The sequence below is a fragment of the Micromonospora sp. WMMC264 genome (genome assembly GCF_027497275.1).
Taxonomy (GTDB): domain Bacteria; phylum Actinomycetota; class Actinomycetes; order Mycobacteriales; family Micromonosporaceae; genus Micromonospora; species Micromonospora chalcea.
This window is the reverse complement of sequence record NZ_CP114907.1, coordinates 4,842,701-4,956,963: the sequence shown is the minus strand read 5'-3', so window position 1 is coordinate 4,956,963 and position 114,263 is coordinate 4,842,701. Positions and strand designations below refer to the sequence as shown.

Genomic DNA, 114,263 nt, shown 5'->3' with positions numbered 1-114,263 from the left:
CCGTCTTGACACCCGTGCCGTTCCACTCGCTGCTGGCAGCGGTCGGGTGGGCGCAGAGATCTACTGCGCCTCGGCGAGGCGAGCGGTGGGTGTCGGAGAGCGGTGGGCCGCCATCTCGGCTGGGTCAGGCGGCCACGACGGCGAAGGCGCGGACCGGGAACGTGCCCATGCCGGCGACCCGTGGCGGGGCGGCGGTGAACCGGAAGCCGGTCGGCGGCAGCGCGTCCAGGCCGGTCAGGTGCTCCACGATCGGCACCCCGGCGGCCAGCAGACCGGTGTGCGCCGGGCGCTGACCCGCTGCCGCCGGAGTCATGTCGTCGATGTTGATCGAGTCGATGCCGACCAGCGCCGCGCCCGCCTCGGCCAGCCATTGCGCGCCGTCACCGGTCAGGAAGGGCGCCTCCGGCGCGGCGTACCTGTCGGTGCCGAAGTGCGCGTCCCAGCCGGTGTGCAGCAGCACCGCGCACCCGGCCACGTCGTACGGGGCGAGCATCAGCCGGTCCACCGCCCGGGTACCGGCGGGCACGCGTACCACCAGGCCGGGCAGGTCGGCGAGGCGGTCCAGCGGCACCCCGGTCAGGTCCGGGCCGTCGGCGAAGCGGTGCGACGGCGTGTCCACGTACGTGCCGGTGTTGGCGATCATGTCGATCCGGGCGACGTGGAACTCGACGCCCGGCGCGTACCGATTCCGGGACTCCTCCCGGGTCAGCCAGTCGCTGATCGCCGGGCCGGGCCAGCCGGGCAGCGTGACCAGCCCTTCGGCGATCACGTGACTCAGTTCGACGAGCTTCCGCCCACCCGAGGCCGGCACATCGAGGCCCCGTCCGCCCTTGTGCGGCTCCTCGACGACGGTCCGGTTGGTGATCCGCACCTCGCCGACCATGAGCAGCCCGAGGTGCCGGACCAGCAGAGCGGCCACCTCGTCGTCGGTGACGTCCGGGTGCGGCACGTCCAACCGGAACCCGTCCGTGCGCAGGCCACCACCGTTTGCGAAATCCACCTGGGCGTCGAAGACCGCCCGATACTCGACCATCCGCCCACCGCACCACGCCCGGTCACGGCCGGTCAAGATCGAAGATCGGGCGGGCCCGGATCGTCGGTGGAGGGGGATAGGCTCGAACGGTGCACCCCCCGTCCGGCTGGACGCGGGGTCGTCGTCGTGTGTCGATCCGCTGGAAGTGATCACTGATGCTCACCGGACTCTTCTCCGCCGCCCTGGCCGACCCGGGGCTGGCCCGGGCGCGTGACCTGGCGCGCTCCGGTGCCGCGCAGGTCGACGGGCTCGACCTCACCGCCCCCGCCGCGTTGCGCCCGTTCGCGGTGGCAGCGGTCGCCGCCGACGAGCCGGCCGGCGGCGCGGGCCGTCCCGTGCTCGCGGTCACCGCCACCACCCGGGAGGCCGACGACCTGGCCTCCGCGCTGGGCAGCCTGCTGCCGCCGGAGCAGGTGGCGGTCTTCCCGTCCTGGGAGACGCTGCCGCACGAGCGCCTGTCGCCCCGCTCCGACACGGTCGGGCGGCGCCTCGCCGTGCTGCGCCGCCTCGCCCACCCGGAGGCCGCCGACGCGCACGGCCGCACCGGGCCGCTGCGGGTCGTGGTCGCGCCGGTCCGGTCGCTGCTCCAGCCGCAGCTCAAGGGCCTCGGCGACCTGGAACCCGTCCAGCTCGCCGCCGGTGACGAGGCCGACCTGGAAGAGGTCGCCCGCCGGCTCACCGACATGGCGTACGCCCGGGTCGACCTGGTCACCAAGCGCGGCGAGTTCGCCGTACGCGGCGGCATCCTGGACGTCTTCCCGCCCACCGACGAGCACCCGTCCCGGGTCGAGTTCTGGGGCGACGAGGTGGAGGAGATCCGCACGTTCGCGGTCGCCGACCAGCGCACCATCGAGGGCGTCGCGCAGATGTGGGCGCCGCCGTGCCGCGAGCTGCTGCTCACCCCGGACGTGCGGGAGCGGGCCGCCGCGCTCGCAGCCGAGCACCCCGAGCTGGCCGAGATCCTGGACAAGCTCGCCGAGGGCATCCCGGTGGAGGGCATGGAGTCCCTCGCGCCGGTGCTGATCGGCGCCGACGCGCTGGAACTGCTCGTCGACTGCATGCCGGCCGGCACCCACGTACTCCTCTGCGACCCCGAGCGCATCCGCACCCGCGCGCACGACCTGGTCCGTACCTCGGAGGAGTTCCTCCAGGCCAGCTGGGCCGCAGCCGCCGTCGGCGGCCAGGCCCCGGTCGACCTCGGCGCCGCCGCCTTCAAGACCCTGGCCGAGGTACGCACGGCAGCCCGCGCCCTGCGCCAGCCCTGGTGGACGCTCGCGCCGTTCGGCCTGGTCGAGGCGGACGCGGCACCGGCCCGGCAGCCCTGGGAGGACGCGCCGGCCGAGGTCGACGTCACCCCCGACGACGCCATCGCGGTGAGCCTGGCCGCCCAGCCGGCCCCGCTCTACCACGGCGAGACGGCCCGGGTGGTCGAGGACCTGAAGCGCTGGGCCGGCGAGGGCTGGTCGATCGCGCTGGTCTTCGAGGGGCACGGCCCCGCCCAGCGGGCCGTCGAGGTGCTCCGCGACGCCGGTCTCGGCGCCCGGCTCACCGAGGAGGTGCCCACCGCGCCCGCACCGGGCGAGCTGCTCGTGTCGTGCGGCTGCCTGACCGCCGGCTTCGTCGACGAGGCGTCGAAGTTCGTGCTGCTCACCGGCAACGACGTCACCGGCGGCCGGGGCACCTCCACCCGCGACATGCGCAAGATGCCCAGCCGGCGGCGCAACACCATCGACCCGCTGGAGCTGAAGGCCGGCGACTTCGTGGTGCACGAGCAGCACGGCATCGGCCGGTACGTCGAGCTGGTGCAGCGCACGGTCAACGGCGCCAGCCGCGAATACCTGGTCATCGAGTACGCGCCGAGCAAGCGCGGCCAGCCCGGCGACCGCCTCTTCGTCCCGACCGACCAGCTCGATCAGCTCTCCCGCTACGTCGGCGGCGAGCAGCCCACGCTGCACAAGATGGGCGGCTCGGACTGGCAGAAGTCCAAGGCGCGGGCGCGCAAGGCGGTCCGCGAGATCGCCGCGCAGCTCATCCAGCTCTACGCCGCGCGCAAGGCGTCCAAGGGGCACAACTTCGCCCCCGACACCCCGTGGCAGCGGGAGCTGGAGGACGCCTTCCCCTGGCAGGAGACGCCGGACCAGCTGGCCGCCATCGAGGAGGTCAAGCGGGACATGGAACAAACCGTCCCGATGGACCGGCTGATCTGCGGCGACGTCGGCTACGGCAAGACCGAGATCGCGGTACGGGCGGCGTTCAAGGCGGTGCAGGACGGCAAGCAGGTGGCGGTGCTGGTGCCGACCACGCTGCTGGTGCAGCAGCACTACAATACGTTCGCCGAGCGGATGAGCCAGTTCCCCGTCTCGATCCGGCAGCTGTCCCGGTTCCAGACGCCGAAGGAGACCGAGCAGACGCTGGAGATGGTCGCCGCCGGCACCGTCGACATCGTCATCGGCACCCACCGGCTGCTCCAGGCGTCCACCCGGTTCAAGCAGTTGGGCCTTGTGATCATCGACGAGGAGCAGCGGTTCGGCGTCGAGCACAAGGAGCACCTGAAGACGCTGCGCGCCTCGGTCGACGTGCTCGCCATGTCGGCCACCCCGATCCCGCGCACGCTGGAGATGGCGATCACCGGCATCCGGGAGATGTCCACCATCGCCACCCCGCCGGAGGAGCGGCACCCGGTGCTCACGTTCGTCGGCGCGTACGACGACCGGCAGGTGGCCGCCTCCATCCACCGCGAGCTGCTCCGCGACGGTCAGGTCTTCTACCTGCACAACCGGGTCGAGTCGATCGAGAAGACGGCCCGCAAGTTGCGGGAGCTGGTGCCGGAGGCCCGGGTCGCGGTGGCGCACGGCCAGATGGGCGAGGAGGCGCTGGAGAAGGTGATGGTCGGCTTCTGGGAGAAGGAGTTCGACGTCCTGGTCTGCACCACCATCGTCGAGTCCGGCATCGACATCCCGAACGCCAACACGCTCATCGTGGAGCGGGCCGACCTGCTCGGCCTGGCCCAGCTGCACCAGATCCGCGGCCGGGTCGGCCGGGGCCGCGAGCGGGCGTACGCGTACTTCCTCTACCCGCCGGAGAAGCCGCTCACCGAGAACGCGCACGAGCGGCTGGCCACCATCGCCCAGCACACCGAACTCGGCGCGGGCATGTACGTGGCGATGAAGGACCTGGAGATCCGCGGCGCCGGCAATTTGCTCGGCGGCGAGCAGTCCGGCCACATCGAGGGCGTCGGCTTCGACCTGTACGTCCGGATGGTCGGCGAGGCGGTGTCCGCGTTCAAGGGCGAGAGCACCGAGGAGGAGACGGAGGTCAAGGTCGACCTGCCGATCGACGCGCACCTGCCGCACGACTACGTCGGAGTGGAGCGGCTGCGCCTGGAGATGTACCGCAAGCTCGCCGAGGCCCGCGACGCCGAGCGGCTGCGCGAGGTGGTCGCCGAGATGACCGACAGGTACGGCGAGCCGCCCGCGCCGGTGCAGAACCTGGTCGCGGTGGCACGGTTCCGGCTGCTGGCCCGCCGCTACGGGCTCACCGACGTGTCGATGCAGGGCAAGCACATCCGGTTCGGCCCGCTGCCGCTGCCCGACTCGAAGCAGATGCGGCTCAAGCGCTACCACCCGGACTCGGTCTACAAGCAGGCGCTCGACCAGGTCAGCGTGCCCCGGCCCAGCACCCGGCGGATCGGCGGCGAGCCGCTGCGCGACCAGGCGTTGCTGGAGTGGTGCGAGCAGCTCCTGGCGGATGTCCTGGGCAAGCCCGAGGAGCTGGCTCGTGCGGTCCCGGCGGGTGCGCGATGAGGTGGGTGGAGTCACAGGCCGGTACGGGGCGTGAGAGAGTGAGCCACATGCGTGCACGTCGTTCCCTCGTCGCCGTCAGCGTCGCGGCCCTTGCCGCGCTCTCTCTCGCCGCCTGTGGCCGGTCCGCCCCGGACGTCGCCGCCTACGTCGGAGACACCCGTTACTCCGTCGAGCGGGTCGATGCGATCTACGACGACGCGCAGCGGCAGTACGCGGACGCCGTCCGGAACCAGGCGCCGCAGACGCCCTCGCCGGAGGAGCTGCGGTCCCCGGTGACCCGGCAGGACGTGCTGAACCTGCTCGTCGCGCTCGACCTCGGCAAGCGCGTCGCGGCCGAGAAGGGCCTCCAGGTCACCGACGAGGTGTCCCCGGAGCAGCTTCAGCAGCCGCTGCGGATGCCGGCGACCACCGAGTACACGAAGCTGTGGGGCGAGTGGGTGGACCTCTCCGCCACCCTCCAGCAGAGCCTGCCCCCGGCCGACCTCAGCGACGAGTCCCTGATGGCCGTCTACCGCGCCATCGAGAAGACCGGGGCGATCCAGCCGGGCCTGACCGTCGACCAGGTCCGGCAGGCGTTCGGCGAGGCCGGGTTCGTGCGCAGCGCCACCGCGCTCAGCAACGCGCTGCAGCAGCAGGCCGAGAAGGTGGACGTCAGCGTCAACCCCCGGTTCGGCGTGAGCGCCGTGCCGTCGCTCGTCAACACCGGCCAGTCGCTCGTCTTCTACTCGCTGCCCTACGTCAGCCAGGACGGCCCGGTCACCGACATCTCGACGCCGGAGGCACCGGCCGGTGGTTCGCCGGCTCCCGGAACCGCATGACCGCCCGCATCGTCCTGCTCGTCACCTCACCCCGGCTGCCCGCCGGCCTGCTGACCTCGGCCGCCTGGGACGCCGTACGCTCCGCGCCGGTCCTCGCCGGTGCGGAGAGCGAGCTGACCCGGGCGGTCCGGACGGCCGGCGCCGAGGTGAGCGTGGTGACCGAGGGCGCGACCCAGGCGCTGCTCGACGCCGCCGCCACGCACGGCGGGGCGGTGTGGCTGGCCGGCCCGGCCGGCGACGAGACGCTGGCCCGTGAGCTGGGGCTGCGGCTGGCCCGCGAGCCCGGGCTGGCCGAGCTGGAACTGATGTACGGCTCGTGGGACCCACCCGGCGCCCGGCTGCTCGACGCGGTCGAGGTGATGGACCGGCTGGCCTCCCCGGGCGGAGACCCGTGGAAGCGGGCGCAGACCCACCGCAGCCTGGCCGGGTTCCTGCTGGAGGAGTGCTACGAGGCGTACGACGCGATCAGCGCCGACGACACCGACGCGCTCCGCGAGGAACTGGGCGACGTGTTGCTCCAGGTGCTGCTGCACGCCCGGCTGGCCGAGGACCTACCGGACGGCAAGAGCTGGACCGTCGACGACGTGGCCGGAACGCTCGTCGACAAGATGGTGCGGCGCAACCCGCACGTGTTCTCCGGCGAGCCGGCCGGCTCGATCGAGGAGATCGAGGCGAACTGGGAACGGATCAAGCGGGCCGAGAAGACCCGCGAATCGGTGCTGGACGGCATCGCGCTGAGCCAGCCCGCGCTCGCGCTGGCCGCGAAGATCCTGGACCGCGCCGGTCGGGTCGGCCTCGCTGTACCGCCCCCGCTGGCCGAGTCGCAGGTGGACCCGGAAGCGCGGCTGGGGGCGAGCCTGCTGGCAACTGTCGCCGCCGCCCGGCAGGCCGGCATCGACCCGGAGGCCGCCCTGCGTCGTGCCACCTTGGCGTACGCCGAGGCGGTCCGAGCCGCCGAACGCCCCACCTGACCCCGCCCACCCCTCCCGCCCTCCCGCCCTCCCGCCCCGCGATCTTGCACTTGCGGCCCACTGGGCATCGCAAATGTCCCTTCCGTCCGGGCAGGAAGTGCAAGATCGCGGAGGGCTGCCGGGTCGGGTTGCGTGGTGGCGGGACAGGCTGATGGGGGTTGAGTCGAGCCCTCTCGCTTCCCGAGACTCGTAGACCGCATCTCAAGATCTGCCCAGCCACCCGGCGGGCCGTGTCGGTGATCAAGGAGTTTGGGGTCGCGGCGGGCACCACTGGGGACGCGAACTCCTTGATCAACGCGGAGGGTGGCCCGGCGGGCGGGAGCTGGGTCGGGAAAGGGGTCGGGGGTGATCGGTAGGGTGCCGGGTATGGAGTCGTTCGTACCGCTGGCGGAGCGGATCGTGGAGGCGTTGCTGGAGAGCCGGCCCGGGCTGGCCACCTCCGCCGGGGACCACCGCTACGACGACCGGCTGCCCGATCTGTCCGCGGACGCGCTCGCCGCCGATCAGGCGATGCTGAAGGACGCGGCGGACGCGCTCGCCGAGATCGACCCGGACGCGCTCGACGTGGCGGAGAGCGTCGACCACGCGCTGCTCACCAGCATGATCGACAGAGGGCTGTTCGAGGCCACCGAGATCCGCGCCCACGAGTGGGATCCGCTGCGCCACAATCCGGGGCCGCTGCTGCACGCCCTGCTGGCCCGTCCCTTCGCCCCCGCCGAGGAGCGCCTGACCAGCCTCGCCGGGCGCCTGTCGGCCGTACCCGATGCGCTTGCGACAGCGCGCGCGACGCTGCGGGACATGCCGCGCATCCACGCGGAGACGGCGGTCGGGCAGTTCACCGGCACGGCGGCGCTGATCCGCGACGAGGTGCCGGCGTTGCTCGCCCAGGCGCCGGCGCTGCGTGACCGGGTCGGCCCGGCGGCCACGGAGGCGATCGCCGCGCTGGAGGAGTTCGTGGCGTGGCTGCGGCAGGGTCTGGCGGCCGACGCGGGCCCGGGGCGTGACCCGCGGCTGGGCCGGCGGCGCTGGGAGGCGCGGCTGTGGCACACGCTCGACACCGAGCTGAGCGCCGCCGAGGTGCAGCGCCGCGCCTGGGCCAACCTGGAACGGGTCACCGAGGAGATCCGCGCGGCGGCCGTCGAGCTGGTCGGTGGCCCGGCCGACGACGAGACGGTACGCCGGGCGCTGGACCTGCTGGCCGCCGAGCACCCGGACGACGCCACCATCGTCGACCTCGCCTCGGTGACGCTGGACGAGGCGAGTGACTTCGTGCGCCACCACGACCTGGTCAGCATGGTCGGTGACCCGTGTGTCATCCAGGAGATGCCGGAGTTCGCGCGGGGTGTGGCGGTCGCCTACTGCGATTCGCCGGGGCCGCTGGAGACGGCCGACGTGCCGACGTTCTACTGCATCGCGCCCACCCCGGCGGACTGGCCGGCGCAGCGGGTCGAGTCGTTCTACCGGGAATACAACGACCACATGATCCGCAACCTGACCGTGCACGAGGCGATGCCCGGCCACTTCCTCCAGCTCGCGCACGCCCGCCGCTACGACGGGCCGACGCGGGTACGCGCGCTCACCGAGTCGGGCGTGTTCATCGAGGGCTGGGCGGTCTACACCGAGGAGCTGATGGCCGGGCTCGGCTTCGGCGGGCTGCCGGTGCGGTTGCAGCAGCTCAAGATGCAGTTGCGGATGACCATCAACGCGCTGCTGGACCAGCTCGTGCACTGCGACGACCTGCCCGAGGCCGAGGCGATGGCGCTGATGACCGGGCGCGGCTTCCAGGAGGAGGGGGAGGCGGCCGGCAAGTGGCGGCGGGCGCTGCTCACCTCCACGCAGCTGTCGACGTACTTCGTCGGCTACAGCGAGATGGCCGACATCGCCGCCGCCCGTCCGGACGGCGTGCCGGTGCGCGACTGGCACGACGCCATGCTGGCGTACGACTGCCCGCCGCCGCGCCACCTGCGCACCCTGCTGGGGGTGTGAGGGCTCACCGGCGGGCGGCGACCGCGTCGATCAGCCAGCGCGACAGGGAGTACGCGGGCGGCAGCTCGGCGGGCAGCGCGTCGACCGGGAACCAGCGCGCCTCGGTCAGCTCCGTGCCGTCGGCCACCGGTTCTGCGGCCGGGTCGGTCACCTCGGCGGTGAACCCGGCGAGCAGTGTGCCCGGTCCGGTCAGCGCCCACGGCTGGCTGTCCACGTACGTGGGGCGGCGCAGGGTCAGGCCGACCTCCTCGGCGACCTCGCGGTGCACCGCCGCCTCCAGCGACTCGCCGGCCTCGACGAACCCGGCGACGAGCGCCCACAAACCGGTCGGGCCGTGCGCGTGCCGGACCAGCAGGAGTTCGCCCGCTGCGCCGGCCGGGCCGGGGCGGGTGATCGCGGTCAGCACCGCTACGGACAGCGGCACGAACACGGTCAGCCCGCAGTCCGGGCAGCGCCGCGCGGTCTCGCCCGGCACGTCGGACAGTTCGGCCCGGCACGCCCCGCACCACCTGTGCGTACGCCGCCAGGTGACCACGGCGAGCGCCCGTCCGGCCAGGTCGGCGTGGGGTGCGGGCAGTTCGGCGGCGAGGCCGCGCCAGCCGCGCCACCGGCCGGGCAGCGACTCGGGGTCGGTGACCTCGGCCGCCCATGCCGGGGTGCCGTCGAGCGTGCCGACGGGTGTCCAGGCGAGGTCGCCGGGCAGCGCGCCGATGCGCAGCGGCTGCGCGGCGTCCGGGCCGGTCAGCAGTTTCCGGCCGGCGACCGGCAGCGCCAGGTCGCCCGGCTGCGGCGGCCGCCCGTGATCGGCGGCGGGCCGGAACCCGGCGCCGTCGGGCGGGGTCACGACGTGGCGGGGCGGCGGTCCACCACGCCCGCGCCGGCCGGCACGGCGAACGCGGCGGCCTCGACGCTCTCGGTGTAGCGGCTCAGCGTCACCTCGGCCGGCTTGCCGTCGATCGTGCCGGAGAAGCTGCCCAGCACGCCTTCGTTCGTCACGCAGGTGCTGAAGCGCTCACCGTCGTGGGTGACGTTCACGCAGGTGGCATGGTGCCCGGCCAGCGTGGTGTCGCTCTGCTCGATGACCGCGTCCGGCGCGAGCGCGGCCTCGGTGAGCAGCCGGATCACCGCGGGCGGGGTGACCAGGCCCTGCTTGCGTGCCTCGTCGTAGACGATCACCGAGGGCTTTCCGGCGGTGAGCACGGGCGGAGACACGGTGCAGGAGGTGCGGGCGGCGGTGCTCGCGCACCGGGTCACCGACTCCTGGGTCACCGTGATCTTGCCGCCGGGCCAGGTGTACGTGGAGCGCAGCGGCTTCCTGGTCTGCGCGATCGAGGCGGTGCGACCGCCGTCGAGCTGGTAGTCGGCGGCCCAGGTCTGCTCCAGCGCCCGGTCCATCCGCGCGGCGAGGTCGTTGACCAGGTCGGCCCGACCGAGCGCGACGCCCGCGTCGTCCAGGGCCTGGCAGCCGGTGACCGAGAGCGACGCGATGACCGAGGCGGCGAGCACGCGGAGAGTCGTCGAGGCGGCAGGCATGATGCCCAGCCTTGTCGATCGACGCAACCTCTCGCAAACCGGTTGCCGGTTGACGACCGGTAATCCGGGAATGTCCGTCTCAGCAAGCGCCTCGGGGGCCGCCCCGAGCGGCGTACGGCGGGGCGGGGACCGATACGCTGCGTTCAACACCTGCCTCAGCCGCACCGTCGCGGCCCATATCGGACCGGAACCACACAAACGAGGAGCGACTCAGTGGCAACCATCGAGGGAATCGTCGCCCGGGAGATCCTGGACTCGCGGGGCAACCCGACGGTCGAGGTCGAGGTCGGGCTCGACGACGGCACGATCGCCCGCGCCGCGGTGCCGTCCGGCGCCTCCACCGGCGCCTTCGAGGCGGTCGAGCTGCGCGACGGTGACAAGGACCGCTACCTGGGCAAGGGTGTCGAGAAGGCCGTCGCCAACATCGAGGACCGGATCGTCGACCAGCTCATCGGCTACGAGGCCAGCGAGCAGCGGCTGATCGACCAGAAGATGATCGACATCGACGGCTCGGACAACAAGGGCGAGCTGGGCGCGAACGCCATCCTCGGCGTCTCCCTGGCCGTGGCCAAGGCCGCCGCGGGCAGCGCCGAGCTGAGCCTGTTCCGCTACCTGGGCGGCCCGAACGCGCACCTGCTCCCGGTGCCGATGATGAACATCCTCAACGGTGGCGCGCACGCCGACTCGAACGTCGACATCCAGGAGTTCATGATCGCGCCGATCGGCGCGCCGACGTTCCGGGACGCGCTGCGCTCGGGCGCCGAGGTCTACCACGCGCTGAAGTCGGTGCTGAAGAAGAAGGACCTGTCGACCGGCCTGGGTGACGAGGGCGGCTTCGCCCCGAACCTGCCCACCAACGCCGCCGCGCTGGACCTGATCGCCGAGGCGGTGGAGAAGGCCGGCTACCGGCTCGGCACCGACATCGTCTTCGCGCTCGACGTGGCCGCCACCGAGTTCTTCGACAACGGCACGTACACGTTCGAGGGCACCGCGAAGAGCGCCGAGGAGATGAGCAACTACTACACCAAGCTCGCCGGCGACTACCCGATCGTGTCGATCGAGGACCCGCTGGCCGAGGACGACTGGAGCGGCTGGGCCACCCTGACCGCCGCGCTCGGCGACCGGATCCAGATCGTCGGCGACGACCTGTTCGTGACCAACCCGCAGCGCATCGCCCGGGGCATCGCGGAGCGGGCCGCCAACGCGGTGCTCGTCAAGGTCAACCAGATCGGCTCGCTCACCGAGACGCTGGACGCCGTCGACCTGGCTCACCGGGCCGGCTTCAAGTGCATGATGAGCCACCGTTCCGGCGAGACCGAGGACACCACCATCGCGGACCTGGCCGTCGCCACCGGCTGCGGGCAGATCAAGACCGGCGCCCCGGCCCGCTCGGACCGGGTGGCCAAGTACAACCAGCTCCTGCGGATCGAGGAGGAGCTGGCCGACGCGGCGCGGTACGCCGGCGCCGGCGCGTTCCCGCGTTACCGTTCGGCCTGAGCGAGCGCTCCGGGGGAGGGGTGTGACGATGCAGCAGCGCCGCACACCGGGTGGCCAGCGGCCCGCCCGTCGGCCGGGTCAGCCCGGCCGGACGGGCGGCGCCCGGGTCCGGTCCACGGCCCGCGACAACGGCGTCCGCGCGGAGACGCGCGCCGCCGGCCGGTCACCCGGCGCGTCCCGGGCCAGCGACGGCGTACGCTCCGCGAGCCGCCCCGCCGCGGCCCGGCGTACCGCTGCCGGTGGTCCGGTCAAGCGGCTCACCGCACCCCAACCCCGGCGCTTCACCGGGCGCGCCACAGTGCTGTTCGCGGTGCTGATCGCGCTCGCGCTGGCGTACACCTATCCGGTCCGGGTCTACCTGGACCAGCAGGCGGACATCGAGCGGATGGAGGCCGCGCAGGCCGCCCAGCGGGCCGAGATCGAGCGGCTCACCGCCGAGGCGGCCAAGTGGAAAGACCCGGAGTACGTCAAGACGCAGGCCCGGGAGCGGTTCTTCATGGGCAAGCCGGGCGAGACGCTGCTGGTGGTGCTCTCCGACCCGGAGGGCGCGGCCAAGGACGCCGGCAAGGACGCGAAGCCGGGGGCGCCGACCGCGCCGGAGCCCTGGTACGACACCCTGTGGTCGAGCGTGCGGGCGGCGAACGCCGAGCGCCAGGACAAGTGAGCTTTGATTCGAGAGGCACAACCTTGAGCGTCGTACCACCGCAGGAGCCGGCGGCGGACTCCGTACCCCCGCCGGAACGCCAGCCGGCCACCGAGGCCGACCTGGCCGCGGTGGCCGCGCAGCTCGGACGCCCGCCGCGCGGCACCCGTGCGGTGGCCCACAGGTGCCCGTGCGGCCTGCCCGACGTGGTGGAGACGACGCCCCGGCTGGCCGACGGCACGCCGTTCCCGACGCTGTTCTACCTGACCTGCCCGCGTGCCACGGCGGCGTGCAGCCGGCTGGAGTCGGCCGGGCTGATGAAGGAGATGGCCGAGCGGCTCGCCGAGGATCCGGAGCTGGCCGCGCGCTACCGGGCGGCGCACGAGGACTACCTGACCCGCCGGGAGGCGATCGGCGAGGTGCCGGAGATCGCCGGCATCTCGGCCGGTGGCATGCCGGGGCGGGTGAAGTGCCTGCACGTGCACCTGGGGCACGCGCTCGCCGCCGGGCCGGGGGTCAACCCGTTCGGCGACGAGACGCTGGCGCTGGTGGAGAAGTGGTGGGCCGCCGGCCCCTGCGTGGACGTGCCGGCGGAGTGAGATGAGCGCCGACCAGATCACTGTGCGCCGGGCCCGCACCGCCGACGTGCGCGGCATCCGGCGGCTGGTGGACACCTACACCGACGACCGGCGGCTGCTCAGCAAGGCGACTGTGACGCTGTATGAGGACGTGCAGGAGTTCCGGGTCGCGGTGACGCCGGACGGCACGGTGGTCGGGTGCGGCGCGCTGCACGTGATGTGGGAGGACCTGGCCGAGATCCGGACGGTGGCGGTCGACCCGTCCTGCCGGGGCCACAAGATCGGGCACCGGATCGTCGGTGAGCTGATCGACTCGGCGCGCGACCTGGGCATCGCCCGGATCTTCGTGCTCACGTTCGAGACCGGCTTCTTCGGCTCGTTCGGCTTCCGCGAGATCGACGGCGCGCCCGTGCCGCAGCCGGTCTACGAGCAGCTCCTGCGCTCGTACGACGAGGGTGTCGCGGAGTTCCTGGACCTGGAACGGGTCAAGCCCAACACCCTGGGCAACTCCCGCATGCTGTTGCGCCTCTGAGCTGCCCCGGGCGGGCTGCCGTAGGGTGGGCGCCGTGAGTGCGCGTGTGGCAGCCATCGACTGCGGGACCAACTCGATCCGACTGCTGATCGCCGACCTGCCCGAGGCGTCGGACGGGGAGGCCGCGCCGCTCGTGGACGTCAGCCGGCGGATGGAGATCGTCCGCCTGGGGCAGGGCGTCGACCAGACCGGCATGCTCGCCCCGGAGGCCATCGAGCGGACCCGGGTGGCGCTCGCCGACTACGCGGCCGAGATCGAGAAGTCCGGTGCCGACCGGGTCCGCATGTGCGCCACGTCGGCCTCCCGGGACGCCTCCAACGCCGCCGACTTCCGGACGATGGTCGAGCGCACGCTCGGCGTACCGCCCGAGGTCGTGACCGGCGACGAGGAGGCACGCCTGTCGTTCACCGGCGCGGTGCGCGGCCTGCCCGCCGACGCCGAACCGCCGTACCTGGTGGTCGACATCGGCGGCGGCTCGACCGAGTTCGTCGTCGGCACCCGCGCCGACGGCGTCCGAGGCGCGATCTCGGTGGACATCGGCTGCGTCCGGATGACCGAACGCCACCTGCACGGCGACCCGCCGACCGCGGCACAGATCGCCGCCGCCGAGGCCGACATCGCCGCCGCCGTCGACCGCGCGCTCGCCGCCGTGCCCGGCCGCGAGGCCGCCACGCTGGTCGGGCTGGCCGGTTCGGTCACCACCGTGGTCGCGCTGGCGCAAGGGCTCCAGGAGTACGACCCGAGCCGCATCCACCACGCCCGCGTCTCGTACGAGCAGGTGGCCGAGGTGACCGCCGACCTGCTCGGCAAGAGCAGTGAGCAGCGGCTGGCGTACCCGGTGATGCACCCGGGGCGGGCCGACGTGATCGGCGCGGGCGCGCTGGTGCTGCGAGTGATCATGGAGCGGGCCGGGATGCCGTCGGTGGTCGCCTCCGAGCACGACATCCTCGACGGCATCGCCTGGAGCCTCGCCTAGCCCTCTGGCCCCTTCCGGCGGTGATCAAGGAGTTTGTGTCCGATCCGGACGCCTCCGGGGCCGCCAACTCCTTGGTCAACAAGAAGGGGCGGGCGGCGTCAGTCCGTCGCCAGGTCGGGGCGGTGTTCCCTGATCCACTTCTCGACGTCGGACTTCCGCCAGACCTTGCCCATCGCCAGCACGGCGATCGGCTCCGGGAAGTTGCGCTGGTTGGCGATCACGGATGCGCGCTGACGCGACACGTTGCCGAGCATCGCCCGGATCTCCGACACGCCCACCAGCTCCACACGTTGACGATGGCAGCGTCGACGTCGCCGAACAGCGACAACTACGGAGGCTATTGACACTGACAATAGAAGGCGACACGATCGGGGGATGAGCATGGGGAACTGTTCTCCCGTACCCGATCGCGGTCGCCGGGTCGTGCGGCCGCACGTCCCGATGCGGCCGTTGTGGTTGTGCCGGGTGTGCGCGGCCCCCTGGCCGTGCCAGCCGGCCCGCCTGTTGCTGCTGCTCGACTACCGGCGTGACCGCGTCGCCCTGTCGATCCACATGGCCGGCTGCCTGTTCGACGCCACCGCCGACCTGCTGCGCACCAACCCGAACCCGGCCGACCTGTTCGACCGTTTCATCGGATGGACCGCCCGCCTGTAGGTGCTGTGTCGTTGACGGTAGTGCGTATTGCGCACTACTGTGCGGAGCGTGGATACCACGCAGCTCCTCAAGGGCGTGCTCGACCTCGCGGTGCTCGCCGTGCTCAAGGACGAGGACGGGTACGGCTACGACATCCTGCGGCGGCTACGCGAGGCCGGTCTCACCGAGGTCGGCGACGCCTCGGTCTACGGCACGCTGCGCCGGCTGTTCGCGGCCGGTCTGCTCACCACGTACGTGGTGCCGAGCGAGTCCGGGCCGCACCGCAAGTACTACTCGCTCAACGCCGCCGGGCGTGACCAGCTCACCCGCTCCGGCAAGACCTGGCGCTCGTTCGCCACCACCATGGACGCGCTGCTCGACGATCGGGGGATGGCGGCATGACCGTCACGGGGCAGGAGATCACGGACTACGTCGACCGGGTGCGGGCCGCGCTCGCCGACCTGCCACCGGAGGTCCGCGACGAGTTGACCGAGGAACTGCCGGAACACCTCGCCGAGGTCGCCGCCGAGGGCGAGGGCACGCTGGTCGACCGGCTGGGCACCCCCGAGGCGTACGCCGCCGAGCTGCGCGCCGTCGCCGGTGCCCAGCCGAGCCGGCGGCCGGCGCGTTTCCACCGCCTCGCCGAGGCCCGGCGGGAGGCGGCCACCCAGCTGCGTCTGCTCGACCGCCAGCTCGGCCCGGTCTTCGGGCACGAGAGGGTGAGCGACTTCCTGCGTCCGCTGCGTCCGGCCTGGTGGCTGGTGCGCGGATGGCTGGCCGCGCTGATCGTGGCGTGGATGGTGGACGGCCGGTCCGGCCTGGTGCCCCGGCTGGACGGCAACAGCTCGACGGGGCTGTTGCTGCTCATCGGCGCGGTCGTCGCGTCGATGTGGTGGGGTCGCCGCTCCGCCGGGATCACCGGGTGGCGGCGGCAACTGCACCAGATCGCCACCGCCGCGCTGCTGCTGTTCTCCTTCGCCGTGCTGGCCCAGGTGGACGAGCGCGCCGACACCGACAGCTACGGCAGTTACGAGCAGACGTCGGTGGACCACAGGTACGACCGGATCGAGGACGTCTTCGTCTACGACCAGCAGGGGCGGCTGATCCGCGACGCGCGGCTCTTCGACCAAAACGGCGTGCCGATCACGCTCGGCTGGCCGAGCTGCATGGCTGACACGGGCGCGGTGCCGGAGATGCGTAACACCTACCCGTACTGCCCCGAGCAGGCCCCGTTCGGCCCACCGCCCTCGCCGTCGATCGCCCCGCCCGCATTCGCGCCCCCCGGCAGCGCCACCCCCACCGGCAGTGCCACCCCCACCGCGCCCACCACCAGCGCTTCCCCGGAACCCACGTCAACTCCCTGAGCGCGCTCGATCCCGCGAGATCTTGGAAGGAAACGGCCCTCATAGGGGCCGCAATCTTCCAAGATCTCGCCGGGGTGTGGTGCGGGGCGTCCGCCACTGGTCTGTGAGGTCTACAGGAGGTGAATGCCACTGTTGTTCTGTCTTCCCCGGGCCGCTGACCGCGTGGCACGCTACCGGCACATAACAGCCAACTGTGCGACCAGCCAACGTTGACTGACCGCAAGGAGGACAGGCCCATGGGCGAGATGGTGAGCTTCACCGGCAACGGGGGGACGAGCGAGGGGTATCTCGCGATACCCTCCGGCGGTGCGGCGAGCCCGGCGGTCATCGTCATCCAGGACTGGTGGGGTCTCGTACCCCACGTACGGGCCGTGGTCGACCGCTTCGCGGAGGCCGGCTTCGTCGCGCTCGCGCCCGACTTCCGGCACGGCGGACCGGCAGTGAAGCCGACCGAGCCGCGGCTGATGCTCAACAGCTCCCAGATGGACGAGGCGGCGAGCGACATCGCCGCTGCCGCCGAATACCTGGCGAGCCGGCCCGAGGTCGCCGGCAAGGTGGGCTGCGCCGGGTTCTGCGCGGGCGCCAGCCTGGCCCTGTGGTCCGGCACGTTCTCCGAGCGCATCGTGGCCACCGCCGGGTTCTACCCGCGCCTGCCCTGGGAGGGCATGGCCGCCGACTGGGCTGACTACGCCGGGAAGGCAGCCCTCATCCACTGCTCCGAGGCGGATGGCCTGTCCGCCGCCGACGGGGTGCAGAGCGTCCGCCGGTCCATCGAGTCGGCCGGTGGCACCTGCCAGACGTTCGACTACCCGGGCACCGCGCACGCGTTCTTCAACGAGGACCGGCCGGAGCACTTCGACCAGCGGGCCGCCGCCACCGCCTGGGCCCGCACGCTGGAACTGTTCCGGGCGAAGCTTGGCTGAGTCGCGTACCCCGCAGGACGTGGTCGCCCGCGCCGCGCGGGCGGCCGACCTGGCCGACCTCGACGGCGCGGTCAGCGACTGCTTCGCCTGCCCGCGCCTGGTGGCGTGGCGGGAGGAGGTGGCGCGGGTCAAGCGCGCCGCGTTCCGCGACCAGGACTACTGGGGACGGCCGGTGCCCGGCCTCGGCCCGCCGGACGCGCGCATCGCCATTCTCGGTCTGGCGCCGGCCGCGCACGGCGGCAACCGCACCGGCCGGATCTTCACCGGGGACCGGTCCGGTGACGTGCTGTTCGCCGCGTTGCACCGGGCCGGGCTGGCCAACCAGCCGACGAGCGTCTCCGCCGACGACGGCCTGACGCTGCGCGAGACCCGCATCTTCGCGGCCGTGCGGTGCGCGCCGCCGGACAACAAGCCCACCCCGGCCGAGCGGGACACCTGCGCGCCGTGGCTGCACCGCGAGGTCGAACTGATCCGGCCCACGCTGCGCGTCGTGGTCGCGCTGGGTGCCTTCGCGTGGGCCGCGTGGTGGCCGGTGCTCCGTCAGGTGTACGGGCAGCGACCGCCCACGCCGCGACCGGCGTTCGGCCATGGGGCACACTGGTCCGGCGAGTCCGTGCCGGACCTGCTGGGCTGCTACCACGTCAGCCAGCAGAACACGTTCACCGGCCGGCTCACACCGGCGATGCTGGACGACGTGTTCACCCGGGCGAAGGACCTGGCCGGGGTGGACTGAGGAACACCTGAGGCGGTGGGATGGATTTCGGCGTACTGCGCAGGTGGTGGCCGGTCGCCGCGGTGACGGTGCTGCTCGCGCTCGCCGCGTTCGCCGCCGGTCACTCCGCCATCGGGGCCAGCCGGATCCCGCCGGCCGCGGACACCATCCCGTACGTGCCGGAGTACCCGTCGCCCGAGGCGGTGCCGTCGTACCCGGTGGAACCCCGCGACGTGGGTGAGTCCACGTCGGGCGGTGTGCCCGACTGGCTGGCCACCGCCGCCGTGGCGTTGCTGTTCGCGGTGGTGCTGGGCGCCATCGGGTACGTCCTGTGGAACGTGCTCCGGGGCGCGCTGCGGCGGACGACCCGGGCGGTGCCGGTGCGGCGCTCCCGGCGTACCGCCGAGGGGACCGCGCGTGAGGTGGTGGCCGCGCTCGACGCCGGGCTCGTCGAACTGGACGACCGCTCCACCGACCCGCGTACCGCCGTCATCGCGTGCTGGGTACGCCTGGAGGAGGCCGCCGAGGACGCGGGCGTGTCCCGGCACACCGGCGACACCCCGACCGACCTGGTGGCCCGGTTGCTGCGCGGCGACCCGGAGGCCGGCATCCCGGCGATCGCCAGCGCCGACGTGCTCGACGGGTTCGCGCACGTCTACCGGGAGGCCCGGTACGCCACGCACCCGGTCGACGAGCACACGCGGGACCAAGCCCGCGCCGCGCTACGCCGGCTGCGCGGCGAGCTGACCAGCCTGGCGGGGGAGGCGTCGTGAGCACCAGCATCGACGACCTGCTGTCGTTCGGCGAGGAGCCCGCCGGGGAGGACGTACGCCCCTCGGGCGGTGGCCGGGCACGCCTGCTGCTGCGGACCGCCGCGGTCACCGCCGCCGTCGTGGTGGTGGTCGTGGTCGGGCTGCGCGCGGTCGGCCTGAAGGTGCCGATCTGGATCATCGTGGCCGGGGTGCTCGCCGTGCTCGCCGTACGCCGGGTCACCGCCGCGCTGTCGCCCCCGCCGCCGCCCCGCGCCGGCGCCCGGACGCCCGCCGGTGAGGAGCCCGGCACCTGGAACTGGTCCGCCCGGGACGCGCTGCGCACCGCGATCAACGGCTGGGAGCGCCCGCTGGACTGGTCCGCCGACAACCGGGAGCGGTTCACCGAACGCATCCTGCCGCGCCTCGGCGAGCTGGCCGACGAGCGGCTGCGCCAGCGCCACGGCGTCACCCGCGAGTCCGATCCGGCCCGCGCCCGGTCGGTGCTCGGCGAGCCACTGTGGACGTTCCTCACCACCCCCGCCCGCCGCCCTCCGTCGCCGCGCGACCTCGCGGCGATCGTCGCCGAACTGGAGAAGATCTGATGAACGACGTGGACCGGAGCATGGCCCCCGCCGAGGTGGGCCGGCTCGCCCGGGCCGTCCTGGAGGCGGTCGGCACCGTCGTGGTCGGCAAGCGGGACGCGCTGGAGCTGGTGCTGGCCGGCATCCTCGCCGGTGGTCACGTGCTGCTGGAGGACCTGCCCGGCCTGGGCAAGACGCTCACCGCGCGCTGTTTCGCGCAGGCGCTCGGGCTGGACTTCCGGCGGCTCCAGTTCACGCCGGACCTGCTGCCCGCCGACGTGACCGGCTCGTTCCTCTACGACCAGAGCAGCGGCGACTTCGCGTTCCGGGCCGGGCCGGTGTTCACCAACCTGCTGCTCGCCGACGAGATCAACCGGACGCCGCCGAAGACGCAGTCGGCGCTGCTGGAGGCGATGCAGGAGAAGCAGGTGTCGGTGGAGGGCGTGACCTACCGCCTGGACGAGCCGTTCCACGTGCTGGCCACCGCCAACCCCATCGAGTACGAGGGCACGTACCCGCTGCCGGAGGCGCAGCTCGACCGGTTCCTGCTGCGGGTGTCGTTCGGCTACCCCAGCCACGACGAGGAGTGGGACGTGCTGCGCCGCCGGATCGCCCGCCGCCGCGAGGAGGCGGAGATCAAGCCGGTGGTGGACGCCGCGACGCTGCGCGCCATGCAGGCAGCGCTGGAGGACGTGGTGGTCGAGGACTCGGTCGGCCGGTACATCGTGGCGCTCACCGCCGCCACCCGGGAGCACCCGTCGGTGCTCGTCGGCGCGTCCCCGCGCGGCTCGCTGGCCCTGCTGCTGCTGTCCCGGGTCCGGGCGGTGCTCGCCAACCGCGACTACGTGGTGCCGGAGGACGTCAAGGCGGTGGCGGCGCCCGCGCTGGCGCACCGGATCACGCTGCGGCCGGAGATGTGGCTCCGCCGGGTGGATCCGGCGTTCGTGGTCGGCGAGGTGCTGGAGTCCACGCCCGCCCCGGCCAGCGGCGCGCTGCCCAGCTACGCCGCCGGGCGCTGATGGATCGGGCCGAGGCGGCGAGCGGCTGGGCACCCACCTGGGCGCTCGGCCGGGCCGTGCTGCTCACCGGCGTGCTGCTCGTCGCGGCGGTCCTGCTCGGCCGCATCGACCTGGTGGTGCTCGCCACGCCGTTCGCGCTGGGCACCGCGTACGCGCTGCGCCGCCGCCCCGCGGGCCTGCCGGAACTGGAGCTGGGCGTCGGGGACACCCACCTGGTCGAGGGCTCCCCGCTGGCCGCGACCGTCGCGGTGGCCAACCCGGACCTGGTCGGGTACGACCTCGCGGTGGTGCGGACGCGGATGTCGCGCTGGCTGCGCGTGGAGCAGGTCGGCTTCGGCGGCGCCGGGCTGGACGTGAGCCGCTCCGGCGGGGCGGACCGCCCGTTCGTCACCTCCGTACCCCGGGGCAGCGCCGTCGACCTGGAGCTGACCGGCACGGCGCTGCGGTGGGGGCGGCACCCGATCGGACCGGCCGGGGTGCGGGTCGCCGTCGCCGACGGGCTGCTGGTCTCCCGCGCGGTGATCACCGACCCGATCCGGGCCCGGGTCTACCCGCGTACCGAGCCGTTCGACGCGGTCGAGGCGATGCCCCGGGCCGCCGGGCTGGTCGGCGCACACCGGTCGCGGCGGCCGGGGGAGGGCGGCGAGCTGGCCGGGGTACGCGTGTTCGCGCCCGGCGACCGGCTGCGCCGCATCGACTGGCGGGTGTCGCTGCGGGCCCGCCAACTGCACGTGGCGGCGACGCTCTCGGACCGGGACGCCGAGGTGGTGGTGCTGCTGGACGTGCTCGCCGAGGCGGGCCGCTCCGGTGGCGTGAACGGCCCGGCGTCGGTGCTGGACACCACGGTTCGGGCCGCCGCCGCGATCGCCGAGCACTACCTGCACCGCGGCGACCGGGTGTCGATGCTGGAGTACGGCCCGGCCGCGCGCCGGCTGCGTCCGGCCACCGGGCGGCGGCAGTACCTGACCGTGCTGGAGTGGCTGCTCGACGTGCACGCCGAGTCGTCCCCGCACGAGCCGTACGACCAGGTCTTCGGCCCGCAACTGCTCTCCTCGGACGCGCTCGTGGTGGTGCTCACCCCGCTGCTGGACGAGCGGTCCGCGCAGATGCTGGCCCGGCTGGCCCGCGGCGGCCGGTTCGTGGTGGCGGTGGACACGCTGCCGGCCGAACTGCCGGTGCCGAAGGAGCGGGGCTGGGCCGAGGTGGCGTACCGGCTGTGGCGGCTGGACCGGGACACGATGATCGGCCAGCTCCGCGAGCACGGCGTGCCGGTGGTGCGCTGGGCCGGCGCGGGCAGCCTGGACGAGGTGCTCCGCGACGTGGCCCGGCTGGCGACCGCCCCGAAGGCAGGGTTGCGGTGAGCGCGAGGAACGCAGCGAAGCGGAGTCCCGCAGTCGCGAACGAAAGGCCGGCTCAGTGACGGACGCCCTGGTCGAGCGGGTACGGGCGCTGCGGTACGCGGCCGCCCGGGTCAGCCCGCTGCCGCTGCTGGTACGCGGCGGCATCTTCCTCACCGTGCTGGCCGGTTTCCTGCTCGCGTACCCGGTGCAGGCCCTCACCGCGCGCTCGCTGCTGGCCCTGGCGGTGGCCGCGGTGCTGCCGGCGTTCGGTCCGCGCCGGATCTGGCCGACGTTCACCGCGCTGGTGACGGTCGGCGGTTGGCTGCTGGCCACGCTCGGCTTCGACCGGCCGCCGGCGCTGTGGCGGCTGCTCGCCGTGGCGACGCTGCTCTATCTGGCGCACTCGCTCTGCGCGCTCGCCGCGCTGCTGCCCTACGACGGGCTGATCGACCCGGACGTGGTGTTCCGGTGGTTGAGCCGGGCGGGCGGGGTGGTGCTCGCCAGCGCTGTGCTCGGCGTGGTGCTGGCGTGGCTGGGTGGCGTCGGCGGGACGGACGGCTCGCAGGCGGCGACGGTGGTGGGGCTGCTGGTGGCGGTGGGGCTGAGCGCGCTGCTGGGCTGGTTGCTGCGTCGCAAGTGACGCAGCGTTCCGGTGACGTTGCGCAGGTCACATGGGTTGTGCTCCGTCACAGAAGGGGGTCTCGCGCGGGATTACCGGGGGCCGCCGGGGAAAGATAGATGACGTGAACCCGAAGCGGATCCTTGTCGTGGGTGCCGGTCACGTGGGCCTGTACGCCGCTCTGCGCCTGTCCAAGAAGCTGAGCAGGCGTGAGGCCGAGGTCATCGTCGTCGACCCGCAGCCGCACATGACGTACCAGCCGTTCCTCCCGGAGGCATCGGCGGGCAACATCTCCCCGCGGCACGCCGTCGTGCCGCTGCGGCGGGAGTTGCGCAAGTGCACCGTGGTGGCGGGCACCGTCACCCGGATCGACCACGACCGCATGACCGCAGTGGTGCAGCCGATCAGCGGCCCGGCCCGGGAGATCCAGTACGACCACGTGGTGGTCGCGCCCGGCTCGGTCTCCCGCACCCTGCCGATTCCCGGCCTGCACGAGCACGGCATCGGGTTCAAGACCATCGGTGAGGCCATCTACCTGCGCAACCACGTGCTGGACCGGCTCGACGTGGCGGCTTCCACCACCGACCCGGCGGTACGCAGCCGCGCGCTGACGTTCACCTTCGTCGGTGGCGGCTACGCCGGCATCGAGGCGCTCGCCGAGATGGAGGACATGGCCCGCGACGCGCTGCGCTACTACCCGGAGCTGAAGCCGGAGGAGATGCGCTGGGTGCTGGTCGAGGCGACCCAGCGGGTGCTGCCCGAGGTCGACCGGGACATGGGCGCCTACACGGTGCAGCAGCTGATGAAGCGGGACATGGACATCCGCCTGGACACCCGGCTGGAGTCCTGCGTCGACGGTGTGGTGAAGCTCTCCGACGGCGACAGCTTCCCGTCCGACACCATCGTCTGGACCGCCGGTGTGAAGCCGTCGCCGATGCTCGACGCCACGGACTTCCCGCGCGACGAGCGCCGCCGGGTCACCTGCCGGCCCACGCTGCAGATCGTGGACGGCGACCGGGTGGTCGAGGGCGCGTGGAGCGCCGGCGACTGCGCCGCCGTGCCGGACCTGACCAAGGAGCCGGGCAACTTCTGCTCGCCGAGCGCCCAGCACGCGGTGCGGCAGGCGGCGCGGATGGCCGACAACATCGCCAACGTGATCCGCGGGCGCGAGCCGGTCGACTACAAGCACAAGCACGCCGGCAGCGTGGCCAGCCTCGGCCTGCACAAGGGTGTGGCGCAGGTCTACGGCATCAAGATGACCGGCTGGCCGGCCTGGTTCATGCACCGGACGTACCACATGTCGCGGATCCCCTCGTTCAACCGCAAGGTGCGCGTGGTGGTCGACTGGACGCTGGCGTTCTTCCTCAAGCGTGAGGTGGTGGCGCTGGGTCAGCTGCACGACCCGCGTGAGGAGTTCGCCGAGGCGTCCGCCCCGCCGGTCGCCGCGCGCGTCTGACGGATCCGGCGCGGGGACTTTCCGAACGGAAGGTCCCCGCGCCGTTTTCGTGGTTCAGAACCGCCAGGTCCAGGCGTCGGCGAGCCGCGTACCCGGCCGCCCGAACAACTGCTCCAGGGTGCGGCGCAGCATCTCCGCGTGCGGCGCGTCGTCGGTCACCGCGACGCAGGACGCGCGCCAGAACTCGACGTCCCGGGCGGCCTGGCGGCGCTGCCGGTCACCGACCGCCGGCGCCACGCCCCGGCGGGCCACGTCGGCGAGCAGGGCCGAGGTGGGGCGTTGCCAGGTGCCCATGGTGGCCGAGCCGCCCCGCCCGTACGGGCCGATGAAGAAGCCCTCCGGCATGGCGAAGCCGACGCCGGTGGCGGTGGCCCAGCGCATCGGCCAGGGGGTCTGCGGAGTGGCGGTGGGCACCGGCACCAGCACCCCACCGGGGCGTACGCACTGCCGCCAGTGGCCGCCGGTGACGAACTCGGGCAGCGGCGGCCGGTCCATCGTGGGCAGCGGCGTCGGCAGGACGCTGAGCACCGCCGCGCCGACCGCGATCGGGACACCCCGGCGGGCCCGGCCGGACTCGCCGAGCGCCCGGTGCACGGCGAGCGTGAGCACGGTACCGACCAGCGGCAGCACTGCCAGCGCGAAGCGCATCGGCAGCGCGCCGTCCACCACCGGCAGCCCGGCCAGCAGCCGGTACGGGCCGGGGAGCCCGGTCCGTTCGCCGCCGACCACGACCTCGGGGCCGAGCGCGAGCGCGGCCGTCACCAGCGCGCCTGCCACCAGCGCCACCACCAGCGGCCGCCGGCCCAGCCAGGCCGCGCAGCCGACCGCGACCAGCAGCAGCGGCCAGCCGAGGAACGTGGTGAACTCGGCCGGACCGGTGGTCAGCCGGACCGCCTCCGGGCTGCCGAACACGGTCAGCGCGGAGAGGCGGGTCCAGCCGGCCAGGTCGGCGGAGAAGTAGGCGGGCGGGAACATCCCGTCGGCGACGCCCTGCGGACCGGCGAACTGCACCCAGAGCGGGTACGCCAGCACGAGCAGCGCCAGCCCGGCCGCGCCCAGCAGCCCGCGGGCGAAGCCGGGACCGGCCCGGCGCAGCAGTTCCCGGTCGGCCAGCCCGTACGCGAGCGTCATCACCGCCAGCGTGAGCGCGGTGAGGAAGAGCACCTCCTCGCCGACGAACACCTGCACGGTGACGACAGCGGCGAGCCCGGCCGCCGACGACACCATCCGGCGGCGGTCCGGGCCGCCCGGGCGCCCGGCCGGGTCGGCGGCGCGCAGCAGCCGGACGACCAGCCAGACCAGCGCCGGGACCAGCCACTGCGCGGTCATGTGCAGGTGGCCGTTGCTCTGCGAGACCATGCCCGGCCCGAAGCCGCACAGTGACGCGCCCAGCCCGGCCGCGAGCGGACGGGCCCGTAGGACGCGGGTGAACAGCAGGTACCAGGCCAGCGCGGTACCGGCCAGGTTGAGCGCGACCAGCAGCGCGAACGTGACCGGCGCGCCGAACGCCAGCGTGACCGGGGCGAGCGGCACGCCGAGCGCGACGACCGAGGTGTTCGCCATCAGGTTGACCCCGTCCGGCGCGTTCAGGCGGTCGCTGACCAGGCTCAGCTCGCCGCGCAGGGCACGCGCGTCGAGCGCCAGGAACCACTCGTACAGCGTCTGGTCGGCCGGGTTGAGCGCGAGTACCCGCGTGCCCGGCGCCGGCCAGAGGCCGTGGGTGAGCCAGGCGGCGAACGCGGCGAACGCCAGCCCCACGAGCAGGTCGGCGCGGCGCCGCCGGACGGCGGCCGTCATCCGCCGCGTGACCGTCGCCGGGCGGGCCGCCCGGACCTGGTCGGGCCCGGAGGCCGTGCGGGCGGCGCTGGTCACGGCCTCGACCATAACGGCCGCAGCCGTCGGGGTACGCCGGGTCGCGGCCGAGCCGCTACGGTGAGATCTGCACCGCGCGTGTCGGCGCGCCGGTGTCACCCGCCCGGGTGGTGGAACGGCAGACACGGCCGCCTTAAAAGCGGCTGCCGCAAGGCGTGCGGGTTCGACCCCCGCCCCGGGCACACGAACTCTCAGGTTTCCCACAGCTAGCCGTCGCACGCGCGATTGCGGCCACGTCTACCCTGGAGTAGCACGTCTACGTGCGATCGACCCCCTGAGGGAGGCCTGAGAAGTGAAGACCTCGAACCCGGTGCTCGCCCGGCTCGGCCAGGCGGCAGAGCGTGAGCGGGCGGCCGGGTACGCCCAGCCCGGGCCTTACGGTCAGCCCGGATACCCCCAGCAGCAGTACCCGCAGCAGCCCTACGCCCAGCCCTACCCGGGCGGCTACGGCCAGCCGGTGGCACCGCCCACCGTGACCCCGATGACGCTCGACGACGTGGTCGTCAAGACGGTCCTCATGCTCGCCATCCTCGGCGCCTCGGCCGCTGCGGCCTGGGTGCTCGTGCCGGACTCGCTCGTCGGCGTGGCGTGGATCGGCGCCGCGGTGGTCGGCCTGGTGCTGGGTCTGATCATCTCGTTCTCCCGGATGGCCAACCCGGCGCTCGTGGTGGCGTACTCGATCATCGAGGGCGTCTTCGTCGGCATGGTCAGCAAGGCGTTCGAGGCGCGGTACGACGGGATCGTGCTTCAAGCCGTGGTGGCGACCTTCGGCGTCTTCTTCCTCATGGCGATGATCTACAAGGCGCGGATCATCCGGGCTACCCCGAAGTTCGCCCGCATCCTGGTCTCGATCATGGCAGGCCTCTTCGCGGTCATGCTGATCAATTTCGTGTTGTCCCTGGCCGGCGTGAACACTGGCTTGCGGGATGGCAGCAAGTTGGCCATCGGCTTCAGCCTGGTCTGCATCGTGGTGGCGTCGCTGAGCTTCGTGCTCAACTTCGCCGACATCGAGGAGGGGGTCCGGATGGGACTCCCGCAGCGCTACTCGTGGACGGCCGCCTTCGGCATCGTGGTCGGCCTGGTCTGGCTCTACATCGAGATCCTGCGGCTGCTCAGCTACTTCCAGGGCGACGACTGACGTCTCGCTTTCCGCCGACGCCCGCCTGCCGCATCCGCGGCGGCGGGCGTCGCCGTTTTCCCGTCCCTACCGTGCCGACCGGGGCAGAGTGGGACTCGGGTACGTGGGCGGGAGGTGGTCACGGTGCGCAGTGCCAATCCGGTGCTGGACCGGCTGGACGACGTCGGCCGCGCCGAGCGGCAGGTGCTCGGGGTCGGAACCGCCGACGCGATGACGGTGGCCGACGTGGTGAGCCGCACCGTGGGCCTGCTGCTGGTCACCGGCGTCACGGCGGCGCTGTCCTGGGTGCTGGTGCCGCAGGCCGCGTGGATCTCCGCCGCGCTGGCCGGAAGCGCGCTGGCCAGCCTCGCCCTGGTGCTCGTCATCTCGCTGAAGCAGATCACCAGTCCGCCGGTCATCGTCGGGTACGCCGTGTTGCAGGGGCTGCTGCTCGGGGTGGCCAGCCGCGCCTTCGAACTGGTCTACCCGGGCATCGTGGCGCAGGCGGTGGTCGGCACGTTCGGCGTCTTCCTCGGCATGGCGGTGCTCTACCGGGCCCGGCTGGTACGCGCCACGCCGCGCCTGGCCCGCCTGGTCATCGGCACGCTCGTCGGGATCGTGGCGATCGGCCTGGTCAACCTGTTCGCGTACCTGTTCACCGGGCGGCAGGGCGTGGCCGTCTACAGCCTCAGTGACCGGGTGGGCTGGCTGCCGTACGTGTTCTCGGTGGTGGCGATCATCGCCGGGGCGCTCAGCTTCATCCTCGACTTCGACCTGGTCGAGCGGTCGGCCGCGAATCGGCTGCCCCGCCGCTACGCCTGGTACTGCGCGTTCGGGCTGCTCGTCGGGCTGATCTTCCTGTACTGGCAGATCCTGCGCCTGCTCAGCTACGTACGCCGCTGAGCACGCTCCGGCCCGGCGTCGCCGTAGACTCGGCGGCGATGAGCGCAGCGGAACTGGACCGGGCGGTGACCCTGCTGGTCCGACAGGTGGGGCACTGGCAGCAGCCGCGCTGGTCGGCCAAGGCCGAGGGCGGCAACGTGTCCCGGGCCGACCTGGTGCACAAGCTGGTCCAGGAGATCGCCAACCTGGCCGCCGACGCGGCGGGCGAGCCGCGCCGCGAGGTGCCCCGGCTCCCCAGCGACCAGGCGCTCCCAGACCAGCTCCGCGTGGTAACCGCCGACCTGACGCTGGCCGATCCCCCCGCCCCCGTCCTGGCCGAGGCCGCCGAGGCGATAACCCGAACTCGCGCCGCCCTCTGACCCGCCCCCTTCCCTTTCGTCGCGTTGATCATGAAGTTGGCGGCGACAAAACGGACGCGGATCCCCGCTAACTTCATGATCGACCGGGTGGCGGGGGCGGTCAGGGGTTGAGCCAGCGGCGTGCCTTGCGGCGTCGGGCCCGGTCGCGTGCCCGCAGGACGGCGGGGCGGTCGTGGCCGGCGGCCTCCGCCTGCCTCCCGTGCAGCAGGCCGTAGGTGAACGTGTTCTCGCCGTCGGCGTACGCCTGGAGCGCCTGCCGCCGCAGCGTCTCCCGGGTCACCACCGAATCCTGGTGGGCGCCGAGCAGATCCTGGAGCGCCTTGAACCGCTTCACCAGGCGGGCGGCCGGTTTGCCGGCGCTCGACTCACGCACCTCCACCGCGTACCGGGCCGCCTTGTGCTTCTTGCGCGCCTCGTGCAGCGCCGCGTCCCCGGCCCACCCGTCGACAGTGAGCGCCCGGTCCAGCCGTTCGTCAGCGCGGCGTACCGCCTTGCGGATCCGCCGGTCCACCCAGCGCCGGCCGACGTCGGCGGGTGCGCCGTCGACCAGCCGATCCAGGCGGGCCAGCAGCTCGGGGTAGCGGCCGGAGTCCAACGCGGACCGCAGCGCCGCCGTCGTCCCGGCCAGGTCGGCCGCGAACCGCTCGCCGATCCGCGCGGCCACCGGGCCGAGCACCAGCTCGTCCGGCAGCTCGTGCACCGCCTCGGTGAGCCGGGCCGCCATCACCTGGGTGTCGCGGACCCGGCCCAGCTCGCCGCCGAGCCAGCGCAGCTCGGCCCGGACCGCCTCGCTCTCCCGGTGGTCCCACAACCCCCGGAAGGTACGCAGCGTCGCCCGCAACCGGCGGGCCGCGACGCGCATGTCGTGGACCGCGCCCTCGTCACCCTGGTACGCGGCCGCGTGGTTGCCGACGATCGCGTCCCGCTGCGCCCTGGCGTACGTGAGGACCGGCCCCGCCGGGCCGTCCGGTTCCCGGTCGTCGAAGCGCTCGATCCGGCCCGCGACGGCCCGGTGCGACTTGCTGACCGCCACCTCCCGGGCACCTGCCGCGCGCAGCCGCTCGCCCAGCGCGTCGAGCAGCGCCTCGTCGCCGTCGACCAGCTCGATCTCGATCTCGTGCCAGGTCCGCGCGGCGCCGTCCACCAGATCCTCGGACCGGACGTCGTCCTCGGCCACCTCGGCCAGCACCCGGCCGTCCGCGTCCAGCAGCCGCCGTTCCCGGCGGCGGTTGACCACCCGGGCGGCCGGAGCGACGGTACGGCCCCGCGACGCGCCCCGGATCAGCGCGACCATCTCGGCCGGCGGGCCGTCGTCGGACGCCCCGGCCGGGAACTGGTGCTCGACCCGCGCGCCGCCGACCGCGCCCACCTTGAGATGCCAGCCCGCGTCGTGCCCCCCGGTACGCCGACGCAGCGCGTGCCCGCTGCGCAGCAGGAGCAGGTCGTCGGTGTCCCAGTAGACGGCGTCCAGATCCGAGACGGTGGCGTCGGACATGGTCACGACGCCACCGCACCCGGTCAGGTCGGGCAGCTGGAAACCCTCGTCGCCGGAGTACTTGCGCTCACGTTCCACGACGGTCGCCATACGGCCTCCCGTACCCGGCCCGCGCGCCGGCGAACCGGTTTCAGCTCAGTCGCTCCAGCACCATCGCCATGCCCTGGCCGCCGCCGACGCACATGGTCTCCAGACCGATGGTCTTGTCGTGCCACTCCAGCGCGTTGAGCAGCGTGCCGGTGATCCGGGCGCCGGTCATGCCGAACGGGTGGCCGACGGCGATCGCGCCACCGGCGACGTTCAGCTTCTCCTCCGGGATGCCGAGCTGCCGGTATGAGGGGATCACCTGCGCGGCGAACGCCTCGTTGATCTCGACCAGGTCGACGTCGTCGATGGTCATGCCGGCCCGCTTCAGCGCCTGCTTCGACGCCTCGACCGGGCCCAGGCCCATGATCTCGGGAGAGAGCGCGCTGACGCCGGTGGAGACGATCCGGGCCAGCGGGGTGAGACCCAGCTCGGACGCCCGCTCGGCGCTCATGATCACTACTGCGGCGGCGCCGTCGTTGAGCGGGCAGCAGTTGCCGGCGGTGATCCGGCCGTCCGGGCGGAACACCGGCTTCAGACCGGCCACGGCCTCCAGGGTCACCCCGGCACGCGGGCCGTCGTCGCTGCTGACAACTGTGCCGTCCGGCGTGGTGACCGGGGTGATCTCGCGGGCCCAGAAGCCGTCCGCGATCGCCTTCTCCGCGAGGTTCTGGCTGCGGACGCCGAACGCGTCCATGTCCTCGCGGGTCACGTCGTACACCTGGGCCAGGTTCTCCGCGGTCTGGCCCATGGCGAGGTAGATGTCGGGGAGCTGCCCGGCCTCGCGCGGGTCGGCCCACACCTCGGCGCCGCCCTGGGCGCGGGCCGCGGAACGCTCCCGGGCCTCGGCGAAGCGGGGGTTCTCCCAGCCGCCGCCGACCAGCGCCTGCGCCTCCGGCGGCAGCGTGTCCGAGTTGCCCCGGGCGTACCGGGAGACCATCTCCACACCGGCGGAGATGAACACGTCGCCCTCACCGGCCCGGATCGCGTGCATCGCCATCCGCGTGCTCTGGAGCGAGGACGCGCAGTAGCGGGTCAGCGTGGCGCCCGGCAGGCCGTCCAGGCCCATCAGCGTGGCGACCACCCGGGCCATGTTGAAGCCCTGCTCGCCGCCGGGCAGGCCGCACCCGAGGTAGAGATCGTCGATGGTGGTGGGATCGAGCGCCGGAACCTTGTCGAGGGCGGCCTGGACGATGGTGGCGGCGAGGTCGTCCGGGCGGACCTCGCGGAGGGAACCCTTGAACGCGCGGCCGATGGGGGACCGGGCGGTGGCGACGATGACGGCGTCGCGGGGCGACTCAATCGGCATGAGCCAACGTTAACGCGCCGGTAACATGCGCGGGAAGGTGTGCGGCGGGCGGGAAATGTCACCCCGTGGGCGGTCGGCGGTGGTGCCGGAACGCGACAGTCGCCGCCGCCTCGACCGCCGGCAGCAGGGCGTGCGCCCAGACCCGGTAGCCGTCGGCGGACGGGTGGAAGCCGTCGCGGCAGAGCGTGCCGGCATCCGCGCGGAACACCGGGCCCGTCTCGGTGCCCAGGTCGACAACCGTGCCACCGGCGTCCAGCACGGCCGCTGTCTGGGCCCGTGCCATCCGCCGGCCGGACCAGCCGAGCACCTGACGCAGCGGGGCGGCGACCGCGCGTACCGCGCCGAGGTCGGGGCAGGTGCCCACCACCACCTCGACGTGCGCCTCCCGCAGCCGGCGCACCGCCGAGCCGAGATAGGCGGCCGCGTCACCCGGGCGGCTCAGCGCCGTCGCGTCGTTCGCCCCGATCAGCACCACCGCCACGTCGGGCCGCTCGCCGAGCAGCGCCCGGGCCACCTGGGTGGCCAGGTCGGTGGCGCGGGAGCCGGAGACCCCGACGCTGGACAGATGCACCCGGCGGCCGTGCGGCCCCTCGGCGAGCAGGTTCGCGAGCTGACCGCCGATCGTCTCCTCGAAGCGGTCGACGCCGACACCGAGCGCCGACGAGTCGCCGAGCAGCACCAGGCGCAGCGGCGGCGCGTCCGCCCGGCCGACCGTCGCGCGCAACACCAGACCCAGCTCGGGCTGGGCGTACTCCCGGCTGCGGGCGGCGATGGCCTGCCCGGCGAGGACCGCCGCGCCGCCCACCGTGCCGGCCAGCAGCGACAGGGCCGCCGCCCGGCCCCACCGGGCCACCTCGTTCCGCTCGCTCATGACAGCACTCCGCTTCGCTCCGTGCCGTCATGAGGCACGTTTGCGCTGAGCTGGCCGATTCGCTCGCTGCGCTCGCTCATGACAGCACTCCGCTTCGCTCGCTCATGCCGTTTCCTCCAGGGTGGCCGAGTCGGCGGCGCTGCCGGTCGGGGGCAGCGCGCCGACGCCGAAGAAGGCCCGTCGGCGAAGCTGCGCCCAGCGTCCGCCGGGCCCGCGGTCGCGGCCCCGGAGCTGGGCGCCGCTGACCTCCGTGCCGGCGTGCCGGGCCGCCTCGTGAGCCGCCTCCGGGAGCGACCGTACGCCTTCCACGCCGGGCAGGACAGGCCTGCGTTCCGGGACCGCGCCCAGCGCGGACAGCACGGTGGGCAGCAACGCCGCCGCGGCTATCGCGTACCCCTCTGCGGAGGGGTGGAACCGGTCCCAGGCGAACATCCGGGCGGGCTCGGCGGCGAACCGCGGCCCGAGCATGTCGCCGAGTGAGACGGCCCGGCCGCCGGCCTCGACCACGCCCACCGTCTGCGCGGCCGCGAGCTGGCGGCTCCAGCGCCGGGCCAGCCAGCGCAGCGGCGGCTGGATCGGCCGGATGGTGCCCAGGTCGGGACAGGTGCCGACGACCACCTCGCAGCCGGCCGCCCGCAGCGTGCGGACCGCGTCCACCAGGTAGCGCACGGCCAGCCCCGGCGGGGTGCGGTTGGTGACGTCGTTGCCGCCCACCAGGATCACCGCCACGTCCGGCTCGACCTCCAGGGCGGACTCGACCTGCGGTTTCAGCCCGGACGAGAGCGCGCCCACCACGGCGAACCGGTGCAGGCGTACCGGCCGGTGCAGGCGGCGGGACAGCCCGGTGGCCAGCAGCGAGCCCGGTGTCTCCCGGCGCCTGTGCACGCCGTAGCCGGCTGCCGAGGAGTCGCCCAGGATGACCATGGTGACCGGCGGGCCGGGCAGCTTCGCGCCGTACACGCCGTCGCAGCGCGGTGGCGGGGCCTGCGCCATCGGGATGGTGCGCCGGGCCTGCCGGGCCTGGCCGAGCAGCACCCCGCCGGTGGCGGCGGTGGCCGCCACCGTGGCGCCCGTGCCGATCGCCGCGAGGCGGGCGATCTGCCGGACGCGCTGCCAGTGGACCGGCGCGACGGAACCAGCGTCCCCCATGAACCGACAGTATCGCGCCGGTACGACCACTGCTGTCCTTGATCGGATGGCTGGGCGGCGCCCGGACTGGGTACCGATGGGGGTGGCGGACGCGGGCTTGCCCCCGGGCCGCACCATGGTCGGGCGGAGAGGGGCGAAGACATGGGGAAGACGTTGAAGCGCAGCGCCGCGTTCGCCGCGCTGGCCCGGGCGCTGGCGGCCGGTACGCGGGGCGGGCCGTCGCTCGGGGCCCGGCTGGCGGCGCTGCCGAGGATGATCCGCGCCACCACCAGGGGCGAGTACGACGGCGGCCTGCGCCTGGCGCTGATGGCCGGCGCGACCGCGTACATCGTCAGCCCGATCGACCTGCTGCCGGAGATTCCGCTGGCGATCTTCGGGCTGGCCGACGACGCGGTGATGGTCACCTGGCTGGCCGGCAGCGTGCTCGCCGAGACCGAACGGTTCCTGGAGTGGGAGGCACGTCGCAGCTCGGTCATCCCGGGGCATGTGGTGCCCTGACGGCACGTACGCTGGTCGGCGAACTGACGGCTGACCGACCGCCCCACGACGGCGGCGCGACGAAGGGCACAACGAGGTGCAGTACTACGACAACGTCGTCGAGCTGATCGGCAACACCCCGCTGGTCCGCCTGCGCAACGTCACCGAGGGCATCCAGGCCACCGTGCTGGCGAAGGTGGAGTACGTCAATCCGGGCGGCTCGGTCAAGGACCGGATCGCGATGCGCATGGTGGAGGACGCCGAGAAGGCGGGCATCCTGCGGCCGGGCGGCACGATCGTGGAGCCGACCAGCGGCAACACCGGCGTCGGGCTGGCCCTGGTGGCCCAGCTCAAGGGCTACCGCTGCGTCTTCGTCTGCCCGGACAAGGTCAGCCAGGACAAGCAGGACGTGCTGCGCGCGTACGGCGCCGAGGTGGTGGTCTGCCCGACCGCCGTCGCGCCGGAGGACCCGCGCTCCTACTACAACGTGTCCGACCGGCTGGCCCGGGAGATCCCCGGCGCGTGGAAGCCCAACCAGTACAGCAACCCGGCCAACCCGCGCTCGCACTACGAGACCACCGGCCCGGAGCTGTGGAAGCAGACCGAGGGCAGGATCACCCACTTCGTGGCGGGCGTCGGCACCGGCGGCACCATCTCCGGCATCGGCCGCTACCTCAAGGAGGCGTCCGAGGGGCGGGTCAAGGTGATCGGCGCGGACCCGGAGGGCTCGGTCTACTCGGGCGGCACCGGCCGGCCGTACCTGGTCGAGGGCGTCGGTGAGGACTTCTGGCCGGAGACGTACGACCGGAAGATCGCCGACGAGATCGTCGAGGTGTCGGACAAGGAGTCCTTCGAGATGACCCGCCGGCTCGCCCGCGAGGAGGGTCTGCTGGTCGGCGGCTCCTGCGGCATGGCCGTGGTGGGTGCGCTGGAGGTGGCCCGCAAGGCCGGCCCGGACGACGTGATCGTGGTGCTGCTGCCGGACGGCGGCCGGGGCTACCTGTCGAAGATCTTCAACGACAAGTGGATGGCCCGGTACGGCTTCCTGGACGACTCGGGCACCGAGCCGACGGTGGCCGACGCGCTCGCCGGCAAGCCCGGTGGCCTGCCCGAGCTGGTGCACGTGCACCCGACCGAGACGGTTCGCGACGCGATCGACTACATGCGCGAGTACGGCGTCTCGCAGCTCCCGGTACTCAAGGCCGAGCCGCCGGTGGTGACCGGTGAGGTGGCCGGTTCGATCGCCGAGAAGGACCTGCTCGACGCGCTGTTCACCGGCCAGGCCCACCTGCACGACACGATCGAGCGGCACATGGGCGAGCCGCTGCCGATGATCGGCGGCGGCCAGCCGGTGAGCGAGGCGGTCGGGCTGCTGGAGAAGGCGGACGCGGCGCTGGTGCTGGTCGACGGCAAGCCCAAGGGCGTGCTGACCCGCCAGGACCTGCTGGCCCACCTCGGCGCCCGCTGACCCTGCTTGTAAGGAAGGGCCCCCTTTTAACACCGCGGTGTTAAAAGGGGGCCCTTCCTCTACCGGAGGCGTTAATAAGGGGCCCTTCCTTACAAGCGGCGGGCGTAGCGGAGCTGGGGGACCAGCACCCGGCCGATGTGTTCGTCCCGCTCATCACCGGTGGCGGTCCAGCCGCCGCGCTCGTAGAAACGGCGCGCGTGGGCGTTGTCCCGCAGCACCCACAGCACCGCGCGCGTCCAGCCCCGGGCCCGCATCGCGTCGAGCGCGTCCACCATCAGCGCCCGTCCGGTGCCCCGGCCCCGCTCGGACGGCTCCAGGTGGATCGCGTTGAGCAGCCCGGTCGCCGGGTCGCCCTCGTCGTCCGGCCCGAGGTAGCTGAAGCCCACCAGCTTCCCGTCCCGCTCGGCCACCGTCATCCGGTGGTCCGCGCCCTCCCAGGTCAGCCGTTCCACCCAGTAGCGGCCCATCGCCTCCGGCGTCGGGTCGGCCAGCGCCTCGGGCGGCAGAAACGACGAGTACGCCGCCACCCGGGAACGCTGGTGCAGGGCGCCGACCGCCATCAGGTCGGCCTCGGTCGCGGAACGTAGGGAGATCGTCACCCGGGCGACGGTACCCGCCGGGGCGGCACCTGTACCGTCTGAAGATCCTCGGCGATCACCAGATCACCGGAGAAGTGCTCGCGGGCCTCGTCGTGGAAGCGGCGCGGGTCGGCGTACCGCTGGGAGAAGTGGGTGAGCACGAGCGTGCGTACCCCCGACTCGGCCGCGACCCGCGCGGCCTGGCCGGCGGTGAGGTGCCCGACCTCGGCGGCGAGCGCCGCCTCCGACTCCAGGAACGTCGACTCGATCACCAGCAGGTCGGCGTGCTCGGCGAGCGCGTACACGCCGTCGCAGAGCCCGGTGTCCATCACGAACGCGAACCGCTGCCCCGGCCGGACGACGCTCACCTCGTCCCGGGTGACGCGGCGCCCGTCGCGGTCCAGGTGGCCGTCGCGCAGCAGCCTTCCGGTGTCCGGACCGGCGATGCCGTACGCGGCCAGCCGCTCCGGAAGCATCCGGCAGCCGTCCGGCTCGACCAGGCGGTACCCGTACGTCTCGATCGGGTGCCGCAGCCGGCGGGCCTCCAGCGTGCCGATGCCCAGGGTGATCCGCTGCCCGTCGGCGTCGATCGGCTCGACTGCCAGTTCGGCGGTCTCGTAGAAGCTGGAGGCGTGGCGCAGCCGGGCGAAGTACTCGGCGCCGCCGGCCGGGAAGTGCACCGCCACCGGGCGCGGTACGCGGTCCAGCGAGAGCCGCTGGATCATGCCGGGCAGCCCGAGGCAGTGGTCGCCGTGGAAGTGGGTGACGCAGATCCGGGTCAGGTCGGTGGCGGTGACCCCGGTGTGCAGCATCTGCCGCTGGCTGCCCTCGCCCGGGTCGAAGAGGATCACCTCGTCGTCCCAGCGCAGCAGGTAGCCGTTGTGGTTGCGCTGCCGGGTCGGGGCCTGGCTGGCCGTACCGAGCACCACCAGCTCACGCATGGACACCGCACCCTCCCGAGCGCAAAAAGCGACCCCCGGGGCTTCCGCGCTCGCGCGCGGGCCGGCTGGACTGGGCCGGCACCCCGGGGGTCGGGTGGCTGTCGTGGTTTCGCCGCACCGCTGCCACACGGTCTCGACGATCCTGCAGGTGCCCGCCTCGCGGCGGGCGAGTTTTCACTGTCGAGGACAGCGGCTAGCGGACAGCCACCTCACGAGTCCGATTGCTATACAAGTCTGGACCACCTCCTTTCCCGTGTACCGCCACGCTATCCACTTCGCGGCGGCCGCGGCAACGGATTTCGATCACAGGCCCGGTCAGTCCAGGCCGATCGGGCCCTCGCGCGGGCCGTCCTCGTTCGCCGGCTGCACGGCGAGCGACGGGAAGTCGGCCAGGTCGCCCTCCGGCTCGGCGTCCCACTCCGGGAACACCAGCGGGCTCTGCAGGTAGAGGCAGAGCAGCTGGGTGAGCTGGTGCAGGCCGTCGAGGTGGGTGCGCTCGTGGCCGTGGGTGGCGTCCACGCCGAACCCGAGCAGCGCCACCCGGGCGTGCGCCCCGGCCTCGACCGCGGCGGCCACGTCCGAGCGGTAGTAGTCGAACACGTCCCGGACCAGGTCGACGCCGTGTTCCTTGGCGATCGAGGCGAGGTTGCGGGTCAGGTGGTAGTCGAACGGGCCGACCCCGTCGCCCATGGCGAGCGTCGCCGCGGTCTCCCGGGACTGCTGGCCCGGCGCGACCACCGCCGCGTCCACCGACACGATCTCCGCGACGTCCGGGTCCAGCCCGTGGCTCGCGCCGTGGCCGATCTCCTCGGTGACGGTGACCAGCAGGTGCGCGGTGACCGCCGGGGTGACACCGGCGTCGACCATCGCCTTGAACGCGGTCAGCACCGCCGCCACGCCCGCCTTGTCGTCCAGGTGGCGGGACTTGACGTACCCGTTCGGGGTGATGGTGGGGTTGGGCAGGAACGCGACGAAGTCCCCGGCGTCGATGCCGAGCGCCCGCAGCCCGGCCTCGTCGTGCACCGGCTCGTCCACCCGCACCTCGACCAGTTCCCAGCCGACGCCCTGCAGGTCGACCGCCTCGTTGTAGCGGTGCCCGCTCGCCTTCAGCGGCAGCACCTGGCCGGTGACGACCCGCTCCAGGTCGTCGGTGAAGATCCGCACGTGGGCGCCCTCGGCGAAGCGGGCGCTGTGCGTGCCGATCGGGTTGACCTCCAGCCGGCCGTTCTCCTTGAGCCGCTTCACCATGCCGCCGATGGTGTCGGTGTGCACCACGATCGCCCGGTCGGCGCCGGTCGACCGGGGGCCGGGCAGACAGGCGCTCAGCGCCCCGCGACGGGTCAGCGTGGAGCTGATCCCGATCGCGGAGAGCCGCTCGCCCACGTACTGCTGGATGTGGTCGGTGCGCCCCGACGGGCTGGGGATCTCCAGCAGCTCCACCAGCACCTGGCGGAGGTAGTCGAGGTCGAGCTTGAGCGGTTGGGGCTTGCGTGCGGTCATGCCCCAGAGCTTGCCGCACCGGCCGGCGACCAGAGTCGCTGCGGTGCCCGGGTACCCGGGAAGAGCAGGTCGACGAAGCGCTCGGCGGTGGGCTGCGGTTCGTGGTTGGCCAGTCCGGGCCGCTCGTTCGCCTCGATGAACACGTGTTCCGGCCGGTCCGGGGCGGGGACCAGCAGGTCCAGCCCGGTGACCGGGATGTCCAGCGCCCGGCTCGCGGTGACGCACGCCTCGGCGATCGCCGGGTGCAGCTCGGCGGTCACGTCGTGGATCGTGCCGCCGGTGTGCAGGTTGGCCGTCCGGCGTACCGCGAGCACCTCGCCCTCCGGGAGCACGTCGTGCATCCGGTACCCGGCCTCGGCCACCACCTCGCGGGTCATGTCGTCGATCGGGATGCGGGACTCGCCCCCGGTGGCGGCGGCCCGGCGGCGGCTCTGCCGCTCGATCAGCTCGGTGATGTCGTGCACCCCGTCGCCGGTGATCTGCGCCGGGCGGCGTACCGCGGCGGCGACCACCTCGTGGTCGATCACCACGACCCGCAGGTCCTCGCCCGCGCGCAGCTCCTCGATCAGCACGTCCGGGCAGAACCGGCGGGCCAGCTCGACGGCCGCGGTCAGCGCCTCGGGCGTACGCACGCCGACGGTGATGCCGTTGCCCTGCTCGCCCCGCGCCGGCTTGACCACCACCGGACCCACGTCGTTCAGGAACGCCACGTCGTCGGGCTCACCGGTGGCGGTACGCCCGCGCGGCACCGACAGGCCCGCCTCGGTGAGGATGCGCCGGGTCACCCGCTTGTCGTCGCAGCGGCTCATCGCCACCGCCGAGGTCAGCTCCGACAGCGACTCGCGGGTGTGGATGGTCCGGCCGCCGGTGGTCAGCTTCAGCTCACCCCAGTGCGGGTCGGTCACCTCCACCCGGATGCCGCGGCGCATCGCCTCGTCCGCGACGATCTTCGCGTACGGGTTCAGCTCGTCGTACCCCTCGGGCATGGCGGGCAGGAACAGGCGCTCGTTGATCGGGTTCTTCCGCTTCACGCAGAGCGTGCCGGTGCGGTGGAAGCCGAGGCGCTCGTACAGCCGGATCGCGCCCGAGTTCTCGGCCAGCACGGACAGGTCCACGAACGCCCGGCCGCGCCCGTCGAGCCGGTCGGCGAGCGCGGTGAGCAGCGCCTGCCCGGTGCCGGGCGGGGCGGTGTTGAAGTCGACTGTGAGGCACCACAGGCTCGCGCCGTTCTCCGGATCGCCGAAGACCGCGACGTGGTCCACGCCGGTGATGGTGCCGACCACCTCACCCGTGGTGTCCTCGGCCACCAGGTGCAGGAACCGGTCCGTGCCGGCGTTGTCCACCAGCACCTCGACCGGGGCGGTGACCATGCCGTTGCGCGCGTAGATCCGGTTCACCGCCTCCGCGTCGGCGGCGTCACGCAGCGGCCGGACGGTCAGCCCGGGCACCTCGCCGCCCTCGGTCGCGGCGGGCCGCTTCTCGCCCAGCGGCAGCCGGTACGTCAGCGACGGGTCGATGAACAGCTCGTCCGGCAGCCGCGACACCAGCACGTGCGGGTCGCGCAGGTAGATGCAGATGTCCCGGGCGCCGACCGCCTCGGAGCGCAGCACGTCGGCCACGTGCACCTGGTCGTCGAACGTCTGCCCGAACACCAGCCGGCCCCAGCCGCAGTCCAGCACCACGCCCGAGGCGTCGGTGGACGTGGGCTCCGGCTGCCGCTGCTCCGGCGTACCCGGTGCGACCGGGTCACCGCCGGGGCCGATGCGTTCCCGGCGGCGCCCCAGCACCCGTTCCCGGTCGGTACGTGCCGTTCCGGTGGCGAGGGTGTCGGTCACGGTCAGTCGATTCCGTGGCTCTGGAGCCACATTTCCAGGAGTCCCAGTTGCCACAGCTTGTTTCCGTTCAACGGGGTCAGTTCGGCGTTCGGGTCGGCGAGCAGCGCGTCGACGTAGTCGGCGCGGAACAGGTCGCGACGGCGCGCCTCGGGCGCGGTGAGCGCGTCGCGTACCCGGTCGAGGAGCTTGCCCTCCAGGTGGGTGAGTCCGGGCACCGGGAAGTAGCCCTTGGGCCGGTCGATGACCTCGTGCGGCAGGACCCGCCGGCCGATCTCCTTGAGCACGCCCTTGCCGCCCTGGGCCAGCTTCAGCTCCGGCGGGCAGCTCGCGGCCAGCTCGACGAACTCGTGGTCGAGGAACGGCACCCGGGCCTCCAGCCCGTGCGCCATGGTCATGTTGTCGACCCGCTTCACCGGGTCGTCGGTCAGCATGACCTGGGTGTCGATCCGCAGGCCGGCGTCGACGGCGGTCTGCGCGCCCGGGCGGCCCAGGTGCGCGGCCACGAACTCCCGCGCCGGGTCGCCGTCGGCCAGCCACGCCGGGTTGAGCACCCGGGCCAGTCCGGCCGCGTCGCGGTCGAAGAACGCCTTCGCGTACGTCTCGAGCGCCTGCTCCCGGTCCACCCCGGCGAGCGGCGGGTACCAGTGGTAGCCGCCCAGGATCTCGTCCGCGCCCTGACCCGACTGGACCACCTTGACGTGCTTCGCGACCTCCTGGCTGAGCAGCCAGAACGCGACGCAGTCGTGGCTGACCATCGGTTCGCTCATGGCCCCGACGGCGGCCTCCAGCGGCGGCAGCAGGTCGCCGGTGGGCACCCGGATCTGGTGGTGGTCGGTGCCGAACGTCTTCGCGACCAGGTCGGAGTAGACGAACTCGTCGCCCTCCCGCCCGCCCACCGCGTCGAAGCCGATGGAGAACGTGGCCAGGCCGGACTGGGCCTGCCCCTCGCCGGCGAGCAGCGCGACGACAAGGCTGGAGTCGAGGCCGCCGGAGAGCAACACGCCCACCGGAACGTCGGCCACCATGCGGCGGCGTACGGCGGTGGTCAGCGAGTCGAGCAGCGCGTCCTGCCAGTCCCGCTCGGACCAGCCGGCCCGCTCGGCGGCGCGGCCGAACGACGGGTCCCAGTAGACCCGCTCGTGGGTGGAGCCGTCCGCCTCGTACACCCGGACCGTGGCCGGCGGCAGCTTGGTGACGCCGGCGAGGATGGTGCGCGGCGGCGGCACGATGCTGTGGAAGCTCAGGTAGTGGGCGAGCGCCACCCGGTCGATGGTGGTGTCGATGCCGCCACCGGCGAGCAGCGCCGGCAGGGTCGAGGCGAACCGCACCACGCCGGGGGTCTCGGCCAGGTAGAGCGGCTTGATGCCGAGGCGGTCCCGGGCCAGCACCAGGCGGCCGGTGTCGCGCTCGCTGATCGCCACCGCGAACATGCCGATCAGGTGGTCGACGAAGTCGAGCCCCCACTCGGCGTACGCCTTGACCACTACCTCGCTGTCGCCGGACGAGAAGAACCGGTGGCCCTTGGCCTGCAGTTCGGCGCGTAGTTCCCGGTAGTTGTAGATGCAGCCGTTAAAGACACCGGTGAGCCCGGCGGCGGCGTCCACGATGGGTTGGCCGCTCGCCGCGGACAGGTCGATGATCTTCAGGCGCCGGTGTCCCAGCGCGGTCGGCCCTTGCGACCAGACGCCGCTGTCGTCGGGCCCTCGGTCACTCATCGTGGCCGCCATCCGCTCCACGGCCGAGACATCGGCGCGTGAACCGTCACGGCGGAACTCTCCCGCAAGTCCGCACATACGAGCCAATGCTGCCAGAGGTTGTTTCGGTTCGCCTGTTGAGACGATGACGAACGTGTGACAGCTTGCTACGATGCGCCGTCACGCAGCGTGGTTGCCTGTCACGCCTTCGGTTCCTGCCTCATTCCACCCGATGTCGGGATTCGGCACCCGCAGGGGTGTGAGGAATGCCGCAGCAGGCTACTTCTGAAGTAGTATTGATGTCATGTCGATGCCCTTGGAGTCGGTGCCGTTCTCCGAGCTGCTGCGCCAGCCGACGGAAACCGCCGAACGGCTGGCCCGAACCCGGGCGCTGCGGCTCCGTCGCCGCGACGCCGCCGACCTGGTGCTGATGTCCGCCGAGCGGGCTGAAGCCGAGGGGGAGGTGGTCGACCTGACCGCGCGGCTGCTGGCCGGCCTGGCGCGGCGAGAGCCGGCCCTGGTCCGGGAGACGCTTCCGACTGTGCTGCCCTGGATGCGGTTCCTGCCGCAGGGGGACGCCGAGCAGATGACCGACGAGTTCATCGCCACGGCCGAGGCCGCAGCGGCTGTCGGCAGCACCGCGGCGGTGTCCCAGCTGCTCACCGAATGGCGGCACACCGCTGAGGTGCACGCCGATCCCGACCTGCATCGGATCCTGGCCGCGCCCAGCGCCGACGACTTCGGGCCGGTGACGCGCCCGACCGACGAGTGAGCGCGAAGCGCGGCGACCGCGCCGCCCCGCCACCCCGGCCCGGCGGGTACGCCCTGCGGTTCGCCACAAACGACGCGGCGAAGGGCTGGGAGGAACTGTGCCGGCAGGCCGCGGCCAACACGCGCGGCGCGTTCGACGCGATCGAGGCGCACCCGTGCCCGTCTCCGCCGAACAGCCGCCAGCACCCCCTCAAGGGCTCCCTCGCCACAGCCGTGCCCAACGGGCGGTCACTGCCGCAGTGGCAGTACGAGGTCACCGCCGGCGGCCGCATCTGGTACCTGGTCGACGACCAGACCCGAACCTGCTGGATCAAGCACGCCGGAACCGGCCATCCCAGAGCCACCGATTGACCGCAGTGCGTTCGGGCCCCCGTCCCTGAGGGGCGAGGGCCCGAATGGAATGGGCAGTGCTCGGTCTGGCTACGCGGTGCGGGCGACGCCGACCGGGCAGCTCAGCCCGTTCGGTCCGTGGTTGCAGTAGCCGTTCGGGTTCTTCGTCGGCGCCAGGTACTGCTGGTGGTAGTCCTCGGCGAAGTAGTAGTCGCCGAGCGGCGCGATCTCGGTGGTGATCTCACCCTTGCCGGCCCGGGCCACGATCGGCGCGAACGCGTCCCGCGACGCCTTCGCAGCGGCGGCCTGCTCGTCGGTGGTGGTGTAGATCGCCGAGCGGTACTGGGTGCCCACGTCGTTGCCCTGGCGCATGCCCTGGGTCGGGTCGTGGTTCTCCCAGAAGACCTTGAGCAGGTCCTCGTAGGCGATCTTCGACGGGTCGTAGACCACCTGGACCACCTCGGCGTGCCCGGTCATACCCGAGCACACCTCCTCGTACGTCGGGTTGGTGGTGTAGCCACCCGCGTAGCCGGCGGACGTGGTGATCACGCCGGGGAGGGTCCAGAACAGCCGCTCGGCGCCCCAGAAGCAGCCCATGCCGAAGACAGCGACCTGCGCGCCCTCGGGGAACGGGCCCTTCAGCGTCGACGGCAGCACCTCGTGCCGGTCGGCGATCGGCATCGCGATCGGGCGGCCCGGCAGGGCCTGGTCAGGAGAGATCATCTCGGCCTTCATGCGGCGGAGGAACACGGTGGGACTCCTCTCTTGGCTTTCCCAGCGTGTGCAACAGCGTGGCCCTCCGGTTCCTTACCCGCCCACCGCGACGTCAGGCCAGCGCCGCCGAGATCCGCCCGGCGAACGCCTCGGCCTCGGCGTCACCTGCGTACCGGGTACGCGGCCAGAAGAAGCCGCGCAGACCGTCGCCCTTCGTCCTGGGAACCACGTGGGTGTGCAGGTGCGGTACGGACTGGGACACCCGGTTGTTCATCGCCACGAACGTCCCACCGGCGTCCAGACCGGTCTCCACCGCCACGGCGATGCGCTGGACCAGCCGGAAGTAGCCGGGCAGTGCGTCGGGCGGCAGGTCGGACAGGGCGACCAGGTGGGTGCGGGGCACCACGAGCACGTGCCCCTTGAACACCGGGCGGGTGTCCAGGAACGCGACCCCGTCCGGCTCGTCGGTGACCCGGAACGCGGGCACCTCGCCCGCCACGATCCCGCAGAACACGCACCCGCTCATCCGCCCACCCTAGGCCCGGCCCGCCCACCCCACCTCCGGGCGAGCGTTGATCATGAGGTTGGCGGCGACAAATCGGACGGCGACCACCGTCAACCTCATGATCGACGAGAAGACCGGCCGTAGGTCAGGCGCGATCGAGGTAGGCGTCCCAGTCGTCGTCGGGGATGCCGGTCGGGCCGGTCTCGCCGTTGGCGAGGCGCGCCCGGATGTCCGCCTCCCACCGCAGCGCCCATCCGCGCAGCTCGTCGACCTGCTGCTCGGTGAGCCCGTACGAACGGAACGTCCGGCTGTCCCGCTCCGTCACACCACCCAGCCGGTCGGCCAGTTCGTCCAACGAGAAGCCGGCCGTGTGCCGGGCGCCGAGATGCTCCAGCTCCGACCGGGTGAGCCGCTCGGAGGCTGCGCGGACGTCGATGTAGTCGCGGTGGGCGGCACGGTCGTGCAGCGCCCGGACCTTCAGCCCGACCGCGTCCTCGAAGGCCAGCACCGGGCCCAGCGCCATGCGGGCTGGCGGCGCGAGTGCCTCCTTGAGCAGATCGACCTCACAGGAAGAGGCGTCGTCCGAGATCAGCAGGCGAGCCATGCGCGGCGTCGCCTCGATGATCCGGGCGGAGAACCCGGCCGCGACGTAGGCGGCGGCGAGCCGGTCCGCCACGGCACTGAGTGGCATCGCGGCGGCCGTGGCGAAGTCGATGTCCTGGGAAGGCCGGTCGACCAGATCGTGGGCACACATGGCGTAGCCACCGGCGAGCATCAGTCCCAGGTCGTCACCAGCGGCGAAACCGATCTCCAGCAGGCGACGGTGCAGCGCGTCCATCACCCGGCGACGAGGTCGGGCAGTTGCCTCTCCCAGAGCCGGGTCACCCGCCGGGCCGTCAACCGTCGAATACGTGGCCAGTCCTGGCGGAGCAGCGCGGCGTCGACGTATCTGATGATGTCGTCCCGCTGGCCGCAGTCAAGCAGGAGGCAGTAGAGGGTCAGTCGCTCACCCGGGTCGCCCACGTCGTAGTCGCCGGGGCCCGACCAGGCAAGGCGCACGGGCAGGCTGACCCGCCCCGACCGCGGGCCGCTCAAAAGACCCAGCGAGGCCGGGATCCGGTCGGCGACGCCGTGCAGGCGGGAGGGGAGCGCCTCGGTCGTACTCACCGGACCAGTATGGCCGACCACCCCGACAGAGTCCTGGTTGTGACAGGCGCGCCCGGCCTACCGGGAGCAAAGGGGAAGCGGGCGGACTAACGTCTGCGGCATGAGGCACGGCTTCGACACACTCGCCATCCACGCCGGTCAGGCCCCGGAGGCCCGCACCGGCGCGGTGATTCCGCCGATCTACCAGACCAGCACGTACGCCCAGGACGCCGTCGGCGCGCCGCGCGAGGGCTACGAGTACAGCCGCTCCGGCAACCCCACCCGGGACGCGCTCCAGGAGTGCCTGGCCGCGCTGGAGGGCGGCCAGGTGGCACTCGCCTTCGCCAGTGGCCTGGCCGCCGAGGACACGCTGCTGCGGACCGTCTGCAAGCCGGGCGACCACGTGGTGATCCCGGACGACGCGTACGGCGGCACCTACCGGCTGTTCGCCAAGGTGGCCGAGCGCTGGGGGCTGGACTACACCCCGGCGAAGGTCTCCGACCCGGACGCCGTGCGCGCGGCGATCCGCCCGGGCGCCACCCGGATCGTGTGGGTGGAGACGCCGACCAACCCGCTGCTCGGCATCGCCGACATCGCGGCGCTGGCCGCCGTGGCGCACGACGCCGGCGCGCTGCTGGTGGTCGACAACACGTTCGCCTCGCCGTACCTGCAGCAGCCGATCGCGTTCGGCGCGGACGTGGTGGTGCACTCCACCACCAAGTACGTCGGCGGACACTCCGACGTGGTCGGCGGCGCGCTCGTCGCGGCGGACCGGGCGCTCGGCGAGGAGCTGCGTTACCACCAGAACGCGATGGGCGCGATCAACGGCCCGTTCGACGCCTGGCTCACCCTGCGCGGCATCAAGACCCTCGGGGTACGGATGGACCGGCACTGCGACAACGCCGAGCGGATCGCGGCCTACCTGGACGGCCACGCGAAGGTCGCGCAGGTCATCTACCCGGGCCTGCCCTCGCACCCCGGCCACGAGGTGGCCGCCAAGCAGATGCGGCGGTTCGGCGGCATGATCTCGTTCCGCGCGGCGGGCGGCGAGGAGCATGCCGTGGACATCTGCAACCGATCCCGGCTGTTCGTGCTCGCCGAGTCGCTCGGCGGCGTCGAGTCCCTGATCGAGCACCCGGGCCGGATGACACACGCAAGCGCTGCGGGCTCGCCGCTTGAAGTTCCCGGCGATCTCGTGCGACTGTCTGTCGGCATCGAGACGGTCGACGACCTGCTCGCCGATCTGGAGCAGGCCCTGGGCTGACCGCTGGCTGGGGAGGGTGGCAGTGCCGGAGATCTTGCCGACGACGTGGGTCGGTGCGACCGCGAAACAGATCGCCCGGGCGGTACGCCGTGGCGACGTCTCCGCCACCCAGGTCGTCGCCGACCACCTGGATCACGTCACCCGGGTCGACGCCGACCTGGCCGCGTTCCGCACGGTACGCGGCGGTGAGGCGATCACCGAGGCGGAGAAGGTCGACGAGCAGGAGGAACTGGCGAACCTCCCGCTCGCCGGCGTGCCGGTGGCGGTCAAGGAGAACACGCCGGTGGCCGGCCTGCCCACGTGGAACGGGTCGGCCGCCATGCGTACACCGGTGGCGGAGGCCGACCACGAGGTGGTCCGGCGGCTGCGCGGAGCGGGCGCGGTGATCCTGGGCGTGACCCGGATGCCGGAACTGGGCCTGTGGGCGCTCACCGACGACGACACCGCTGCCACCCGCAACCCGTGGGATCCGGCGCGTACCCCCGGCGGCTCCTCCGGCGGCGCGGCCGCCGCGGTGGCCGCCGGGCTGGTGCCGATGGCGCACGGCAACGACGGCCTCGGGTCGATCCGCATCCCGGCGGCCTGCTGCGGCCTGGTCGGGCTCAAGCCCGGCCGGGGCGTGGTGCCCTGCCAGCTCGGCGCGGACGACTGGTTCGGCCTGACCGAGCACGGCATGCTCACCAGCACCGTGGCCGACGCGGTGGTCGGTTTCTCGGTGCTGGCCGGTCGCCGGCCGGACAAGCTGGTCCCGCCGGCGCGGCTACGGGTCGGCGTCTCGCTGCGCTCGCCGGTGCGCGGCGTCTCGCCGGACGCCCCGAACCGGGACGCGGTGGCCGCCGCCGGCCGCCTGCTCGCCGCCGCCGGTCACGACACCGTGCCCACCGACCCGGTCTACCCGACCCGGCTCGGCCTGCAGGGCATCGCCACCTGGTTCGCGGCGGCCGCCGCCGACGTGCGCGCCGCCGGGGTCGCCCCGCGCCAGCTCCAGCGCCGCAGCCGCCGGCACGTCACGCTCGGCGAGTGGGCGCAGCGCCGGGGGTACGTGCGGGAGGCCGACCGGGCGGCCTGGCGCGAACGGTCGGTGAACTTCTTCGCGGACAACTCGATCGACCTGCTGCTCACCCCGGCGCTGGCCGGGCCGCCGCCGGAGGCCGCCGGCTGGTCCGGCCGCTCCTGGCTGGCGAACATGTCGGCGAACATCAGGTACGCCCCGTACGCGGCGCCGTGGAACATCGCCGGGCTGCCGTCGATCGTGGTGCCGGTCGGCCGCCGCCCGGACGGGCTGCCGGTGGGCGTGCAGTTCGTCGGCCCGCCCGGCTCCGAGCTGCTGCTGCTCGGCGTGGCCGGTCAGTTCGAGATGCAGGCGCCGTGGGCCCGGCACGCCCCCGGCTACCCCCGCGTCGGAACGGGGTCGCCGGCCACCGCGTGATCGTCTAGCGTGTGCGCACCCTGTCGCGCACACCAACTCGGACGGTCCCCGATGAACTGCCAGACCTGCGGGGACGCCACGTCCCCGGCCTTTGAGGAGTGCCAGCGCTGCGGTACGCGCGTCGGCCAACCCGCCGTGAGTCCCGGCGTGCCCACGTACGGCGTGCGCGGACTGGCGGTGGCCGGGGCGTCCGCGGTCGGCGCCGCCACCCTGTGCTACCTGCTCACGGCTCTGTTCCCGCTGGTTGGTGTGCGGATGGCCCGCTCGGCCGCCGAGCAGCTCGACCGGGACGTGCTGCTCGGCGCGGTGCTGGTCGAGGTGCTGTTCACCCTGCCCTACCTGCTCGCCCTGCTGACCGCGGGGACGCTCGTGGTGATCTGGACCTGGCGGGCGCGCAAGAACCTGGACGCCTTCCCGGGCGCCGTGCCGAGCCTGAGCCCGGCGTGGGCGATCGCCGGCTGGCTGGTGCCGTTCGCCAACCTCGTGGTGCCGGCCCGGGTGCTCGCCGACCTGCTCCGGAACAGCGTCTGGCAGCGCCGCCAGTCGTGGCTGGTCGGGGTGTGGTGGGTGAGCTGGCTGGTGTTCCTGATCGGTGACCGGTTCGTCGCGCAGGCGCAGCAGCAGCGGTACGACCGGCTGACCGAGCTGCCCCGCAACGACGCGGAGTTCGGCACGTACGTGCGCTACTACGAGGAGGCGCTCGCGCCCCGGCTGGTGCCGGCCTTGGCCTGCCTGGTCGCCGGGATCGCGTTCGTCGTGCTGATCCGCCGGATCTCCGCCGCCCAGCAGGACCGGCTCGCCCGGGCCGTGCCCGCGTGGCCGGGTCAGCAGGGGTGGCCGGGTCAGCCGGCGTGGCCGGGTCAGCCGGGCGGGCCGGGGCACCCCGACCGGCCCGCTTCCGTCGCGTCGGTGCCGCCCGCGCCGTCGGCCACGTCGGCGCAGATCCCACCGGGGCCGGGTGGCACGATCGGGGCATGACGGAACTGGTCGGTCTCGCCGACGTTCAAGCTGCGCGGGAACTGCTCGGCGGTGTCACCCGTACCACCCCGCTGGAGCCGTCCCGGCCGCTCAGCGCCGCGCTCGGCGGGCCGGTCTGGCTCAAGTGCGAGAACCTGCAACGCGCCGGGTCGTACAAGGTGCGTGGCGCGTACGTGCGGATCTCCCGCCTCTCGGCCGAGGAGCGGGCCCGGGGCGTGGTCGCGGCGAGCGCCGGCAACCACGCCCAGGGGGTGGCGCTCGCCGCCGGGCTGGTCGGCGCGCACGCCACCGTCTTCATGCCGGTGAACGCGCCGCTGCCGAAGGTCGCCGCGACCAAGGGGTACGGCGCGCAGGTCGAGCTGGTCGGCAACACGGTGGACGAGTCGCTCGTCGCGGCGCAGACCTTCGCCGAGCGGACCGGTGCGGTGTTCATCCACCCGTTCGACCACGCGGACGTGATCGCCGGTCAGGGCACCGTCGCGCTGGAGATCCTCGAACAGTGCCCGGACGTGCGCACCATCGTGACCGGGGTGGGCGGTGGCGGACTGGTCTCCGGGATGGCGGTGGCGGCCAAGGCGCTGCGTCCCGACGTACGGGTGATCGGGGTCCAGGCGGCGAGCGCCGCCGCCTTCCCGCCCTCGCTGCGGGCCGGCGAGCCGGTACGCCTGCCCTCGTTCGCGACGATCGCCGACGGGATCGCCGTCGGCCGGCCGGGGGAGCTGACCTTCACCCACGTCCGCAAGCTCGTCGACGACGTCGTCACGGTCTCCGAGGAGGACATCTCCCGGGCGCTGCTGATGCTGCTGGAACGCGGCAAGCAGGTGGTCGAGCCGGCCGGCGCGGTAGGGGTGGCGGCGCTGCTGTCCGGCGCGGTTGAGGTGACCGCGCCGGTGGTGGCGGTGCTCTCCGGCGGCAACATCGATCCGCTGCTCATGCTCCGGGTGATCGAGCACGGTCTGGCGGCGGCCGGCCGTTTCCTGCGGATCACGGTGCGCTGCGTCGACCGGCCCGGCCAGCTCGCCTCGCTGCTCGGCGAGATCGCCGAGCACCGCGCCAACGTGGTGGACGTGGTGCACCAGCGGGCCAACCCGCATCTGCGCCTGGGCGAGGTGGAGGTGGCCCTGTCCGTGGAGACGCGCGGGGTGGAGCACTCGGACACCCTGATCAGCGCGTTGCGGGCCAGCGGCTACCAGGTGGTCTTCACCGGCGAGGGCTGAGCCCCTCGGTGGAACACCGACGTCACAGCGGAACGCGAACGCCCCGGCCGGATGATCCGGTCGGGGCGTTCGGGTGTGCGGCTCGGGTCCGAGGAGCCTGTCAGCCTCGGTCGGGTTCGGGACCCGAGCCATCCGGCGCGGGTCCGGAAGGTCAGCCGCTGTACGGCTCGAAGGAGACGATGGTCACCTTGATATCGGCGCCGCTCGGCGCGGTGTAGGTGCAGGTCTGCCCCGCCTTGCCGCCGAGGATGGCCTGGCCGAGCGCGGACTCGGGGCTGTACACCGTCAGGTCGGTGGTGGAGGCGATCTCCCGGGAGCCCAGCAGGAACGTCTCGCTGTCGTCCGCGTCGTCGTCGAAGTAGATCGTCACGACCATGCCCGGCGACACCGCGTCGGTGTCCGGAGCCTCACCGACCTTGGCGGTGCGCAGCAGCTCCTTGAGGTAGAGAATGCGGCCCTCGGCCTTGCCCTGCTCCTCGCGGGCGGCGTGGTAGCCACCGTTCTCCCGCAGGTCGCCCTCCTCGCGCCGGGCGTTGATCTCGGCAGCGATGACCGGCCGGTTGGCGATCAGCTCGTCGAGCTCTGCCTGCAGACGGTCGTAGGCGTCCTGGGACAGCCAGGTGGCGGGCGCCTCGTTTCCATTTGTGGACACAGGCGGTCTCCTCGGTTGGTGCGGACTGGCTGACAGGTGAACTTGCAAGGCTACCAGTGCCGCACACGTCGAGGTGTGCTCAATCACCCCGGTGCCGGCGACGGGACCGGGGTGCGGTTGCCGGCGGCTCGCCGGCGCTCCGGCTCAGCCGGCCGGCCGGCAGCGCAACACCTCACCGATGAACGGCCGGGCGCTCGTGGGCACCTCCTGGCGGGTCCGGATGTGGCGCTGGCCCGGCTCGGCGCTCACAGTGGTCTCGATGCTGCCCACCTGGGCACCGTCGTGCGAGCGGGCCCGCAGCAGACAGGTGGCGGAGCCACCCGGCGGCACGGTGACCCGGAAGTCGACTGTCACCCGGGAGTCGGTGATGTCGGAGTAGCTGATCATCTCGCCCTGGTACTCCGGGTCGCCGTACTGGTAGTAGAGCTTCGCCGCGCCCAGCCCGAGGACGGCGAGCAGGACCGCCACCGTCAGGGCGAGCAGGACCGGCCGGCGGCGCCCCGGCTCCCGGCGTCGGCCGTACCGGCCGGGCGGGTAGACCGGCGCCTCCGCGGCGACTGTGGCGTGCGTCTCGCTCACCGGCGGGTATCTCCTGGCGTTGTTGTCGGCGGCATCGGCAAGAATGGCTAGGTCCATCTTCCCAGCCCGGCGCTGAGTCAAGGATGGCAGGTCGGCCTGGACCGGCGGGCGTGGCCCTGGCCACTCCGGTGGCGGCCCCCGACCGGCCGTCACGGGGGCTTTCGCGGGCGCGGGGGGAGATTCCGGCAGGTCAGCCGACCGGAGGGTGGTCGGCGGGCACAGACGAGGAGCGCCGAAGGTGGCAGAACAGCTGCGTCTCATGGCGGTGCACGCCCATCCCGACGACGAGTCGAGCAAGGGTGCCGCCACCATGGCGAAATACGTCGCCGAGGGGGTGGACGTCCTCGTCGTCACCGCGACCGGTGGCGAACGGGGCAGCGTGCTCAACCCGAAGATGGACCGCCCCGACGTGTGGGCCAACATCGGTGACATCCGGCGGGCCGAGATGGACGCCGCCCGGGCGATCCTCGGCGTCGAGCAGGCGTGGCTCGGCTTCGTCGACTCCGGGCTGCCCGAGGGCGACCCGCTGCCGCCGCTGCCGGAGGGCTGCTTCGCCCTGCAGGACGTGGACGTCGCCGCCGCGCCGCTGGTGCGCCTGATGCGGCAGTTCCGCCCGCACGTCGTCACCACGTACGACGAGGAGGGCGGCTACCCGCACCCCGACCACATCATGACCCACAAGGTCACCGTGGCGGCGTTCGACGCGGCCGGTGACCCGGAGCGCCATCCCGAGCTGGGCGAGCCGTGGCAGCCGCTCAAGCTCTACTACGACGTGGGCTTCTCCCGGGCCAAGATCATGAGCCTGCACGAGGCGGTGCTCGAAGCCGGGCTCGAATCGCCGTACGGCGAGTGGATGAAGCGCTGGGACGAGCGCCCCGACAAGGGTGCGCGGATCACCACCCGGGTCGAGTGCGCCGACTACTTCCCGGTCCGCGACGACGCCCTGCGCGCCCACGCCACCCAGATCGACCCGGACGGGTTCTGGTTCCAGGTGCCGATGGAACTGCAGAAGCGCGCCTGGCCGACGGAGGACTTCCAACTCGCCCGGTCGCTGGTGGACAGCCCGCTGCCCGAGTCCGACCTCTTCGCGGGCGTACGGGAGGCGTGCCGTGCCCACTGACCGGGCCGGGGTCTACCCTGGTGCGCAGTCGCACATCGGAGGAACACCATGCTGACCGCCGTCGAGGTGCTCGCACAGAACAACTTCGGTGACACCCGCACGGGTGGTCTGGCCGGTCCGATGGGCCTCTTCCTCATCGTTGCGCTGGCCACCGTCACCGTCCTGCTGATCCGCAACATGAACGCCCGGCTGCGCCGGCTGCCCGACCGCTTCCCGCACCAGGGCGCCCCGGGCCGGGCCGATTCCGCAGTCGCCGATCCGACAGAAGGGCTCGTCGAGCAGGATTCACCGACGAACACGCCCAGCGGCTCCCAGCAGCGACGGAACAGCTGAACACCGCGTGAATCACGCCCAAGCCGGTCGTCGCCCCCTGTTGCGACCACCGGCTTTGGCTTAGCCTTCCGCCGGGGGGACCGTCAGGCCCCGGACCCTGCGCGGAAGGGGGACGCCGATGTCGAAGGCAGCACCGGCCCCCGGCCATGCCTCCGCCCGGCCCGGTGACGGGGCGGCCCCGTGACCACCGAGCCGGCCGACCGTCCCCCGGACCGGGTCGGCCTGCGCGGGACGCCGACGGGCGTCGTCGTGTTGACCGTCGCGGTCGCGTTCACCGGTCTGCTGGCCGCCGTCCTCGGCCTGGTCGTCCCGCCACACCTCCCGGTGGACCACCCGCTGCCCGGCCCGGCGCGGTTCGGCATCGCCACTGTCGCGTTCGCGGTTGCCCAACTCGCCCGGCTGCGCTTCCGTACCGCGTCGGGGATGGTGAGCATCACCTGGGGCGAGGCCGCGCTGGTGGTCTGCCTCTGGCTGGTGCCGGCCGGCTGGCTTCCGGCCGCCGCCCTGCTGGGCGTGGGCACCGCCTGGACCGTGATGTCGGTGGTGTCGGACCGTCGACCGGCCCTGGAACTGGCGGGGATCGCCGGCTCGCTCACCGCCGCCACCGCGCTCGCGGCGGCCGTCGCGACCGCCCTCGGCCCGCCGCTGCTCGCCGCGCCCACCCCGGAACTCGCGCTCACGCTCACCGCCGCCGCGGTGACGTACCTGCTCACCACCGCCTTCCTGGGCGCCGTCACGCTCGCGCTGCGGCACGGCATCCCGATGGGGCCGCCGCTGTTCGCCGCGCTGCGCGGCAAGCTGCTCATGTTCGTCGGCAACGTGGCGGTCGGCCTGGTGGTCGTCGCGCTGCTCGAACTCGACGCGCGCTGGCTGCTGCTCCTGCCGCCGCCGCTCTGGCTGCTCCAGCAGACCTACCGGCACCGGCTGCGGGCCGACCATGAACGGCGGACCTGGCGGGAGTTCGCCGAGGCCACCGCCGCGCTCAACCAGCTCGACGAGCGGGGCGTGGCGACCGCCGCGGTGACCGGAGCGCTCACGCTGTTCGGCGCCGAACTGGTCGAGGTCGACGTGGCCCGGGGCGAGGGACGCTGGCGCCGGTACCGGGCCGACCGTGGCGGGCAGGTCCGGGACCGGGAGGTGGAACCCGCCGGGTGCGCCGGCGTCGCCGAGCACGAGTTGATGCGCCGGCTCGTCGTGGGCTCCGCCGAGGTCGGCCGGCTGCGGGTGCGGTTCGCCCGGTCCGCCCCGCCGAGCGCCCGGGAACGCGACGGCGTGGCGGCCTTCGGGGACGCGCTCGCCGCCGCCCTGCACGACGCCGCCACGCATCGGGAGCTGCGGCTGGTCACCGCCCGCTCGTCGTACGACGCGGTGCACGACCAGCTCACCGGCCTGCTGAACCGGGCGGCGCTGCTCACCAAGGGGGACCAGGCGTTGCGGCAGCGCCCGCACGACCACCCGGTGGCCCTGCTGCTGCTCGACGTGAACCAGTTCAAGGAGGTGAACGACACGCTCGGGCACTCGGCGGGCGACCAGCTGCTGCGGCTCACCGCCAGCCGCCTCGCCGCGCTGACCCGGCCGGGCGACCTGCTCGGGCGGCTCGGCGGCGACGAGTTCGCGCTGCTGCTGACCTCGGTGCCGATGGTCGAGGACCGGACGGCCCCGCTGGCGTACGCGCTGCGCCAGGCCCGGGAGGTCGCCGAACGCCTCGCCGCCCCGACCGAGGTGGCCGGGGTACGGATGTCCGTCGAGGTGGCAGTGGGCGTGGTGGTGGCCGACGCGGGCGCGGCCGACCTGACCGAGCTGCTGCGGCGCGCCGACATCGCCATGTACCAGGCGAAGGAGGGCGGCGGCAGCGTCGCCGCGTACGACAGCTCCCGCGACGCGGCGAGCACCGACCACCTGGCGTTGCTCGCGGAGATGCGGGAGGCGCTGGCCGCCGACGACCAGCTGGTCCTGGCGTTGCAGCCGGCGGTGGACCTGGCCACCGGCGCGCCGACCGGCGTGGAGGCGCTGATCCGGTGGCGGCACCCGCGCCGGGGATGGCTCGGCCCGGCCGACTTCATCCGCCCGGTGGAGAACAGCGAGCAGCTCGGCAGCTTCACCCGGTACGTGCTGGACAAGGCGCTGGCCGTGGCGTCCGCGTGGGCGCGGGACGGGCTGGACGTCCCCATCTCGGTGAACCTGTCCGCGCGCAGCCTGCTCGACCCGCGACTGCCCGCCGAGATCGACGAGGCGCTTCGCCGCCACCAGGTCCCGCCGCACCGGCTGGTCCTGGAGATCACCGAGACGGTGGTGATGAGCGAGCTGGAGATCATCGACGAGGTGCTGGCCACGCTGCGCGCCATGGGCGTGCAGCTCGCGGTGGACGACTTCGGCACCGGTTTCTCCTCGCTGACGTTCCTCACCCGGATCGCCGTGGACGAGCTGAAGGTGGACCGGTCGTTCGTGCTCCGGATGGCCGACTCGCCCGAGGCGGCGGCGATCGTCCGGACCACCGTCGGGCTGGCCCACGAGTTGGGGCTGCGGGTCGTGGCCGAGGGCGTCGAGACCGCCGAGCAGCGCACCGCGCTGGCCGAGCTGGGCTGCACAGCCGCCCAGGGCTACCACTTCTTCAAGCCGATGCCCGCCGACAAGATCGCCGCGGTGCTCGGGTCGCTGCGCGACGGCGCCCGGGGCAACGTCTTCCCGCTGCGCGCCGACGGCGCATCCTGACCCCTGCCGCACCGGCGGCGTCGGAAGGCGATGGTGGATAGGGTCGGGTGGTGAACCGACTCGCCAAGGCCACCTCGCCCTATCTGCTCCAGCACGCCGACAACCCGGTCGACTGGTGGCCGTGGTGCGAGGAGGCGTTCGCCGAGGCGAAGCGGCGCGACGTGCCGGTGCTGATCTCGGTCGGTTACGCGGCCTGCCACTGGTGTCATGTCATGGCTCACGAGTCGTTCGAGAACGAGGCAGTGGCCCGGCTGATGAACGACGACTTCGTCTGCGTGAAGGTCGACCGCGAGGAGCGCCCCGACGTCGACGCGGTCTACATGACCGCCACCCAGGCGATGACCGGGCAGGGCGGCTGGCCGATGACCGTCTTCGCGACGCCGGACGGCACCCCGTTCTTCTGCGGCACGTACTTCCCGCGCGCCAACTTCATCCGCCTGCTCGGCTCGGTCGCCACCGCCTGGCGCGACCAGCGCGAGGCGGTGCTGCGCCAGGGCGCCGCCGTGGTCGAGGCGATCGGCGGCGCGCAGGCGGTCGGCGGCGTGACCGCGCCGCTCACCGCCGGCCTGCTCGACGCCGCCGCGAGCCAGCTCGCCCGGGAGTACGACGAGACGAACGGCGGTTTCGGCAGCGCGCCGAAGTTCCCGCCGCACATGAACCTGCTCTTCCTGCTCCGGCACCACCAGCGCACCGGCTCGGCGCGCAGCCTGGAGATCGTCCGGCACACCTGCGAGGCGATGGCCCGTGGCGGCCTCAACGACCAGCTCGCCGGTGGGTTCGCCCGCTACTCGGTGGACGGCCACTGGACGGTGCCGCACTTCGAGAAGATGCTCTACGACAACGCGCTGCTGCTGCGCGTCTACACCCAGCTCTGGCGGCTCACCGGCGACGGGCTGGCCCGCCGGGTGGCCCGGGACACCGCCCGGTTCCTCGCCGACGAGCTGCACCGGGCCGGTGAAGGCTTCGCCTCGGCGCTGGACGCGGACACCGAGGGCGTCGAGGGGCTCACCTACGTCTGGACGCCCGACCAGCTCGTCGAGGTGCTGGGGGCCGACGACGGCCGGTTTGCCGCCGACCTGTTCGAGGTCACCGCCGAGGGCACGTTCGAGCACGGCAGCAGCGTGCTGCGGCTGGCCCGGGACGTCGACGACGCCGACCCGGCGGTGCGGGCCCGCTGGCAGGACGTGGTGGGCCGGCTGCTCGCCGCCCGCGACACCCGCCCGCAGCCGGCCCGCGACGACAAGGTGGTGGCCGCCTGGAACGGGCTGGCGATCACCGCCATCGCCGAGTTCCAGCAGGTCGCCGCGCTGCTCGTGTCCCCGGACGACGAGGACGCGAACCTGATGGACGGCGTGCTGATCGTCTCCGACGGCGCGATGCGGGACGCCGCCGAGCACCTGGCCACCGTGCACGTGGTGGACGGGCGGCTGCGCCGGGTCTCCCGGGACAAGGTCGTGGGCGAGCCGGCCGGTGTGCTGGAGGACTACGGCTGCGTCGCCGAGGCGTTCTGCGCGATGCACCAGCTCACCGGCGAGGGGCGGTGGCTGAGCCTGGCCGGTGAGCTGCTCGATGTGGCGCTGGCCCGGTTCGCCGGCCCGGACGGCGCCTTCTACGACACCGCCGACGACGCCGAGCGCCTGGTCACCCGGCCCGCCGACCCGACCGACAACGCGACCCCGTCGGGCCGCTCGGCGATCGTCGCGGCGCTCGTGGCGTACGCGGCGCTGACCGGGGAGACCCGCTACCGGGAGGCGGCCGAGCAGGCGCTGTCCACTGTCGCGCCGATCGTCGACCGGCATGCCCGGTTCACCGGCTACGCCGCCACTGTCGGCGAGGCGCTGCTGTCCGGGCCGTACGAGATCGCGGTGGCGACCGGCGACCCGGAGGGCGACCCGCTGGTGGCCGCCGCCCGGCGCCACGCCCCGCCCGGCGCGGTGGTGGTGGCCGGCGCCCCGGACCAGCCCGGCGTGCCGCTGCTGGCCGGACGGCCGTTCGTCGACGGGCGGCCCGCCGCGTACGTCTGCCGGGGCTTCGTCTGCCAGCGGCCGGTGACCGGCGTCGAGGAGCTGGTCGCGCAGCTCGGCTGAGCGGAGCGGGCCGGGCCGCCCTCGCGGTCCGGCCCGGCGCCGGCCCTTATAGGCTGGCGGCGCTATGGACTCCCGTACCGGTCTCCCCGTCGTGGGCATGGTGGGTGCCGGCCAGCTCGCCCGGATGACTCACCAGGCCGCCATCGCCCTCGGCCAGTCGCTGCGCGTGCTGGCGCTCGCCCCGGACGACGGCGCCGCGCTGGTCGCCGCCGACGTCCAGTACGGCGACCACACCGACCTGGCCGCGCTGCGTACGTTCGCCAAGGGCTGCGACGTGGTCACCTTCGACCACGAGCACGTGCCCAACGAGCACATCCGCGCGTTGACCGACGAGGGCGTGAAGCTGTTCCCGCCGGCCGAGGCGCTGGTGCACGCGCAGGACAAGCGGGTGATGCGGGAACGGCTCGGTGAGCTGGGCGCGCCGAACCCGGCCTGGCGTCCGGTGGAGTCCCCGGCCGACCTGGTCGCCTTCGGCGAGGAGACCGGCTGGCCGGTGGTGCTCAAGGCCGCCCGGGGCGGCTACGACGGGCGCGGCGTCTGGATGGTCGACGACGCCGGCGCGGCCGGTGAGCTGGCCGCCACGCTGCTCGCCGGTGGCACCCCGCTGCTGGTCGAGGAGCGGGTGGCGCTGCGCCGGGAACTGGCCGTGCAGGTGGCCCGGTCGCCGTTCGGGCAGGTCGCCGCGTACCCCGTGGTGGAGACGGTGCAGCGCGACGGCATCTGCGTCGAGGTGCTGGCGCCCGCGCCCGACCTGCCGGAGGAGCAGGCCGTCGCCGCGCAGCAGCTCGCCATCGACCTCGCGACCGCGCTCGGTGTGGTCGGCCTGCTCGCGGTGGAGCTGTTCGACACGCCGTCCGGGCTGGTCGTCAACGAGCTGGCCATGCGGCCGCACAACTCCGGTCACTGGACCATCGAGGGGGCCCGGACCTCGCAGTTCGAGCAGCACCTGCGGGCGGTCCTCGACTACCCGATGGGGGACACCTCGCTGACCGCGCCGGTCGTGGTGATGGCGAACGTGCTCGGCGGCGAGCCGGGCGGCATCTCCATCGACGAGCGGCTGCACCACCTGTTCGCCGCCGAGCCCGGGGCCAAGGTCCACCTGTACGGCAAGCAGGTCCGCCCCGGCCGCAAGATCGGGCACGTCACCGTGCTCGGCAACGACCTTGAGGACGTACGGGCCCGGGCCGCGCGTGCCGCCCGCTGGCTCCAGGAGGGGCACTGATGAGCACCGTCGGGCTGATCATGGGCAGCGACTCGGACTGGCCGGTCATGCGGGCCGCCGCCGAGGCGCTGGACGAGTTCGGCGTGCCGTACGAGGTGGGCGTGGTCTCGGCGCACCGCACCCCGGGCAAGATGATCGAGTACGGCCGGGCCGCCGCCGGCCGGGGCGTTCAGGTGATCATCGCGGGCGCGGGCGGGGCGGCCCACCTGCCCGGCATGGTCGCCTCGGTCACCCCGCTGCCGGTGATCGGTGTCCCGGTGCCGCTGAAGTACCTGGACGGGATGGACTCGCTGCTGTCCATCGTGCAGATGCCGGCCGGTGTGCCGGTCGCCACCGTCTCGATCGGCAACGCCCGCAACGCCGGCCTGCTGGCGGTACGCATCCTGGGCGCCGCCGACCCGGTGCTGCGCGACAGGATGGCCGCCTACCAGGCGAGCCTGGAGGATCTGGTCGCCGAGAAGGAAGCCGCGCTGCGCGCCTCCCTCACCTGACCGTTCGTCACTCTTCGTGCTTAACTCGGCTGGTTGCTGAGCGTGACCGGCTGGGCGGGCGGCTGTTTGTGCCCTCCGCCGACTTTGCTCTGCAGCCATCGACGCGGCGCGGCCTTGACCTGCGGTTCTGCGTTTCCTCGAAATTGGCTCCGCACCGGCACTCGTCACGGTGGGTGACCGTTGCCTCCGTGGCTGCAGAGCAAAGTCGGCAGAGAGGTGCCCCGCCCGCCCCGGCACTTCGACACGGAGTGTGACCGTACTGAACGGCCGGGGAGACGCCGCGGACCGGCGGGCACGCGGCCCGGCGTCGGGCGTGAGTCGGGCGGGCCCGGCACCGCCAGGCCCGCTCGGCTCACCGCATGCCGCGCAGCGCGGTCTGCAGGCGCTCCTGGGCGCGGCGGCGACGCTCGTTGCTCGCGCCCAGTGCCAGCAGCACGATGCCGACCGGGATCAGCACCAGCCACGGGCCGAGGCTGAACAGCGCGTGCACGGCCGCGATCGCGGTCACCGCGGCGCCCACGATCACCGGGGCCTGCTGCCGGCTGGTCGAGCCGAAGATGAGCACCGCGACGGCGCCGAGCAGCAGCAGCACCTGACGCAGCATGCTGGAGTCGGTGGCGATCACGATCGCCAGCGTGGGCAGGAAAGCGGTGACGAGCGCCGGGCCGTACGCCACCCAGCTCGACAGGTCGGGCCGGTGGCGCAGTTGCAGCACCCCGACCAGCAGGGCGAGCGCCGCGAACGGCAGCGTGTACGCCTCCGGCAGCGCCACGTCGGCCACCCGCATCAGGATCCACCAGGCGCTGATCTCGCAGGCCACTACCGCCCAGAACAGCAGGTTGCGCTCCATCGGCCGGCGCCCCGGACGGGTGGCCGCCACCCCGAGGACCGCGCCCCACGCGGCCAGCAGCGCGGCGATGTGCCGGGGCGAGTCGTACGCCAGGGCCAGCGCGATGAGCGCCGCCCCGAAGCCGCTCCACTCGACGGTGGCCGCCTCCCGGTACGCCTCGGGGCGGCGCAGCCGGGGCAGCGTGGCGGCGAAGACCTGCAACGCCGCGCCGACAGCGAGTACCCCGAAGGCGGACCAGACCGCGGCGAGCCCGGACTTCAGGCCGACGGTGAGCACGAAGAGTTGCGCCATCAGCGAGCCGAACAGCCAGCCCAGGATGCGGGCACGCTGGGTGGTGCCGAACAGCGCGGCGACGGCGCCCACGCCCACCGCGCCGCCGAGCGTGAACACGGTCAGGTCGCTGGTGGCGAGGCTGCCGGCCAGCCCGGCGCCACCGGCGGCCAGCCCGAGGGCGAAGACCAGCACCCGGGCCACCCGGATCGACCGGCCCGGCTCGGCCAGCGCCGGCGGTGGGGTCAGCGCCAGGCCGAGCATCGAGATGGTGAACACCGCCAGCGCGGCCAGCGCGGTCACCGGCCAGCCCCGGCCGAGCGCCACCGGCGTGATCAGCAGCGTGACCGCCGCCCCGGGCAGGATCACCGGGACCGCACGGGACCGCCGGCCCCCGCTGAACCCGGTGGCGGCGAGCGCCGCTGTCACTGTGAGCAGCAGCGCGGTGAGCACGTGGGTGGGATTCACCGCGTTCGCCGGCGGGGTCAGCAGCTCCGGTGGCGGCCCCTGCCACACCCGGCTCAGCACCGCGAACGGCGAGAACAACGCCACCACAAGCGCGGGCGCCAGTGTGGCCAGCGCCAGCGCGGTGGGCAACGCCGCGGCGGCGAGCGCGCCGGCGGCCGGGCTGACCCGCCAGCGCAGCACCGGATCGTCCGGGTCACGTCGCATCGCCCCGTTCAGCAGGACGGTCCAGCGGCGTACCGGCCGGGCCGAGCCGGCGGGCGGGACCGTGGCGGCCCGTACCAGTTCGGCGAGCACGCCGAGCAGCGCGGCGGCGGCGGCGAACACGCCCGCCGGCAGGCCGACCGCGAGCGCGGCGGCAGCGGTGACGGTGGCCGCGCCGACCACCGCCACGCTGGCGAACGGGAGGTACTGCGGCACGTACCGGCGCGCGGCCGCGATCGCGGCCAGACCGATGCTGGTGGCGGCCAGCGCGGCGGTCAGCACCACCTGGGGCGGGTGGCCGAACGCGGCGGCCAGGGCGGCCACCGCGCCGGGCAGGGCGAGCACCGCGGCGCCCGCGCCTGCGCCGCCCACCTGCACCAGGTGCGGCGGCATGCCCTCGGCGCGTACGTCGTCCACGAGCGACGGCGCGAGCGTACGGGCCAGGGCGGCCACCGTCGCCCCGATCAGCGCGATGCTGCCGAGCGCCAGCGCTGTGGTCCCCGGGCGGACCAGTCCCGCCCCAGCCGCGTGCAGCGCGACCACACCGGCCACCGTGGCCCGGGACAGCGAGGCCCGGGGATCGACAGCGGCCACGGCCGCCATGCCGTAGACAGTGGCCACCATTGCGCCCACCACCACCGGGGACCACCAGGGCAACTCGAACGCGGCCGGCGCGCCCACCGTGGCGAGCACGACGGCCAGGCCAGAAACGTCGTACTTCCACGGCGCCGGCAGCAGGACGGCGGCGGTCACCGCGAGCAGCACCAGCGCGACCGGTGCCTGCCAGGTCGACCCGCCCGTCGGCGCGGCCGGCCACCCGCTCAGGTCCCCGGCCCAGATCGGGCCGGGGGTGGCCAGCACGCCGAGCCCGCCGCGCAGCGCGCTCCAGGCGGCGATCAGGCCGAGGAGCAGGCCACCGGCGGCGATGCCGAGGATCGGTCCGCGCCGCCACTCCTCCGGCAGCGCCCGGGCCGCCACCGCGACCAGCAGCACCAGCGCGGAGGCCACCACGAGCTGACCGCCGGGGGCGAGCACCGCGGCGATCCGGGCCAGTGTGGCGACGAGCGCCACGGTGGTGGCGGCCAGGGCCAGGTCGGACCCGTCCAGGGACATGTCGGCCCGGCGCCCCGCGTCGATGCGCGGCGCGAGCGCCAGCAGCGCGGCGGCGACCAGGAGCAGACTGCCCACCCAGGCGTCCGCCGAGGTCGCGCCCGGCGCGCCGAACGCGGCGGCGGCGACGGCCACCGTGCCGAGCACGGTGCCCAGCGCGTGCGGAATGCTCAGGTGCCGCTGCGCCACCTGCACCAGGGCGGCGTAGCCGAGCGTGACGCAGACGGCGAGGAAGCTCGCCGCGAGGATCGGAACGGTGATCTCGCGCAGGTTCGCCGGAGTGGCGATCGGCGGGGTCGGCGCGGTGGCGGCGACGAACGCGGCGACGGCGCCCGGCAGCGCGAACGCCGCGCCGCCGGCCGCCCAGGCGCAGACGGTGTCGGTCGCGGCGGCGGCGAGCCGGACCCGAGGGGCGAGGGAGACCAGCGCGCCGGCCAGGAAGAGCAGCGTCAGCGCCGCGGCGGTCAGCGCCGGCCGGGCGAGCGCGGCGCCGGCGCCGATCAGGCCCAGCCCGGCCGCGGTGACCGCGTGTGTCACCGCCGCGCGTTCGGTGCCGGCGCTCAGCCCGAGCACACCGACGACGACCGCGGTCAGCAGCATCGGCCAGCAGGCCGCCGCCCACCCCAGGCCGAGCGACGCGGGTACGGCGAGCGCGGTGAGCGCCGCGCCGACCACCGCGAACTCACGCCGGATCTCGGGCGGCAGCGCGATCACGGCGGCGACGGTGAGCAGCAGCGCGCTGGCGGCGAGCTGCCAGCCGGTCGGGCCGACCGCCCGGGCCAGCTCGGCGTGCCATCCGCTCAGGTCCGCCGACCAGGCCGGCAGCGCGGCCCGGAGCGGCGCCAGCCCGGCGCGCAGCGCGCCACCGGCGACCACCAGGCCGCTGACCGTGAGCGCCACCGCCGACGCGAGCTGCGGACCCCGCCGGGCCGCCTCCGGTACGGCCCGGACGGCGAGCCCGGTCAGCGCGATGACGGCGGAGATCAGCAGCAGGGACCGGCCCGGCAGGGCCACCGAGGCGACCCGGCCGAGCGCGCCGATCACCGCGAGCGTGAGGATGCCGGCGCCGACATCGGGCAGCGGCGGCCGGCGCAGCACGAGCGTGCCGGCCAGCGCGACCAGCGCGGCGAGCAGCAGCACCGCGCCCGATGCGGCGGCCGGCGGGACGGTGGCGGCGCGCAGCAGGCCGGTGACCGCGTACGCCAGCGCGACAGCGACCGCCACGCCGTGCAGCAGCCAGGTCAGCTCGGGCAGCCACGGCACCGGCCGGGCGGTGGCGGCCGGCTCCGGGGGAGCGTCCCCGCCGAGCACCTCGCCGACCTCCTCCGGCGCCGACTCGGGCCGGTCCTCGTCGGCGCGTTGCCGGGGCGGGACGGGCGGGGTCGGCGCGGTGGCGGGCAGGTCACGCCGGACCGGCCGCTCACGTACCACAGCGGAACGGACGAGCGCGAGGTCGAGCACGGCCACCGCGGTGAGCACCAGCGCCCAGCCGACCGGCCCGGTGATCCGCTCGTACGCCAGCAGCGGCAGCACCGGCTGGGCGGCGAGCACTGTGGCGAAGCGTGGCGCGCGCAGACCCGTCCCGTACGCGTACCCCAGGGCGACGAGCGTGGTGACCAGGAAGATCGTCCCGGCGAACGCGGCACCTGATCCGTCGCCGCCGATCCGGTCCACGGCCCAGAGCGCGTACCCGGCCAGCGGCACCAGCAGCAACCCGACCGCGGCGACGGTCTCGGCGGTGGAGGTCAGCCCGCGCCGGGCCAGGACCGGCGGGGCGACGAGCATCAGCGCCGTCGCCACCAGCAGTACGCCGAGACGAGCCAGCGCGTCCATCGAGCTGGTGGCCACCGCCGCGAAGACCACCGCGGCGACGCCGAGCAGGAGCGCGCCCAGCCCCAGCGGGATGTTCTGCACCTCGCGCGAGGACGCCTCGGGCGGGTGCTCCGGGTCGTCCGCATCGAGCCAGCGGGGGCGACCGCGCGGCGGCGACGGAGGCAGGTCCTCCGGCGGCCCGGGCGGCGAGGTGCCCTGGCGGGGCACCCGGGGCGGCGCGCCGGTGGCGGCGGTGGGCGGGCGGCGGCCGGGCCGGCGGCGCAGGACCCGGCGCGGCCGGGTGGCCTGCCGGACCCGTTCCTCACCGGCGTGCGCCAGGATGTCCCGCTGGAAGAGGGCGGCCTGCATCTTGGCGGCGATCTGCCGCTGTTCCCGGGCGATCTCGGCGTCGCGGGCCTTCATCTCGGCGATCGAGCGCTCGATGTCGGCCAGGTGCTCGGCCCACTGCGGCTGGTGCGCGCCGCAGTGCGGGCAGACGACGGCGGGCTTGATGTCCTGCCCGCACGAGGCGCACCTGAAGCTCTCCACGACAGTCTCCCGTCCGCCCGTGCCCTCGCACTGTGGACCTCCCAGAGGCAGCATGCCTTGAGTGGGCCGGGATTTCGACAGTTGCCGCCGCGTTCCGGACAACAAAAAGCGGACCGGCCGCCGGGAGACGTTCCCGGCGGCCGGTCCGCGCGGTCATCGGATCAGGGGCGGCCCATGCCGCGGTACTCCCAGCCGGCCTGCGTCCACAGTGTGGAGTCGAGGCAGTTGCGCCCGTCGACCACCTTGCGGCCGTTGGCCAGCTCGCCCAGGGCCACCGGGTCGGCGTTGCGGAACTCGGCCCACTCGGTGAGCACGCAGACCAGGTCGGCGCCGCGGACGGCGTCGTTCATGGTCTCCTCGTACGTCAGCTCGGGCACCGCGCGGCGCGCGTTCTCGATCCCCTGCGGGTCGAACACGTGCACGTCGGCGCCGGCCTTGCCGAGCAGCGCGGCGACCGCGAGCGCCGGCGCGTCGCGTACGTCGTCGGTGTTGGGCTTGAACGTGGCGCCGAGCACCGCGACGCGGGTGCCGGACAGGTCCGGCCCGGCCGGGCCGGAGCGGCGGCCGAGCAACTCGGCGGCGAGCTGCACGACGCGGCTGCGCCGGCGCAGGTTGATCAGGTCGACCTCGTGCAGGAAGCGCAGCGCCTCACCGGCGCCCAGCTCCTGCGCGCGGGCCTGGAAGGCGCGGATGTCCTTGGGCAGGCACGCGCCGCCGAAGCCGAGTCCGGCCTGGAGGAAGCGGTTGCCGATGCGCGGGTCGTAGCCGATCGAGCGGGCCAGCTGGGTGACGTCGCCGCCGGCGGCCTCGCAGACCTCCGCCATCGCGTTGATGAAGGAGATCTTGGTGGCGAGGAACGCGTTCGCGGCGACCTTGACCAGCTCGGCGGTGGCGAAGTCGGTGACCACGAGCGGTACCTCGCGGTCCTCGGTGGCGGCGAGGTCGAAGACGCCCTTGTGCGCGGCGTAGAGCATGCCGTTTGCCCACTCGCTCTTGACGCCGACCACGATCCGGTTCGGACGCAGCACGTCGTCGACGGCGAAGCCCTCCTGGAGGAACTCGGGGCTCCACGCCACCTCGACGCCGAGGTCGGCCGGGCTGTGCTTGCCGACGAGCTGCTCCACCCACTCGGCGGTGCCCACCGGCACGGTGGACTTGCCGACGATCAGCGCCTTACGGGTCAGGTGCTGGGCCAGGCTGGTCACGGACGCCTCGACGTACGACAGGTCGGCGCCCATGCCGTCGGCCCGCTGCGGGGTGCCGACGCAGATGAAGTGGACGTCGCCGAAGTCGGCGGTCTCGTTGATGTCCGTGCTGAATCGCAGCCGGCCCGCGGCCAGGTTGCGCCGCAGCAGCTCGTCGAGGCCGGGCTCGTGGATCGGCACCTCACCGGCGTTCAGCTTGGCGATCTTGTCTGCGTCGACGTCGAAGCCGAGCACCTCGTAGCCCAGTTCGGCGTAGCAGATGGCGTAGGTCGCACCGAGGTAGCCGGTGCCGAGGAACGTCACCCGGGGGCGGGGGGCGCCGGACGGCGGGGTCACCGCGGCGATGGCGGGCATCGGCTGGGTGTTCGGGTACGGAATCGTCACGCCTGTCTTCTCCGCTCGCACTGGCGGCGCTTCCATGCGTCGCATTCTGCTGGGGGCGCCTGGGCCGGGCACCGAGGGAACTGAATTTCTGCTGTGAGGGTAGTGGGGCCGGGCGGGCGACGCTCGGGCGCGAGCCTACCCGCCGGTAAGGTCCGGCAGGGGCCGGTGGCTATCCTTCAGTTTGCGGCAGTCTTCGGCCCCCGGGCGGTACAGACTGCGCATGATAGCGGTGAAAGGGGAGGGCCGACATGGCCGCAGAGCAGTCGTTCGACGTCTACCGGTTGCCGGAGGAGCACGAGGCGATCCGGGAGGCGGTCCGTGAGGTCTGTGCGGCCAAGGTGGCACCGCATGCCGCTGAGGCCGATGAGACAGGTGAGTTCCCGAAGGCGTCCTACGAGGCGCTGCGGTCCGCCGACTTCCACGCCCCGCACATCCCGGTCGAGTACGGCGGCGCCGGCGCGGACGCGCTGGCCACGGCCATCGTGATCGAGGAGGTGGCGCGGGCCTGCGCCTCGTCCTCGCTGATCCCGGCGGTGAACAAGCTGGGCACCATGCCGCTGCTGCTGGCCGGCTCCGAGGAGCTGAAGCGCAAGTACCTGACTCCGGTAGCGGCCGGGGAGGGCATGTTCTCCTACTGCCTCTCCGAGCCGGAGGCGGGCTCCGACGCCGCCGCGATGACCACCAAGGCGGTACGCGACGGCGACCATTGGGTGCTCAACGGCGTGAAGCGGTGGATCACCAACGCGGGCGTCTCCGAGTACTACACCGTCTTCGCCGTGACCGATCCCACAGCCCGGTCGAAGGGCATCTCCGCCTTCGTCGTGGAGAAGTCCGACCCGGGCGTCAGCTTCGGCGCCCCGGAGAAGAAGCTCGGCATCAAGGGCTCGCCGACCCGCGAGGTCTACTTCGACAACGTACGGATCCCGGCCGACCGCATGATCGGCGCCGAGGGCACCGGCTTCGCCACCGCGATGAAGACGCTGGACCACACCCGGGTCACCATCGCCGCGCAGGCCGTCGGCATCGCCCAGGGCGCGCTGGACTACGCCAAGGGCTACGTCCAGGAGCGCAAGCAGTTCGGCAAGCCGGTCGCCGACTTCCAGGGCATCCAGTTCATGCTCGCCGACATGGGCATGAAGCTGGAGGCGGCCCGGCAGCTCACGTACGCCGCCGCCGGCCGGTCCGAGCGCGGCGACGCGGATCTGACCTACTTCGGCGCGGCCGCGAAGTGCTTCGCGTCAGACGCCGCCATGGAGATCACCACGGACGCGGTCCAGCTGCTCGGCGGCTACGGCTACACCCGCGACTACCCGGTCGAGCGGATGATGCGGGACGCCAAGATCACCCAGATCTACGAGGGCACCAACCAGGTGCAGCGCATCGTCATGGCCCGTCAGCTGCTCAAGGGCTGACCGGAGGCGTTCGGGCGGGCGGGCCGGTGCACACCGGCCCGCCCGCGCTCGTTCAACGGCTCTCGGTGCCCTCCGGCCGGCCCGCGCCGCGCGGCGGGGCGGACCACGGCGACTCGCCGCCGGTACGGCGGGGCAGCGGCTCGGTCGGGCTCTCGGGGTACGCCAGCGTGAGCGGTGGCGTGTCCGGGTCCTTCGCCGGCGCCGGAGGCCAGTCGGTGAGCGTCGGCTTGTGCTCCACCGGCGCGGCGGCCGGGGTCAGCTCCGCCTCGGCCGGCGCGGGTGTGGCGGGACGCCGCCAGCGGCTCGTGCTGAACACGGCCATCAGCAGCAGCACGCCGATGAGGAACAGCGTGCCGTTGTCGAGCGGGTCGCGCAGCGGCAGCGGGTCACCGAGCAGCTTCAGGTCACCGGGCACCCGGTCCCGCACGCTGAACGGCGCGACGAACAGCCCGAGGTACGGGACCGCGAGCAGCAGGCCGGCCACGAGCGGGCCGAGCGGCGAGAAGCGCAACGTGCCGAGCAGGCCGAGCAGGATGCCGGCGACGCCCAGATAGACGGCCGGCTCGATCAGGTTCGGCGTGCTGTACGTCCCGATCTCCACCCAGCGGTCGACGGTCCGCTCAGATCCGTCCTGACCGAGCGTGACGAGCACCCAGGTGACGGGCGCCACCGCCAACCCGGCGAGGAAGCTCCAGAGATGTCGCATCCGCGCACCGTACCGTTTTCGGCATGACAGATCATCCCGCGGTCCCGCCGGGTAAACCGACCTCGTACTCCCGCGTCACGCTCAGTCGCATCATGACCGCGGTCGATGTCAATCTGTACGGGACCGTGCACGGTGGGGTACTGATGAAATTCGTGGACGACGTTGCCGGCGCGGCGGCGGCCCGGCACAGTGGCGGCACCGCGGTGACCGCCTCCATCGATGAGATCGTCTTCTCCGAGCCGGTCCGGGTGGGCGACCTCGTGCACGCGCACGCCCAGATCAACTGGACCGGCAGCACCTCGATGGAGGTCGGGGTGAAGGTGGTCGCCGAGCGCTGGGACTCGGCCGAGGAGGAACCGGTCCGGGTCGCCACCGCGTACCTGGTCTTCGTGGGCGTCGACGTGGGTGGCACGCCCCGTCCGGTCCGGCCGGTGCTGCCGGAGACGCCGGAGGACGAGCGCCGCTTCCGGGAGGCCGAGATCCGGCGGGCGCACCGGCTGGCCCGCCGCCGGGCGATCCAGGCCCACCGCGCCGGCTGAGGTGTAAGGAAGGGCCCCTTGTTAACGCCTCCGGTAGAGGAGGGGACCCCTATTAACACCCCCGCCGACACACGCCGCCTCCACCGGCGCCTGGACACCCGCGGAGGGCGAGGTGTTAACAAGGGGCCCTTCCTCTACCGGAGGCGTTAATAGGGGGCCCTTCCTTACACGCGGGCCACATGGGGTGGGGGTGCGGGGTGTGGGCGGGCCACGCCCCGTGCGCCGTGCCCGGCGCGGACAATGGCGGCACGAGGTAGGGCAAGATGGCGCCACGGCCCCGGCACACCGTCGTGGCAGGGCCTCAGGGAGGGTGGATCAGTGGCTGACGTGCTGTGGACGCCGCCGGCGGACGTGCGGGAGCGGTCCCGGATCGGTGACTACCTGCGCTGGCTGGCCGAGCACCGCGGGCTGGAGTTCGCCGACTACGACGCGCTGTGGCAGTGGTCGGTGACCGACCTGGAGGCGTTCTGGCGCTCGATCTGGGACTGGTTCGACGTGGTCGCGCACACCCCGCCGACGGCGACGCTGACCGACCGGGCCATGCCCGGCGCCCGCTGGTTCCCCGGCGCGACGCTCAACTACGCCGAGAACGTGCTGCGCATGCCGGGGCTGGGCGACGACGACCCGGCGGTGATCGCGCACGGGCAGACCCGCGCCCCGGAGACGCTCACCGCCGCCGAGCTGCGCGAGCGGGTCCGCCGGGTGGCGGCCGGGCTGCGCCGCCTCGGCGTGGGTGCGGGCGACCGGGTGGCCGCGTACGCGCCGAACATCCCGGAGACGTACGTCCTGCTGCTCGCCACCGCCAGCCTCGGCGCGATCTTCTCCTCCTGCGCGCCCGAGTTCGGCACCCGCAGCGTCACCGACCGCTGGCAGCAGATCGAACCGACGGTGCTGGTGGCAGTGGACGGCTACCGGTACGGCGACAAGCCTGTGGACAGGCGCGCCGAGGTGGCCGCGATCCGGGCCGCGCTGCCGTCGCTGCGGCACACGGTCGCCATCGCGTACCTCGATCCGGACGGCCCGGCCCCCGACGGCGCGCTGCCGTGGGCGGAGCTGGCGGCGCCGACCGACGAGCCGTTGACGTTCACGCCGGTGGCGTTCGACCACCCGCTCTACGTGCTCTACTCCTCCGGCACCACCGGCCTGCCCAAGCCGATCGTGCACGGCCACGGCGGCATCCTGCTGGAACACCTCAAGATGCTGGCGCTGCACCACGACCTGGGTCCGTCCGACCGGTTCCTGTGGTTCACCACGACCGGCTGGATGATGTGGAACTTCCTGGTCTCCGGCCCGGCGGTGGGCGCGGCGATCGTGCTGTTCGACGGCAACCCGGGCCACCCCGACCTGGGTGCGCTGTGGCGGCTGGCCGCCGACACCCGCACCACGTACTTCGGCACGTCCGCGCCGTTCCTGCTGGCCTGCCGCAAGGCCGGGCTGGTGCCGCGGGAGGTCGCCGACCTGTCCGCGGTGCGCGGCCTCGGCTCGACCGGCGCGCCGCTGCCGGCCGAGGGCTTCACCTGGGTGTACGAGAACGTGAGCGACCGCCTCCAGCTCCAGTCGCTGTCCGGCGGCACTGACGTGTGCACCGGGTTCGTCGGCGGCGTGCCGCTGCTGCCGGTGTACGCGGGGGAGATCGCCTGCCGGGCGCTGGGCGCGAAGGTGGAGGCCCGCTCGGCCGACGGCAGCGCGGTGATCGGGCAGCTCGGCGAGCTGGTGATCACCGAGCCGATGCCGAGCATGCCGGTCGGGTTCTGGAACGACAGGGACGGCGCTCGCTACCGGGAGGCGTACTTCGAGGTCTATCCCGGGGTGTGGCGGCACGGCGACTGGATCACCGTGAACGAGCGCGGCGGGTGCGTGATCACCGGCCGGTCCGACGCCACGCTCAACCGGGGCGGGGTGCGGCTCGGCACCGCCGAGTTCTACTCCGTGGTCGAGGGCCTGGACGAGGTGGTCGACTCGGTGGTCGTGCACCTGGAGGACGACGAGGGCGGCGCGGGTGAGCTGCTGCTGTTCGTGGTGCTCGCCGAGGGCCTGGAGCTGGACGACGACATGCGTAAGAAGATCTGCCGGGAGCTGCGTACCGCGCTGTCGCCGCGGCACGTGCCGGACGAGATCCACCAGGTCCGGGCCGTGCCGAGAACGTTGAGCGCCAAGAAGCTGGAGGTTCCGGTCAAGAAGATCCTCACGGGTACCCCGGTGGACAGCGCGGCGGCCAAGGGCGCCCTGGCCAACCCCGAGTCCCTGACGGCGTTCGCCGCCCTGGCCCAGCGCCGGTCCACCACCGACAGCCCCGTCTCGCCTCGCTGATCCCGCCGTCCCCGCCGACCCGCCCGTTGATCTTGCACTTTCTGCCCCGGCGAACGGGGCGAATCACCCGCCCCGAGGGCCGAAACTGCAAGATCAACGGGGGAGGGGCGAGGGTCAGGGCAGGGTGTGGGTGGTCTTCTCGGTTTCGGCGCGGGAAGCCAGGCGGGTCGGGTCGGGGTGGGCGCACGCCACCACGCTGGCTCCTGCCGTGAGCGGGGTGAGCAGCCAGTCGACCGGGTCGGGGTGGGTGGTCACGTCTACCAGGAGGCGGTCGCCCTGGGTCAGGCCCAGCTCGGTGGCGCGGGCCGTCGCGCGGGCCAGCAGCGCCGCGTCCCCCTCGCCACCCTCGGGGTACGGCGTGAAGTGGTCGCCGTGTCCGCGTACCGCCGTCACGAAGTCGGCGTAGCCGGCGGGCACCTGCCGCATCGGCAGCGCGAACGGGTCGAGCGCCAGCGCGTACCGCTCGCCGGCCGGCCACCCGGCTGCCCCGTCCGCCCGGTCGGCGGCCACGAACAGCACCTCCACCGGCCCCGGCGCGTCGGTCACCGTCAGTTTCGCCGACCAGCAGCCGAGCAGCACGGCGGCGGTCTGCCAGTGCGGCGGCAGCAACACGCCGACCGGGTCGCCCGGCGCGGCGCCGATCTCGTCGGTGAGCAGGTTCGCGGTCTTCGCCACCCAGTTCGCAAGCGTCGCGCCGGACAGTTCGGTGCGCTCGCCGGTGGCGTCGTCGTACCAGGTCAGCAGCGGTCGGGTGGGGTCCGGCGCGATCGCGTCGGCGAACACCCGGGCAATGTTGTCGGCCATCGGCGCGAACGATACGCGCCCCGCGTGCGTACTCGATGACAACGTCAAGTCGGCGTACCGTCGGGTCGCGGTCAGCGTTGTGCGCCCGGCGCGGCGTACGCTTGCCGACAGTGTTCTTCCCCACAACTGCGCCATCTGAGGAGCCGCCCCGTGACCGCCGGTCGCCCGCCCCGCGTTCTCATCGACGCCACGAGTGTCCCCGCCGACCGTGGCGGCGTCGGTAGATACGTCGACGGACTGCTCGGCGCGCTGGGCCGGGTCTGCGGCACCGGCGTCGACCTGGCGGTGGTGAGCCTCCGCACCGACCTGGAGCGCTACACCCGGATGCTGCCCGGCGCCGAGGTGATCCCCGCCCCGGCGGCGGTGGCGCACCGGCCGGCGCGGCTGGCCTGGGAGCAGACCGGCCTGCCGCTGCTGGCCCAGCAGGTGGGCGCGGAGGTGCTGCACTCGCCCTTCTACACCTGTCCGCTGCGGGCCGGATGCCCGGTGACGGTCACCGTGCACGACGCGACGTTCTTCACCGAGCCGGAGCACTACGACAAGTCGCGCCGGACATTCTTCCGCAGCGCCATCAAGACCTCGCTGCGGCGGGCCGGCCGGGTGATCGTGCCGAGCAAGGCCACCCGGGACGAGCTGATCCGGCTGCTGGACGCCGACCCGACCCGGATCGACGTCGCCTATCACGGCGTCGACCAGGACGCCTTCCACGCGCCCGGCGACGAGGAGAAGGCGCGTGTGCGGGCTCGCCTGGGTCTGGGCGACAGCAGCTACGTCGCGTTCCTCGGGGCCAAGGAGCCGCGCAAGAACGTACCCAACCTGATCCGCGGCTGGGCGCGGGCGGTGGCCGACCGGCCGAACCCGCCGGCGCTCGTGGTCGCGGGCGGTCAGGGGCACGACGACGACATCGACCGCGCGGTGGCCGAGGTGCCGTCGCACCTGCGGCTGCTGCGCCCGGGCTACCTGCGTTACGCCGATCTGCCCGGCTTCCTCGGTGGCGCGCTCGTGGCCGCCTACCCCTCCTACGGCGAGGGCTTCGGCCTGCCGATCCTGGAGGCGATGGCGTGCGCGGCCCCGGTGCTCACCACGCCGCGCCTGTCCCTGCCCGAGGTGGGCGGCGACGCGGTGGCGTACACCAGCGAGGACCCGGACCAGATCGCCGCCGACCTGGCCGCTCTGCTGGACGACGAGCCGCGGCGGCTCTCGCTGGCAAAGGCCGGGTTCGACCGGGCCAAGGAGTTCACCTGGGAGTCCAGCGCGGACGTGCACATCGCGGCCTGGCGACGGGCCCGGTCCTGAGGGCCGGCGGGACGGCCCCGGCCGACCGACCGTGACGACTCGCCCGCTTCGGGCATGATGTGCTGATGTTCTACGCCGTCATCCCGGCGGGTGGCAGTGGCACACGGTTGTGGCCGCTGTCCCGTGCCGGCCATCCCAAATTCCTCCACCCGCTGACCGGCACGCCGGCCTCGCTCCTGCAGGCCACTGTCGACCGGTTGTCGCCGTTGACCACACCGGAGCGCACGCTCGTGGTCACCGGGGCCGCGCACGCCGCGGCGGTGGCCCGGCAGCTGGCCGGCGTGCCGGAGGAGAACATCCTGGTCGAGCCGTCGCCCCGCGACTCCTGCGCGGCGATCGCGCTGGCCGCCGCGGTGATCGCCGCGCGTACGCCGGACGCGGTGATGGGCTCGTTCGCCGCCGATCACCTGATCGGCGACCCGGCCCGGCTGGCGGAGGTGGTACGGCAGGCCATCCGCGGCGCGGAGCAGGGGCTGCTGATGACGGTGGGCATCACCCCGACCCGCCCGGAGACCGGCTACGGCTACCTGGAGACCGGCGACCCGGTGGGGGACGGCACGCTGCGCCCGGTACGCGAGTTCAAGGAGAAGCCGGCCGCCGAGGTGGCCGAGGTCTACGTCAACTCCGGCCGGCACCTCTGGAACGCCAGCATGTTCGTCTGGCGGGTGGACGTCTTCCTCGCCGAGCTGGCCCGCCAGGAGCCCGAGCTGCACGCCGGGATCACCGCCATCGCGGCGGCGTGGGGCACCCCGGAGCAGGACGACGTGCTGGGCCGGGTCTGGCCGACGCTGCCCCGGATCTCGGTCGACTACGCGGTCATGGAGGGCGCGGCGACGGCGGGCCGGGTGGGCACCGTGCCGGGTGACTTCGGCTGGAACGACGTCGGTGACTTCCACACGCTCGGCGAGGTGCTGCCGGCCGACGGCGCCGGCAACGTGGTGCTGGGCGGCGACGCCAAGCCGGGCGTGCTGCTGCACGACACCACCGGCACGGTCGTGGTGTCGCACTCCGGCCGGCTCGTCGCCACCGTGGGGGTGCACGACCTGATCGTGGTGGACACCCCGGACGCGCTGCTGGTCTGCCCGCGTGACCGCGCGCAGGACGTGAAGAAGGTCGTGGACGAGCTGAAGGAACGCGGCGAGGAGGGCCTGGTCTGATCCGGCCGGTGCGGCCGCCCGCTTCCGGTCAGCGGGCGGCGCGACGGGCCAGCACGGCGAGCGCCGGTGGCACCAGCTGGGCCGTCGCGTGGGCGAGCGGCTCGGGCAGCCGGTCCGGCGGGAACCAGCCGAGCGCCTCGGACTCCGCGCTCACCTGCTCGACCGCCCCGGCCGGGGCCAGCACCGCGTACCGGACGTCGTAGTGGAACGACCCGCCCTGGCAGGCGACCTGGTGGATGTCCACGTCGATCGGTTCCGGCTCGATCGTCAGACCGGCGATGCCGGACTCCTCGGTGGCCTCGCGCAGCGCGGCCGCCACCAGCGTCCGGTCGCCCGGCTCGCAGTGCCCGCCGAGCTGCACCCACCTGCGGATCTTGCCGTGCAGGCAGAGCAGCACCCGGCCGTCCGGGTCGAGCACGAGCGCGCTGGCGGTGACGTGCCCCGCCCGGTGTGTCCGGCTCATCGCCGCCGGCCCGTCGGCCAGCAGCGCCAGCGTCCGGTCCCGGGCGGCGCCGGCGGCCGGGCTGGTCGCCGTCCAGCGGCTCAGCGCCGCGACGGCGTCGGCGTGCAGGTCGGCGTACGTGGTGAGATCGGTGTCGGGCACCCGGACACTCTACGAGCGCCACCACGGTACGCCGGCGCGGCGACCCACCGGCGGACGAGCGAAAGCCGGGCGGCACCCCTGCGACGATGTCGCAGACCCTCGTGGTGCCGCCCGGCCACGCCCGTCAGCCGGCGACCGGGTCGAGACTGCGCCCCGGCGTCGGCGGGCAAGGAAGAGTTTGCCGAACCGGTCACCTCACCGTCGAGGTCTTTCACCTCAGGCTTAAAGATGGAGATTACTGCCGGCGGGTAAAGTCGAGCCGTGGCGGGCACCCCCGCCGTCCGCACGGGAGCACTCCATGTTGAAGATCGTTTTCTCGGGCGAAGACGTCCTGCGGACCCGGGTCGCCCCGCGCGCGGACCCGCTCTGGGAGCTGGTTCTCAGCCTGCACCTGCTCCAGGGGCGCAGCCGCGACCCGATGATGACCACATGGCGGCGGACCGTGGCGCACGGGCTGCGCACCGACAGCGACGCCGAGCAGTACCGCCTGCTCCTCGCGCTCAACCCGCCGCGCGGCTACTTCCCCGACTTCCTCACCCCGTTCGCCAGCCGGGAGGGCTTCGAGGTGGGGCTGGACGCGGTCCGCGGCACCCCTACGGACATGCTGCGCCGCGACCTGACCCGGCTCGCCGAGGAGACCACGTTGCCGCCCTCGGCGACGGCGCTCGCCCGGGGTGAGCCGGAGACACTGCACCACCTCACCGACTCCATGGCGCGATACCAGTCGCTGGCCGTCACGCCGTACTGGGCCCGGGTGCAGGCAGCGGTCGAGGCGGACCGGGCCCGGCGTGCCCGCGCCATGCTCGACGGCGGCGCCGAAGGGCTGCTGGCCAGCCTGCGGCCGAACATGCGGTGGAACTCCGGCGTGCTGGAGGTGCTCGACTATCCGGACACCCGGGAACTGCACCTGGACGGGCGCGGGCTGCTGCTCGTCCCGTCGTTCTTCTGCTCGCGTACCCCGGTGGCGCTCGTCGACCCGACCCTGCCGCCGGTGCTCGTCTACCCGGTGGACCGGCTGGCCGGCCTGACACCGGCGTCCGGCGCCGCCGGGTCACCCCAGGGCGAGGCGCTCGCGGCCCTGATCGGCCGCACCCGGTCGCGGGTGCTGCATGCCGCCGACGAGGGCTGCACGACCGGCGAGATGGCCCGCCGGCTGCACATCTCCGCCGCCGCGGCCAGCCAGCACACCACAGTGCTGCGCAACGCCGGGCTGCTGGTCAGCCAGCGCGAGCGCAACACCGTCCTGCACACGCTGACGCCGCTGGGCCGAGCCGTCCTCGACGCCTGACCTCCGCCGGGCCGTCTCAGAGCGCCAGCGTGGCGCTGGCGGCGCTGCCGGCCGGGGGCGGGAGCAGGACGGAACCGATTCCCTCGGCGGCCAGCGCGGCGCGCAGGCGTTGCACGTCCGCGCCGAACCGGACCAGGTCCGCCGGGTCGAGCGGGGTCGGCGCCGCGCCGAGCAGCAGGCCGGTGGCCGAGGCGGGCCAGCCGGGCACGGTGGCGGCGAGCCCGGCGCGTACCTCGTCGTCGGTGACGTGCGTGAAGGTCGTGCCCGGCGCTACCACGTCGGCCACCGAGCCGATCGCCCGCCGCACCGCGTCCGCGTCGGCGGGCTCCGGCCCGGCCCGGTCCGGCAGCGTCGCCGCCGCCCGCAGGCCGGCGGCGCGCGCCTCGGCGGTACCGAGCGAGAACAGGTCCATCGAGGCGTCGCGGACGAGCGCCCGGGCGCCCTCGTCGTCGTCCCGGGGGGTGCCGAGATAACCCCGGACCACCGCGACCGGCACCTGGTCGCACTTGCCCTTGATCAGCTCGCCGGCGCCGGCCAGTTCGTCGACCACCGCCATCTGGGTGACGAACAGTTCGTTGCCGTACGGGTCGACCTCGCCCCGGTGGTCGCGGATCGCCGGCATGCCCGCCACCCCGAGCGCCACGTCGGTGAGCCCGTTGCGCCACGGGCGGCCCATGGTGTCGCTGACGATCACGGCGACGTCGAGGCCGTACCGGTCGCGCAGCGCGGCACGCAACGCCCGCGCGGAGGCGTCCGGGTCGGCCGGCAACAGCACCAGGCGGGTCTTGTCCACGTTCGACGCGTCGATGCCGGCGGAGGCCATCACGAACCCGTGGTGGGTCTGCACGATCCGGGTGGCGCCCCGCGTCGCCACCACCCGGGCGGTCTCGCCGTCCAGGATCCGGTCCCGCGCCTCGAGCCGTTCCGGGCCGTCGGCGGGCACGTCGACCAGTCGGCCCTCCGCCTTCGACACGATCTTGCTGGTGACCACCAGCACGTCGCCGTCACGCAGCCACGGCGCCGCGCCGGCGATCAGCGCCGCCAGGTCGTCGCCCTCGGTCACGTCGCCGATGCCCTGCACCGGCAGAATCTCCAGCCTCACATCAGCTCCATCGCGGCGCGCACCATCGCGGCGGTCGCCGCCTCGTCGGTCATCCGCAGCGGCGCCGCGCGGACCACCACGTCCGGCACCGCCGTGCCCTCGTCCTCCGGCGCCACCAGCCAGCCGTCGAGCAGCCCGCCGGTGGACCGGGCGCCGTAGAGGCCGGCCACCCCGGCCGCGCTGCACTCCACGCCGAGCACGGCGAGGCAGCGGTCGGCCATGCCGCGTACCGGCGCGCCGCCGATGATCGGTGACACCCCGATCACCGGGGCCGGCCCGCCGGTCACCGCGTCGCGCAGGCCGGGCACGGCCAGCACCGGGGCGATGCTGACGACCGGGTTGCTGGGCGCGATCAGCACCACGTCCGCGGCGGCGATCGCCTCCACCACGCCGGGCGCGGGCTTCGCCGCTTCGGCGCCCACGAAGACGAACCGGTCGGTGGGTACGTCGGCGCGGTACCGCACCCACCACTCCTGGAAGTGGATCGCGCGCCGCCCCTGCTCGTCGGTGACGACGGCATGGGTCTCCAGGCGCTCGTCGGTGGCCGGCAGCAGCCGTACGCCCGGTTGCCAGCGCGCCGCCAGCGCCTCGGTGACCTGGGACAGCGGATAGCCGGCGTTGAGCATCGTGGTGCGGACCAGGTGGGTGGCGATGTCCTTGTCGCCCAGACCGAACCAGCTCGGCTCCGCGCCGTACGCGGCCAGCTCGTTCTTCACCGTCCAGGTCTCGCCGACCCGGCCCCAGCCGCGTTCCGGGTCGGCGCCGCCGCCGAGCGTGTAGAGCACGCTGTCCAGGTCGGGGCAGACCTTCAGCCCGTGCAGCAGCAGATCGTCGCCGACGTTCACCACGGCGGTCACCTCGGCGCCCATCTCGCGGGCGTACGCCCGCACGCCGAGCAGGAAACGGGCGCCCCCGATGCCGCCGGTCAGAACCACGATGCGCATGCGTCCATCCTTCCGCACGTGCCGCCGTCGATCGCTCGGTGGCCGGAGAGACTACGCTCACTTCGGCAACTGTCCGCTTTCGTCCCCTGGGGGAGTCCGTGACCAGCCCCGCCGAGCCCGCGTCCGGCGACGCCGCGCAGGCCAGCCAGTTGATCAAGCCGTTGCGCGAACTGGCCGCGCTCGTCCTTCTCGGCGCCAACGCCGTGCTGCTCTTCGTCGGCCTGCTGCGCCTGCTGGTGCCGGTCGACGACTACAGCACGTTCAGCGGCCGGGCGGGAAGCACGTACTTCAGCTTCGTCGGCCTGGAGGCGACGGTCCTGCCGTTGCTCGCCGTCCTGATCGCCACCGTGATCCGCCCGGTCGTGCCGAAGGCCAAGCTGATCACGCAGGTGGCGCTGGTCGAGTACGCCGTGTCCGCCGTGTTCGGCGCGCTGACGTTCCTGATCTGGCTGGTCGGCCGGCTCGCCGACGGTGAGGTGCTCGATGCGTTCCTCGGTCTGCTGACCCGCGCTGCCTGGCTGGCGCTCTTCGCGGTCGCCGCGTTCGTGGTGTTCAAGATCTGGCGCACGCTCTACTACGTGCCGAAGCCCAAGGCGCAGCCGGGCGTGTACGGCCAGGCCCAGCCCGGCTGGCCGCAGCAGCCGGGGCAGCCCGGCGGCTACCCCGGTCCGGGTGGCTACCCGCAGCAGCCCGGCCCGGGCTACCCGCAGGCCGGCTCGCCGCCGCCCGGCTGGCCGCAGCAGCCCGGCCAGTACGGCCAGCCGCAGTCGGCGCCGCCGTTCAACACCGCGCCGCCGCACGCCCCGCAGTCCGGCCCGCCGTTCGCCGACCCGCAGTCGGCCCCGCAGGCCGGCTCGCCGTTCGCCGGTCCGCAGCAGGCGCCGCAGTACGGCTCGCCGCAGTCCGCGCCGCCGTTCGGCCAGCCGCCGTCGGCCGACCCGACGCAGGCGATCCCGCGCCAGTCCCCCGAGCCGGGCGCGTCGACGCCCGCCGCCGACGACGAGCGCACCCAGCGGTTCGACCGCGAGGACCCGAACCAGCCCCGCTGAGCCGCGCGGCGGGCGACGGAGCGCCGTCGCCCGCCCGACGGCACGCTCCCGACGGCCCGCGCCGGTCCCGCTGTGAGGCGGGCCACGCGGGCCGTCCCGTTGCCCGGACCGCGAGCGGGCGCGGGCGGCCTGTCGCCCGGCAGCACATAGGCTGGGCGGATGGTTGATCGCAGCGACCCCGAACCGACCGAGGCGAGCGTCCGGCGGGCGCTGGGACGGGCCGCCACCGGCCGGGCGCTCGACGCCGACGAGGCCGGCGCGCTGCTCGCCGCGCGCGGGCAGATGCTCGACGAACTGCTCCGGATCGCCGGTGAGATCCGCGACGCCGGGCTGCGCGACGCCGGGCGGCCGGGCGTGGTCACGTACTCGAAGAAGGTCTTCATCCCGCTGACCCGGCTCTGCCGGGACCGCTGCCACTACTGCACGTTCGCGACCGTGCCGCACCGGCTGCCCGCCGCCTACCTGGAGCGCGACGAGGTGCTGGCGATCGCCCGCGAGGGCGCCGCGCAGGGCTGCAAGGAAGCGCTGTTCACGCTCGGCGACCGGCCGGAGGAGCGGTGGCCGGCGGCCCGCCGGTGGCTGGACGAGCGGGGGTACGACTCGACGCTGGACTACCTGCGCGCCTGCGCGGTGGCGGTGCTGGAGGAGACCGGCCTGCTGCCCCACCTCAACCCGGGCGTGCTCTCCTGGTCGGAGCTGCAGCGGCTCAAGCCGGTCGCGCCGAGCATGGGCATGATGCTGGAGACCACCGCCACCCGGCTGTGGTCCGAGCCGGGCGGCCCGCACTTCGGCTCACCGGACAAGGAGCCGGCGGTCCGCCTGCGGGTGCTCGACGACGCCGGCCGGGTCGGGGTGCCGTTCACCACCGGCATCCTGATCGGCATCGGCGAGAACCGGGTCGAGCGGGTCGACGCGATCTTCGCGATCCGCCGCGCGATGCGGGAGTACGGCCACCTCCAGGAGGTGATCGTGCAGAACTTCCGCGCCAAGCCGGACACGGCGATGCGCGGCATGCCGGACGCGGAGCTGCACGACCTGGCCGCCACCGTGGCGGTGGCCCGGGTGCTGCTCGGCCCGAAGGCCCGCATCCAGGCTCCGCCGAACCTGATCGCGGGCGAGTACGACCTGCTGCTGCGCGCCGGCATCGACGACTGGGGCGGCGTCTCCCCGGTCACGCCCGACCACGTCAACCCGGAGCGCCCCTGGCCGCACCTGGAGGAGCTGGCGGCGCGTACCGCGAGTGCCGGGTTCACGCTGCGCGAGCGGCTGACCGTCTACCCGGAGTACGTCCGCGCGGGCGGCCCGTGGCTGGACCCGCGCCTGCTGCCGCACGTCACGGCGCTCGCCGACCCGGCCACCGGGCTCGCCGTCGAGGAGGCCCGCCCGGTGGGGCAGCCCTGGCAGGAGCCGGAGGAGACCTACGGCGGCCGGACCGACCTGCACGCCACCATCGACGTCACCGGCCGCACCGAGGACCGGCGGGGCGACTTCGACAGCGTGTACGGCGACTGGGCCGAGGTGGCCGGCAAGGTGGCGCCGCAGGCGCGCGCGGGCGTACCCCTTGCCGGTGGCGCGGACGCCGACCTGCGCGCGGGCCTGCGGCTGGCCGCGGACGACCCGGCCGCGCTGTTGACGCCGGCGCACGAGGCGAAGGCGCTGGCGCTGTTCGGCGCGGACGGCCCGGCGCTGGACGAGTTGTGCCGGCTCGCCGACGACGCGCGCCGGGACGCGGTGGGTGACGACGTGACGTACGTGGTGAACCGGAACATCAACTTCACGAACGTCTGCTACGTGGGGTGCCGGTTCTGCGCGTTCGCCCAGCGGGAGAGCGACGCCGACGCGTTCCGGCTGTCCCTGGAACAGGTCGCCGACCGGGCCGAGGAGGCGTGGACGGCCGGCGCGACCGAGGTGTGCCTGCAGGGCGGCATCGACCCGAAGATGCCGGTCACCGGCTACGCCGACATCGTCCGGGCGATCAAGGCGCGGGTGCCGGGCATGCACGTGCACGCGTTCTCCCCGATGGAGATCGTCACCGCCGCCGCGAAGGCCGGCGTGCCGGTGCGGGAGTGGCTGCTCCAGCTCCGCGAGGCCGGGCTGGACACCATCCCGGGCACCGCCGCGGAGATCCTCGACGACGACGTGCGCTGGGTGCTCACCAAGGGCAAGCTGCCGGCCGCCGCCTGGGTCGAGGTGGTGAGCACGGCGCACGAGCTGGGCATCCGGTCCAGCTCCACGATGATGTACGGCCACGTCGACCACCCGGGCCAGTGGCTGGCCCACTTCCGGGTGCTGGCCGGGGTGCAGGACCGTACCGGCGGCTTCACCGAGTTCGTGGCGCTGCCGTTCGTGCACACGAACGCGCCGATCTACCTGGCCGGCATCGCCCGCCCGGGTCCGACGTGGCGGGAGAACCGGGCGGTGCACGCGATGGCCCGGCTGCTGCTGCACGGGCGGATCGGCAACATCCAGTGCTCCTGGGTGAAGCTCGGCGACGAGGGCACGGTGGCGATGCTGCGTGGCGGCTGCAACGACCTCGGCGGCACGCTGATGGAGGAGACCATCTCCCGGATGGCCGGCTCGGGCAACGGCTCGGCCCGTACCGAGGAGCAGTTGCGGGCCATCGCCACCGCCGCGGGCCGCCCGTTCCGCAAGCGGACGACCGCGTACGGTCACGCCGGCGCCTGAGGTCGAACCTTTCCCCGTCGCCTGCCGTACCTGTGGATGCCGGCGGCGGTTTCGGCGAGGACCGCCGCCGGTGACCCCAGAACCGGGGCCCGGCGGTGTCCGGGCGTCCCGGGCCCGTTGCGGCGCTGCGGCGCCGGTCCGGAAAGGTTGCCGATGAGCACTGACGAGACCACCGACGCGCCGAAGAAACGGCGGACCTGGCCGCGGTTGACCCGCAGGCAGACGCTCACCGCCGCGGCGAGCGCGACGCTGGGCGCCGCCGCCCTCACCGTGCCGGGCCTGTCCGCCGCGCAGAACTCCCCCACGGCGAGCCGGCGCGACGAGCCGATCGTGGCTCACCTCCGCGACGCCGCCACCGGCGCGATCGACGTCTTCGTCGGTACGACAAGGGTCGAGATCCGCGACCGCGGTCTGGCCGACCGCCTGGTGCGCGCCGCCGGCCGGCGCTGATCCCACCCCTCCACCGGCGTGGGCTCCCGGCGCCGGTTCCGTCTTCCGTTCCCCCGACGAAGGTGCGTCCGCCATGTCCTCTCACCGCGAGGCCCCGGAGATCGCCAAGGATCCGGTCGCCGACAGTTCCGACCTGTACGCGTTCGTCACGCCGAGCCAGCCGGACACGGTCACGTTGATCGCCAACTACGTGCCGCTGCAACTTCCCTCCGGCGGCCCGAACTTCTTCGAGTTCGGCGACGACGTCCGGTACGAGATTCACATCGACAACGACGGCGACGGTAATCCGGACGTCACCTATCGTTTCGAATTCACCACGGAGATCACGAACCAGAACAGCTTTCTCTACAACACCGGGCCGATCGAGTCGCTGGAGAGCAAGAACTGGAACCGGCGGCAGTTCTACCGGCTGACCCGGATCGCCGACGGCCGCGCGCGGGTGCTGGCGCACAAGCTGCCCTGCCCGCCCTGCAACGTCGGGCCGCTGTCCACCCCGAAGTACCAGAACCTGGTACGCCAGGCGACGTTCAAGCTGTCCACCGGCGAGAAGGTCTTCGCCGGACAGCGGGCCGACGGCTTCTTCGTCGACCTGGGCGCGGTGTTCGACCTGGGCACGCTGCGGCCGTTCCAGCAGTTGCACGTCGCCGGCAAGAAGCTGTTCCAGGCCGAGGGTGAGCCGGTGAACGCGCTGGACCGGCTGAACGTGCACAGCCTCGCCGTGCAGGTGCCGCTGAGCCAGGTGCGCCGCAAGGCCGCCCGCTACGGCGTGGCCGACCGCGCCTCGACCATCGGGGTGTGGACCAGCGCGTCCCGCCAGCAGGTCCGGGTGCTCGGCGACCGGGTCTCCGCGGACACCGCGGCCGGCCCGTTCACCCAGGTGTCGCGGCTCGGCAACCCGTTGTTCAACGAGGTCATCGTGCCGATGTCCAGGAAGGACGTGTGGAACACGCTGCCGCCGTCGGAGGACAAGCGCTTCGCCGGGTTCGTCGAGCGGCCCGAGCTGGCCGCGCTGCTGCCGGCGCTGTACCCGGGCGTGTTCGGAAATCTGGACGCGCTGAACAAGTCCAAGAAGCCGCGCGCCGACCTGGTGGCGATCCTGCTCACCGGAATCCCGGCCGGACTGATCGACGGCTTCGCCAACACCACCGGCGACGTCCAGGCGGACATGCTGCGGCTGAACACGGCGATCCGGCCCAGCCGCACACCGGACCGGTTCGGCGTGCTCGGCGGCGACCTGGCCGGTTACCCGAACGGCCGTCGCGTCGCCGACGACGTGGTGACGATCGCGCTGCGTGCCATCGCGGGACTGACCGTGCCACTTGTCGACAAGACGTTCCGCCCGGACGCCGCCGCCGCGGCGGTCACGCCGGGTCTGAGCGCGGCCGACGTCACCGCGCCGTTCCTGGCCGACTTCCCGTTCCTCGGCACACCGTACGACGGGTTCGGCAACCCGCAGGCGAAGAAGTCCTGACGGGAGACGCGGATGTCACACCATCACGATCTCGGCCCGTCGGAGGTCGGCAGCGTCGTGCTCGACCTCGGCGGCGACCGCGGCGCGCTGATCATCCACACCGGCCGGGACCTGCACGGCCGGGAAATCGAGATCAGCCGGGCGGACCTCGACAGCCCGCGGACCCACTCCGCGGTACGCGAGCGGCACGTCCTGGACGGGGTCTTCCACAGTGCCGTCTACCCGGACCTGGAGGCGGGTGTCTATACCGTCTGGTGGGACGAGAACACATCGGCCGGCGCGATCTCTGTTACCGGTGGGTGTATCGCCGAATTCGTCTGGCCGACCAGCTCACCCGCCCGGGTGGACTGAACCGGCGACCGCGCCGACGCCTGCGCCCTGTCCACATGGTGGACGGGGCGCAGTCGGCGTTGGACGGCTCGGCGGGCGGTACCGCAACGAGCGCGTTACCCTTTGGCCCACCAATTCTGATCTTGGTACGAGCGGCCGGCGGGGGCGTCCGGCCGGCCCGCCGGCGGTGCGCCACGGCAGAAAACTTCCGGCAACTCGCCGGGGAGGGCGTTACTCGTCCGGGGTCTGAATCGATAGGGCAGGTTGCGAGGCTACGGGCGACCGCGGCGGTCGTCCCGGACGTGTCGGGAGGGCGACTCCATTATCAAGTTTGGCTTGACGGCGCACGCATTACACGCGTGTAATTTGAATGGGGTTGTTCGCACGGAACGCAACAAATGGTGACCGTACGGACAGGCACGCCTTTCGCGTGGGGGGTTGCAGCGGCGAATGACGCCGGTGCGCGACAAGGAGGCAATCGATGGACGGCCAGCTCGAGGTGGCCGACCTGCTCGGGAACGCGCCGGAGTGGCAGGAGCGGGCGCTCTGCTCGCAGACCGACCCGGAGGCGTTCTTTCCCGAGAAGGGCGGCTCGACCCGCGAGGCGAAGCGCATCTGCTCGCGGTGCGAAGTGAAGACGGAATGCCTGGAGTACGCGCTCGGCCACGACGAGCGGTTCGGAATCTGGGGTGGCCTCTCCGAGCGGGAGCGGCGCAAGCTCAAGCGGCGGGTCGCTGCCTGATCCACGTACGGGCCGACGGGCGGTGGGGGCCGCCCGGGCCCGGGTCGCTGTCCGGCCGGCGGGGGCCGGCCGGGTGGCGGCGTCAGGCCAGCTCGTCCGGGTCCACCCCGAGCAGATTCGCCACCTGCTCGATGATCACGTCGTGCACCAGGTCGGCGAGATCCTCGCGGTCCATCGCGCGGAACTCCAGCGGCCGCCGGTAGAGCACGATCCGGGGCGGCACCTCCTGGCGGCCGGGCCGCCCGGGCAGCAGCCGGGCGAGCGGCACCTCGCCGTCCTCCAGCACGTCCGAGTCGTAGACGTTCAGATCCGGCGGGACGTCCTCGACCGCGAACTCCACCCCGGCCAGTTCCTTGGCGAACCGGCGTTCGAGCGTCTCCACCGTGTCGAGCACCAGGTCGTCGAAGACCTCGGCCTTCGTCCGGGCCAGCGGGACGGTGGCCGGCACCAGCCGCCCGCGCAGCCCGCGACCGTGCCGGTCACGGTGGGTGCGCCGGCCGGAGCCGGGGCGGCGGTTCTGCGGGCTCGTCATGACGGACAGGGTAGCCCGGGGTGGCGGTCCACCCGTCGCCGCGCGGCTGTCCGGCGCGCCGGGGAGCCGATCGGAGGAATTGTGATCACCATGACGGGCGTGTCGTAACGCGAAGCGGTGCGCCGGACCCGGTAATGGGGATACCCTGCCGCCGTGAGGTCACCACGGCGCTGCTCCCGTAACGGCTGCCCCCGGCAAGCGGTCGCCACATTGACCTATGTCTACAACGAGTCGACGGCGGTGGTGGGCCCGCTCGCCGCGTTCGCCGAACCGCACACGTACGACCTGTGTGAGCCGCACGCCCGCAGCCTGACCGCCCCGCGCGGCTGGGACGTGGTGCGGCACGAGGGTGAGTTCGAGCCGCCGCCGCCCACCACCGACGACCTGGTGGCGCTGGCCGAGGCGGTCCGTGAGGCCGCCCGCCCGGCCCCGCCGCGCCCTCCGGAGGACGAACCCACCACCAAGCCCCAGGCCCCCCACCAGCAGGGCCGCCGGGGTCACCTCCGGGTCATCCCACCCCACCACTGACCCCCTCCGCCGGCCTCCGCGCGTTGATCAAGGAGTTTGTGTCAAGGAAACCGTGTCCGGAAGACACAAACTCCTTGATCAACGGATTGGGAACCCGGGGTCAGTGGCCCAGGAAGCGGTTGAAGAGATCGGCTCGGCGGGACGTGCGGGACGTGCGGTGCTCGGTGTGGTCGGCTGAGGACATGATCCTCAGGCCGGCGTTCATCGCCAGCCAGCGCAGCGGCTCCGGTTCCCAACGCGGGGAGCGGTGGCCCACCCAGGGAAGTGCCGTGAGGTCGGTCTCCACGCCGCGGATCAGGTCGGCCAGCGTACGACCGGCGAGGTTGCTCGTGCCCACTCCGTCACCGACGTACCCGCCGGCCCAGGCGAGCCCGGTGCGGCGGTCCAGCCCCACCGACGCGGCCCAGTCCCGGGCCACGCCGAGCGGCCCGCCCCAGGCGTGCGTCACCGGCACGTCCGGCCCGAGCACCGGGAACAGTTCCCCGAGCGTCCGGCGCAGCGCCGCGAACACCCGCGGCTCCCGGTCGAAGCCCGGCCGCACCCGGGAGGCGTAGTGGTAGGGCGCGCCCCGCCCGCCGAACGCGAGCCGGCCGTCGGCGGTGCGCTGGCCGTACACGATGACGTGCCGGTAGTCGGAGAACGTCTCCCGCTCCGCCAGCCCGATCCGCGCCCACGTCTCGTCGGGCAGCGGCGGGGTGGCCACCATCAGCGAGTAGACGGGCGCCACTGTGCGCCGCTGGCCGGGCAGCCCGGGCGTGTAGCCCTCGGTCGCGCGGACCACCACCGGCGTCCGGACCACGCCCGCCGGTGTCACCGCCGCGCCCGGCCGCAGCGCGGTCACCGGGGTGCGCTCGTGGATGCGTACGCCCCGGCGCTCCACCGCCCGCGCCAGGCCCCGGACCAGCTTCGCCGGGTGCACGGCGGCGCAGTGCGGGGTGTACGTGCCGCCGCGTACCCCCTCGGCGTCGCACCGCGCGGCGGCCTCGGCGGCGTCCAGCAGCGTCAGGTCGTCGTCGGTGAGCCCGTGCGCGTGGGCCTGGTCGACCTCGGCGCGGGCCCGGGCGAGCTGGACCTCGCTGCGGGCCAGCGTCACCGTGCCGCCGGCCTGCCAGTCGCAGTCGATGCCCTCGGCGGCGGCGACCCGCCCCACCTCGCCGACCGTGTCGTGCATGGCCCGTTGCAGGGCGAGCGCGCGGTCCCGGCCGTGGCGTCGGGCCAGCGCCGGCAGCGAGGTGGGGAACAGCGCCGAGCACCAGCCGCCGTTGCGCCCGGATGCGCCGTACCCGGCGATCTCCCGCTCCAGCACGACGACGCGCAACGTGGGGTCGGCCTCGGCCAGGTAGTACGCCGTCCACAGCCCGGTGTACCCGGCGCCCACGATCGCCACGTCGGCGTCCGTGTCGCCGGGCAACCCGGGTCGCGGTGTCAGCGGCTCGTCCAGGCTGGACAGCCAGTACGAGAGGTGCCGGTAACCGGTCATCGGCGTCAGAGCCGGGACCACGCCTCGGTCAGCACCGCGCGCAGGATCTGCTCGATCTCGTCGAAGTGCTGCTGGTCGGCGATCAGCGGTGGGGCGAGCTGCACCACCGGGTCGCCACGGTCGTCGGCCCGGCAGTAGAGCCCGGCGTCGAACAGCGCGGTGGACAGGAAGCCGCGCAGCAGCCGCTCCGACTCGGCCTCGTCGAACGTCTCCCGCGTGGCCTTGTCCTTGACCAGCTCGATGCCGTAGAAGTAGCCGTCACCGCGGACGTCGCCGACGATCGGCAGGTCGTGCAGCTTCTCCAGGGTGGACCGGAACGCGCCCTCGTTGGCCCGGACGTGCCCGATCAGGTCCTCCCGGGCGAACACCTCCAGGTTGGCCAGCGCGACCGCGCAGGAGACCGGGTGGCCGCCGAACGTCACGCCGTGCGCGAACATGCCGGTCTCGGTGAGGAACGGCTCCATCAGCCGCTCGCTGGCGATCATCGCGCCGAGCGGGGCGTAGCCGGAGGTGATGCCCTTGGCGGTGGTGATGATGTCCGGCTGGTAGCCGTACCGCACCGCGCCGAAGTACTCGCCGAGCCGGCCCCAGGAGCAGATCACCTCGTCGCTGACCAGCAGCACGTCGTACGCGTCGCAGATCTCGCGTACCCGCTCGAAGTAGCCGGGCGGCGGCGGGAAGCAGCCGCCGGAGTTCTGCACCGGCTCCAGGAAGACGGCGGCGACCGTCTCCGGCCCCTCCCGCTCGATCGCGCGGCCGATCTCCTCGGCGGCCCAGCGGCCGAACGCCTCGGGGTCGTCGCCGTGTTCGGGGGCGCGGTAGAAGTTGGTGTTCGGCACCTTGATGCCCCCGGGCACCAGCGGCTCGAAGTCGGTCTTGATGCCGGGCAGGCCGGTGATCGACAGCGCGCCCATTGAGGTGCCGTGGTAGGCGATGTAGCGGCTGACCACCTTGTGCTTGGTGGGCTTGCCGGTGCGCTTGAAGTAGGCCCGGGCCAGCTTCCACGCCGCCTCGACGGCCTCGGAGCCGCCGGTGGTGAAGAAGACCCGGTTCAGGTCGCCGGGCGTGAGCGTGGCGATCTTCTCGGCCAGCTCGACGGCCTTCGGGTGGGCGTACGACCAGAGTGGGAAGTAGGCCAGCTCGCCGGCCTGCTTGGCGGCGGCCTCGGCCAGCTCGGCGCGGCCGTGGCCGGCGTTGACGACGAACAGCCCGGCCAGCCCGTCCAGGTAGCGGCGGCCCTGCGCGTCCCAGACGTACGCGCCCTCGCCCCGGACGATTGTCGGAACCTCGCCGGCGGGGTAGCTCGCCATGCGGGTGAAGTGCATCCACAGGTGGTCGGTGGCGTTGGCCATGTCAGCCCCATCGGGTCTCGGGCCGGTCAGGGGTGACACCGGCCGCTCTGCCCACGGTTATCCCACAGGCGGTGCCGATAAGGCAAGCGAAGAAGCTTCACCGCGACGGATTCAGCGCCATATCACTGCGCTGTCAACGGAATCCGCATCAGGCGGTGCCCCAGCTGTAGGTCTGCTTGCGCAGCTTCAGGTAGACGAACGCCTCGGTGGAGAGCACTCCGGGCACACCGCGCAGCTTCTGCAGGATCTCCAGCAGGTGCGCGTCGTTGCGGCAGACCACCTCGGCCAGCAGGTCGAACGAGCCGGCGGTGATCACCACGTAGTCGATCTCCTCGAACTCGGCCAGCCGGTCGGCCACCGACTCCAGGTCACCGTCGGTGCGCAGCCCGATCATGGCCTGGCGGGGGAAGCCGAGCTGGAGCGGATCGGTGACCGCGACGATCTGCATGACGCCCGCGTCGAGCAGCCGCTGCACCCGCTGGCGTACCGCCGCCTCGGAGAGGCCCACCGCCTTGCCGATGCTCGCGTACGGGCGGCGCCCGTCCTCCTGGAGCTGCTCGATGATCTGCTTCGCCACGTCGTCGAGCAGAACGTGATTGGCGCCTTCACGCACGGTGACCCGACGGCCGCCGTTGGCGTTCTCCTGGTGCCGGTTGACCATCGACGCTCCTTGTGTCCGATTCTTCGTATCGAGCGTAGTGCCCCGCGCAGTCTGGCGTATTTCGTGGCGACTGGCTATTCCAGCAACGGAATCCCTTGTGAGAGAGGTTTTCTCATGTCAGGATCAGTCGTCCATCGCCACTGACCCTCCCGCCGGCGTGCCGCCCCCCCCCGTCCCGCCGCCGACGATGCCCCCCAAGGAGTCGTCACATGCGTAGTCCCCTTCGGACCCTCACCCGGCGTGGTCTGCTCACCGGGACCGTCGGCTCGGCCGCACTGCTCGCCACCGCGGGCGCCCTGGCCGGCTGCGGGACCAAGGGCGCCCAGCAGACCGAAGCCGGTTGCAAGAGCGAGGATCTGTCCGCCACCGAGAAGAAGGTCGCCTTCTCGAACTGGCCGCAGTACATGGACACCGACGAGAAGGACGAGTCCAAGCGCCCCACGCTCGACGCGTTCGTCGCCGCCACCGGCATCCAGGTGACGTACACCGAGGACGTCAACGACAACAACGAGTTCTTCGGCAAGGTGCGCAACCAGCTCGCCGGGTGTCAGAGCACCGGCCGGGACATCATGGTGCTCACCGACTGGATGGCCGCCCGGGTGATCCGCCTCGGCTGGGTCCAGAAGCTGGACAAGTCGAAGATGCCGAACGTCGAGGCGAACCTGCTGCAGTCGCTGCGCGGTCGCTCCTTCGACGCCGAGACCCAGCTCGCCGTCCCGTGGCAGTCCGGTCTCGCCGGGCTCGCGTACAACGCGAACGTCACCAAGGAGATCCGCACCGTCGACGAGCTGCTCACCCGCCCCGATCTCAAGGGCAAGGTGACGGTGCTGTCGGAGATGCGCGACACCATCGGCCTGCTGCTCCAGTCGCTCGGCCACGACCCGGCCAAGTTCACCTCGGCCCAGTTCGACGACGCGCTGAACAAGCTGAAGAAGGCCGTGGACAGCAAGCAGATCCGGCGGTTCACCGGCAACGACTACGCGCCCGATCTGGCCAAGGGCGACATCGCCGCGTGCATCGGCTGGTCCGGCGACGTGGTCCAGCTCGGCTTCGACGACGAGAAGATCAAGTTCGTGGTGCCCGAGTCCGGCGTGATGCTCTGGTCGGACAACATGCTGGTGCCGAACAAGGCCACCCACAAGGCCAACGCCGAGGCGTTGATGAACCACTACTACGACCCGGCGGTGGCGGCGAAGCTGGCCGCGTACGTCAACTACATCTGCCCGGTGCAGGGCGCGCAGGCCGAGATGGAGAAGATCGACCCGGACCTGGCGAGCAACCCGCTGATCTTCCCGGACGACTCGATGCTCTCCAAAGCCAAGGTCTTCATGGCGCTCGACGAGGCGCAGGAGAAGGAGTACGAGACCAAGTTCCAGCAGGTGATCGGCGCGTGAAGGGGCAGCAGACCCCGGCCGGCGACCTGCGCCTGGTCGACCTGACCAAGCGGTTCGGCGTCTTCACCGCCGTCGACGACCTCACCCTCACCATCCCGCAGGGCTCGTTCTTCGCCCTGCTCGGCGCGTCCGGCTGCGGCAAGACCACCACACTGCGGATGATCGCCGGGCTGGAGCAGCCGACCAGCGGGCAGGTGCTGCTCGGCGAGCAGGACATCGCCGGGCTGCGGCCGTACAAGCGGCCGGTCAACACGGTGTTCCAGAGCTACGCCCTCTTCCCGCACCTGGACATCCACGAGAACGTGGCGTTCGGGCTGCGCCGCCGCGGCATCCGCAAGGTGAGCGACCAGGTGGAGCAGATGCTCGCGCTGGTGCAGCTCGAAGGGTACGGCCGGCGCCGCCCGGCCCAGCTCTCCGGCGGCCAGCAGCAGCGCGTCGCGCTGGCCCGGGCGCTCATCAACCACCCGCAGGTGCTGCTGCTCGACGAGCCGCTCGGCGCGCTCGACCTGAAGCTGCGCCGGCAGATGCAGATCGAGCTGAAGCGGATCCAGACCGAGGTCGGCATCACGTTCGTGCACGTCACCCACGACCAGGAGGAGGCCATGACGATGGCCGACACGGTCGCGGTGATGAACGCCGGCCGGATCGAGCAGCTCGGCGCGCCCGCCGAGATCTACGAGTACCCGGCCACCGCGTTCGTGGCGAACTTCCTCGGCCAGTCCAACCTGCTCGCCGCCGAAGCCGGCGGGCGCGCCGCCGACGACGTGCTGGTCACGGCGCACGGCTCGCGCTTCTCGGTGCCCGCCGGCCGGGCCCGGCTCACCGACGGGCCGGCCTTTCTCGGCGTACGTCCGGAGAAGCTGCACCTGGTCGACGACCCGGACCGGGTGCCGGCCGGACACCAGCACGTCGGTGGCGTGGTCAGCGACGCCTCCTACGTCGGGGTGAGCACCCAGTACCTGGTGCGCACCGCGTGGGGCAGCGAGCTGACCGCGTTCGCCGCGAACAGCGGGCTGGGCGGTCAGTTGGCGGTCGGCACGGCGGTGACCGCGCACTGGGATCCGCGGCACGCGTTCCTGCTGCCCCGGGCCGCCGGTGAGGACGACCAGACCGCGCCGCTGCTCGACGAGCCGCCGGTGGGTGCGTCGGCATGAGCGAGCGCAGCGAGCGAATCGGCTGGCTCAGTGCGAAGGTGTCTCATGGCGGCACGGAGCGAAGCGGAGTGGCGGCATGAGCGCGCTGGCCCACGTACCGACCTCCGCCGGGAAACCGGCGCCGCCGCCGGTGCGGCGCGGGCGCAGCCGGCTCCTGCCGTACCTGTTGCTGCTGCCCGGCGCGGTCTGGCTGCTCGTCTTCTTCGCGCTGCCGCTGGTGCAGCTCGCCTCGGCCAGCCTCTACGACCCGGCCGGCTCGCTCTCCACCGGGTACGCGATGACCTGGGCGTTCGGCAACTACCCGGACGCGCTCCAGGCGTACTGGCCGCAGTTCTCCCGGTCGTTCCTCTACTCGGCGATCGCGCTGGTGCTCGCGCTGCTGATGGGCTACCCGCTGGCGTACGCGATCGCGCAGAAGGCCGGCCGGTGGAAGAACCTGCTGCTGGTGGCCGTGGTCGCGCCGATGTTCACCAGCTTCCTGGTGCGCACGCTGGCCTGGAAGACCATCCTGTCGGACAACGGCGCGCTGGTCGGGCTGCTGCGCGACGTGCACCTGCTCGGACCGGACGGCCGGCTGCTGGCCACCCCGATCGCCGTGGTGCTCGGCCTGACGTACAACTTCCTGCCGTTCCTGGTGCTGCCGCTGTACGCGAGCCTGGAGCGGCTCGATCCCCGGCTGCTGGAGGCGGCGAGCGACCTGTACGCGAGCCCGCTGCGCGCGTTCGCCAAGGTCACGCTGCCGCTGTCGATGCCCGGCCTGATCGCCGGCACGCTGCTGTTCTTCATCCCGGCCACCGGTGACTACATCAACGCCGAGCTGCTCGGTACGCCGAACGAGTACATGATCGGCAACGTCATCGACTCGGCGTTCCTGGTCCGGCTGGACTATCCGCAGGGCGCGGCGCTGTCGTTCCTGCTGATGGCCGCGATCCTGGCGATCGTCTTCGTCTACCTGCGGAAGGCCGGCACGGAGGAGGTGCTGTGAGCAGACTGAAGCGCTGGCTCGCCGACCGGTGGGTGATGGGCGTGGCCCTGCTCGTCCTCGGCTACCTGACGCTGCCGATCATGGTGGTCGCCGGTCTGTCCTTCAACCGGCCCTCCAGCCGGCTCTCCTACGACTTCAACGAGTTCACGCTCGACAACTGGAAGCAGCCCTGCGCCACCTCGGACATGTGCGAGGCAGTGGTGCGCAGCATGCAGATCGGGCTCATCGCCACAGTCGTCTCCACGCTCCTCGGCACGCTGATGGCGTTCGCGCTGGTCCGGCACAGCTTCCGCGGCCGGTCCGGGCTCAACGGGCTGATCTTCCTGCCGATGGCCACCCCGGAACTCGTGATGGGCACCTCGCTGCTCGCCCTCTTCGTCGCCGCCGGGGTGCCGCAGGGCTTCTGGACCATCGTCATCGCGCACGTCATGTTCTGCGTGTCGTTCGTCGTGGTCACCGTGAAGGCCCGGCTCTCCGGCATGGACCGGCGGCTGGAGGAGGCCGCGATGGACCTGTACGCCAGCGAGTGGCAGACGTTCCGCCGGATCACGCTGCCGCTGGTGCTGCCGGGCATCGTGGCCGCCGCGCTGCTGGCCTTCTCGCTCAGCTTCGACGACTTCATCATCACGAACTTCAACGCCGGCACCACAGTCACGTTCCCCATGTACGTCTGGGGCGCCTCCCAGCGGGGCATCCCGCCGCAGGTGAACGTGATCGGCACGGCCATGTTCGTGATCGCGTTGCTGCTGGTCGGGGCCACCTCGCTGCGCGGGCGGCGGGCGCGACGGGCCGCCCTCGCGGTGGTCGCCACACCGGCGGGCAAGCCATGACACTCCCGCATACCGGCCGGGCGCTGGCCGACGCCGCGCCCGTGCCGTACTGGCTGGACCGCCCGGAGCGGCCCGACCCGCTGCCGCCGCTGTCCGGCTCGCACACCGCCGACCTGCTCGTGGTCGGCGGCGGGTACGCCGGACTGTGGACCGCGCTGCTCGCAAAGGAGGCCGACCCGGACCGGGACGTGCTGCTGGTCGACGCGGGCACGTGCGGCTGGGCGGCGTCCGGGCGCAACGGCGGGTTCTGCGCCGCCTCGCTGACCCACGGGCTCGCCAACGGCGTCGATCGGTTCCCCGGCGAGATCGGCGAGCTGGAACGGCTGGGCCGGGAGAACCTGGACGCCATCGCCGCCACAGTGGCGAAGTACGACATCGACTGCGACTTCGAACGCACCGGTGAGCTGGCGGTGGCGGTCGAGCCGTACCAGCTCGACGGGCTCGCCGCCGACGCCGACCTGGCCCGCCGGTACGGCCACGACGTACGGCTGCTCGACCGCGACGAGGTACGCGCCGAGGTGGCGTCGCCGACGTACCTGGGCGGGATGTGGGATCGCGACCGGGTGGCGCTGCTCGACCCGGCGAAGCTCGCCTGGGGACTGCGCCGGGCCGCGCTCGACCTGGGCGTACGCGTGCACGAGCACACCCGCGTCACCGGCCTGGCCGGCGACGGCGCGGCGCTGCTTGCCAGCACGGCGGGCGGCGCGGACGCGGCGCCCGGCGCGGTACGGGCGCGGCAGGTCGTGCTCGCCACGAACGCGTTCCCGCCGCTGCTGCGCCGGCTGCGTTCCTGGATCGTGCCGGTCTACGACTACGCGCTGATGACCGAGCCGCTGACCGGGGCGCAGCGCGACGCGATCGGCTGGCGGCACCGGCAGGGGCTCGCCGACACCGGCAACCAGTTCCACTACTACCGGCTCACCGCCGACAACCGGATCCTGTTCGGCGGCTACGACGCGATCTACCACTACGGCAACCGGGTGGCGCCCGCGCTGGAGCAGCGCGAGGCCACCTTCACCACGCTCGCCTCGCACTTCTTCACGACGTTCCCGCAGCTCGCCGATGTGCGCTTCAGTCACCGCTGGGGTGGCGTGATCGACACCTGCACCCGGTTCTGCGCGTTCTTCGGCACCGCGTACTCCGGACGCCTGGCGTACGCGGCCGGGTTCACCGGGCTCGGCGTGGGCGCGACGCGATTCGGCGCCCGCGTGACGCTCGACCTGCTCTCCGGCACCGACACCCCGCTGACCCGGCTCGACCTGGTGCGCCGCAAGCCGCTGCCGTTCCCGCCGGAACCGGTCCGGTCCGTGGGCATCAACCTCACCCGCTGGTCGCTCGCCCGCGCCGACGCGCGCGACGGACGGCGCAACCTCTGGCTCCGTACTCTCGACCGTCTTGGACTGGGGTTCGACTCCTGATGCGTATCCTCCTCGTCGGCGCCGGTGGCGTCGGCTCCGCAGCCGTATCCATCGCCGCCCGCCGTACCTTCTTCGAGCTCATGGTGGTCGCCGACCACGACCCGGCGCGGGCGGCGCGGGCCGTCGCCGGGCACGGCGACCGGTTCGTCGCCGCCACTGTGGACGCTTCCTCCGCCGACGCGGTGGCCGCGCTGTGCCGGGAACACCGGATCACGCACGTCCTGAACGCGGTCGACCCGCGTTTCGTCATGCCGATCTTCGACGGCGCGTTCGCCGCCGGGGCCGACTACCTGGACATGGCGATGTCGCTGTCCCGGCCGCACCCCGAGCGTCCCTACGCCGAGACCGGGGTCAAGCTCGGCGACGAGCAGTTCGCCGTCGCGGAGCGGTGGGCCGCCGCGGGGCGGCTCGCGCTCTGCGGCATCGGCGTCGAACCGGGCCTGTCCGACGTCTTCGCCCGCTACGCCGCCGACGAACTCTTCGCCGAGATCGACGAGATCGGGGTACGCGACGGCGCGAACCTGACAGTTGCCGGCTACGACTTCGCGCCCTCGTTCTCCATCTGGACCACCATCGAGGAGTGCCTCAACCCGCCGGTGATCTGGGAGGCCGGGCGCGGCTGGTTCACCACCGAACCGTTCAGCGAGCCGGAGGTCTTCGACTTCCCGGCCGGGATCGGCCCGGTCGAGTGCGTCAACGTCGAGCACGAGGAGGTGCTGCTCATCCCGCGCTGGGTCCAGGCGAAGCGGGTCACCTTCAAGTACGGCCTCGGCGCCGAGTTCATCGAGGTGCTGCGCACGCTGCACAAGCTCGGGCTCGACTCGACCGAGCCGGTGCGGGTACGCGGCGTCGACGTGTCGCCGCGCGACCTGGTGGCCGCCGCGCTGCCCGACCCGGCCACGCTCGGCGACCGGATGAGCGGCAAGACCTGCGCCGGCACGTACGTCACCGGCACCGGCCCGGACGGGCAGCCGCGCCGGGTCTACCTGTACCACGTGGTCGACAACGAGTGGTCGATGGCCGAGTACGGCCACCAGGCGGTGGTCTGGCAGACCGCCGTCAACCCGGTCGTCGCGCTGGAGCTGCTCGCCACCGGCGCCTGGTCCGGCACGGGCGTGCTCGGTCCCGAGGCGTTCCCGCCGACCCCCTTCCTGGACCTGCTCACCGGCTACGGTTCGCCGTGGGGGATGGAGGAACGATGACCCGGTACGGCCCGATGTACGGCCCCGACATCACGTTCCTCGGCGTGCCGCCGTGCACGGTCGAGGAGCCGGTCACGTACGCCGACGCGGACGTGGTGATCATCGGGGCGCCGTTCGACGGTGGCACCTCGCACCGGCCGGGCACCCGGTTCGGGCCGTCCGCCATCCGGCAGGCCTGCTACCTGCCGCACGACGGCTCCCGCCCGTCGCTGGCGCTGCGCGTGGACGGCCTGAAGGACCTGTGCGTCTACGACGCCGGAGACGTGGAGATGTTCAGCGGCGACATCGAGCGCTCACTCGCCGCGCTGGAGACCGCCGTCCACGCGGTCGCCGCCGCCGGCGCGATCCCGGTGGTGCTCGGCGGTGACCACTCCATCGCGCTGCCCGACGCCACAGGCGTGGCCCGGCACCACGGGCTCGGCCGGGTGTCGCTGGTGCACTTCGACGCGCACGCCGACACCGGGGACGTCGAGTTCGGCTCGCTGCACGGCCACGGCCAGCCGATGCGCCGGCTCATCGAGTCCGGCGCGGTACGCGGCGACCGCTTCCTCCAGATCGGGCTGCGCGGCTACTGGCCCGGCCCGGACACGCTGGCGTGGATGGCCGAGCAGCGGATGCGCTCGTACGAGATGACCGAGATCGTGGCGCGCGGCCTCGACACCTGCCTGACCGAGGCGTTCGGCATCGCGACCGACGAGTGCGAGGGCGTGTTCCTCTCCGTCGACGTGGACGTGGTCGACCCCGGCATGGCGCCCGGTACCGGCACGCCCGAGCCGGGCGGGTTCACCTCCCGGCAACTGCTCGACGCGGTCCGCCGGGTCTGTTACGAGCTGCCGGTGGTCGGGTTGGACGTGGTCGAGGTCGCCCCGCCGTACGACCACGCCGACATCACCGCGTACCTGGGCAACCGGGTGGTGCTGGAGGCGCTCTCAGCGATAGCCCGCCGCCGCCACGACGCCGAAACCGGAACCCCGTGGAACCCCACCCAGCCGCTCCTGGATGACCGCTGACTGGTAGGCCGGGATGTTTAGCCCGGGCTATAGTCAGGGCATGGGTGCGGACGGGAAGCGCTGGTCGGTCCGGGTCACCGGAGAGGTCCGGCACTGGCTGCGCGACCTGCGGGACCACGACCCGGCGTCGTACGAGAGCGTCCGGGTGGCGGTGGACAAGCTGGCCGAGGTCGGGCCGGGGCTGGGCCGCCCGCTCGTGGACACGCTGCGCGGAAGCAGTCTCCGTAATCTCAAGGAGTTGCGGCCCCGCTCCGGTCGGGACGTGGCTATCCGGGTGCTGTTCGTCTTCGATCCGTGGTCGCAGGCGGTCCTGCTGGTCGCCGGCAACAAGGCGGGTGACTGGAGTCGCTGGTACCGGCAGCACATCCCGGCGGCGGAGGTTGCCTACAAGGCTTGGCTCGACAGCGAGCGCGAGCGAAGGGGGGAGTCGTGACGGAGTTCTATCACTGGGACGAGGTCCGCGCCGAACTCGGCGGCGAAGACGAGGCCTACGAGGCGGAGCGCGCCCGGACCGACGCGTGGGTGAGCGCGTTCCACCTGGCCGAGGAGCGCAAGCGGCTGGGCCTGACCCAGCGGCAGGTCGCCGAGATCATGGGGGTCACGCCCGGCCGGGTGAGCCAGATCGAGAACGGCGACCTCGACGTCAACGAGGTGGCAACGCTGAGCCGGTACGCCAATGCCCTCGGAGCCCGGCTGCGGATCATCTTCGACTACGGCGACGACCTCCGGCAGATCGCCTGACCGGAGGCCGCCGAGACGGTCAGGGGCGGGCGCAGCGGGGGCGCAGGCGTACGGGCTCGGTGGTTTCGGTGATCGAGTTGGGCTCGATCACCAGGCGGGCGATCGTGGTGGCCGGGCCGGGGCGGAACCTGCCCTGGTCGGCGGGGATGGTCGCGGTCCAGGTGCCGGCGGTGCGCTCGTCGGTGCACGCGCCGATCACGCCGAACCCGAAGCCGGTGACCGAGCCGCGCCGCTGCTCCAGGTGCACCTCGATGTACGCGAGGCCGCGCTCGTCGCCGCAGTCGAACCGGCCGCCGACGGTGGCGGTGTGCGCCCGTACGTCGGCGGCGCCGAACCAGTTGACGGAGATGCTGGGGGAGGCCGCGGGGGCGGCGACGGCGGCGCCGGGTGAGAGCCCGAGCGTGGCGGCGGTGGCCAAGGCGGTGAGGCCGGCGGCGAGCACTGGCTGTCGGACCGGGTGCATGGGCGGTCTCCTGTCGGGCGGTGGGATGCGACTCCGAAGTGGACGGCGTCAGCATCCCACCGCCGCGATGCCCGCGAGCTGCAAGATCTCGGACAGATCAGCGGTTCAGGTGGGACCGGATGAGGAACCGGACGCCCTCCGGTGCCTCCAGGGAGAAGCCGCTGCCCCGGCCGGGCACCACGTCGACGGTGAGCCGGGTGTGCTTCCACAGCTCCCACTGGGCCTTCGACATCCAGAACTCCACCGGCTCGGGCACGCCGTCGACAGTCAGCGAGGCGAGCAGCACGTCCGAGCCGCCGGTGCGGAACTCTCCGGCCGGGTAGCACATCGGGGCGCTGCCGTCGCAGCAGCCGCCGGACTGGTGGAACATCAGCGGGCCGTGCTGCCCCCGCAGCGACCGGATCAGGTCGGCCGCCGCGGGGGTCACTGTCACGGTGTCGCCCATCAGAAGAAGCCGAGCTTCTTCGGCGAGTAGCTGACCAGGAGGTTCTTGGTCTGCTGGTAGTGCTCCAGCATCATCTTGTGGTTCTCCCGGCCGATGCCGGACTGCTTGTAGCCGCCGAACGCCGCGTGCGCCGGGTAGGCGTGGTAGCAGTTCGTCCAGACCCGGCCGGCCTGGATGGCGCGCCCGGCCCGGTACGCGGTGTTGAGGTCCCGGGTCCACACGCCCGCGCCGAGCCCGTACAGCGTGTCGTTGGCGATCTTCACGGCGTCGTCCAGGTCGGCGAAGGAGGTCACCGACACCACCGGGCCGAAGATCTCCTCCTGGAAGATCCGCATCGAGTTGTCGCCCTCGAAGATCGTCGGCTGGACGTAGTAGCCGCCGGACAGCTCGCCGCCGAGGTCGGCCCGCTCGCCGCCGGCCAGGACGCGAGCGCCCTCCTGCCGCCCGATGTCCAGGTAGGACAGGATCTTCTCCAACTGGTCGTTGGAGGCCTGCGCGCCGACCATCGTGTCGGTGTCCAGCGGGTGCCCCTGCTTGACCGCCTTCGTCCGCTCGACGGCGGCGGCGAGGAAGTCGGAGTAGTGGCCCTGCTGGATGAGCGCCCGGGACGGGCAGGTGCACACCTCGCCCTGGTTGAGGGCGAACATGGTGAAGCCTTCGAGAGCCTTGTCCAGGAAGTCGTCGGAGGCGGCGCTGACGTCGTCGAAGAAGATGTTCGGGCTCTTGCCACCGAGTTCCAGCGTGACCGGCTTGATGTTCTCGCTGGCGTACTGCATGATCAGCCGCCCGGTGGTGGTCTCGCCGGTGAACGCCACCTTCGCCACCCGCGGCGAGGACGCCAGCGGCTTGCCCGCCTCGACGCCGAAGCCGTTCACCACGTTGATCACGCCCGGCGGCAGCAGGTCGCCGATCAGCGAGAGCAGGTAGTGGATCGAGGCGGGCGTCTGCTCGGCCGGCTTGAGCACCACCGCGTTGCCGGCGGCCAGCGCCGGGGCGAGCTTCCACACCGCCATGAGGATCGGGAAGTTCCACGGGATGATCTGCCCGACCACGCCGAGCGGCTCGTGGAAGTGGTAGGCGACGGTGTCGTCGTCGAGTTCGCCGAGCGAGCCCTCCTGCGCCCGGATCGCCCCGGCGAAATAGCGGAAGTGGTCGATCGCGAGCGGGATGTCGGCGGCGAGCGTCTCGCGTACCGGCTTGCCGTTCTCCCACGTCTCGGCGATCGCCAGGGACTCCAGGTTGTCCTGCATGCGGTCGGCGATCCGGTTGAGGATCAGCGAGCGTTCGGCGACCGACGTGCGGCCCCACGCGTCGGCCGCGCCGTGTGCCGCGTCCAGCGCCTTCTCCACGTCCTCGGCGGTGCCCCGGGCCACCTCGCAGAAGGTCTGCCCGGTCACCGGGGTCGGGTTCTCGAAGTACTTGCCACCGTGCGGCTTCACGTACTCGCCACCGATGTAGTGGTCGTAGCGGGACTGCCAGTGGGTGGGGGCGTCGTAGCGCGTCATGGGTACCTCCGCCGTCCGTCTGGGGTGGATGGCGGGCAGGCTAGTTTCCAGGACGTTGCAGGAACGTTGCGCGCGGCAGCGCGTACTCCTCGGCGAGCTGGCGGGCCCGGGCGAGCGCGAGCGGCCGGCGGGGCGCGCCCGGCGGCAGCGCCCGCGCCAGGGCCTGCCAAGCGGCCAGGTCGTCGGCGCCGGCCGCCGTCGCGGTCCAGGCCGCGAGCAGCCCCGGGTCGCCGCCGGCCAGCACGGCGGCGCGCAACTGGCCGTCGACCAGGCGGCGCAGTCGCGCGACTCCCGGTGCGTCCGACAGGGGCAGCAGGGGCCCACGGTACGCGCGCAGCGCCGCCGCCGGATCGCCACGTTCCAGCAGTTCGGTGACGGTACGGAAGTCGGCGCGCACGGTCGGGCGCAGCCGGTACGGGCGGGAGTCGAGCAGCTCCTCGCCGAGCACGCGGCGCAGCCGGGACAGCTCGGCGCGCAGCGTGACCGGGTGCCGCCTGTCGTCGCCGTAGAGGTCGAGGCCGAGCTGTTCCCCGGTGCGCCCCTCGGGATGGTCGACGAGCAGCACCAGCAGCTCGCTGTGCCGGCGACCGAGCCGGATGCGCCGGCCGCCGACGCGCAGCTCCGCCTCGTCGCGGCCGAGCGCCGACACGTACGCGACGTCCGGCGCGGCGGGCGCGACGCCGGCCAGGAACGCCTCGGCGGCCCGGGCGGTGGCCCGGACCAGAGCCAGGCTCTGCGGGTTGGCCAGGTGGTCCCCGCCGGTGATGTCGACGGCGCCGAGCAGCGCGCCGCTGACCGGGTCGTGGATCGGCGCGGCGGCGCAGGTCCAGCGCTGCACCGGCCGCACGAAGTGCTCGGTGGCGAAGATCTGCACGCCGTGGTCGACGGCGAGGGCGGTGCCGGGCGCGTTCGTGCCGGCGTGCGCCTCGTCCCAGCGTGCGCCCGGTACGAAGTTCATCCGCTCGGCGTGCCGCAGCACCCCGGGGTGGCCCTCCACCCAGAGCAGCCGCCCGGCGGCGTCGCAGACCGCCATCAGGTGCGCGCCGTCCTGCGCGATGCCGCCGAGCAGGTCGCGGAAGAGCGGCATCACCCGGGCGAGCGGGTGCGCGGCGCGGTACGTCTCCAGCGCGTCGTCGGTGAGGTCGACCGGCGCGGTGGCCTCCGGGTCGAGCAGCGCGGACCGCTCCCAGGAACGGGCCACCACCTCCCGGACCCGGCCGGATGTGGTGCCGGCGGTGAGGAACGCCTCGTGGGCGGCACCGACCTGCGCGATCCGCTCCGCCGGATCCGCGCCGAACTCCAGGGCGAGCCACGGGTCAGCCACCAGCGCCTCCTTCCACCCATCGTGACCCACCTCACGCCCGAGCGCCAATGCGTGATCCGGGTCACTTCAGCGGTGCTCGCGCCGCCCGCGGACCGGACGAACGGCCCAGACGGCCGTACGCCGGTTGTCGCAGCGTGGCCCGCGTGGAGGATGGCTGCTGCGGACGCTTACAGAACCCTTAACTCCGGCCTGCGAAGGTGTGCCGGACGACGAGGGAAGACACGGGGAGCGCAAGGTGCGGGTGCTGGTGGCGGACGACGAGCGGCTCTTGGCGGACACGGTCGCCGAGGGGCTGCGACGGTTCTCCATGGCTGTCGACGTCTGCTACGACGGCGACGGCGCGCTGGAACGGATCGGGGTCAACCGGTACGACGTGGCGGTGCTGGACCGGGACATGCCCGGCGCCACCGGCGACGAGGTGTGCCGGAGCCTGGCCGGGTCCGACGCCGGCACCCGGGTGCTGCTGCTGACCGCAGCCGCCGGCATCCGGGACCGGGTCGCCGGCCTCGGGCTGGGCGCCGACGACTACCTGACCAAGCCGTTCGCGTTCGCCGAGCTGGTGGCGCGGGTCCAGGCGCTGGGCCGCCGGTCCACGCCGGCGCTGCCGCCGGTGCTGGAACGGCACGGCGTGGTGCTCGACGTGGCCCGGCACACCGCTACCCGGGACGGCCGCCCGCTCGGGCTGAGCCCGAAGGAGTTCGCCGTCCTGCACGTGCTGATGCGGGCCGGCGGCCGGGTGGTCAGCGCCGAGGAGCTGCTGGAACAGGCGTGGGACGAGTTCGCCGACCCGTTCACCAACGCGGTCCGGGTGACGGTGATGACCCTGCGCAAGAAGCTCGGCCAGCCGTCGGTCGTCCACACCGTGCCGAAGGCCGGCTACCGGATCGGCGAGCCGGAATGAGCCCCCGTCGCCGCATCCTGCTGGTCGGGCTGCTCGCCCTGCTCGCCGGGTTCTTCGTGCCCAACATGGTCAAGTCGCTGCTCGAACTGGTGTGGGGGCAGGCCCAGTGGTTCTGCGGCCTGGCCACCATCGGCGCGGTGTGCGAACCGGGCCGCCCGTTCGTCCCGCTGTTGCCGCTGCTGGTCCAACTGCTGGTGCTGGTGGCCGCCGGATTCGCGGTGTGGGGAGCGGCCCGCTGGTGCCTGCGTCCGGTGCGCGACCTGGCCGCCCCGATGGCGAACCTGGGCCCGCAGAACCTCGGTTACCGCATCCGGCATCGCGGCCGGGACGAGCTGGCCGGGCTCGCCCGCGCGATCGACGCGATGCTGGACCGGGTCACCGCCGGGTACGAGGGGCAGCGGCGGTTCGCCGCGAACGCCTCCCACGAGCTGCGTACGCCGCTCGCGGTGCAACGCACGCTGATCGAGGTCGGCATGGCGCAGTCGCTCACCGGTGAGCAACTGGAGCTGCTGACCGCGCAACTGCTCGCCACGAACGAACGCAACGAGCGGCTCATCGAAGGGCTGCTGGCGCTCAGCGAGAGCGACCAGGGCCTGCGGTCATCCACCCCGCAACGCCTCGAACAGATCGTCAGCGGCGTGCTGGCCGCGTACGCCGACCGGGCCGCCGAGGCCGGCGTGACGGTCGAGACCCGGCTGTCGCCCCGGATCGTGACCGGCGAACGGGTGTTGCTGGAACGCCTGGTCACCAACCTGGTGGAGAACGGCATCAAGTACAACCGCCCGGGCGGCCGGCTCGTCGTCACCGTCGGCGGCGACCCCGCGCTGACCGTCACCAACAGCGGGCAGGCCGTGCCCGCCGAAGCGGTCGACGGGCTGTTCGAACCGTTCCGGCGCCTCGCCCGGGACCGGACCAACCAGGGCGGCGGCGCCGGGCTCGGCCTGGCCATCGCCCGCTCCATCACCCAGGCGCACGGCGGCATCATCGCTGCCCGCCCAGGTGACGACGGCGGCCTGCGGGTCGACGTCCACCTGCCCCACGTGGGCTGACCACCCCACATACGACTCCGGGAGCCGCCGTCGCGGCATCCCGCGATGACACCTGCCCGAGGACCGGACCGGCGGCACCGCCGCCTGCCCCGGAGAGGGCCGGAGAGGAGACCGCAGTGCCGACGCGTACCGAGGGGAGCGCACCACCCGGTGACCGGGTGGCCTGGGCCGACGTGGCGAAGGGCGCCTGCATCGTGCTCGTGGTGCTGTGGCACGTCGTCGTCAAGGACTACCTGCGCATCGACTGGCGGGCCGGCCTGCCGGTGCCGGGCGCGTGGGGGCTGCTCGGCGAGCAGTTGCTGCCGCTGCGGATGCCGTTGTTCTTCGCGATCTCCGGCATCTTCGCGGCGAACGCGGTGGCCCGCCCGTGGCGGGTGTCCGGACGGCCCCGGATTACGCGGAACCTCTACCTGTACGCGATCTGGCTGCTGATCCACACCGCGCTGCTGGCGCTGGCGCCCGGCTTCCCGACCGACCGGGCCACCGACCCGGGTGAGCTGCTGGCCCAGCTCACCGTGACGCCCTCGAACCTGTGGTACCTGTACGCGCTGGCGCTCTACTTCGTGCTCGCGAAGGCGCTGCGCCGGGTCCACCCGGCGGTGCTGCTGACCGCCGCGGGCGCGCTGTCCGCCGTGGCGGCCACCGGGCTGCTGGACAGCCCCGGCAACCGGGGGCAGGTCTACCAGAACCTGGTGTTCTTCCTGGCCGGGGTGCGCCTGAAGCCGTACCTCACGCGGTGGGCGGACGGCGCGAGCACCCGGCGGCTCGCCGGCACCGGCGCGGCGTACGCGATCGGGCTGGCCGCCATGGGCCTGGCCGGCGCGCAGAGCTGGCCCGGCGCGTACCTGTTCGTCTCCGTGCTCGCTGTGGCGTTCGGGCTGACCGCCGCCGCCCGGCTGGCCCGGCACCGCCTGGCCGGTCCGGCGCTGGCCCGGCTGGGCCGCCGCACGCTTGGTGTCTACGTGATCCACATGCCGGTGCTGGCGCTGCTGGACCGGCTCCTCGCCGCGCCGGTGGCCGGTCTGGGCGGACCCGCCCGGGCGCTGCTGGTGACCGTCTACCCGGTCGTGCTCACCGCGCTCGTGCTGGCGCTCAGCCTCGCCGCGCACCGCGGCCTCACCGCGCTCGGCGCGCACTGGCTGTTCGACCTGCCGCGCAGCCGCGTCCACTCGAATCCCGAAGGAGAGACCATGCCCCGAATCGACGGGCCGGCGCTGCCGGACCGCACACACGTCGAGGAGGCCGCCCGCGCGTTGTCCGGCCGGGTGGTGCGTACCCCGGTGCTGCACAGCCCGGTGATCGACCGCCTGGCCGGCGCCCGGATCCTGCTCAAGGCGGAGAACCTGCAGGACGGGGGCTCGTACAAGATGCGCGGCGCGATGCTGGCGGTGGGCCGGCTCGCCGCCGCCGGGCACACCGGCGTGGTCGCGCAGAGCACCGGCAACCACGCCGTCGCGGTGGCGCTGGCCGCGCGTCGGCACGGGCTGGCCGCGACCGTCGTGCTGCCGGTGGACGCCGCGCCGGTCAAGGTGGACCGGGCGCGGGCGGCGGGCGCCCGGGTGGTCCGGGCGGGCACCACGGTCGAGGAGCGCCTCGCCGTCGCCCGGCGGATCGCCGAGGTGGAGGGCCACCCGCTCGTCGACGCGTACGACCACCCGGATGTGGTGGCCGGGCAGGGCAGCGCCAGCCTGGAGCTGATCGAGGAGGCGGCGCGTCGCGGCACACCGCTGGACGCGCTGGTGGTGCCGGTGGGCGGGGGCGGCGGCATCGCCGGGGCCTGCCTGGCCGTGGCCGGAACGCCGATCCAGGTGTACGGCGTGGAGCCGGTCGGGTGCGACTCGCTGGCCCGCAGCCTGGCCGCCGGACGGCCCACACCCGTCGCCCCGGCGCCGAGCCTCGCCGACGGGCTGCGCCCCGGGTGCGTCGGCGACCTGCCGTTCGCGGTGGCCCGCACCGGTGTGCGGGGCGTGGTCCGGGTCGACGACGACGCGATCGTCGAGGCGTTCCGGCTGCTCCTGCTGGACCTGAAGGTGCTGGTCGAGCCGTCCGGCGCGGCCGCGCTGGCCGGCGCGCTGCGGCTGGACGAGGTGAGCGGTCCCGGCAGTTCGGGCGCCGGGACGCGGCGGACGGTCGGCGTGGTGCTGACCGGCGGAAACGTGGAAGCGGACCTGGTGGCCCGGCTGGCGGGCGACCCGATGACTGTGGGAGTTGCGGCATGAGGTCGACAGTGCGGATCGGTGTCCTGTTCGGAGGCCCGTCGGCGGAACACGAGGTCTCCTGCGCCTCGGCGCTGGGCGTGGCCCGCGCCCTGGCCGGGCAGGGGCACCGGGTGGTGGCGCTCGGCCTCACCCGTACCGGCGGGCTCCGGCTGCTGCCCGAGCCGGTGCTCGCACAGCACCTCGGCACGGTGGCGGCCGGACGGGCGATCGACGACCGGCTGCCCGTCACCGGCGAGGCGGTGGAGCTGCGACGCGGGGCAGCCGCCGGCACGGTCGCGGTCACCGCCGCCGACGCCCCGGCCACCGTGCACGCCGAACTGGACGTGGTGTTCCCGGTGCTGCACGGCCCGTACGGCGAGGACGGCGTGGTGCAGGGGCTGCTGGAATCACTCGGCGTGCCGTACGTCGGGTGCGGCATCCTCGCCTCCGCCGTCGGCATGGACAAGGTGGCGATGAAGCGGGCGCTGCGCGCCGAGGACGTCCCGACGACGCCGTACGTCTGGTTCGACGAGCCGACCTGGCGGGCCGCGGCGGACCCGGAGAAGCTGGTCGTCGGGCTGCGCGGGCCGCTGTTCGTCAAGCCGGCCCGGATGGGCTCCTCGATCGGCATCTCCCGGGTCGCAGGCGGCGACGACCTGGTCGCGGCCGTGGAGGAGGCGTTCCGGCACGACCACGTGGTGCTGGTCGAGCAGGGCGTGACCGGCCGGGAACTGGAGTGCGGCGTGCTCGGCGGCTGGCAGCCCGAGGCGTCGGCGGTCGGCGAGGTCCGGGTCGCGGGCGGCTGGTTCGACTACCGGCAGAAGTACTTCGGCGACGCCGACCCGATGATCGTCCCGGCCCCGCTGCCGGACGAGGTCACCGAGCGGATCCGCGAGCTGTCGGTACGGGCGTTCACCGCGATCGGCGGCTGGGGCCTGGCCCGGGTCGACTTCCTCTACGACGAGACCACCGGCGACCTTTACGTCAACGAGCTGAACACGCTGCCCGGCTTCACCGCGCACTCGATGTACCCGAAGGTGTGGGCCGAGTCCGGCGTCGCGTACCCCGAGGTGGTGGACCGGCTGGTCGCGCTCGCCTTCACCCGGCACGCGGCCCGGCCGTCCACCGCACACCCCGGGGGTACGCCGTGATCCTCCTCTCCGACCCCCGCGTCGCCGCCGTGTCCAGCCGGGACGACGGCGAACCCCTGGTTGACCTGCGCGAGGTGCCCGGGCTGCTGGTGGACGCGCGGGCCGCCGACCCCGCCGGGGCGTACGCGCGGGTGCGGCGCGGTGTCGCGGACCGCCTGCTGGCCGCGCAGCGCGCGCTGCCGGCCGGGCTGCGCCTGCTCGTGGTCGAGGGCTACCGGCCGTACCGGGCGCAGCTCGACATCTTCACCGGCTACCGGGACGAGCTGCGGCGGCGGCACCCGGACTGGCCGGCGGACCGGCTGCACCGGGAGACCACCAAGTTCGTGTCGCCGGTCGAGGTGGCCCCGCACAGCACCGGCGGAGCAGTCGACCTCACGTTGTGTGACGCCGACGGGGTGGAGTTGGACATGGGCACGGTGCTCGACGCCACCCCGGAGGAGAGCGCCGACGCCTGCTTCACCGCGGCCCGGCACATCCCGGTGAGCGCGTGGCGCAACCGGAACGTGCTGGTGGCGGCGTTGAGCGGCGCGGGGATGGTGAACTACCCGACGGAGTGGTGGCACTGGTCCTACGGCGACAGGTACTGGGCGCTGATGACCGGGGCGCCGCACACCCGTTACGGTCCGTTGTAGCCCGTCGGTTCAGGTGAACGTTCCGGCCCTCCCGTCCGTACCACGCGGGGAACGACAGCGACGACGGGAGAGAACGTGAGGGTGCAGCGTAAGCACGCGATGGCGGCAATCGTGGCGGTGACCGCCACGGTGGCGGTCTCGGTGGGAACCGGACTGGGATTCGCGGACACCGCGCCGGTCGGGCGGTCGGCCTGCGCCGGGTCGGTGACCTTCTCGGCCGAGAGCGGCCCGCCGGCCGCGACGAGCGACAGGTTCCCGGTGGGCACACGCCTGCGGGTGACGAACCTCGACAACCGCAAGGTGGCCACGGTGACCGTCACCGGGCCGTCCGGTAGCTGCGTGCTGCTCAACGCCGCCGCCATGGACCTGGTACGCGAGCCGGGCAAGAACGTCATCCGCCGCAACGTGGTGGAACGCCTCGACGGCGCCGCCGCTCCGGCCCCGGGTGCGCAGCCGGGCGAGACCCGGCCCGGCGCCGCGCAGCCGATCGGCGGCAGCGTCTGCTCCGGCGCGCTCACGTTCTTCGCCGAAGGTGGGGCGCCGGCCGCCACCAGCGGCCAGTTCCCGCTCGGCACCCGGCTGCGGGTGACGAACCTGGACAACAACAAGGCGGTGACCGTGACGGTGACCGGGCCGTCCGGTAGTTGCGTGCTGCTCAACACCGCCGCCATGGACGCCATCCGGGAACCGGGCAAGAACCTGGTCCGGCGCAACACCGTCGAGCTGATTCGCTGAATTCCGGGGTGGGACACCATGGGCCGGTCCTGGGGATGATCGGCCCATGGTGTTCCACGTCCGGGGTCAGCCGAAGGCGGCCGCCAGGATGTCCAGCCCTCGGCCCAGCTCGTCGTCGGAGATGACCAGCGGCGGCAGGAACCGCAGCACGTTGCCGTAGGTGCCGCAGGTCAGCGTGAGCAGCCCGGCCGCGTGGCAGGCCGCCGAGATCGCCGCCGTGGCGGCCGGGTCGGGGGTCGACGTGCCCGGTACGACGATCTCCACGGCGAGCATCGCGCCCCGGCCGCGTACCTCGGCCACGCGCGGGTCACCGGCGGCGATCGCGCGCAGCCGCTCACCCATCACCGCGCCGATCCGGCGCGCGGCGGCGGCCAGGTCCAGCTCCCGCATCGTCTCGATCGACGCGAGCGCGGCGGCGCAGGCGATCGGGTTGCCGCCGTACGTGCCGCCCAGACCGCCGACGTGCACCGCGTCCATCAGCTCCGCCCGGCCGGTCACCGCCGCCAGCGGCAGCCCGCCCGCGATGCCCTTGGCCAGCGTGATCAGGTCCGGCTCGACGCCCTCGTGCTCGCAGGCGAACCAGTCGCCGGTGCGGCAGAAACCGGTCTGGATCTCGTCGGCGACGAAGACCACCCCGGCCGCCGTCGCCCACTCGCGCAGCGCCGGCAGGAAACCCTCAGCGGGTACGACGAAACCGCCCTCGCCCTGGATCGGCTCGATCAGCAGCGCCGCCACGTTCTCCGCGCCCACCTGCTTCTCGATCATCTCGATCGAGCGGGCCGCCGCGGTGGCGCCGTCCAGCCCGCCGTCGCGCAGCGGGTACGACATCGGCACCCGGTAGACCTCACCGGCGAACGGCCCGAACCGGTGCTTGTACGGCATGTTCTTCGCGGTCAGCGCCATGGTCAGGTTGGTCCGGCCGTGGTACGCGTGGTCGAACACCACCACCGCCGGCCGCCCGGTCGCGTGCCGGGCGATCTTCACCGCGTTCTCCACCGCCTCGGCGCCGGAGTTGAACAACGCCGAGCGCTTCCCGAAACCACCCGGGGTCAGCGCGTTGAGCTGCTCGCAGACCGCCACGTACGACTCGTACGGCGCGACCATGAAGCAGGTGTGGGTGAACCGCTCGACCTGCGCGCGTACCGCCTCGACCACACGCGGCGCGGAGTTGCCCACGTTGGTGACGGCGATGCCGGCGGCGAAGTCGATCCACTCCCGCCCGTCCACGTCGGTGATCGTGCCGCCGCCCGCCCGGTCCACGTACGCGGGAATGGTGCTGCCGACGCCCCGCGCCACCGCCTCGACCCGGCGCTTGTGCAGCTCCTCGCTGGTGGCCATCGCGATCAGCCCTCGATGTTGTGCATGACGTGCTTGACCCGGGTGTAGTCCTCCAGGCTGTAGACCGACAGGTCCTTGCCGTGGCCGGAGTGCTTGAAGCCGCCGTGCGGCATCTCCGAGACGAACGGGATGTGCGTGTTCACCCAGACGCAGCCGAAGTCCAGCCGCCGCGTCATCCGCATGGCCCGGCCGTGGTCGCGCGTCCACACCGAGGCGGACAGGCCGTAGTCCACGCCGTTGGCCCAGCGCACCGCCTCGTCCTCGTCGGAGAAGCGCTGCACGGTGATGACCGGCCCGAACACCTCGTCCTGGATGATCTCGTCGGCCTGGCGTACGCCGGAGACCACGGTCGGGGCGTAGAAGAAGCCGCGCTCGCCGACCCGGGCGCCGCCGGTGGTGACGTTCGCGTGGTCCGGCAGGCGGTCCACGAATCCGCTCACCCGGGCGAGCTGGTTGGCGTTGTTCAGCGGGCCGTAGAGCACGTCGGCGTCGTCCGGCGCGCCGGTACGGGTGTTGCGGGCCTGCTCGGTCAGCGCGGCCACGAAGTCCTCGTGGATGCCCGGCCCGGTCAGCACCCGGGTGGCCGCCGTGCAGTCCTGACCGGCGTTGAAGTAGCCGCCCATCGCGATCGCCTCGGCCGCCGCCGCCACGTCGGCGTCGTCGAAGATCACCACCGGGGCCTTGCCGCCCAGCTCCAGGTGCGTCCGCTTCAGGTCCGGCGCCGCCGCGGCGGCGACCTCCATGCCCGCGCGGGTCGAGCCGGTGATCGACACGAGCTGCGGGGTCGGGTGGGAGACCAGCGTACGGCCGGTGTCGCGGTCGCCGCAGACCACGTTGAACACACCCGGGGGCAGGTGCTCGGCGGCGATCTCGGCCAGCAGCAGCGTCGACACCGGCGTGGTGTCCGACGGCTTCAGCACCACCGCGTTCCCGGCGGCGAGGGCCGGGGCGATCTTCCAGACCGCCATCATCAGCGGGTAGTTCCACGGCGTCACCTGGGCGCAGACGCCGATCGGCTCGCGCCGCACGTACGAGGTGTGCCCGGCCATGTACTCACCGGCCGAGCGGCCCTCCAGCAGACGCGCGGCGCCGGCGAAGAAGCGCAGCTCGTCCACCGCCGGCGGCAACTCCTCCTCGGTGGTGAGCTGCCGGGGCTTGCCGGTGTTGCGGACCTCGGCGTCGACCAGCTCGGCGGCCCGCGCCTCCACCGCGTCGGCGAACTTCAGCAGCGCCCGCTGCCGCTCGGCCGGGGTGGTGTCGCGCCAGGTCTCGAACGCGGCGGACGCGGCCTTCATCGCCGCGTCCACGTCCGCCGCGCCGGAGACCGGGGCCTGGGCGAAGACCTCGCCGGTGCACGGGTCGATCAGGTCGGCGTAGCCGCCGTCCACCGGGTCGACGTACTCGCCGTTGACGAAGTTGCGCAGCTGCTGCTGGTCGCTCATCAGAAGTCTCCGTGAAGGTGGCCGGGGAGAGGGTCAGCGGAGGTTATCGCAATCTGACTGCCATCTTGGCTACTAAATCCGAGGCAGACAAGGGTTTGAGCAACTGTTTCCGCGTGGGCACCTGTGGTCTAGGCTGCCGGTCGTGGAGCCGAGAGCCTTCTACGTCGCCGGTCGCCCCGCCCACGGCGAGGACGAGCTGACAGTCACCCACCCGTACGACGGGCAGCCGGTGGGGCGTACCACGCTCGCCACGGCCGACCAGGTCGAAGCCGCCGTCGCGGGGGCCGCCCGGGTAGCGGCGGAGGCCGCGGCCCTGCCCGCGCACGCCCGCGCGGCGGCCCTGGACCACGTCTCCCGCCGGCTCGCCGGGCGGGCCGACGAGGTCGCCGCGCTGATCACCGCCGAGAACGGCAAGCCGGTCAAATGGGCGAAGGCCGAGGTGGGGCGCGCGGTCTCCACGTTCCGCTGGGCCGCCGAGGAGGCCCGGCGCTTCTCCGGCGACCTGCAACGGCTCGACACCGACCCCGCCGCCATCGGCCGGATCGCCCTGGTCCGGCGGGTTCCGCGCGGGCCGGTGCTCGGCATCACGCCGTTCAACTTCCCGCTCAACCTGGTCGCCCACAAGGTCGCCCCGGCGCTCGCCGTCGGTACGCCGATCGTGGTCAAGCCGGCCCCGGCCACCCCGCTCACCGCGCTGCTGCTCGGCGAGATCCTGGCCGAGACGGACCTGCCCGAGGGCATGTTCTCGGTGCTGCCGCTACCGAACGAGCGCGCCGCCGAACTGGTCGCCGACCCGCGCCTGCCGGTCGTGTCGTTCACCGGCTCCGGGCCGGTCGGCGCGGCCATCCGCCGGGCCGCCCCGGACAAGCACGTCACGCTGGAACTCGGTGGCAACGCCGCAGCGGTCATCTGCGCGGACTGGTCGGCGGACGACGACCTGACGTTCGCCGCACAGCGCATCGCCACGTTCTCCAACTACCAGGCCGGGCAGTCCTGCATCGCGGTGCAGCGCGTCTACGTGCACGAACGGCTATACGACGGCTTCCTGCCCCGGCTCGTCGCGGCGGTACAGGCGCTGCGTACCGGCGACCCGCGCGCCGAGCTGACCGACGTCGGCCCGCTGGTGTCGGTCGAGGCGGCGCAGCGCGTCGAGACCTGGGTGGACGAGGCGGTCGCCGCCGGCGCCGTCGTCGAGGTCGGCGGGCGGCGCGACGGCGCGACCTATCCGCCCACAGTGCTCAGCGGCGTACCCGCCGACGCGAAGGTGTGCGCCGAGGAGGTGTTCGGGCCGGTGCTGGTGGTCGCCCCGGTCGCGGATGACCGGGCCGCGTTCGCCGCCGTCAACGACTCCGCGTACGGCCTGCAGGCCGGCGTCTTCACCCACCGGCTCGACGTGGCGTTCGACGCCGCCCGCACGCTCGAAGTGGGCGGTGTGATCGTCGGGGACGTGCCGTCGTACCGGGCCGACCAGATGCCGTACGGCGGGATGAAGGGCTCCGGCGTCGGGCGGGAAGGGCTGCGCAGCGCGATGGACGACTACACCGAGCCGCGGGTGATGGTGCTGACCGGCGTGCCTCTCTGATCGCTCGGCCTCACCAGGTGCCGTCGTCGCGGACCCGGGCGGGGGCACGGCCGAGCAGCAGGGTGGTGAGGGCGGCGTCGATGTCGGCGCCGAGGAACCACTCGCCGGCCTGGTCGAGGGCGAAGATCCGGCTGTGCTCGTCGACGGCGAGGATGCTCTCCTGACGTTCGCTGCCGAGCGGGAAGAGGCGCGCGCCGATGACCGCGCCGAAGTCGGCGAGAGAGTCGGCGCTGTGCGCCACCTTTCGCGGTCGTATCTCGAAGCGTGAGATCCACACCGCTTCGCCCGGACCCTGGCGCGCGGTCACCAGGCCGGGAAAGGCGGTGAGTGTCGCCAGCGCGGCGGGGAAGGGGGCATGGGTGTGCTTGGTGCCGCTGACCTCGGTGACCTTACGGACCGAGGTGGTGGCGGAGACCTCGTCGCCGAAGTGCGGGCGCCAACCGGCGATCACCAGCGCGTTCGCGACCTCGGTGGGAAACCGGCCGGGCTCGGGGGGTGTCTGTGGCTCGGACTGCCATTCCTCGGCGTAGGCCAGTTCCGGCCAGGGAAGCACGTTGACGTGCACGAGGAATCTGATGCACGACTCGCAGCGGAGGTCGGCCGGACCACCCGCCGGGTCACCGGGCTCGCGCACCCGGAAGCTCTCGATCCGGCTGGTGCCGAGCAGGTCGCGGGCGTCCTCGATGGTCAGTGGTGGCAGACCTTCGGCGGTCCGGCGGTGGTCGTGCTCGTACAGCGCGTCGGAGACCACGATCATCTCGGCGTGCCGCTCGCCGCCCCGCACCAGATGGCCCGGGGTCAGATCGTCCAGGTAGGACTGCACCAGCGGATGGTGCCGGACCTCGACATCTCCTTTGGCGCCCTGCGCGACGTGCCGGCGGCCGTCGAGCGCGAGGTGCGCCGCCGCGCCCGGCGTGGGCAGCCGGGTCAACTCGCGCAGCAGTTGGGCGGCCGGGTCGACGGCGCGCGGCGCACGGGGTTCATCGGGCCGCTGCTGCCGGTACATCGCCTCGACCGCCGGCGCCGGAATCCGCGGCCAGGTGGAGACCTCGCCGGTCTCCTTGTCGATGACTGTGGTCGGCAGGTCGCCGGGGAGCGCCCGGGCATCGGCGGACACAGTGGACAGAACCACGTAGCCCAGGTCGAACTCCTCGACCACCGGCGTGCAGGGAAAACCGAGGCGGTCGGAGTCCCGCCGGGCCCATACCGAGGCGATCTGCTCGGCCTGCTGTCGCTCGATCACCACTTGAAATTACCGGACCCCACGGATTTCGTGGCACCCGGTATGGTCGGGCCTACCCACGGTGACGGAAGGGGTGTGGCGGTGGCCGAGAGTGCGGACCGGGATGCGAACCGTGCACTACGCGCGCGATTCGACGAGGTGTACGGCCAGTACCAGCGGTTGCGGTCCGGTCTGGACGAACTTCAGGTCAAACTGGCCGAGCTGCGGGTCACCGAACGCTCCGACGACGGTCAGGTGACCGCTGTGGTCGGCGCGCGAG

The 114,263-nt window shown here is 73.1% G+C and carries 105 protein-coding genes and 1 tRNA gene (1 of these 106 cut by a window edge); 68 read left to right on the top strand and 38 right to left on the bottom strand.

Translation table 11 applies throughout. The annotated features are described in order from the left end of the window. Positions 1–124 precede the first annotated feature (124 nt). Positions 125–1,033, bottom strand: a complete 909-nt coding sequence (locus tag O7542_RS21550) for a cyclase family protein (RefSeq protein ID WP_043326589.1) — start codon at positions 1,031–1,033, stop codon at positions 125–127. A 155-nt stretch (positions 1,034–1,188) separates the two neighbouring features. Between O7542_RS21550 and mfd the strand changes: the two genes are divergently transcribed. The 4 genes from mfd (at position 1,189) to O7542_RS21530 (ending at position 8,611) form a co-directional block, all read left to right on the top strand. Next, complete coding sequence (gene mfd / locus O7542_RS21545; protein WP_166457227.1) at positions 1,189–4,836, top strand: transcription-repair coupling factor; 3,648 nt, start codon at positions 1,189–1,191, stop codon at positions 4,834–4,836. Between the two features lie 47 nt (positions 4,837–4,883). Further along, complete coding sequence (locus tag O7542_RS21540) at positions 4,884–5,654, top strand: SurA N-terminal domain-containing protein (protein WP_166457228.1); 771 nt, start codon at positions 4,884–4,886, stop codon at positions 5,652–5,654. Next, complete coding sequence (locus tag O7542_RS21535) at positions 5,651–6,625, top strand: nucleoside triphosphate pyrophosphohydrolase (protein ID WP_043326583.1); 975 nt, start codon at positions 5,651–5,653, stop codon at positions 6,623–6,625. Before O7542_RS21540 ends, O7542_RS21535 begins: the two co-directional genes overlap by 4 nt. A gap of 366 nt (positions 6,626–6,991) precedes the next feature. Then, positions 6,992–8,611 carry a DUF885 domain-containing protein gene (locus O7542_RS21530; RefSeq protein WP_166457229.1) on the top strand — a complete coding sequence of 540 codons (1,620 nt, stop codon included), beginning with the start codon at positions 6,992–6,994 and terminating at the stop codon, positions 8,609–8,611. A gap of 4 nt (positions 8,612–8,615) precedes the next feature. Here the strand turns inward: O7542_RS21530 and O7542_RS21525 are convergent, their stop codons facing one another. Both O7542_RS21525 and O7542_RS21520 read right to left on the bottom strand, forming a co-directional pair. Then, positions 8,616–9,455: an NUDIX domain-containing protein gene (locus O7542_RS21525; RefSeq protein WP_166457230.1), complete on the bottom strand. Its 840-nt coding sequence runs from the start codon at positions 9,453–9,455 to the stop codon at positions 8,616–8,618. Then, a complete protein-coding gene (locus O7542_RS21520; protein WP_064447679.1) occupies positions 9,452–10,144 on the bottom strand; it encodes a hypothetical protein in 693 nt (230 codons plus the stop codon). Before O7542_RS21520 ends, O7542_RS21525 begins: the two co-directional genes overlap by 4 nt. Positions 10,145–10,357: 213 nt before the next feature. Between O7542_RS21520 and eno the strand changes: the two genes are divergently transcribed. The 5 genes from eno to O7542_RS21495 are packed head-to-tail and all read left to right on the top strand — an operon-like array spanning position 10,358 to position 14,370. Beyond that, positions 10,358–11,641, top strand: coding sequence for a phosphopyruvate hydratase (eno, locus tag O7542_RS21515; protein WP_064447680.1), 1,284 nt, complete (start codon positions 10,358–10,360; stop codon positions 11,639–11,641). A 28-nt stretch (positions 11,642–11,669) separates the two neighbouring features. Then, a complete protein-coding gene (locus tag O7542_RS21510; RefSeq protein ID WP_043330639.1) occupies positions 11,670–12,305 on the top strand; it encodes a septum formation initiator family protein in 636 nt (211 codons plus the stop codon). A gap of 23 nt (positions 12,306–12,328) precedes the next feature. Next, positions 12,329–12,883 carry a DUF501 domain-containing protein gene (locus O7542_RS21505; protein WP_064447681.1) on the top strand — a complete coding sequence of 185 codons (555 nt, stop codon included), beginning with the start codon at positions 12,329–12,331 and terminating at the stop codon, positions 12,881–12,883. Position 12,884: 1 nt separating this feature from the next. Beyond that, positions 12,885–13,394, top strand: a complete 510-nt coding sequence (locus tag O7542_RS21500) for an amino-acid N-acetyltransferase (protein ID WP_043326570.1) — start codon at positions 12,885–12,887, stop codon at positions 13,392–13,394. Positions 13,395–13,440: 46 nt separating this feature from the next. After that, positions 13,441–14,370: a Ppx/GppA phosphatase family protein gene (locus O7542_RS21495; RefSeq protein WP_166457289.1), complete on the top strand. Its 930-nt coding sequence runs from the start codon at positions 13,441–13,443 to the stop codon at positions 14,368–14,370. 98 nt (positions 14,371–14,468) lie between these two features. Here O7542_RS21495 and O7542_RS21490 read toward each other — a convergent pair whose 3' ends face one another. Further along, positions 14,469–14,657: a hypothetical protein gene (locus tag O7542_RS21490; protein WP_176921700.1), complete on the bottom strand. Its 189-nt coding sequence runs from the start codon at positions 14,655–14,657 to the stop codon at positions 14,469–14,471. An 88-nt stretch (positions 14,658–14,745) separates the two neighbouring features. Between O7542_RS21490 and O7542_RS21485 the strand changes: the two genes are divergently transcribed. The 11 genes from O7542_RS21485 (at position 14,746) to O7542_RS21435 (ending at position 23,769) form a co-directional block, all read left to right on the top strand. After that, on the top strand, positions 14,746–15,024 hold the full coding sequence (locus O7542_RS21485) for a hypothetical protein (protein WP_113972020.1): 279 nt from the start codon (positions 14,746–14,748) through the stop codon (positions 15,022–15,024). Positions 15,025–15,072: 48 nt separating this feature from the next. Beyond that, positions 15,073–15,405 carry a PadR family transcriptional regulator gene (locus O7542_RS21480; protein ID WP_030271259.1) on the top strand — a complete coding sequence of 111 codons (333 nt, stop codon included), beginning with the start codon at positions 15,073–15,075 and terminating at the stop codon, positions 15,403–15,405. After that, on the top strand, positions 15,402–16,367 hold the full coding sequence (locus tag O7542_RS21475; RefSeq protein ID WP_281605147.1) for a hypothetical protein: 966 nt from the start codon (positions 15,402–15,404) through the stop codon (positions 16,365–16,367). Before O7542_RS21480 ends, O7542_RS21475 begins: the two co-directional genes overlap by 4 nt. 236 nt (positions 16,368–16,603) lie before the next feature. After that, entirely contained in the window at positions 16,604–17,290 is a 687-nt protein-coding gene (locus O7542_RS21470; protein WP_166457232.1) for a dienelactone hydrolase family protein, read from the top strand. A 19-nt stretch (positions 17,291–17,309) separates the two neighbouring features. Then, positions 17,310–18,023 carry a uracil-DNA glycosylase gene (locus tag O7542_RS21465; protein WP_064447684.1) on the top strand — a complete coding sequence of 238 codons (714 nt, stop codon included), beginning with the start codon at positions 17,310–17,312 and terminating at the stop codon, positions 18,021–18,023. Between the two features lie 20 nt (positions 18,024–18,043). Continuing rightward, positions 18,044–18,775, top strand: coding sequence for a DUF4129 domain-containing protein (locus tag O7542_RS21460; RefSeq protein ID WP_104114262.1), 732 nt, complete (start codon positions 18,044–18,046; stop codon positions 18,773–18,775). Beyond that, complete coding sequence (locus tag O7542_RS21455; RefSeq protein WP_043326557.1) at positions 18,772–19,356, top strand: hypothetical protein; 585 nt, start codon at positions 18,772–18,774, stop codon at positions 19,354–19,356. The genes O7542_RS21460 and O7542_RS21455 overlap by 4 nt, the downstream gene beginning before the upstream one ends. After that, positions 19,356–20,354 (top strand): MoxR family ATPase, encoded by a 999-nt coding sequence (locus tag O7542_RS21450; RefSeq protein ID WP_043326556.1) that lies wholly within the window; start codon positions 19,356–19,358, stop codon positions 20,352–20,354. The genes O7542_RS21455 and O7542_RS21450 overlap by 1 nt, the downstream gene beginning before the upstream one ends. Then, positions 20,354–21,715: a DUF58 domain-containing protein gene (locus tag O7542_RS21445; protein ID WP_166457233.1), complete on the top strand. Its 1,362-nt coding sequence runs from the start codon at positions 20,354–20,356 to the stop codon at positions 21,713–21,715. The genes O7542_RS21450 and O7542_RS21445 overlap by 1 nt, the downstream gene beginning before the upstream one ends. Before the next feature lie 55 nt (positions 21,716–21,770). Next, positions 21,771–22,334, top strand: a complete 564-nt coding sequence (locus O7542_RS21440; RefSeq protein WP_104114266.1) for a hypothetical protein — start codon at positions 21,771–21,773, stop codon at positions 22,332–22,334. A 103-nt stretch (positions 22,335–22,437) separates the two neighbouring features. Next, entirely contained in the window at positions 22,438–23,769 is a 1,332-nt protein-coding gene (locus O7542_RS21435; protein WP_043326553.1) for an NAD(P)/FAD-dependent oxidoreductase, read from the top strand. A gap of 54 nt (positions 23,770–23,823) precedes the next feature. On the opposite strand, the gene O7542_RS21430 is transcribed toward O7542_RS21435, so the two are convergent. Continuing rightward, positions 23,824–25,641 carry a hypothetical protein gene (locus tag O7542_RS21430; RefSeq protein WP_281605146.1) on the bottom strand — a complete coding sequence of 606 codons (1,818 nt, stop codon included), beginning with the start codon at positions 25,639–25,641 and terminating at the stop codon, positions 23,824–23,826. 101 nt (positions 25,642–25,742) lie between these two features. Here O7542_RS21430 and O7542_RS21425 point away from each other — a divergent pair. The 4 genes from O7542_RS21425 (at position 25,743) to O7542_RS21410 (ending at position 28,020) form a co-directional block, all read left to right on the top strand. Continuing rightward, a tRNA-Leu gene (locus O7542_RS21425) sits at positions 25,743–25,823 on the top strand. 110 nt (positions 25,824–25,933) lie between these two features. Continuing rightward, positions 25,934–26,779 carry a Bax inhibitor-1/YccA family protein gene (locus O7542_RS21420; protein ID WP_043326550.1) on the top strand — a complete coding sequence of 282 codons (846 nt, stop codon included), beginning with the start codon at positions 25,934–25,936 and terminating at the stop codon, positions 26,777–26,779. 123 nt (positions 26,780–26,902) lie between these two features. After that, the gene (locus O7542_RS21415) at positions 26,903–27,661 is read left to right on the top strand and encodes a Bax inhibitor-1/YccA family protein (protein ID WP_030501314.1); all 759 of its coding nucleotides are present in this window, start codon (positions 26,903–26,905) and stop codon (positions 27,659–27,661) included. A 38-nt stretch (positions 27,662–27,699) separates the two neighbouring features. After that, positions 27,700–28,020: a hypothetical protein gene (locus tag O7542_RS21410; RefSeq protein ID WP_069087424.1), complete on the top strand. Its 321-nt coding sequence runs from the start codon at positions 27,700–27,702 to the stop codon at positions 28,018–28,020. A 100-nt stretch (positions 28,021–28,120) separates the two neighbouring features. Here O7542_RS21410 and O7542_RS21405 read toward each other — a convergent pair whose 3' ends face one another. From O7542_RS21405 to O7542_RS21390, 4 genes are all read right to left on the bottom strand, one after another. Next, positions 28,121–29,605, bottom strand: a complete 1,485-nt coding sequence (locus O7542_RS21405) for a CYTH and CHAD domain-containing protein (RefSeq protein ID WP_166457235.1) — start codon at positions 29,603–29,605, stop codon at positions 28,121–28,123. Positions 29,606–29,645: 40 nt separating this feature from the next. Beyond that, on the bottom strand, positions 29,646–30,908 hold the full coding sequence (locus tag O7542_RS21400) for an acetyl-CoA C-acetyltransferase (protein ID WP_281605145.1): 1,263 nt from the start codon (positions 30,906–30,908) through the stop codon (positions 29,646–29,648). A gap of 58 nt (positions 30,909–30,966) precedes the next feature. Next, a complete protein-coding gene (locus O7542_RS21395) occupies positions 30,967–31,779 on the bottom strand; it encodes an SGNH/GDSL hydrolase family protein (RefSeq protein WP_043326542.1) in 813 nt (270 codons plus the stop codon). A 102-nt stretch (positions 31,780–31,881) separates the two neighbouring features. After that, on the bottom strand, positions 31,882–32,928 hold the full coding sequence (locus O7542_RS21390) for an SGNH/GDSL hydrolase family protein (protein WP_043326540.1): 1,047 nt from the start codon (positions 32,926–32,928) through the stop codon (positions 31,882–31,884). Positions 32,929–33,069: 141 nt separating this feature from the next. Here O7542_RS21390 and O7542_RS21385 point away from each other — a divergent pair, with 141 nt between their 5' ends. Both O7542_RS21385 and O7542_RS21380 read left to right on the top strand, forming a co-directional pair. After that, the gene (locus O7542_RS21385; protein WP_013474058.1) at positions 33,070–33,426 is read left to right on the top strand and encodes a YkvA family protein; all 357 of its coding nucleotides are present in this window, start codon (positions 33,070–33,072) and stop codon (positions 33,424–33,426) included. 76 nt (positions 33,427–33,502) lie between these two features. Then, positions 33,503–34,873 (top strand): cystathionine beta-synthase, encoded by a 1,371-nt coding sequence (locus O7542_RS21380; RefSeq protein ID WP_043326537.1) that lies wholly within the window; start codon positions 33,503–33,505, stop codon positions 34,871–34,873. An 89-nt stretch (positions 34,874–34,962) separates the two neighbouring features. On the opposite strand, the gene O7542_RS21375 is transcribed toward O7542_RS21380, so the two are convergent. The 5 genes from O7542_RS21375 to O7542_RS21355 all read right to left on the bottom strand — a co-directional run bounded on the left by O7542_RS21375 (position 34,963) and on the right by O7542_RS21355 (position 41,520). Next, the gene (locus O7542_RS21375; RefSeq protein WP_043326535.1) at positions 34,963–35,472 is read right to left on the bottom strand and encodes a GNAT family N-acetyltransferase; all 510 of its coding nucleotides are present in this window, start codon (positions 35,470–35,472) and stop codon (positions 34,963–34,965) included. Beyond that, positions 35,469–36,398, bottom strand: a complete 930-nt coding sequence (locus O7542_RS21370) for a ribonuclease Z (protein ID WP_166457236.1) — start codon at positions 36,396–36,398, stop codon at positions 35,469–35,471. Before O7542_RS21370 ends, O7542_RS21375 begins: the two co-directional genes overlap by 4 nt. Before the next feature lie 309 nt (positions 36,399–36,707). Further along, a complete protein-coding gene (locus tag O7542_RS21365) occupies positions 36,708–37,892 on the bottom strand; it encodes an osmoprotectant NAGGN system M42 family peptidase (protein ID WP_030501323.1) in 1,185 nt (394 codons plus the stop codon). Beyond that, complete coding sequence (gene ngg / locus O7542_RS21360; protein WP_113972006.1) at positions 37,889–39,727, bottom strand: N-acetylglutaminylglutamine synthetase; 1,839 nt, start codon at positions 39,725–39,727, stop codon at positions 37,889–37,891. The genes O7542_RS21365 and ngg overlap by 4 nt, the downstream gene beginning before the upstream one ends. A 2-nt stretch (positions 39,728–39,729) precedes the next feature. After that, positions 39,730–41,520: an N-acetylglutaminylglutamine amidotransferase gene (locus tag O7542_RS21355; protein WP_166457237.1), complete on the bottom strand. Its 1,791-nt coding sequence runs from the start codon at positions 41,518–41,520 to the stop codon at positions 39,730–39,732. Positions 41,521–41,725: 205 nt separating this feature from the next. Between O7542_RS21355 and O7542_RS21350 the strand changes: the two genes are divergently transcribed. Together O7542_RS21350 and O7542_RS21345 are read left to right on the top strand one after the other, a co-directional pair. After that, complete coding sequence (locus O7542_RS21350) at positions 41,726–42,193, top strand: hypothetical protein (protein WP_043326527.1); 468 nt, start codon at positions 41,726–41,728, stop codon at positions 42,191–42,193. Next, the gene (locus O7542_RS21345) at positions 42,190–42,543 is read left to right on the top strand and encodes a hypothetical protein (protein WP_166457238.1); all 354 of its coding nucleotides are present in this window, start codon (positions 42,190–42,192) and stop codon (positions 42,541–42,543) included. Before O7542_RS21350 ends, O7542_RS21345 begins: the two co-directional genes overlap by 4 nt. A 69-nt stretch (positions 42,544–42,612) precedes the next feature. Here O7542_RS21345 and msrA read toward each other — a convergent pair whose 3' ends face one another. From msrA to O7542_RS21325, 4 genes are all read right to left on the bottom strand, one after another. Beyond that, positions 42,613–43,272 (bottom strand): peptide-methionine (S)-S-oxide reductase MsrA, encoded by a 660-nt coding sequence (gene msrA / locus O7542_RS21340; protein WP_043326524.1) that lies wholly within the window; start codon positions 43,270–43,272, stop codon positions 42,613–42,615. A 76-nt stretch (positions 43,273–43,348) separates the two neighbouring features. Then, complete coding sequence (locus O7542_RS21335; protein WP_043326522.1) at positions 43,349–43,762, bottom strand: HIT family protein; 414 nt, start codon at positions 43,760–43,762, stop codon at positions 43,349–43,351. Between the two features lie 124 nt (positions 43,763–43,886). After that, a complete protein-coding gene (locus tag O7542_RS21330; protein ID WP_043326519.1) occupies positions 43,887–44,579 on the bottom strand; it encodes a nucleotidyl transferase AbiEii/AbiGii toxin family protein in 693 nt (230 codons plus the stop codon). Next, positions 44,579–44,908: a hypothetical protein gene (locus O7542_RS21325; RefSeq protein WP_281605144.1), complete on the bottom strand. Its 330-nt coding sequence runs from the start codon at positions 44,906–44,908 to the stop codon at positions 44,579–44,581. The genes O7542_RS21330 and O7542_RS21325 overlap by 1 nt, the downstream gene beginning before the upstream one ends. A 100-nt stretch (positions 44,909–45,008) precedes the next feature. Between O7542_RS21325 and O7542_RS21320 the strand changes: the two genes are divergently transcribed. The 4 genes from O7542_RS21320 to ilvA all read left to right on the top strand — a co-directional run bounded on the left by O7542_RS21320 (position 45,009) and on the right by ilvA (position 49,775). Next, the gene (locus O7542_RS21320) at positions 45,009–46,151 is read left to right on the top strand and encodes a cystathionine gamma-synthase (protein WP_043326515.1); all 1,143 of its coding nucleotides are present in this window, start codon (positions 45,009–45,011) and stop codon (positions 46,149–46,151) included. A gap of 16 nt (positions 46,152–46,167) precedes the next feature. After that, the gene (locus O7542_RS21315) at positions 46,168–47,580 is read left to right on the top strand and encodes an amidase family protein (protein ID WP_043326513.1); all 1,413 of its coding nucleotides are present in this window, start codon (positions 46,168–46,170) and stop codon (positions 47,578–47,580) included. 147 nt (positions 47,581–47,727) lie between these two features. Further along, on the top strand, positions 47,728–48,558 hold the full coding sequence (locus O7542_RS21310; RefSeq protein ID WP_280841791.1) for a DUF4328 domain-containing protein: 831 nt from the start codon (positions 47,728–47,730) through the stop codon (positions 48,556–48,558). Further along, entirely contained in the window at positions 48,555–49,775 is a 1,221-nt protein-coding gene (ilvA, locus tag O7542_RS21305) for a threonine ammonia-lyase (protein ID WP_043326509.1), read from the top strand. Before O7542_RS21310 ends, ilvA begins: the two co-directional genes overlap by 4 nt. A 151-nt stretch (positions 49,776–49,926) precedes the next feature. Here ilvA and greA read toward each other — a convergent pair whose 3' ends face one another. Further along, a complete protein-coding gene (gene greA / locus O7542_RS21300; RefSeq protein ID WP_043326508.1) occupies positions 49,927–50,427 on the bottom strand; it encodes a transcription elongation factor GreA in 501 nt (166 codons plus the stop codon). A 144-nt stretch (positions 50,428–50,571) separates the two neighbouring features. Then, the gene (locus tag O7542_RS21295) at positions 50,572–51,006 is read right to left on the bottom strand and encodes a DUF4307 domain-containing protein (RefSeq protein ID WP_043326506.1); all 435 of its coding nucleotides are present in this window, start codon (positions 51,004–51,006) and stop codon (positions 50,572–50,574) included. A 238-nt stretch (positions 51,007–51,244) separates the two neighbouring features. On the opposite strand from O7542_RS21295, the gene mca reads away from it, so the two are divergent. The 6 genes from mca (at position 51,245) to purE (ending at position 58,971) form a co-directional block, all read left to right on the top strand. Continuing rightward, positions 51,245–52,126, top strand: a complete 882-nt coding sequence (gene mca / locus O7542_RS21290; RefSeq protein ID WP_043326504.1) for a mycothiol conjugate amidase Mca — start codon at positions 51,245–51,247, stop codon at positions 52,124–52,126. A 48-nt stretch (positions 52,127–52,174) separates the two neighbouring features. Next, the gene (locus O7542_RS21285) at positions 52,175–52,459 is read left to right on the top strand and encodes a hypothetical protein (protein ID WP_104114278.1); all 285 of its coding nucleotides are present in this window, start codon (positions 52,175–52,177) and stop codon (positions 52,457–52,459) included. Positions 52,460–52,681: 222 nt separating this feature from the next. Beyond that, on the top strand, positions 52,682–55,171 hold the full coding sequence (locus O7542_RS21280) for a bifunctional diguanylate cyclase/phosphodiesterase (protein ID WP_281606494.1): 2,490 nt from the start codon (positions 52,682–52,684) through the stop codon (positions 55,169–55,171). A gap of 50 nt (positions 55,172–55,221) precedes the next feature. After that, a complete protein-coding gene (locus O7542_RS21275; RefSeq protein ID WP_281605143.1) occupies positions 55,222–57,258 on the top strand; it encodes a thioredoxin domain-containing protein in 2,037 nt (678 codons plus the stop codon). A 64-nt stretch (positions 57,259–57,322) separates the two neighbouring features. Then, a complete protein-coding gene (locus tag O7542_RS21270) occupies positions 57,323–58,480 on the top strand; it encodes a 5-(carboxyamino)imidazole ribonucleotide synthase (protein ID WP_281605142.1) in 1,158 nt (385 codons plus the stop codon). After that, positions 58,480–58,971: a 5-(carboxyamino)imidazole ribonucleotide mutase gene (gene purE, locus O7542_RS21265; RefSeq protein WP_104114281.1), complete on the top strand. Its 492-nt coding sequence runs from the start codon at positions 58,480–58,482 to the stop codon at positions 58,969–58,971. Before O7542_RS21270 ends, purE begins: the two co-directional genes overlap by 1 nt. 352 nt (positions 58,972–59,323) lie before the next feature. Here purE and O7542_RS21260 read toward each other — a convergent pair whose 3' ends face one another. Beyond that, complete coding sequence (locus tag O7542_RS21260) at positions 59,324–64,231, bottom strand: permease (protein WP_281605141.1); 4,908 nt, start codon at positions 64,229–64,231, stop codon at positions 59,324–59,326. 161 nt (positions 64,232–64,392) lie between these two features. Beyond that, positions 64,393–65,820, bottom strand: a complete 1,428-nt coding sequence (locus tag O7542_RS21255) for a UDP-glucose/GDP-mannose dehydrogenase family protein (RefSeq protein WP_043326489.1) — start codon at positions 65,818–65,820, stop codon at positions 64,393–64,395. Positions 65,821–66,068: 248 nt separating this feature from the next. Here O7542_RS21255 and O7542_RS21250 point away from each other — a divergent pair, with 248 nt between their 5' ends. Then, a complete protein-coding gene (locus O7542_RS21250; RefSeq protein WP_043326488.1) occupies positions 66,069–67,232 on the top strand; it encodes an acyl-CoA dehydrogenase family protein in 1,164 nt (387 codons plus the stop codon). Positions 67,233–67,284: 52 nt separating this feature from the next. Here O7542_RS21250 and O7542_RS21245 read toward each other — a convergent pair whose 3' ends face one another. Further along, positions 67,285–67,938, bottom strand: a complete 654-nt coding sequence (locus O7542_RS21245; RefSeq protein ID WP_064447700.1) for a hypothetical protein — start codon at positions 67,936–67,938, stop codon at positions 67,285–67,287. Between the two features lie 23 nt (positions 67,939–67,961). Between O7542_RS21245 and O7542_RS21240 the strand changes: the two genes are divergently transcribed. Together O7542_RS21240 and O7542_RS21235 are read left to right on the top strand one after the other, a co-directional pair. Next, positions 67,962–68,477, top strand: a complete 516-nt coding sequence (locus tag O7542_RS21240; protein WP_030501344.1) for an acyl-CoA thioesterase — start codon at positions 67,962–67,964, stop codon at positions 68,475–68,477. 318 nt (positions 68,478–68,795) lie between these two features. Then, positions 68,796–70,787, top strand: coding sequence for an acetoacetate--CoA ligase (locus O7542_RS21235; RefSeq protein WP_281605140.1), 1,992 nt, complete (start codon positions 68,796–68,798; stop codon positions 70,785–70,787). A gap of 114 nt (positions 70,788–70,901) precedes the next feature. Here O7542_RS21235 and O7542_RS21230 read toward each other — a convergent pair whose 3' ends face one another. Then, positions 70,902–71,591 (bottom strand): TIGR03089 family protein, encoded by a 690-nt coding sequence (locus O7542_RS21230; RefSeq protein ID WP_210884241.1) that lies wholly within the window; start codon positions 71,589–71,591, stop codon positions 70,902–70,904. Between the two features lie 150 nt (positions 71,592–71,741). On the opposite strand from O7542_RS21230, the gene O7542_RS21225 reads away from it, so the two are divergent. Both O7542_RS21225 and O7542_RS21220 read left to right on the top strand, forming a co-directional pair. Then, positions 71,742–72,887, top strand: coding sequence for a glycosyltransferase family 1 protein (locus O7542_RS21225; protein ID WP_030501347.1), 1,146 nt, complete (start codon positions 71,742–71,744; stop codon positions 72,885–72,887). A gap of 65 nt (positions 72,888–72,952) precedes the next feature. Continuing rightward, on the top strand, positions 72,953–74,044 hold the full coding sequence (locus O7542_RS21220; protein ID WP_043330633.1) for a sugar phosphate nucleotidyltransferase: 1,092 nt from the start codon (positions 72,953–72,955) through the stop codon (positions 74,042–74,044). Positions 74,045–74,072: 28 nt separating this feature from the next. Here the strand turns inward: O7542_RS21220 and O7542_RS21215 are convergent, their stop codons facing one another. Continuing rightward, a complete protein-coding gene (locus O7542_RS21215; RefSeq protein WP_064447703.1) occupies positions 74,073–74,648 on the bottom strand; it encodes an NUDIX domain-containing protein in 576 nt (191 codons plus the stop codon). Positions 74,649–74,946: 298 nt separating this feature from the next. On the opposite strand from O7542_RS21215, the gene O7542_RS21210 reads away from it, so the two are divergent. Continuing rightward, positions 74,947–75,936, top strand: a complete 990-nt coding sequence (locus O7542_RS21210; RefSeq protein ID WP_043326482.1) for a winged helix-turn-helix domain-containing protein — start codon at positions 74,947–74,949, stop codon at positions 75,934–75,936. Between the two features lie 16 nt (positions 75,937–75,952). Here the strand turns inward: O7542_RS21210 and O7542_RS21205 are convergent, their stop codons facing one another. Both O7542_RS21205 and cofD read right to left on the bottom strand, forming a co-directional pair. Continuing rightward, positions 75,953–77,038, bottom strand: a complete 1,086-nt coding sequence (locus O7542_RS21205; RefSeq protein ID WP_064447704.1) for a coenzyme F420-0:L-glutamate ligase — start codon at positions 77,036–77,038, stop codon at positions 75,953–75,955. After that, complete coding sequence (cofD, locus tag O7542_RS21200; protein WP_281605139.1) at positions 77,035–77,982, bottom strand: 2-phospho-L-lactate transferase; 948 nt, start codon at positions 77,980–77,982, stop codon at positions 77,035–77,037. Before cofD ends, O7542_RS21205 begins: the two co-directional genes overlap by 4 nt. A gap of 98 nt (positions 77,983–78,080) precedes the next feature. Between cofD and O7542_RS21195 the strand changes: the two genes are divergently transcribed. From O7542_RS21195 to O7542_RS21170, 6 genes are all read left to right on the top strand, one after another. Continuing rightward, positions 78,081–79,031, top strand: coding sequence for a hypothetical protein (locus O7542_RS21195; RefSeq protein WP_281605138.1), 951 nt, complete (start codon positions 78,081–78,083; stop codon positions 79,029–79,031). A gap of 159 nt (positions 79,032–79,190) precedes the next feature. Beyond that, positions 79,191–81,716, top strand: coding sequence for a bifunctional FO biosynthesis protein CofGH (locus O7542_RS21190; protein ID WP_281605137.1), 2,526 nt, complete (start codon positions 79,191–79,193; stop codon positions 81,714–81,716). 153 nt (positions 81,717–81,869) lie between these two features. Further along, positions 81,870–82,166 carry a hypothetical protein gene (locus O7542_RS21185; protein ID WP_030501355.1) on the top strand — a complete coding sequence of 99 codons (297 nt, stop codon included), beginning with the start codon at positions 81,870–81,872 and terminating at the stop codon, positions 82,164–82,166. 73 nt (positions 82,167–82,239) lie between these two features. Next, on the top strand, positions 82,240–83,637 hold the full coding sequence (locus O7542_RS21180; protein WP_043326471.1) for a DUF4331 domain-containing protein: 1,398 nt from the start codon (positions 82,240–82,242) through the stop codon (positions 83,635–83,637). A 12-nt stretch (positions 83,638–83,649) separates the two neighbouring features. Then, positions 83,650–83,988, top strand: coding sequence for a hypothetical protein (locus O7542_RS21175; RefSeq protein WP_043326469.1), 339 nt, complete (start codon positions 83,650–83,652; stop codon positions 83,986–83,988). A gap of 460 nt (positions 83,989–84,448) precedes the next feature. Next, on the top strand, positions 84,449–84,709 hold the full coding sequence (locus O7542_RS21170; RefSeq protein ID WP_013284161.1) for a WhiB family transcriptional regulator: 261 nt from the start codon (positions 84,449–84,451) through the stop codon (positions 84,707–84,709). A gap of 82 nt (positions 84,710–84,791) precedes the next feature. On the opposite strand, the gene O7542_RS21165 is transcribed toward O7542_RS21170, so the two are convergent. Then, entirely contained in the window at positions 84,792–85,241 is a 450-nt protein-coding gene (locus O7542_RS21165) for a metallopeptidase family protein (protein ID WP_018787548.1), read from the bottom strand. 153 nt (positions 85,242–85,394) lie between these two features. Here O7542_RS21165 and O7542_RS21160 point away from each other — a divergent pair, with 153 nt between their 5' ends. Continuing rightward, entirely contained in the window at positions 85,395–85,769 is a 375-nt protein-coding gene (locus O7542_RS21160; protein WP_043326466.1) for a DUF3499 domain-containing protein, read from the top strand. A 100-nt stretch (positions 85,770–85,869) separates the two neighbouring features. Here the strand turns inward: O7542_RS21160 and O7542_RS21155 are convergent, their stop codons facing one another. The 3 genes from O7542_RS21155 to O7542_RS21145 form a co-directional block, all read right to left on the bottom strand. Then, positions 85,870–87,249 (bottom strand): FAD-binding oxidoreductase, encoded by a 1,380-nt coding sequence (locus tag O7542_RS21155; RefSeq protein WP_281606493.1) that lies wholly within the window; start codon positions 87,247–87,249, stop codon positions 85,870–85,872. A gap of 5 nt (positions 87,250–87,254) precedes the next feature. Continuing rightward, the gene (locus O7542_RS21150) at positions 87,255–88,601 is read right to left on the bottom strand and encodes an aspartate aminotransferase family protein (protein ID WP_064447710.1); all 1,347 of its coding nucleotides are present in this window, start codon (positions 88,599–88,601) and stop codon (positions 87,255–87,257) included. A gap of 148 nt (positions 88,602–88,749) precedes the next feature. Continuing rightward, positions 88,750–89,262 (bottom strand): Lrp/AsnC family transcriptional regulator, encoded by a 513-nt coding sequence (locus O7542_RS21145; protein ID WP_030501361.1) that lies wholly within the window; start codon positions 89,260–89,262, stop codon positions 88,750–88,752. A 209-nt stretch (positions 89,263–89,471) separates the two neighbouring features. Between O7542_RS21145 and O7542_RS21140 the strand changes: the two genes are divergently transcribed. The 9 genes from O7542_RS21140 (at position 89,472) to O7542_RS21100 (ending at position 97,996) form a co-directional block, all read left to right on the top strand. Continuing rightward, positions 89,472–90,656, top strand: coding sequence for a spermidine/putrescine ABC transporter substrate-binding protein (locus O7542_RS21140; protein ID WP_043326462.1), 1,185 nt, complete (start codon positions 89,472–89,474; stop codon positions 90,654–90,656). After that, positions 90,653–91,810, top strand: coding sequence for an ABC transporter ATP-binding protein (locus O7542_RS21135; protein ID WP_166457251.1), 1,158 nt, complete (start codon positions 90,653–90,655; stop codon positions 91,808–91,810). The genes O7542_RS21140 and O7542_RS21135 overlap by 4 nt, the downstream gene beginning before the upstream one ends. A gap of 76 nt (positions 91,811–91,886) precedes the next feature. Continuing rightward, positions 91,887–92,795, top strand: coding sequence for an ABC transporter permease (locus O7542_RS21130; RefSeq protein ID WP_187693991.1), 909 nt, complete (start codon positions 91,887–91,889; stop codon positions 92,793–92,795). After that, entirely contained in the window at positions 92,792–93,625 is an 834-nt protein-coding gene (locus O7542_RS21125) for an ABC transporter permease (protein WP_281605136.1), read from the top strand. The genes O7542_RS21130 and O7542_RS21125 overlap by 4 nt, the downstream gene beginning before the upstream one ends. Then, positions 93,622–95,043 (top strand): FAD-dependent oxidoreductase, encoded by a 1,422-nt coding sequence (locus O7542_RS21120; RefSeq protein ID WP_281605135.1) that lies wholly within the window; start codon positions 93,622–93,624, stop codon positions 95,041–95,043. The genes O7542_RS21125 and O7542_RS21120 overlap by 4 nt, the downstream gene beginning before the upstream one ends. Beyond that, positions 95,043–96,245: a saccharopine dehydrogenase C-terminal domain-containing protein gene (locus tag O7542_RS21115; protein WP_113971989.1), complete on the top strand. Its 1,203-nt coding sequence runs from the start codon at positions 95,043–95,045 to the stop codon at positions 96,243–96,245. The genes O7542_RS21120 and O7542_RS21115 overlap by 1 nt, the downstream gene beginning before the upstream one ends. After that, entirely contained in the window at positions 96,242–97,255 is a 1,014-nt protein-coding gene (gene speB / locus O7542_RS21110; protein ID WP_043326451.1) for an agmatinase, read from the top strand. The genes O7542_RS21115 and speB overlap by 4 nt, the downstream gene beginning before the upstream one ends. 40 nt (positions 97,256–97,295) lie before the next feature. Then, entirely contained in the window at positions 97,296–97,688 is a 393-nt protein-coding gene (locus tag O7542_RS21105; protein WP_043326449.1) for a type II toxin-antitoxin system RelE/ParE family toxin, read from the top strand. Next, positions 97,685–97,996: a helix-turn-helix domain-containing protein gene (locus O7542_RS21100; protein WP_281605134.1), complete on the top strand. Its 312-nt coding sequence runs from the start codon at positions 97,685–97,687 to the stop codon at positions 97,994–97,996. Before O7542_RS21105 ends, O7542_RS21100 begins: the two co-directional genes overlap by 4 nt. A gap of 19 nt (positions 97,997–98,015) precedes the next feature. Here the strand turns inward: O7542_RS21100 and O7542_RS21095 are convergent, their stop codons facing one another. The 4 genes from O7542_RS21095 to O7542_RS21080 all read right to left on the bottom strand — a co-directional run bounded on the left by O7542_RS21095 (position 98,016) and on the right by O7542_RS21080 (position 101,733). Next, positions 98,016–98,459, bottom strand: coding sequence for a hypothetical protein (locus O7542_RS21095; RefSeq protein WP_281605133.1), 444 nt, complete (start codon positions 98,457–98,459; stop codon positions 98,016–98,018). A gap of 97 nt (positions 98,460–98,556) precedes the next feature. Beyond that, entirely contained in the window at positions 98,557–98,904 is a 348-nt protein-coding gene (locus O7542_RS21090) for a DUF779 domain-containing protein (RefSeq protein ID WP_043326443.1), read from the bottom strand. Continuing rightward, the gene (gene adh, locus O7542_RS21085; RefSeq protein ID WP_043326441.1) at positions 98,904–100,409 is read right to left on the bottom strand and encodes an aldehyde dehydrogenase; all 1,506 of its coding nucleotides are present in this window, start codon (positions 100,407–100,409) and stop codon (positions 98,904–98,906) included. Before adh ends, O7542_RS21090 begins: the two co-directional genes overlap by 1 nt. Positions 100,410–100,449: 40 nt before the next feature. Beyond that, complete coding sequence (locus O7542_RS21080; protein WP_064447716.1) at positions 100,450–101,733, bottom strand: hypothetical protein; 1,284 nt, start codon at positions 101,731–101,733, stop codon at positions 100,450–100,452. Between the two features lie 235 nt (positions 101,734–101,968). Between O7542_RS21080 and O7542_RS21075 the strand changes: the two genes are divergently transcribed. The 6 genes from O7542_RS21075 (at position 101,969) to O7542_RS21050 (ending at position 108,399) form a co-directional block, all read left to right on the top strand. Continuing rightward, positions 101,969–102,634 (top strand): response regulator transcription factor, encoded by a 666-nt coding sequence (locus O7542_RS21075; protein ID WP_043326436.1) that lies wholly within the window; start codon positions 101,969–101,971, stop codon positions 102,632–102,634. Further along, positions 102,631–103,683: a HAMP domain-containing sensor histidine kinase gene (locus O7542_RS21070; RefSeq protein ID WP_043326434.1), complete on the top strand. Its 1,053-nt coding sequence runs from the start codon at positions 102,631–102,633 to the stop codon at positions 103,681–103,683. The genes O7542_RS21075 and O7542_RS21070 overlap by 4 nt, the downstream gene beginning before the upstream one ends. A 116-nt stretch (positions 103,684–103,799) precedes the next feature. After that, on the top strand, positions 103,800–105,902 hold the full coding sequence (locus tag O7542_RS21065; RefSeq protein WP_281605132.1) for a pyridoxal-phosphate dependent enzyme: 2,103 nt from the start codon (positions 103,800–103,802) through the stop codon (positions 105,900–105,902). Then, entirely contained in the window at positions 105,899–107,032 is a 1,134-nt protein-coding gene (locus tag O7542_RS21060) for a D-alanine--D-alanine ligase family protein (protein ID WP_166457258.1), read from the top strand. Before O7542_RS21065 ends, O7542_RS21060 begins: the two co-directional genes overlap by 4 nt. Continuing rightward, entirely contained in the window at positions 107,029–107,664 is a 636-nt protein-coding gene (locus O7542_RS21055) for a M15 family metallopeptidase (protein WP_281605131.1), read from the top strand. The genes O7542_RS21060 and O7542_RS21055 overlap by 4 nt, the downstream gene beginning before the upstream one ends. Positions 107,665–107,739: 75 nt before the next feature. Continuing rightward, positions 107,740–108,399, top strand: a complete 660-nt coding sequence (locus tag O7542_RS21050) for a hypothetical protein (protein WP_104113172.1) — start codon at positions 107,740–107,742, stop codon at positions 108,397–108,399. Positions 108,400–108,465: 66 nt separating this feature from the next. Here O7542_RS21050 and gabT read toward each other — a convergent pair whose 3' ends face one another. Both gabT and O7542_RS21040 read right to left on the bottom strand, forming a co-directional pair. After that, positions 108,466–109,737 (bottom strand): 4-aminobutyrate--2-oxoglutarate transaminase, encoded by a 1,272-nt coding sequence (gene gabT / locus O7542_RS21045; protein ID WP_064447722.1) that lies wholly within the window; start codon positions 109,735–109,737, stop codon positions 108,466–108,468. Positions 109,738–109,742: 5 nt separating this feature from the next. Beyond that, positions 109,743–111,179, bottom strand: coding sequence for a gamma-aminobutyraldehyde dehydrogenase (locus O7542_RS21040; RefSeq protein WP_281605130.1), 1,437 nt, complete (start codon positions 111,177–111,179; stop codon positions 109,743–109,745). 142 nt (positions 111,180–111,321) lie between these two features. On the opposite strand from O7542_RS21040, the gene O7542_RS21035 reads away from it, so the two are divergent. Then, positions 111,322–112,761 carry an aldehyde dehydrogenase family protein gene (locus tag O7542_RS21035; protein WP_281605129.1) on the top strand — a complete coding sequence of 480 codons (1,440 nt, stop codon included), beginning with the start codon at positions 111,322–111,324 and terminating at the stop codon, positions 112,759–112,761. Between the two features lie 10 nt (positions 112,762–112,771). On the opposite strand, the gene O7542_RS21030 is transcribed toward O7542_RS21035, so the two are convergent. After that, the gene (locus O7542_RS21030) at positions 112,772–114,004 is read right to left on the bottom strand and encodes an SUKH-3 domain-containing protein (protein ID WP_281605128.1); all 1,233 of its coding nucleotides are present in this window, start codon (positions 114,002–114,004) and stop codon (positions 112,772–112,774) included. 81 nt (positions 114,005–114,085) lie between these two features. Here O7542_RS21030 and O7542_RS21025 point away from each other — a divergent pair, with 81 nt between their 5' ends. Next, positions 114,086–114,263, top strand: partial view of a YbaB/EbfC family nucleoid-associated protein gene (locus O7542_RS21025; RefSeq protein WP_043326418.1) — the 5' end (the start) only. Its footprint extends 236 nt past the window's final position; only the first 178 of its 414 coding nucleotides appear in the window; its start codon is at positions 114,086–114,088; its stop codon lies beyond the right edge, outside the window.

Coding starts and splice junctions, on each gene's coding strand:
- O7542_RS21550 (WP_043326589.1), bottom strand. CDS start 1,033: ATGGTCGAGTATCGGGCGGTCTTCGACGCCCAGGTGGATTTCGCAAAC.
- mfd (WP_166457227.1), top strand. CDS start 1,189: ATGCTCACCGGACTCTTCTCCGCCGCCCTGGCCGACCCGGGGCTGGCC.
- O7542_RS21540 (WP_166457228.1), top strand. CDS start 4,884: ATGCGTGCACGTCGTTCCCTCGTCGCCGTCAGCGTCGCGGCCCTTGCC.
- O7542_RS21535 (WP_043326583.1), top strand. CDS start 5,651: ATGACCGCCCGCATCGTCCTGCTCGTCACCTCACCCCGGCTGCCCGCC.
- O7542_RS21530 (WP_166457229.1), top strand. CDS start 6,992: ATGGAGTCGTTCGTACCGCTGGCGGAGCGGATCGTGGAGGCGTTGCTG.
- O7542_RS21520 (WP_064447679.1), bottom strand. CDS start 10,144: ATGCCTGCCGCCTCGACGACTCTCCGCGTGCTCGCCGCCTCGGTCATC.
- O7542_RS21510 (WP_043330639.1), top strand. CDS start 11,670: ATGCAGCAGCGCCGCACACCGGGTGGCCAGCGGCCCGCCCGTCGGCCG.
- O7542_RS21500 (WP_043326570.1), top strand. CDS start 12,885: ATGAGCGCCGACCAGATCACTGTGCGCCGGGCCCGCACCGCCGACGTG.
- O7542_RS21485 (WP_113972020.1), top strand. CDS start 14,746: ATGAGCATGGGGAACTGTTCTCCCGTACCCGATCGCGGTCGCCGGGTC.
- O7542_RS21475 (WP_281605147.1), top strand. CDS start 15,402: ATGACCGTCACGGGGCAGGAGATCACGGACTACGTCGACCGGGTGCGG.
- O7542_RS21470 (WP_166457232.1), top strand. CDS start 16,604: ATGGGCGAGATGGTGAGCTTCACCGGCAACGGGGGGACGAGCGAGGGG.
- O7542_RS21460 (WP_104114262.1), top strand. CDS start 18,044: ATGGATTTCGGCGTACTGCGCAGGTGGTGGCCGGTCGCCGCGGTGACG.
- O7542_RS21450 (WP_043326556.1), top strand. CDS start 19,356: ATGAACGACGTGGACCGGAGCATGGCCCCCGCCGAGGTGGGCCGGCTC.
- O7542_RS21445 (WP_166457233.1), top strand. CDS start 20,354: ATGGATCGGGCCGAGGCGGCGAGCGGCTGGGCACCCACCTGGGCGCTC.
- O7542_RS21410 (WP_069087424.1), top strand. CDS start 27,700: ATGAGCGCAGCGGAACTGGACCGGGCGGTGACCCTGCTGGTCCGACAG.
- O7542_RS21405 (WP_166457235.1), bottom strand. CDS start 29,605: ATGGCGACCGTCGTGGAACGTGAGCGCAAGTACTCCGGCGACGAGGGT.
- O7542_RS21400 (WP_281605145.1), bottom strand. CDS start 30,908: ATGCCGATTGAGTCGCCCCGCGACGCCGTCATCGTCGCCACCGCCCGG.
- O7542_RS21395 (WP_043326542.1), bottom strand. CDS start 31,779: ATGAGCGAGCGGAACGAGGTGGCCCGGTGGGGCCGGGCGGCGGCCCTG.
- O7542_RS21390 (WP_043326540.1), bottom strand. CDS start 32,928: ATGGGGGACGCTGGTTCCGTCGCGCCGGTCCACTGGCAGCGCGTCCGG.
- O7542_RS21385 (WP_013474058.1), top strand. CDS start 33,070: ATGGGGAAGACGTTGAAGCGCAGCGCCGCGTTCGCCGCGCTGGCCCGG.
- O7542_RS21365 (WP_030501323.1), bottom strand. CDS start 37,892: ATGACCGCACGCAAGCCCCAACCGCTCAAGCTCGACCTCGACTACCTC.
- O7542_RS21355 (WP_166457237.1), bottom strand. CDS start 41,520: ATGTGCGGACTTGCGGGAGAGTTCCGCCGTGACGGTTCACGCGCCGAT.
- O7542_RS21350 (WP_043326527.1), top strand. CDS start 41,726: ATGTCGATGCCCTTGGAGTCGGTGCCGTTCTCCGAGCTGCTGCGCCAG.
- O7542_RS21335 (WP_043326522.1), bottom strand. CDS start 43,762: ATGAGCGGGTGCGTGTTCTGCGGGATCGTGGCGGGCGAGGTGCCCGCG.
- O7542_RS21330 (WP_043326519.1), bottom strand. CDS start 44,579: ATGGACGCGCTGCACCGTCGCCTGCTGGAGATCGGTTTCGCCGCTGGT.
- O7542_RS21320 (WP_043326515.1), top strand. CDS start 45,009: ATGAGGCACGGCTTCGACACACTCGCCATCCACGCCGGTCAGGCCCCG.
- ilvA (WP_043326509.1), top strand. CDS start 48,555: ATGACGGAACTGGTCGGTCTCGCCGACGTTCAAGCTGCGCGGGAACTG.
- O7542_RS21285 (WP_104114278.1), top strand. CDS start 52,175: ATGCTGACCGCCGTCGAGGTGCTCGCACAGAACAACTTCGGTGACACC.
- O7542_RS21270 (WP_281605142.1), top strand. CDS start 57,323: ATGGACTCCCGTACCGGTCTCCCCGTCGTGGGCATGGTGGGTGCCGGC.
- purE (WP_104114281.1), top strand. CDS start 58,480: ATGAGCACCGTCGGGCTGATCATGGGCAGCGACTCGGACTGGCCGGTC.
- O7542_RS21250 (WP_043326488.1), top strand. CDS start 66,069: ATGGCCGCAGAGCAGTCGTTCGACGTCTACCGGTTGCCGGAGGAGCAC.
- O7542_RS21245 (WP_064447700.1), bottom strand. CDS start 67,938: ATGCGACATCTCTGGAGCTTCCTCGCCGGGTTGGCGGTGGCGCCCGTC.
- O7542_RS21240 (WP_030501344.1), top strand. CDS start 67,962: ATGACAGATCATCCCGCGGTCCCGCCGGGTAAACCGACCTCGTACTCC.
- O7542_RS21230 (WP_210884241.1), bottom strand. CDS start 71,591: ATGGCCGACAACATTGCCCGGGTGTTCGCCGACGCGATCGCGCCGGAC.
- O7542_RS21220 (WP_043330633.1), top strand. CDS start 72,953: ATGTTCTACGCCGTCATCCCGGCGGGTGGCAGTGGCACACGGTTGTGG.
- O7542_RS21210 (WP_043326482.1), top strand. CDS start 74,947: ATGTTGAAGATCGTTTTCTCGGGCGAAGACGTCCTGCGGACCCGGGTC.
- cofD (WP_281605139.1), bottom strand. CDS start 77,982: ATGCGCATCGTGGTTCTGACCGGCGGCATCGGGGGCGCCCGTTTCCTG.
- O7542_RS21190 (WP_281605137.1), top strand. CDS start 79,191: ATGGTTGATCGCAGCGACCCCGAACCGACCGAGGCGAGCGTCCGGCGG.
- O7542_RS21185 (WP_030501355.1), top strand. CDS start 81,870: ATGAGCACTGACGAGACCACCGACGCGCCGAAGAAACGGCGGACCTGG.
- O7542_RS21180 (WP_043326471.1), top strand. CDS start 82,240: ATGTCCTCTCACCGCGAGGCCCCGGAGATCGCCAAGGATCCGGTCGCC.
- O7542_RS21175 (WP_043326469.1), top strand. CDS start 83,650: ATGTCACACCATCACGATCTCGGCCCGTCGGAGGTCGGCAGCGTCGTG.
- O7542_RS21170 (WP_013284161.1), top strand. CDS start 84,449: ATGGACGGCCAGCTCGAGGTGGCCGACCTGCTCGGGAACGCGCCGGAG.
- O7542_RS21165 (WP_018787548.1), bottom strand. CDS start 85,241: ATGACGAGCCCGCAGAACCGCCGCCCCGGCTCCGGCCGGCGCACCCAC.
- O7542_RS21155 (WP_281606493.1), bottom strand. CDS start 87,249: ATGACCGGTTACCGGCACCTCTCGTACTGGCTGTCCAGCCTGGACGAG.
- O7542_RS21150 (WP_064447710.1), bottom strand. CDS start 88,601: ATGGCCAACGCCACCGACCACCTGTGGATGCACTTCACCCGCATGGCG.
- O7542_RS21145 (WP_030501361.1), bottom strand. CDS start 89,262: ATGGTCAACCGGCACCAGGAGAACGCCAACGGCGGCCGTCGGGTCACC.
- O7542_RS21140 (WP_043326462.1), top strand. CDS start 89,472: ATGCGTAGTCCCCTTCGGACCCTCACCCGGCGTGGTCTGCTCACCGGG.
- O7542_RS21130 (WP_187693991.1), top strand. CDS start 91,887: ATGAGCGCGCTGGCCCACGTACCGACCTCCGCCGGGAAACCGGCGCCG.
- O7542_RS21120 (WP_281605135.1), top strand. CDS start 93,622: ATGACACTCCCGCATACCGGCCGGGCGCTGGCCGACGCCGCGCCCGTG.
- O7542_RS21115 (WP_113971989.1), top strand. CDS start 95,043: ATGCGTATCCTCCTCGTCGGCGCCGGTGGCGTCGGCTCCGCAGCCGTA.
- speB (WP_043326451.1), top strand. CDS start 96,242: ATGACCCGGTACGGCCCGATGTACGGCCCCGACATCACGTTCCTCGGC.
- O7542_RS21105 (WP_043326449.1), top strand. CDS start 97,296: ATGGGTGCGGACGGGAAGCGCTGGTCGGTCCGGGTCACCGGAGAGGTC.
- O7542_RS21095 (WP_281605133.1), bottom strand. CDS start 98,459: ATGCACCCGGTCCGACAGCCAGTGCTCGCCGCCGGCCTCACCGCCTTG.
- O7542_RS21090 (WP_043326443.1), bottom strand. CDS start 98,904: ATGGGCGACACCGTGACAGTGACCCCCGCGGCGGCCGACCTGATCCGG.
- adh (WP_043326441.1), bottom strand. CDS start 100,409: ATGACGCGCTACGACGCCCCCACCCACTGGCAGTCCCGCTACGACCAC.
- O7542_RS21070 (WP_043326434.1), top strand. CDS start 102,631: ATGAGCCCCCGTCGCCGCATCCTGCTGGTCGGGCTGCTCGCCCTGCTC.
- O7542_RS21060 (WP_166457258.1), top strand. CDS start 105,899: ATGAGGTCGACAGTGCGGATCGGTGTCCTGTTCGGAGGCCCGTCGGCG.
- gabT (WP_064447722.1), bottom strand. CDS start 109,737: ATGGCCACCAGCGAGGAGCTGCACAAGCGCCGGGTCGAGGCGGTGGCG.
- O7542_RS21040 (WP_281605130.1), bottom strand. CDS start 111,179: ATGAGCGACCAGCAGCAGCTGCGCAACTTCGTCAACGGCGAGTACGTC.